The 89,120-nt window shown below is 33.1% G+C and carries 82 protein-coding genes, 3 tRNA genes, 2 rRNA genes and 4 pseudogenes (1 of these 91 only partly in view); 78 read left to right on the top strand and 13 right to left on the bottom strand.

What is annotated here, in order from left to right; all coding sequences use genetic code 11:
* Together CBR30_04255 and rrf are read left to right on the top strand one after the other, a co-directional pair.
* Positions 1 to 191 (top strand): 23S ribosomal RNA (locus CBR30_04255); the annotation flags it as partial.
* Between the two features lie 58 nt (positions 192 to 249).
* A 5S ribosomal RNA gene (rrf, locus tag CBR30_04250) occupies positions 250 to 366 on the top strand.
* A gap of 10 nt (positions 367 to 376) precedes the next feature.
* On the opposite strand, the gene CBR30_04245 is transcribed toward rrf, so the two are convergent.
* On the bottom strand, positions 377 to 2,377 hold the full coding sequence (locus CBR30_04245) for a phosphohydrolase (GenBank protein PMQ01882.1): 2,001 nt from the start codon (positions 2,375 to 2,377) through the stop codon (positions 377 to 379).
* 66 nt (positions 2,378 to 2,443) lie between these two features.
* On the opposite strand from CBR30_04245, the gene CBR30_04240 reads away from it, so the two are divergent.
* The 13 genes from CBR30_04240 (at position 2,444) to CBR30_04180 (ending at position 13,592) form a co-directional block, all read left to right on the top strand.
* Positions 2,444 to 2,519, top strand: a tRNA-Gln gene (locus CBR30_04240).
* Between the two features lie 21 nt (positions 2,520 to 2,540).
* Positions 2,541 to 3,512 carry a GcaD protein gene (locus CBR30_04235; protein ID PMQ01881.1) on the top strand — a complete coding sequence of 324 codons (972 nt, stop codon included), beginning with the start codon at positions 2,541 to 2,543 and terminating at the stop codon, positions 3,510 to 3,512.
* Between the two features lie 5 nt (positions 3,513 to 3,517).
* Entirely contained in the window at positions 3,518 to 4,459 is a 942-nt protein-coding gene (locus CBR30_04230; GenBank protein PMQ01880.1) for a ribose-phosphate pyrophosphokinase, read from the top strand.
* A gap of 26 nt (positions 4,460 to 4,485) precedes the next feature.
* A complete protein-coding gene (locus CBR30_04225; protein ID PMQ01879.1) occupies positions 4,486 to 5,112 on the top strand; it encodes a 50S ribosomal protein L25/general stress protein Ctc in 627 nt (208 codons plus the stop codon).
* Between the two features lie 14 nt (positions 5,113 to 5,126).
* Complete coding sequence (locus CBR30_04220; GenBank protein ID PMQ01878.1) at positions 5,127 to 5,981, top strand: fatty acid-binding protein DegV; 855 nt, start codon at positions 5,127 to 5,129, stop codon at positions 5,979 to 5,981.
* The gene (locus CBR30_04215) at positions 5,981 to 7,504 is read left to right on the top strand and encodes a single-stranded DNA-binding protein (GenBank protein PMQ01877.1); all 1,524 of its coding nucleotides are present in this window, start codon (positions 5,981 to 5,983) and stop codon (positions 7,502 to 7,504) included. The genes CBR30_04220 and CBR30_04215 overlap by 1 nt, the downstream gene beginning before the upstream one ends.
* A gap of 4 nt (positions 7,505 to 7,508) precedes the next feature.
* Positions 7,509 to 8,123, top strand: coding sequence for a dTMP kinase (tmk, locus tag CBR30_04210; protein ID PMQ01876.1), 615 nt, complete (start codon positions 7,509 to 7,511; stop codon positions 8,121 to 8,123).
* 2 nt (positions 8,124 to 8,125) lie between these two features.
* Positions 8,126 to 8,452, top strand: a complete 327-nt coding sequence (locus CBR30_04205; GenBank protein ID PMQ01875.1) for a hypothetical protein — start codon at positions 8,126 to 8,128, stop codon at positions 8,450 to 8,452.
* Positions 8,452 to 9,429: a DNA polymerase III subunit delta' gene (holB, locus tag CBR30_04200; protein ID PMQ01874.1), complete on the top strand. Its 978-nt coding sequence runs from the start codon at positions 8,452 to 8,454 to the stop codon at positions 9,427 to 9,429. Before CBR30_04205 ends, holB begins: the two co-directional genes overlap by 1 nt.
* The gene (locus CBR30_04195; GenBank protein PMQ01873.1) at positions 9,426 to 10,310 is read left to right on the top strand and encodes a stage 0 sporulation protein; all 885 of its coding nucleotides are present in this window, start codon (positions 9,426 to 9,428) and stop codon (positions 10,308 to 10,310) included. The genes holB and CBR30_04195 overlap by 4 nt, the downstream gene beginning before the upstream one ends.
* Positions 10,310 to 11,128, top strand: coding sequence for a hypothetical protein (locus tag CBR30_04190; protein ID PMQ01872.1), 819 nt, complete (start codon positions 10,310 to 10,312; stop codon positions 11,126 to 11,128). Before CBR30_04195 ends, CBR30_04190 begins: the two co-directional genes overlap by 1 nt.
* On the top strand, positions 11,128 to 12,450 hold the full coding sequence (locus CBR30_04185) for an AAA family ATPase (GenBank protein PMQ01871.1): 1,323 nt from the start codon (positions 11,128 to 11,130) through the stop codon (positions 12,448 to 12,450). The genes CBR30_04190 and CBR30_04185 overlap by 1 nt, the downstream gene beginning before the upstream one ends.
* Complete coding sequence (locus CBR30_04180) at positions 12,426 to 13,592, top strand: hypothetical protein (GenBank protein ID PMQ01870.1); 1,167 nt, start codon at positions 12,426 to 12,428, stop codon at positions 13,590 to 13,592. Before CBR30_04185 ends, CBR30_04180 begins: the two co-directional genes overlap by 25 nt.
* On the opposite strand, the gene CBR30_04175 is transcribed toward CBR30_04180, so the two are convergent.
* On the bottom strand, positions 13,546 to 15,252 hold the full coding sequence (locus CBR30_04175) for a hypothetical protein (protein ID PMQ01869.1): 1,707 nt from the start codon (positions 15,250 to 15,252) through the stop codon (positions 13,546 to 13,548). The genes CBR30_04180 and CBR30_04175 overlap by 47 nt on opposite strands.
* Before the next feature lie 114 nt (positions 15,253 to 15,366).
* Here CBR30_04175 and CBR30_04170 point away from each other — a divergent pair, with 114 nt between their 5' ends.
* The 39 genes and pseudogenes from CBR30_04170 (at position 15,367) to proB (ending at position 57,028) form a co-directional block, all read left to right on the top strand.
* Positions 15,367 to 16,293: a ribokinase gene (locus tag CBR30_04170; protein PMQ01868.1), complete on the top strand. Its 927-nt coding sequence runs from the start codon at positions 15,367 to 15,369 to the stop codon at positions 16,291 to 16,293.
* 61 nt (positions 16,294 to 16,354) lie between these two features.
* Positions 16,355 to 17,395 (top strand): RIP metalloprotease RseP, encoded by a 1,041-nt coding sequence (gene rseP / locus CBR30_04165; protein PMQ01867.1) that lies wholly within the window; start codon positions 16,355 to 16,357, stop codon positions 17,393 to 17,395.
* A pseudogene (locus CBR30_04160) lies at positions 17,395 to 18,520 on the top strand (4-hydroxy-3-methylbut-2-en-1-yl diphosphate synthase). Before rseP ends, CBR30_04160 begins: the two are co-directional and overlap by 1 nt.
* Positions 18,462 to 19,967 (top strand): ribonuclease Y, encoded by a 1,506-nt coding sequence (gene rny, locus CBR30_04155; GenBank protein ID PMQ01866.1) that lies wholly within the window; start codon positions 18,462 to 18,464, stop codon positions 19,965 to 19,967. The pseudogene CBR30_04160 and the gene rny overlap by 59 nt, the downstream one beginning before the upstream one ends.
* Positions 19,957 to 20,754 (top strand): metallophosphoesterase, encoded by a 798-nt coding sequence (locus CBR30_04150; GenBank protein PMQ01865.1) that lies wholly within the window; start codon positions 19,957 to 19,959, stop codon positions 20,752 to 20,754. Before rny ends, CBR30_04150 begins: the two co-directional genes overlap by 11 nt.
* Positions 20,755 to 20,807: 53 nt before the next feature.
* The gene (locus CBR30_04145; protein ID PMQ01889.1) at positions 20,808 to 21,068 is read left to right on the top strand and encodes a stage V sporulation protein S; all 261 of its coding nucleotides are present in this window, start codon (positions 20,808 to 20,810) and stop codon (positions 21,066 to 21,068) included.
* A gap of 110 nt (positions 21,069 to 21,178) precedes the next feature.
* Positions 21,179 to 21,385, top strand: coding sequence for a 50S ribosomal protein L31 (locus CBR30_04140; GenBank protein ID PMQ01864.1), 207 nt, complete (start codon positions 21,179 to 21,181; stop codon positions 21,383 to 21,385).
* A 2-nt stretch (positions 21,386 to 21,387) separates the two neighbouring features.
* A complete protein-coding gene (locus CBR30_04135) occupies positions 21,388 to 22,044 on the top strand; it encodes a thymidylate synthase (FAD) (GenBank protein ID PMQ01863.1) in 657 nt (218 codons plus the stop codon).
* 4 nt (positions 22,045 to 22,048) lie between these two features.
* Entirely contained in the window at positions 22,049 to 22,639 is a 591-nt protein-coding gene (locus tag CBR30_04130; GenBank protein PMQ01862.1) for a thymidine kinase, read from the top strand.
* The gene (locus CBR30_04125) at positions 22,636 to 23,502 is read left to right on the top strand and encodes a hypothetical protein (GenBank protein PMQ01861.1); all 867 of its coding nucleotides are present in this window, start codon (positions 22,636 to 22,638) and stop codon (positions 23,500 to 23,502) included. The genes CBR30_04130 and CBR30_04125 overlap by 4 nt, the downstream gene beginning before the upstream one ends.
* Positions 23,492 to 24,595, top strand: a complete 1,104-nt coding sequence (locus CBR30_04120) for a peptide chain release factor 1 (GenBank protein PMQ01860.1) — start codon at positions 23,492 to 23,494, stop codon at positions 24,593 to 24,595. The genes CBR30_04125 and CBR30_04120 overlap by 11 nt, the downstream gene beginning before the upstream one ends.
* Positions 24,579 to 25,433, top strand: a complete 855-nt coding sequence (gene prmC / locus CBR30_04115) for a protein-(glutamine-N5) methyltransferase, release factor-specific (GenBank protein ID PMQ01859.1) — start codon at positions 24,579 to 24,581, stop codon at positions 25,431 to 25,433. The genes CBR30_04120 and prmC overlap by 17 nt, the downstream gene beginning before the upstream one ends.
* The gene (locus CBR30_04110; GenBank protein ID PMQ01858.1) at positions 25,412 to 26,437 is read left to right on the top strand and encodes a threonylcarbamoyl-AMP synthase; all 1,026 of its coding nucleotides are present in this window, start codon (positions 25,412 to 25,414) and stop codon (positions 26,435 to 26,437) included. The genes prmC and CBR30_04110 overlap by 22 nt, the downstream gene beginning before the upstream one ends.
* A gap of 3 nt (positions 26,438 to 26,440) precedes the next feature.
* Complete coding sequence (rpiB, locus tag CBR30_04105; GenBank protein PMQ01857.1) at positions 26,441 to 26,887, top strand: ribose 5-phosphate isomerase B; 447 nt, start codon at positions 26,441 to 26,443, stop codon at positions 26,885 to 26,887.
* Positions 26,884 to 28,140, top strand: coding sequence for a serine hydroxymethyltransferase (locus tag CBR30_04100; GenBank protein ID PMQ01856.1), 1,257 nt, complete (start codon positions 26,884 to 26,886; stop codon positions 28,138 to 28,140). Before rpiB ends, CBR30_04100 begins: the two co-directional genes overlap by 4 nt.
* A complete protein-coding gene (upp, locus tag CBR30_04095; GenBank protein ID PMQ01855.1) occupies positions 28,140 to 28,763 on the top strand; it encodes a uracil phosphoribosyltransferase in 624 nt (207 codons plus the stop codon). The genes CBR30_04100 and upp overlap by 1 nt, the downstream gene beginning before the upstream one ends.
* The gene (murA, locus tag CBR30_04090; protein ID PMQ01854.1) at positions 28,732 to 30,048 is read left to right on the top strand and encodes a UDP-N-acetylglucosamine 1-carboxyvinyltransferase; all 1,317 of its coding nucleotides are present in this window, start codon (positions 28,732 to 28,734) and stop codon (positions 30,046 to 30,048) included. The genes upp and murA overlap by 32 nt, the downstream gene beginning before the upstream one ends.
* Positions 30,045 to 34,904 (top strand): hypothetical protein, encoded by a 4,860-nt coding sequence (locus CBR30_04085; GenBank protein PMQ01853.1) that lies wholly within the window; start codon positions 30,045 to 30,047, stop codon positions 34,902 to 34,904. Before murA ends, CBR30_04085 begins: the two co-directional genes overlap by 4 nt.
* On the top strand, positions 34,888 to 37,797 hold the full coding sequence (locus tag CBR30_04080) for an outer membrane protein assembly factor (protein PMQ01852.1): 2,910 nt from the start codon (positions 34,888 to 34,890) through the stop codon (positions 37,795 to 37,797). The genes CBR30_04085 and CBR30_04080 overlap by 17 nt, the downstream gene beginning before the upstream one ends.
* A 2-nt stretch (positions 37,798 to 37,799) precedes the next feature.
* A complete protein-coding gene (locus tag CBR30_04075; protein PMQ01851.1) occupies positions 37,800 to 39,266 on the top strand; it encodes a hypothetical protein in 1,467 nt (488 codons plus the stop codon).
* Positions 39,267 to 39,288: 22 nt separating this feature from the next.
* Entirely contained in the window at positions 39,289 to 39,729 is a 441-nt protein-coding gene (locus CBR30_04070; GenBank protein PMQ01850.1) for a hypothetical protein, read from the top strand.
* A gap of 23 nt (positions 39,730 to 39,752) precedes the next feature.
* The gene (locus tag CBR30_04065) at positions 39,753 to 40,163 is read left to right on the top strand and encodes a hypothetical protein (protein ID PMQ01888.1); all 411 of its coding nucleotides are present in this window, start codon (positions 39,753 to 39,755) and stop codon (positions 40,161 to 40,163) included.
* Positions 40,164 to 40,173: 10 nt separating this feature from the next.
* The gene (gene lpxD / locus CBR30_04060) at positions 40,174 to 41,154 is read left to right on the top strand and encodes a UDP-3-O-(3-hydroxymyristoyl)glucosamine N-acyltransferase (protein PMQ01849.1); all 981 of its coding nucleotides are present in this window, start codon (positions 40,174 to 40,176) and stop codon (positions 41,152 to 41,154) included.
* Positions 41,154 to 41,981 (top strand): UDP-3-O-[3-hydroxymyristoyl] N-acetylglucosamine deacetylase, encoded by an 828-nt coding sequence (lpxC, locus tag CBR30_04055; GenBank protein PMQ01848.1) that lies wholly within the window; start codon positions 41,154 to 41,156, stop codon positions 41,979 to 41,981. The genes lpxD and lpxC overlap by 1 nt, the downstream gene beginning before the upstream one ends.
* Complete coding sequence (fabZ, locus tag CBR30_04050; GenBank protein ID PMQ01847.1) at positions 41,978 to 42,406, top strand: 3-hydroxyacyl-[acyl-carrier-protein] dehydratase FabZ; 429 nt, start codon at positions 41,978 to 41,980, stop codon at positions 42,404 to 42,406. The genes lpxC and fabZ overlap by 4 nt, the downstream gene beginning before the upstream one ends.
* Positions 42,387 to 43,178, top strand: a complete 792-nt coding sequence (locus tag CBR30_04045) for an acyl-[acyl-carrier-protein]--UDP-N-acetylglucosamine O-acyltransferase (GenBank protein ID PMQ01846.1) — start codon at positions 42,387 to 42,389, stop codon at positions 43,176 to 43,178. The genes fabZ and CBR30_04045 overlap by 20 nt, the downstream gene beginning before the upstream one ends.
* Positions 43,175 to 44,272 carry a lipid-A-disaccharide synthase gene (locus tag CBR30_04040; protein PMQ01845.1) on the top strand — a complete coding sequence of 366 codons (1,098 nt, stop codon included), beginning with the start codon at positions 43,175 to 43,177 and terminating at the stop codon, positions 44,270 to 44,272. The genes CBR30_04045 and CBR30_04040 overlap by 4 nt, the downstream gene beginning before the upstream one ends.
* Complete coding sequence (locus tag CBR30_04035) at positions 44,265 to 45,365, top strand: hypothetical protein (protein PMQ01844.1); 1,101 nt, start codon at positions 44,265 to 44,267, stop codon at positions 45,363 to 45,365. Before CBR30_04040 ends, CBR30_04035 begins: the two co-directional genes overlap by 8 nt.
* Entirely contained in the window at positions 45,340 to 47,085 is a 1,746-nt protein-coding gene (locus CBR30_04030; protein PMQ01843.1) for an ABC transporter ATP-binding protein, read from the top strand. The genes CBR30_04035 and CBR30_04030 overlap by 26 nt, the downstream gene beginning before the upstream one ends.
* Entirely contained in the window at positions 47,072 to 48,013 is a 942-nt protein-coding gene (locus CBR30_04025) for an oxidoreductase (protein ID PMQ01842.1), read from the top strand. Before CBR30_04030 ends, CBR30_04025 begins: the two co-directional genes overlap by 14 nt.
* 1 nt (position 48,014) lies before the next feature.
* Positions 48,015 to 49,100 carry a hypothetical protein gene (locus CBR30_04020; protein PMQ01841.1) on the top strand — a complete coding sequence of 362 codons (1,086 nt, stop codon included), beginning with the start codon at positions 48,015 to 48,017 and terminating at the stop codon, positions 49,098 to 49,100.
* The gene (locus CBR30_04015; GenBank protein ID PMQ01840.1) at positions 49,066 to 49,677 is read left to right on the top strand and encodes a hypothetical protein; all 612 of its coding nucleotides are present in this window, start codon (positions 49,066 to 49,068) and stop codon (positions 49,675 to 49,677) included. The genes CBR30_04020 and CBR30_04015 overlap by 35 nt, the downstream gene beginning before the upstream one ends.
* Positions 49,678 to 49,721: 44 nt before the next feature.
* The gene (gene lptB / locus CBR30_04010; GenBank protein ID PMQ01839.1) at positions 49,722 to 50,441 is read left to right on the top strand and encodes an LPS export ABC transporter ATP-binding protein; all 720 of its coding nucleotides are present in this window, start codon (positions 49,722 to 49,724) and stop codon (positions 50,439 to 50,441) included.
* Complete coding sequence (locus CBR30_04005; GenBank protein ID PMQ01838.1) at positions 50,441 to 51,634, top strand: hypothetical protein; 1,194 nt, start codon at positions 50,441 to 50,443, stop codon at positions 51,632 to 51,634. The genes lptB and CBR30_04005 overlap by 1 nt, the downstream gene beginning before the upstream one ends.
* Before the next feature lie 12 nt (positions 51,635 to 51,646).
* Entirely contained in the window at positions 51,647 to 53,092 is a 1,446-nt protein-coding gene (locus CBR30_04000) for a proline--tRNA ligase (GenBank protein PMQ01837.1), read from the top strand.
* Between the two features lie 12 nt (positions 53,093 to 53,104).
* Positions 53,105 to 53,554 (top strand): deoxyuridine 5'-triphosphate nucleotidohydrolase, encoded by a 450-nt coding sequence (locus CBR30_03995; GenBank protein ID PMQ01836.1) that lies wholly within the window; start codon positions 53,105 to 53,107, stop codon positions 53,552 to 53,554.
* A gap of 84 nt (positions 53,555 to 53,638) precedes the next feature.
* A complete protein-coding gene (gene fusA, locus CBR30_03990; GenBank protein ID PMQ01835.1) occupies positions 53,639 to 55,729 on the top strand; it encodes an elongation factor G in 2,091 nt (696 codons plus the stop codon).
* Positions 55,726 to 55,938, top strand: a complete 213-nt coding sequence (locus tag CBR30_03985; GenBank protein PMQ01834.1) for a hypothetical protein — start codon at positions 55,726 to 55,728, stop codon at positions 55,936 to 55,938. The genes fusA and CBR30_03985 overlap by 4 nt, the downstream gene beginning before the upstream one ends.
* A complete protein-coding gene (gene proB, locus CBR30_03980) occupies positions 55,922 to 57,028 on the top strand; it encodes a glutamate 5-kinase (protein ID PMQ01833.1) in 1,107 nt (368 codons plus the stop codon). The genes CBR30_03985 and proB overlap by 17 nt, the downstream gene beginning before the upstream one ends.
* On the opposite strand, the gene CBR30_03975 is transcribed toward proB, so the two are convergent.
* From CBR30_03975 to CBR30_03955, 5 genes and pseudogenes are all read right to left on the bottom strand, one after another.
* On the bottom strand, positions 57,025 to 57,705 hold the full coding sequence (locus tag CBR30_03975; protein PMQ01832.1) for a hypothetical protein: 681 nt from the start codon (positions 57,703 to 57,705) through the stop codon (positions 57,025 to 57,027). The two genes, proB and CBR30_03975, sit on opposite strands and share 4 nt — an antisense overlap.
* A complete protein-coding gene (locus tag CBR30_03970) occupies positions 57,698 to 58,087 on the bottom strand; it encodes a DUF47 domain-containing protein (GenBank protein PMQ01831.1) in 390 nt (129 codons plus the stop codon). Before CBR30_03970 ends, CBR30_03975 begins: the two co-directional genes overlap by 8 nt.
* Before the next feature lie 4 nt (positions 58,088 to 58,091).
* Entirely contained in the window at positions 58,092 to 58,517 is a 426-nt protein-coding gene (locus CBR30_03965) for a prepilin-type cleavage/methylation domain-containing protein (protein PMQ01830.1), read from the bottom strand.
* A gap of 83 nt (positions 58,518 to 58,600) precedes the next feature.
* A complete protein-coding gene (locus CBR30_03960; protein PMQ01829.1) occupies positions 58,601 to 59,038 on the bottom strand; it encodes a prepilin-type cleavage/methylation domain-containing protein in 438 nt (145 codons plus the stop codon).
* Positions 59,039 to 59,111: 73 nt separating this feature from the next.
* Positions 59,112 to 60,759 (bottom strand): annotated as a pseudogene (locus tag CBR30_03955) (phosphate transporter).
* Positions 60,760 to 60,871: 112 nt separating this feature from the next.
* On the opposite strand from CBR30_03955, the gene CBR30_03950 reads away from it, so the two are divergent.
* The gene (locus CBR30_03950) at positions 60,872 to 62,194 is read left to right on the top strand and encodes a bifunctional folylpolyglutamate synthase/dihydrofolate synthase (protein ID PMQ01828.1); all 1,323 of its coding nucleotides are present in this window, start codon (positions 60,872 to 60,874) and stop codon (positions 62,192 to 62,194) included.
* Here the strand turns inward: CBR30_03950 and CBR30_03945 are convergent.
* From CBR30_03945 to CBR30_03935, 3 genes are all read right to left on the bottom strand, one after another.
* Positions 62,191 to 62,874 (bottom strand): glutaredoxin, encoded by a 684-nt coding sequence (locus CBR30_03945; GenBank protein PMQ01827.1) that lies wholly within the window; start codon positions 62,872 to 62,874, stop codon positions 62,191 to 62,193. The genes CBR30_03950 and CBR30_03945 overlap by 4 nt on opposite strands.
* Before the next feature lies 1 nt (position 62,875).
* Positions 62,876 to 63,814, bottom strand: a complete 939-nt coding sequence (trxB, locus tag CBR30_03940) for a thioredoxin-disulfide reductase (GenBank protein ID PMQ01887.1) — start codon at positions 63,812 to 63,814, stop codon at positions 62,876 to 62,878.
* A gap of 121 nt (positions 63,815 to 63,935) precedes the next feature.
* Entirely contained in the window at positions 63,936 to 64,784 is an 849-nt protein-coding gene (locus tag CBR30_03935) for an oxidoreductase (protein ID PMQ01826.1), read from the bottom strand.
* Between the two features lie 112 nt (positions 64,785 to 64,896).
* On the opposite strand from CBR30_03935, the gene CBR30_03930 reads away from it, so the two are divergent.
* The 13 genes from CBR30_03930 (at position 64,897) to CBR30_03870 (ending at position 80,828) form a co-directional block, all read left to right on the top strand.
* Positions 64,897 to 64,985, top strand: a tRNA-Leu gene (locus CBR30_03930).
* Positions 64,986 to 65,024: 39 nt separating this feature from the next.
* A complete protein-coding gene (locus CBR30_03925; GenBank protein ID PMQ01825.1) occupies positions 65,025 to 65,333 on the top strand; it encodes a hypothetical protein in 309 nt (102 codons plus the stop codon).
* Complete coding sequence (locus tag CBR30_03920; protein ID PMQ01824.1) at positions 65,251 to 66,321, top strand: aminodeoxychorismate lyase; 1,071 nt, start codon at positions 65,251 to 65,253, stop codon at positions 66,319 to 66,321. Before CBR30_03925 ends, CBR30_03920 begins: the two co-directional genes overlap by 83 nt.
* Positions 66,318 to 66,986 carry a uridine kinase gene (locus tag CBR30_03915; GenBank protein ID PMQ01823.1) on the top strand — a complete coding sequence of 223 codons (669 nt, stop codon included), beginning with the start codon at positions 66,318 to 66,320 and terminating at the stop codon, positions 66,984 to 66,986. Before CBR30_03920 ends, CBR30_03915 begins: the two co-directional genes overlap by 4 nt.
* Complete coding sequence (locus tag CBR30_03910; protein ID PMQ01822.1) at positions 66,940 to 67,458, top strand: haloacid dehalogenase; 519 nt, start codon at positions 66,940 to 66,942, stop codon at positions 67,456 to 67,458. The genes CBR30_03915 and CBR30_03910 overlap by 47 nt, the downstream gene beginning before the upstream one ends.
* A gap of 27 nt (positions 67,459 to 67,485) precedes the next feature.
* Positions 67,486 to 70,038 (top strand): type II secretion system protein GspE, encoded by a 2,553-nt coding sequence (gspE, locus tag CBR30_03905; protein ID PMQ01886.1) that lies wholly within the window; start codon positions 67,486 to 67,488, stop codon positions 70,036 to 70,038.
* A 20-nt stretch (positions 70,039 to 70,058) separates the two neighbouring features.
* Positions 70,059 to 71,138, top strand: coding sequence for a type IV pili twitching motility protein PilT (locus CBR30_03900; protein PMQ01821.1), 1,080 nt, complete (start codon positions 70,059 to 70,061; stop codon positions 71,136 to 71,138).
* Positions 71,139 to 71,143: 5 nt separating this feature from the next.
* Positions 71,144 to 72,370 carry a fimbrial protein FimO gene (locus tag CBR30_03895; GenBank protein ID PMQ01820.1) on the top strand — a complete coding sequence of 409 codons (1,227 nt, stop codon included), beginning with the start codon at positions 71,144 to 71,146 and terminating at the stop codon, positions 72,368 to 72,370.
* Positions 72,370 to 73,089, top strand: a complete 720-nt coding sequence (locus CBR30_03890; protein PMQ01819.1) for a flagellar biosynthesis protein FliA — start codon at positions 72,370 to 72,372, stop codon at positions 73,087 to 73,089. Before CBR30_03895 ends, CBR30_03890 begins: the two co-directional genes overlap by 1 nt.
* 14 nt (positions 73,090 to 73,103) lie before the next feature.
* Positions 73,104 to 75,272, top strand: coding sequence for a hypothetical protein (locus tag CBR30_03885; protein PMQ01818.1), 2,169 nt, complete (start codon positions 73,104 to 73,106; stop codon positions 75,270 to 75,272).
* 39 nt (positions 75,273 to 75,311) lie between these two features.
* The gene (locus CBR30_03880) at positions 75,312 to 75,833 is read left to right on the top strand and encodes a hypothetical protein (GenBank protein PMQ01817.1); all 522 of its coding nucleotides are present in this window, start codon (positions 75,312 to 75,314) and stop codon (positions 75,831 to 75,833) included.
* Positions 75,834 to 75,934: 101 nt separating this feature from the next.
* On the top strand, positions 75,935 to 78,364 hold the full coding sequence (locus CBR30_03875; protein PMQ01816.1) for a N,N'-diacetylchitobiose phosphorylase: 2,430 nt from the start codon (positions 75,935 to 75,937) through the stop codon (positions 78,362 to 78,364).
* 28 nt (positions 78,365 to 78,392) lie between these two features.
* On the top strand, positions 78,393 to 80,828 hold the full coding sequence (locus CBR30_03870) for a glycosyl transferase (protein PMQ01815.1): 2,436 nt from the start codon (positions 78,393 to 78,395) through the stop codon (positions 80,826 to 80,828).
* 19 nt (positions 80,829 to 80,847) lie between these two features.
* Here CBR30_03870 and CBR30_03865 read toward each other — a convergent pair whose 3' ends face one another.
* Positions 80,848 to 82,005, bottom strand: coding sequence for an N-acylglucosamine 2-epimerase (locus CBR30_03865; protein ID PMQ01814.1), 1,158 nt, complete (start codon positions 82,003 to 82,005; stop codon positions 80,848 to 80,850).
* A gap of 196 nt (positions 82,006 to 82,201) precedes the next feature.
* Here CBR30_03865 and CBR30_03860 point away from each other — a divergent pair, with 196 nt between their 5' ends.
* The 3 genes and pseudogenes from CBR30_03860 (at position 82,202) to CBR30_03850 (ending at position 84,141) form a co-directional block, all read left to right on the top strand.
* Positions 82,202 to 82,306 (top strand): hypothetical protein, encoded by a 105-nt coding sequence (locus CBR30_03860; GenBank protein ID PMQ01885.1) that lies wholly within the window; start codon positions 82,202 to 82,204, stop codon positions 82,304 to 82,306.
* Positions 82,307 to 82,462: 156 nt separating this feature from the next.
* Positions 82,463 to 83,272, top strand: a complete 810-nt coding sequence (locus CBR30_03855; GenBank protein PMQ01813.1) for a hypothetical protein — start codon at positions 82,463 to 82,465, stop codon at positions 83,270 to 83,272.
* A 9-nt stretch (positions 83,273 to 83,281) separates the two neighbouring features.
* Positions 83,282 to 84,141: pseudogene (locus tag CBR30_03850) on the top strand (inositol 2-dehydrogenase).
* Between the two features lie 5 nt (positions 84,142 to 84,146).
* Here the strand turns inward: CBR30_03850 and CBR30_03845 are convergent.
* Together CBR30_03845 and CBR30_03840 are read right to left on the bottom strand one after the other, a co-directional pair.
* Positions 84,147 to 84,234: transfer RNA gene (locus tag CBR30_03845), tRNA-Leu, on the bottom strand.
* A 343-nt stretch (positions 84,235 to 84,577) separates the two neighbouring features.
* On the bottom strand, positions 84,578 to 85,576 hold the full coding sequence (locus tag CBR30_03840; GenBank protein ID PMQ01812.1) for a nucleotide-diphospho-sugar transferase: 999 nt from the start codon (positions 85,574 to 85,576) through the stop codon (positions 84,578 to 84,580).
* 181 nt (positions 85,577 to 85,757) lie between these two features.
* Here CBR30_03840 and CBR30_03835 point away from each other — a divergent pair, with 181 nt between their 5' ends.
* The 7 genes and pseudogenes from CBR30_03835 to CBR30_03805 all read left to right on the top strand — a co-directional run.
* Entirely contained in the window at positions 85,758 to 86,960 is a 1,203-nt protein-coding gene (locus CBR30_03835; GenBank protein ID PMQ01811.1) for a group 1 glycosyl transferase, read from the top strand.
* A 356-nt stretch (positions 86,961 to 87,316) separates the two neighbouring features.
* Positions 87,317 to 87,559, top strand: a complete 243-nt coding sequence (locus tag CBR30_03830; protein ID PMQ01810.1) for a hypothetical protein — start codon at positions 87,317 to 87,319, stop codon at positions 87,557 to 87,559.
* Positions 87,560 to 87,639: 80 nt separating this feature from the next.
* On the top strand, positions 87,640 to 87,837 hold the full coding sequence (locus tag CBR30_03825) for a hypothetical protein (GenBank protein PMQ01809.1): 198 nt from the start codon (positions 87,640 to 87,642) through the stop codon (positions 87,835 to 87,837).
* 42 nt (positions 87,838 to 87,879) lie between these two features.
* Positions 87,880 to 88,071: pseudogene (locus CBR30_03820) on the top strand (hypothetical protein).
* Positions 88,072 to 88,156: 85 nt separating this feature from the next.
* A complete protein-coding gene (locus CBR30_03815) occupies positions 88,157 to 88,333 on the top strand; it encodes a hypothetical protein (GenBank protein PMQ01808.1) in 177 nt (58 codons plus the stop codon).
* Positions 88,334 to 88,542: 209 nt separating this feature from the next.
* The gene (locus CBR30_03810; GenBank protein PMQ01807.1) at positions 88,543 to 88,926 is read left to right on the top strand and encodes a DNA polymerase subunit beta; all 384 of its coding nucleotides are present in this window, start codon (positions 88,543 to 88,545) and stop codon (positions 88,924 to 88,926) included.
* On the top strand, positions 88,926 to 89,120 hold the 5' portion of the coding sequence (locus CBR30_03805) for a hypothetical protein (protein ID PMQ01806.1). The gene runs 270 nt beyond the window's last position; only the first 195 of its 465 coding nucleotides appear in the window; it begins with the start codon at positions 88,926 to 88,928; the stop codon falls past the right edge of the window. Before CBR30_03810 ends, CBR30_03805 begins: the two co-directional genes overlap by 1 nt.

The following is an 89,120-nucleotide window of genomic DNA, read 5'->3' as shown; positions in this document are numbered from 1 at the left end:
CAGGAGCTGGGTAGCCAAGTCCGTACGGGATAAGCGCTGAAAGCATCTAAGCGCGAAGCCCACTCCGAGATAAGGTCTCCCACGGGGAAAACCCGGTAAGGCACCTCCGAGAAGAGGAGGTAGATAGGCCGGAGGTGGAAGCGCAGCAATGCGTTAAGCCGACCGGTACTAATATGCCGAGGCTTTGGTGCCTGGCTGGTTATTATGGTAGGTCTAATTGAAGTTATAGAGGAAAGGAGGGAGGAGGTTACTGGTGATTAGAGCGGAGGGGAAACGCCCGTTCCCATTCCGAACACGGAAGCTAAGCCCTCCAGCGCCGATGGTACTGCCCTGGCAACGGGGTGGGAGAGTAGGTCATCGCCAGAGAACCTCCTCCCTATTTTTTTACCACTTTGATTTCATGAGGGTAAGGTATTCTTCTATGTCTCATTCTGATTATGCTTTTAATAAATGCCTGTGAGATCTTTTCTAACTCTTTCAATGTTAGATTAGTATTTTCCAACTGTCCATCGTTTATTTTTTCGCTGATAATTCTTCGCACAATTTTTTCTATTAATTCGGGGGTAAAATCACTGGATATATTTCTTGTTGCAGCTTCTATGCTATCTGCTAACATGACAATTGCAGCCTCTTTAGATTTTGGTTTTGGACCTGGATATCTAAAATCTTCTTCACATAGACATTTATTCTCTTGTTCTGCCTGTTTATTATAAAAATAAGTGATTACACTTGTTCCATGATGTTGCTCAATAATATCTAATATATTCTTTGGAAATTTATACCCGCTTGCAATTTTTACTCCATCTCTTGGATGATTTTTTATTATTAATGCACTTATATATGGACTAAGATAATTATGAGGATTTTCTTCATTTGGCATTAAATTTTCTATAAAGTATTGAGGTCTTTTTATCTTTCCAATATCATGGTATAAGGATGCAGTTCTAACAAGATATAAGTTTGCACCGATCTCTTCTGCAGCTCTTTCCGCTAAGTTTGCTACAATTAAACTGTGATAATAGGTTCCAGGGGCTTCAATAAAAAGTTTATGTAACAAAGGATGGTTTGGGTTAGAGAGCTCTAATAACCTTATAGGAGTAGCTAATCGGAATATGCTCTCTATGAACGGTATTATGCCTACTGTAAGGATGGAAGATAAAATAGGATTAATGATAATATTTATGATATCGGAGAGTTGAATATATTCACCTATTATATAATTATTGAATAAAACTATCAGGATATTGCCCAAAACTAAGTATAAAGATATAGTGAAAAATCTTATTCTGTCTTCAATTTCCCTTAAAAAATAGCTTATTGTGAGAAGATTAATTAAAGATAAAACAGAAAAAGATAATGATGAGGTTAATAAACCAAATATTACAGAAAGTTGTGTTCCAAGGAATATAGTATAAGAAACGTTTAGAAAAGACATAGATAGCATAAATACAGTAGAGATGGGGGTTATATATGTGGCAAATATAGAGAAAAGTTTAATTAAAAATAGACCTAAAGAAAAGAGAAACTGGGACAAAAGGAAAGTATTAATATCTAAATCCTGGATAAATTTAGGCAAAAATAATTTTTGAAAAATTTGTAAGATCAAAACTAATCCGAATAAGCTTATCAATTTTAGTATATTTCTGATTGAAGTTGTTAGACCAAAGGCTTCAAGGATTTTATATTTTTTATCATCAACAATATCTCCCTTTTTTATTATAATGTCTCCCTTTGATATAAGTTTCTCCACTGGTCTTATGGATCTTAATAATTCTTGCTTTTTAGCCTCTGTCTCCTTTTCATCTATAAACATATTTGGAGTAATTAATAGATTAGAAAGTTCCTCTGCAATATAGCTGGGAAAAGAAAATTCTTTCTTCAGAAAATTAGCAAAGTCCCTTTTCTTTTTTATAACGTCTTCCTGTGTTATACCTTTTGCATAAATATCGGATAACCACACTTCTATTCTTCTTTGGATTAGGTTCAATTTTTGCTTATTAATTGAAGATAAATACTTTTTAGAAGCACTACTGATTCCTGTTTGTTCTGAAAGGATTTTGTCTAAGCTATCAAGGATATTTAAAATAATATTTTGATCAATCTTATAAATGGGTTTAAATTGAGATAAAAGTAGATTTTTAATCCTCTCTGTTTCTTCTTTATCAATATATACTAATGTTCTTGGGGCTTCTATATTCCTTACTGCCACATCACCTAATTTTATAGGAGGAAATATGAGTAGATCTAAGGATAGAATCAAAAGATTAAGTATGGCAAAAGCAGTAAAAGAAACAGAAAAGACTTTTTTAGTTAAATTTTCTTTTATTCTCCTTGTAATTTCTGAAAACCTATAATTCTTTTTATTTATTTTCCTCATACTGATGTATTTAATTTTAACATTTATTGACCTAATTTTCACTATAGGATATAATTGAATGTGGACTGGGGAGTAGCCAAGCTGGTAAGGCAGCGGACTTTGGATCCGCCATTCGCTGGTTCGAATCCAGCCTCCCCAGCCAATTTTAGTTTATATGAAACCTATGAAAGATTGGGTAGTAGCAATACTTTCTGCAGGACAAGGAAAAAGAATGAAGACTGATCGCCCCAAGGTTCTACATCCTTTAGTGGATCGTCCCATTCTTTATTACATATTTGAAGCAGTTTCTTCAATTACGAATAATATATACATTGTTATAAGCCCAAAATTATATAATGTTTTGTATGATAAGATTAATGTTAACTTTGTCGTACAAGATGAACCTTTAGGGACTGGCGATGCTGTAAAAAGGCTATTACCATATTTAAAAGAATTTAATGGGAATATTTTGGTTCTTCCAGGGGATGTACCTTTAATTAAAAAAGAAACCTTGGAAAGATTATGTCTTATTCATGAAAAGGAAAATAATGCTTGTACAATTTTGACTACTGTAGTTGATAATCCATCAGGTTATGGCAGAATAGTGAGGGATGAAAAGGGGAATATAGTGAAAATTGTAGAAGATAAGGATGCAACTTTGGAAGAAAAGAACATTAAAGAAATAAATACTGCAATCTATGCTTTTGATTGGAATAAATTAAAGGAGGTTTTGCCTTATTTAAATAATAATAATGCACAAAAGGAATATTATCTTCCGGATGCTTTATCGTTACTTTTAAAAAGAGGGGAAAAAGTAAATTCTTTGACTGTTGAAAACTGGGAAGTATTAGGTGTTAATAGTCAAAAAGAATTAGCAAATTTACATAAAGTTTTTACAGGCAAGATAAATGAAAAATGGATGGATGCGGGTGTTACTATTATTTCTCCTGATACGGTGACTATAGGAAAGGATGTTCTATTAGAAAATGATGTGATAATTTACCCAAACTCAGTAATGTTAGGAAGGATTATAATTAAAAAAGGGAGCGTAGTTGGCTATAATGTATACATTAAGAATTATACTATTGGGGAAAAAGTAGAGATTGGACCTAATTCTTTTATATCATGTAATAAATCTAAAGAAGAAGGAGATTAGAAGAAATGGGACCTAAATGTTTAGCTCTTTATAGTGGTACTTCTAATCCTGAGTTAGCTAAAGAAGTGGCTGATTATTTAGGGGTAGAATTGGGAGAGATTGAGATTCGTAGATTCTCTGATGGTGAGATTTACGCAAGAATTGTAAAGAGTGTTAGAGGGGCAGAGGTTTATGTAATTCAGTCTTTGGGAACTTCAGTTAATGAATATTTTATGGAGCTATTAATCATAATTGATGCATTAAGACGAGCCTCTGCAAGTGCTGTAACTGCTGTCATTCCTTATTTTGCTTACGCAAGACAGGATAGGAAAACAAAGTCAAGGGAGCCTATTTCAGCAAAACTTGTGGCAAATTTATTAACCGTAGCTGGGGCTTCAAGGGTAGTTACAATGGATTTACATGCTGGACAGATTCAAGGATTTTTTGATATTCCTGTGGACAATCTTACTGCATTACCTTTATTTTCCAGATATTTTCAAGATATGGATCTAAAAGATCCTGTAGTTGTTTCTCCTGATATTGGTGGTGTTGCAAGGGCAAAATCATTAGCAAATAGACTTCACACACCATTAGCTATAATATATAAAAGGAGACCTGCACCAGAGGTGGCGGAAGTGGAAGAGATAATTGGAGATGTAAAAGATAGGGATGTTATAATTTGTGATGACATAGTTACTACAGGAAATACTTTATTTTCTGCTGCTAAGCTTTTGAGAGAGAGGGGAGCAAGGGATATTTATTCCGCAGTAACTCATGGTATATTAACAAATAATGCTCCTGAAGAATTGCAGAAGTCTGAGATTAAGGAATTAGTTGTAACAAATACTATTCCAATAAAAGAATGGAAAAGAGTGCCAAAATTAAAGGTACTCTCTGTTGGTAATCTATTAGGAGAAGCGATTAGACGAATATCTAATAATGATTCTTTAAGTTCATTATTTGACTGAAATAATCTTAGAAGGAGGTATAGGATATGGAAATATTAGAAATTAAAGCAAGTAAAAGAGAAAAATTAGGTAAGGAATGGGCTAAAAAATATAGAAGAGAGGGTAAAATACCTGCCATACTTTATGGAGCCCATTTAGAGGGTAGTATTCCTTTGGTTCTTGAGAAAAAAGAAGTTCAGAAACTTTTTAGTAGAAAAGCAGAAACAGAACAGCACATTTTAAAGATCACAATAGAGGATAATAGCAATACAAGAGTAGAAACCGCACTATTACAGAGCTATCAGATAGATCCATTGACTTCCTCAATCATACATATTGATTTTCATGCAGTAAGTTTGGATGAGGTTGTTGATACCTATGTACCAATTGTTTTAACTGGAGAAGCTGTGGGAGTGAAGAAGGGTGGAGTATTACAGCATGGAATTACTGAAGTTTATGTAAGAGCCCTTCCTTTAGATATTCCACCTCATATTGAAGTAGATATAAGTGATTTGGATATAGGTGACTCTATTACTATAGGAGATGTTAAAGTGTCTGAAAAGGTAAAGATCCTTACGCCTGTAGATGAGGTTGTAGTTTCTATTTTACCTCCTCAGAGAGGAGAAGTTGAGGAGACTGCTACATCAGAAGCATCTACTTCTGAGACTACATAAATTGGAGGGAAAAAATGATTAAAATTGTTACAGATAGTACTTCTGCGTTACCAAAGGATTATGTGGAAGAACATGGAATTTATGTGGTTCCATTGAAGGTGGCTTTTGGGGATGAAGTTTATAGGGATGGTGTAGATATTTTCCCTGATATGTTTTTCAAAAAGATTAAGGAGACAGGAATATTTCCAAAAACATCCCAGCCATCGGTGGAGGAATTTTACCAAACATATTCCGACATTTTTAATAAGTATCCCGATGTAGAAGGTGTAATTTCAATACATATATCTTCTGGTTTGAGTGGAACGATTGGCTCTGCAAATTCTGCCAGAGAGCTTCTTCCTGAATATAAGGAAAAAATTTATATAATAGATTCGAAGATCACTGAATTTGCTCTCGGTTTAATAATTATTCAAATGGTGAGAGCTATTGAGAAGGGGATGTCTTTAAAAGAGCTCTTAGATTTTACAAATAAAATGTTAAATAACACAGAGGTTCTTTTCACAGTAGATACTTTGGAGTATCTATATAGAGGTGGAAGAATTGGAGCTGCACAAGCATGGATGGGTAGTATTTTACAAATAAAGCCCATTCTTGAGTTAAAAAACGGAATAATTGAACCTGTTGAGAGAGTCAGAACTAAACAGAAGGTAAAGGATAGAATTTTAGAAATTATGAAAGAGAGAGTGGGAGATGTACCGGTAATAACAGCATTAGCTTATTCAGATAATTATGAAGAGGTTAAAGAAATATCTGAAGAAGTTAAGAAGAAGTTTAATGTTTTAGAATTATTCCTTGCTTCTTTTAGTTGTACTATTCTTTCTCATATAGGACCAGGTTCCTGGGGAATTATTTGTTTGAAAGGAGAGTAATGAGAAAATTGACACAACAAATTGTAGATGATTTAGATAAACTATTAGCTATATTTCCAGAGGATATTAAGAAAAGATTGGAAGAGGATCCTGATATAAAGGACCTAATAGAGGTTGTTTTGGATCTGGGAAGAGAAGTTGAAGCAAGATTTTACAAGAAAAATGTTATCTTTCATGGAAGGTATACAACAGAGGAAGATATAAACTATATTTTATCCCGTGTTGGTGAATTTAGTGGAGATAAAAGGGCTGGAATTGAAAGAACCCTTCATAGAATTTCTGCTATTGAAAATAGACATGGTAGGATTATAGGATTGACCTGTAGAGTGGGGAGAGCAGTTTTAGGTACTGTGGATATTATAAGAGATGTAATAGAAACTGGGAAAAATATATTGCTTCTTGGAAAACCTGGGGTAGGAAAGACAACCTTATTAAGAGAAACTGCAAGGGTTTTAGCAGATGAGTTAAATAAAAGGGTGATAATTATAGATACCTCAAATGAGATTGGAGGAGACGGAGATATTCCACATCCAGCCATAGGAAGAGCAAGAAGAATGCAGGTTCCAAATCCAGCTAAACAACACGATGTAATGATAGAAGCTGTAGAAAACCATATGCCTGAGGTAATTGTAATTGATGAGATTGGAACAGAGTTGGAGGCAAAAGCGGCAAGAACCATTGCAGAGAGGGGAGTCCAACTTATAGGAACCGCTCATGGAATAACTTTGGAGAACTTGCTTTTAAATCCTACATTATCCGATCTTGTAGGAGGAATTCAGGCAGTTACTTTAAGTGATGAGGAAGCAAAAAGGAGAGGTACTCAAAAGACTGTTTTAGAAAGAAAAGCTCCTCCTACTTTCGATATAGTAATAGAAATACAAGAACGAGATAGATTGGCGATTCATCATGATGTAGCAAAAACTATAGATGCCATGTTGAGAGGATATATGATACCTCCTGAGATTAGAATAAGAACTCCGGAGGGAAAGGTAGAGAAAATATATGTTCCTCCTACAAAATCTCCTGAGGAAGAGGCGAAAGTTAGCTTAGAAGGAAAGAAGCCTGAGATTTTGAAAATATTCCCATATGGTATTAGTAGAAATAAGTTGGAGAAAGCCATAAGAAATTTAAATGTTCCAGCTTACGTGGTAAGGAATCTTTCTGATGCTAATTGTCTTTTGTTGTTAAAAGCCCATCAAAAAAGAGCAAAAGATTTAATTAATGAAGCAGAAAAGAGAAATATGGTCATTTCTGTTTTAAGGAGCAATACGGTTACTCAAATGGAGAGATTTCTGAGCGAGCATTTTAAAGTAGGAACATCGAGAAGTGCAGAGGAAGAAAGGGCGTTAAGGGAAGCAAGAGAAGGAATAGAGTATGTTTTAACTCATGAAGAGCCTTATGAGCTTTCACCACAACCGGCTTATTTAAGAAGACTTCAACATCAATTAATTCAGGAGTATGGATTAAGGTCTGAAAGTGTAGGAGTAGAACCAAATAGAAAAGTAAAAATTTTCCCCTATTAAATTAATAATGAAAAACTTATTTATCACATTAGAAGGATTAGATGGGTGTGGAAAGACCACACAAGCTAAACTTCTTAAAGACTATTTAGAAGAAAGAGGACATATAGTCTATCTAACAAGAGAACCTGGCGGAAGTAAGATAGGTGAAAAAATCAGGGATATCTTATTGGATTCAAATATGAAAATACACCCTTGGACAGAAGCATTGCTATATCTTTCTGCCAGGTTAGAGAATACTTTGATAATAAAAGAGAGGCTGAAAGAAGGATTTACTGTTATTTGTGAAAGGTATATTGATTCGACTATAGCTTACCAAGGTTATGGAAGAGGACTTCCTATTGATGAATTAAAAAGATTAAATAACTTAGTTACTTTTGGTTTAAAACCACATTTAACCATATTACTTGATATTGAACCTAATATAGCTCTTCAAAGAAAGAAAAATTTAGATAGAATTGAGAAAGAAGGTTTGGAATTTTATAATAAAGTAAGGATTGGTTATTTGAAAATTGCTGAAGAGGAGAAAGATAGAGTTTATATAGTCAAGGCGGAAGGAGAAACTAAAGAGATTAGTAAAAACATTTTTCAGATTATATCTAAAATATTTAATGAGGTGTGAAGATGAAACTTGTTTTTGCAATTATTCAAGGAGAAGATTGGAAGAAGGTAAGGGAGATATTTATTGAAAAAAATCTCCCATTAACCTTCTTCAAAAGTAGTGGGGGTTTTTTGCAAGAACCAAGTATTACTCTTCTTACAGTAATAGAAGAAGAAAGATTAGAAGAAGTTTTAGAAATATTGAGAGAAAACTGTAAGGAGAGGGAAAAAATAATTATACCTCCTCTTCCTTCCATAGAACTTTTAAGAAGTGTGCCAATGCCTGTAAAAATTAAGGTGGGTGGAGCCATAGTTTTTGTTATGGATGTTTCCTATTTTGAGAAGATATAATGGCTTTTAAAGAGATTATAGGACAGAATTTAGCAATAAGTATATTAAGGAAAAGTATAAAAGAAAATAGGTTGGTTAATACCTACCTCTTTGTAGGACCAGAGGGGGTAGGAAAGAAGCAAGCTGCAATTTCTTTTGCTCAAGCATTGAATTGTCCTGTTTTACCAGGGGAAGGATGCGGAGAATGTCTTACTTGCAGAGAAATAAAGAATTTTAATTTTCCAGATCTACTTTATTATGAGCCGGATGGCATGTGGTACAAGATACAGCAGGTAAGAGAAATGCGGAGGGAGATTTATCTAAAACCACTTCAGAGTAAGTGGAAAATTGTTATATTAGACTCAGCCCATCAATTGAGGAATGAATCTGCCAATGCTTTATTAAAGTCTCTGGAGGAACCACCTTATTATACTATCTTTATTCTTTTAGCTTGGCGTCCTGAAATGCTTCTTCCAACTATTATATCTCGAAGTCAGATAATAAACTTCACATATCTTAACAATGATGAATTAAGACAGGTATTTAAAAATGTGCCTGAGGAAAAATTAGATATTATTATTGCCCTTGCTCAGGGAAGTCCTGGAAAAGGATTTTACTGGTTAGAGGAAGAAAATTGGAATAGAAGAGAAGAATTTTTTAAATATCTTTCACAGTTGAAAAAGGAGGAATTACTTCCAGTTTTTGACTTAGTGGATTTTTTGGCGGAGGATAAGAAAGTAGATAACATTCTTCCACTTCTTGAGTTACTATTGTTTTGGTGGAGAGATTTATTGTTTTGGAAGTTATTCCAAAAAGAGGAATTTATTACTCAAAGAGACTTTATTGGAGAAATAGTAAGAAAATCTCAAGATTATAGTTTGGACAAGCTTAGAAGAAATTTTAGAAGCACCCAGGATGCCATAAGAGGAATAAGAAATAATGCTAATTTACTTTTAACTTTAGAAACTTTATTCATTAGAACAGGGGTGTTAGCATGAAAGAACCATTATATATAGTAGGGGTTAGACTTAGGAGTTTTAAGGTTTATTATTTTTCTACAAAGAAGGCTGATCTAAAGCCAGGCGATTGGGTTATTGTAAAAACTGTACAAGGAACAGAGGCGGGTACTGTTGCAATACCTCCTTTTATACCTCCTGATAATTTTGAACCTGTAACTCCTCTAAAACCAATACTTAGGAAGGCGAACGAGGAAGATTTAGAAAAAATTAAGAGGTATAGAGAGGAGGAGAAAGAAGGAGTAATATTGGCTCAAAAGAAGGCAGAAGAGCTTGGGCTTCCAATAAAAATACTTGCTTGTGAAATAGCCTTTAATTATAGCAAAATAACATTTCATTTTGCATCAGAGGAAAGAGTTGATTTTAGGGAATTAGTAAAAGAATTAGCAAATCATTACAAAACTCGTATTGAACTTCATCAAGTAGGAGTAAGAGATGAAGTAAGATATTTGGGTGCGATAGGTATATGTGGAAGAGAAGTTTGTTGTCATTCATTTTTACCTGAATTTAACTCTATATCTGTGAAGATGGCAAAGGAGCAATCATTAGTTTTAAATCCCATTAAAATTTCTGGAGTATGTGGAAGATTAATGTGTTGCTTGGCTTATGAGTATGATGTTTATCAAGAGATAAAAGCCTCTTTACCGCCAAAAGGTGCTGTTGTACAAACCCCGCAAGGAGAAGGAGTGATTGTAGACCATCATATCCCTTTGAATAAAGTTATTGTAGAATTTGAAGAAGGGGGAAGAGAATTTTTCTCCCCTAACGAAGTTAAGGTTATTCAAGTAAAAAATGAGAATGGTCATAAACACGAGAAAATAATAGAAAAGATCTTTGATATTTTAGAAGATAAGGAAGATTAATGTTAAAGAATGAGGATATAAAAAGCCTTTTAGAAAGCTTAGAAGATTTAAGACTAATAAGAACGTTAAAACTAAGAGGTTATAGTATAACAGAGAGTTGTTCTTTAGAAAGGGTGATACTTCCGAGAATTAAAAATAATGAAGTATTAGAAAAATATTATGATCTTCTTTTCCATTATAGATTTAGAAGACTTCTTAGTGATATTATTCAAGTAAGAAATCAAAATGAGATAAACTTAGATTTACTACTCACTCGATGGAGTTGGGATGAAATTTCAGATTATTTTGAATTACTGGTTGATTGGGGAATTTTGCAAAAAGATGAGAATAAGTATTATTTTATGTATGGTGTAGATAATTTTGGTGAGACCTTGGAATGGTTTATATCTCGTATATTGAGAAAGGAGTTTTTATTACCATCTTTTTGGGGAGTAAAGCTTTTGGATATTTTTGGTGGAGGAGACTTTGATGTTTTAAGCCTGTTGGAAAATTATCTTGTTTATATAGAGTGCAAGACAAGCCCTCCCAACAATGTAAGATTGAGAGATCTGTGGGAATTTTTAAGAAGAAGGGAAGTCTTAGGGTCAAATCTTACTATTTTTTTGATTGATACAACATTAAAGGTGGAGAGAAATATTATTGAGAATTTGAAGGATTTATTAGATAAAAGATTCGCAAAGGATAAAAACAATATACCCGTTAAGGAAAAGGAAGGAATTTATTCCTTTAATAATGATCTTTTTATACTTCAAGCAAAAGGTGATTTTGTTAATAACTTTCAATATATATTTAGAAATTTTTTGAAGAGTAAAGTCTAATGGAACAGGGAAAGTTTTTTAAAGAGGAAGAGAAGTTTCAGCCTCTTGCTCATAGAATAAGACCAAGAAGTTTTGAAGAGTTGGTAGGTCTTGAAGAGATTATTGGGGAAAATTCTTTTTTGAGAAAAGCTATTAAAAGGGGTTATCTCCCCTCATTGATAATATACGGACCTCCAGGAACAGGAAAGACAACTCTCTCTCTTTTATTAGCTCAATCCATAAAGGCGGACTTTATTGAGTTGAATGCTGCAATAGTAGGAATTTCAGAACTAAAGGATGCCTTACAAAAAGCTAAAAGAAATTTAGAAATGTTTAAGAAATCAACAGTTATATTTCTTGATGAGATTCATCATTTTAATAAGTTACAGCAGGATGTTTTGCTTCCATGGATTGAAAAGGGGCTAATAGTACTTATAGGAGCTACCACTGAAAATCCATTTTTTACTTTAAATTCTACGTTACTTTCTCGTTGCAGATTAGTTGAGCTAAAACCATTATCTTCTGAGGATATAAGGAAAATTATTCATAGAGCTCTATCTGATAAGGAAAGAGGTTTAGGAGGTCAAAATATAATATTGGAGAAAGAGGCGGAGGATGAAATAATAAGGTTTGCCAGTGGAGATGCCAGAGTCGCTTTAAACACATTAGAACTTGCCTCTTTTATCGCTAATCCTGATGATAATGGAATAATAAGGATTGATCTTAAGATTATAGAAGAAGTAACCCAAAAAAGAATTTTTAGATATGATCAAAAGGGAGATGAACACTATCATGTTATATCCGCTTTTATAAAAAGTATAAGGGGCTCTGATCCTGATGCTGCGATTTATTGGCTTTCAAGAATGCTCCTTTCCGGAGAGGATCCCAGATTTATAGCAAGAAGATTACTTATCCATTCAGCGGAGGATATTGGTTTGGCAGATCCCATGGCAATGCTAATTGCACAGTATGCTGCTTTTGCTGTGGAATATATAGGAATGCCTGAGGCACAAATTCCTCTATCTGCTGCAACTCTTTATCTTGCACTTTCTCCGAAAAGTAATAGTGCAGTAATTGCAATAAATAAGGCTAATGAATATCTTAAAAAATACGGTCCTTCCCCAGTCCCTATTCATCTAAGGAATCCCTCTTTTAGAGGAGCAGAAGAATTAGGATATGGTAAGGATTATAAATATCCTCATGATTATCCTGGGCATTTTGTAGAGCAGGATTATTTACCTGAGGGTGTAAAAGAGCGATTTTACCAGCCCTCTGAAGAAGGTATGGAAAAGATATTCAAGGAAAGGGTGAAAGAATTATGGAAAGAAAGATTTGGAAAATAATATTTTTATTAATCGTATTTATAATTTTTGTTGGTGGTTGTAAAGAACAACCAAAAGAAGAAAATAATAAGGTTCTAGAGAGTGTACCTTCTAAGATTGAGGTTGCTTATTCTGACGAAGCCTTCGAAGATTTCTTAATTAATTATCATAATGAAGTGAAAAATTATGAAAAGATTGTAAGGGTAAAGAAAACAAATGATTATGAGGTATCGTGGGTTAAGTATGAGATTTATTTGGGAAGGACCTTTGAAGATGAAAAAAATAAGCTTTTAAGCTTTTTAGAGGAAAGAAAATTAAATTATAACCTTGAAAAGACCACAAAATATAATAAGGTATCTGTAGATTATATATACACCTTACCGAATAATGATAGTATTAATTTAGATATTTTTGACTTATATTTTCCTTTTAAAAAGAATGTTCAGATACAAAAAAAGCATGAGAAGCCTTTATTAGCAATTGTTGTAGATGACTTTGTAGAAAAGAATTATTGGACGGATCTTATTTTTTCCCTAACTTACACTTTAAATATTGCAATAATTCCTAATTCAAAAGCTTTAGAATTAGCAAAAGAGGCAGAGAAGAAAAATTGGTATGTAATTATGCACATGCCTATGGAATCTATAAGTTACCCCAAAGATGCTAAATATTTAATCTCTACTCCAATAATGACTGGAATGAGTAAAGAGGAGATAAGAAAAGTAATTGATAAAAGTTTAGAATATTTTAAGGGATTTCCTATTGAGGGACTTAATAATCATATGGGGTCTAAAGTAACTCAAGATGAGGAAACAATGAGCAATCTTTACGATGTTTTAAAGGAAAAGGGACTATTCTTTTTAGATAGTAAAACAATTGCTAAAAGTGTGGGAAGGAAATTGGCTAAGGAAAAGGGCATAGAGTTTTTAGAAAATAATTTATTTTTGGACCATGAAAATGATGAGAAAAAGATAAGATATAGATTTCAACAAGCTAAATATTTGGCAAAAAAGTTAGGTAGAGCAATAGTAATCTGCCATGTAAGACCAAAAACTATATATGTTATGAAGGAATTAGAAAAAGAAAACTTTTTTGAAGATGTAGAACTGGTAAAGCTTAAAGATTTATTGTCTTCAGAATCAAACCCTCCTTTGAAGGAATAGAGATAATGTCTTTGTAGATTTTTTCATCTAATAAGTTTTTAAAAATCATATTTTTTGGAAGTTCAATTACTTTTTCTACTTCTTCTTGATTAATTAATACAAGGATTTTTTCTTCACCATAAGTTTTCCAATAAGATAATACTGGGGAAGAAAATGGAACATACTTTCCTTTATATAAGCTTGGATGATTTTTCCTAATATTTACAATCTTTTTATAATAGGAGAATAATTCGAGATCTTGCTTTTCTTCATCCCAAATCATAGGAAGACGATTGTATTCATGCAGGCTTCTACCATTTTCTAATATATCTCTATATTGATTTAACCCGATTTCTGTCCCATAATAGATTATCGGTGTTTCATTTTGAGTAAATTGGAAAATAATTGCTAATTTTAGTATTTTCTTATCTTTAGCTACCCATAAGAATCTATTTGAGTCATGATTCTCTAAAAAAGAGACCATTTTAAATTTGGGATTAAAGTATTCTCTTTTAGTAAGTAAAATTGCATTGAATTCATTTGGTCTCCACTTTCTACCTATAAAAAACTCTCTTATCATACTGAATAAAAAGAAATCTAATGCTCCATCAAGTTTGCCCTCAAAGGATTTTAATTTTTGTGGAGTATCGATAATCTCTCCAAAATGAAAGGTGTCTGGAAATTCATTCTTTATTTTAAACCAATAATCCGTCCAAAAATCTAAAACAGGACCTATAGCATAGTCTAATCTATATCCGGAAATATTAAAATTTTTTATCCAGTATTTGGCGCTTTCTATAATGTAATCTCTTGCTTCTTTATATCTAAGGTCTATTTTGGGCATTGATTTTGCTCCTGGAAAAGTCTCGTACAATTCATCTTGAAAAATAAACCATTTTCTATACATACTATTAGGATTTTCTAAAGCCTCTTGAAATATAGGATTTTGGATTGACATATGGTTTGGCACAAAGTCTAAGAAAATTCTAATCCCTTTATTAAAAGCTTTATCAACTAAAATTTTTAGATCTTCTTTTGTCCCTTTTATTGGATCTATTTCAAAATAGTCGATGATGTCATATCCATGATAAGATGGGCTTTTGAATATGGGTGAAAGCCACAGTGCATTTACTCCTAAATCTTCGATATAGTCTAAATGTTCAATAATTCCTTTTAAGTCTCCACCCCATTTAGTTTTTAGATTTTCTTGATAAGGAACTGGTTCTTTTCCTTTTGCAAATCTATCAACAAAAATATGATAGATTATAGTTTCATCGATCCAGTTTGGTTGTGAAAAATTGTCAACACTGAAAGAGTAAATATTATCATCCTTTTCAACCTTATATCTTATAATTGTATTTTCTTTTTGTCCTGGTATAACTCCTTTATAGATTTTTATAAAGTTCCATAAAGTATCATCCCATATTATTTCATCTAAGTATAGATTTATTTTCTCATCACTATCTTTTGGCTCAGAACCGTCCTTAGTGTAATAGAGAGTTAGCTTATCTTCAAAAGAATCAGATCCCATAGAAAAGTAAATTTCAATATCCTCATTTGGTGAGGGATCTGAGGGAATTATCTTCCACAAATTTATCCTATTAAGCTCTTTTTTTCTCCTTTCTAATAGATATTGGACTTCCTTCAAATTTCCAAAGATATTATCATCAAAGCTACTCATTTTTCTCCTCCTTAAATTAACACGTGTTATTTGGATATTATATCATAAAAATACTTTTATAGGTTTTGAATTTAATGCTAAAATAAATCCAAATTAATTAGGGAGGAGTATATTATGATTTTGGTCTGTGGGGAAGCCTTGATTGATTTTACTCCTAAAAAATTTGGTGATGAAATAGGTTATGTTCCACATCCTGGAGGGTCCCCTTTTAATGTGGCTATTACCTTAGGAAGACTCAAAGCGGATGTCTCTTTTTTCGGAAAGATCTCTTACGATATTTTTGGGGAAATGTTATTTTCTTTTCTTAAAGAGAATAATGTGGATACAAGATATTTATTAAGAGGAAGAGAACCTACTACTCTTGCCTTTGTGATTATTGGTCCTGATAATGAGCCTCATTTTGTATTTTATGGGGATAATTCTGCGGATAGTTCTATAAGATCTGAAGAACTACCTTATTCTTTTTCTTCTGATATTGCATTAATGCATTTTGGCTCTATTTCTTTAATAAGGGAGCCTGGGGCATCTACATTGGAAAGCCTGATGGAAAGGGAGAAGGGAAAAATTTTAATCTCATTAGATCCTAATGTGCGTCCCATACTTATTCATGATAAGGAGAGGTATATTGAAAGGTTGGAAAAGTGGGTTTCTTGGTCAAATTTAGTTAAGATGAGTAGAGCGGATTTAGAATGGCTTTATCCTGGACTTTCTTTAGAAGAGATGGCCCAAAAATATATTGGACTTGGTGTAGATATTGTAGTAGTAACATTAGGTGAGAGGGGATCAAAAGCTTTTACAAAGGATGGCTCTATTGAAGTTCCTGCATACAAAGTAAAAGTAGTAGATACTGTAGGTGCAGGAGATTCTTTTATGGGGGGTCTTTTATATTGGTTTTGGAAAATTGGTAAGCTTAATATAAAAGAGTTTAATAGTATTTCTCTAAAGGATATTGAGGAGGGACTAAAGTTTGCCTCTAAGGTTGCTGGTTTAACTTGTACTCGTGCAGGAGCAAATCCTCCTTATTTAGAAGAGTTAGATTGAAAAAAATACTTTTATCCTATAAACTTAAAAGAAAAAAGAGGAGGTTATTAATTAGTTTAATATGAGTTTAATTTGGTTTTTATTAGTTTTTGCGGTTTTGACGATACCGCACGAATTTGGTCATTTTATAACTGCAAAGTTGTTTGGTGTAAGAGTATATGAGTTTGCTATAGGATTTGGTCCTAAAATTGTTGAGTTTTCAAAAAAGGCTACAAAGTATACCTTGAGACTTATTCCTATCGGTGGTTTTGTTAGAATGGCTGGTATCGATGATTTGAATGAGGAAGTAGACATACCTGAGGAGGAGAAGTTTACCCAGAAATCTCCAGGCAGGAAAATTTTAATTCTACTTTCAGGTCCATTAATGAATTTTGTTTTAGCTATTTTTGTTTTTACCTTAGTTTTTCTCTTGGGTGTACCATATCCTATACCAAAGGTAAAGGATGTGATTTCTGGAAAGCCTGCTTATTTAGCTGGGATTAGGCCAGGGGATAGAATTGTTTCAATAAATGGCATAAAAATTCAAGATACGGAAACTGCGGTGAAAATAATAAGAGAAGCGGTACCAAGCAAAGATAAAATTAATCCTATAGTTTTAGAAATAGAGAGAGAGGGAAATATACTTTATTTTAAGGTAACTCCAGAATGGGATGAGGAACGAAAAGGAGGCTTTATAGGAATAGCCTTTGATTATGAGATTAAAAAATATCCTCTTTTCTTAGCAATAAAAGAAGGTTTTAATGCCTTTGTTACCGTTATAGCATTAATCTTTACAGTAATTATTATGTTGTTTAAGGGAGCTCAAGGTATTACTGTTACAGGTCCTATAGGTATTGCAAAACTAACAGGAGAAGCTGCGTCTTCCGGTTATCAGACTCTTCTAAACTTTATAGGGCTTTTTAGTGTACAATTAGGAATATTTAATCTTATCCCATTTCCTGCTTTGGATGGAGGAAGAATTTTATTTGTTATAATTGAAAAGATCAGAGGAAGACCAATAGAAACAAAAAAGGAAGAGATTGTTCATTGGATTGGTCTTCTAATTCTCCTCTTTTTAATGCTACTTGTAACCTTTTTTGATATAAAGAGGCTTGGCAAATAGTGGGAAGAAAAACAAAAGTAGTCAAAGTTGGTAATATTTTCTTGGGTGGAGATAATCCTATAAGGGTTCAATCTATGACAAAAACCCCTACTACAGATGTAAAAAGAACCCTAATGCAGATTTATAGGCTATATAAAAGGGGATGCGAACTTGTTAGAATAGGTGTTCCTGATAAGGAGTCTGCTATTTCCTTAGGCAAAATAAAAAAGAAGAGCCCAATCCCTATAATAGCGGATATACACTTTGACTATAGATTAGCATTGATAGCTTTAGAACAAGGAGTAGATAAATTAAGGCTTAATCCAGGCAATTTGAAAAATCCTAAGTACATATCTTTAATAGCAAAGGAGGCAAAAGCAAGGGGAGTTCCTATTAGGGTGGGTAGTAATTCTGGATCTCTAAGTCCAGATATTTTAAAAAAGTATGGAGGTATTACACCTGAGGCTTTAGTGGAAAGCGCCTTAAATGAGGTAAAATTATTAGAGGAAGAAGGATTCTTTGATATTGTAATATCTGTTAAATCATCTTCTATACCTCTTACTGTATCTGCTTACAGATTGTTAAGTAAAAAGGTCGATTATCCATTACATATTGGAATTACAGAGGCTGGAACATTACTTTCAGGTAGCATCCGTTCTGCAGTGGGTTTAGGTATACTATTAAATGAGGGTATTGGTGATACAATAAGAGTTTCGTTATCTGCAAGTCCTGAGAAGGAAGTGGATGTAGCATATGAAATTTTAAGGAGTCTTAATTTAAGGGAAAGGGGTATTAGAGTAATTGCTTGTCCTATGTGTGCAAGGAGTAATTTCCCAGTAGCAAAGGTGGCAAACATGATAGAAAAAGAGTTCAAAGATTATCCTTATAATGTTACAATTGCTGTTATGGGTTGCGAAGTGAATGGCCCTGGAGAAGCGAAAGAGGCAGATTTGGGCATTGCTGGAACAAAAAGTAGAGTTTTTCTTTTTAAATATGGTAAGATTATAAAAGAAGGTTCTTGGGGTAAGATATTGGAGGAGTTAAGGAAAGAGTTGGAAAATTTGGAAAAAGGAGGTGAATAGCAATTATTATCTTAATAACGACAATAATATTTGTAATAGGTATCTCTATTGGTTATTTTGTTAGAAAGTATGTAGAAAAGAAAATTTCTGAGAATGCTGAAGTAAAGGCAAAAGAGATATTAGAAAAGGCTCGTCTTCAAGCTGAAGAAGAGAAAAAAGTCCTTCTTCTTGAAGGTAAAGAAGAGATCTATAGATTGAAGACAGAGACTGAAAGGGAATTAAGGGAGAGAAGAAATGAAATTTTAAATTTAGAAAGAAGAATTTTGCAGAGGGAGGAGAATCTTGAGAAGAGGGAAGAGCTTCTTTTAAAGAAGGAAAAGGAGATTGAGGAAAGGTTAAATGAAGCTAAAGAATTGCAAAAGAGACAGATTGAAGAACTACAAAATATAGCTCAATTAACAAAAGAGGAGGCTAAAGAACTTTTACTTCAAAAATTAGAAGAAGAACTGCAAAGAGATATTGCTTTAAGAATTAAAGAGGCTGAAGCAAGATTTAAAGAGATGGCGGATAAAAAGGCAAGAGAAATTTTAAGTGAGGCTATACAGAGGTGTGCAGTTGAACATACAATTGAATCTACAGTTTCGGTGGTGAGTCTTCCAAGTGAAGAGATGAAAGGAAGAATTATAGGTAGAGAGGGAAGGAATATAAGAACCTTTGAGACTTTAACTGGAGTGGATTTAATTATTGACGATACTCCAGAGGCAGTAGTGCTTTCATCTTTTGATCCTATAAGAAGAGAAATAGCAAGAATAGCACTGGAAAAGTTAGTCAAGGACGGAAGAATTCATCCTGCAAGAATTGAAGAAATGGTTAATAAAGCAAAGAAGGAAGTAGACAATAGAATAAGAGAAGAAGGCGAGAGAGCAATGCTTGAGGTAGGAATTCATAATTTGCATCCTGATTTAATTAGGACCTTGGGAAGGCTTTACTATAGAACAAGTTACGGACAAAATGTATTACAGCATTCTATAGAAGTTGCGAAATTAGCCGCTGTTATAGCAGGAGAGTTAGGAATTGATGTAAATCTTGCAAAGCGTGCTGGGCTTTTACATGATATTGGGAAAGCTATTGATTATGAAATAGAAGGTTCCCATGCACTTTTAGGCTCTGAACTTCTGAAAAAGTACGGTGAAAATAGTAGCATTGTGCACGCAGTGGCATCTCATCACGAGGAAGTACCTCCTACAAGTGTCTTAGATGTTATTATTCAGGTAGCAGATAGTATATCTGCGGTAAGACCAGGAGCAAGAAGAGAAAGTATTGAAGTTTATATAAAGAGATTAGAAAAATTAGAAGAGATTGCTATGTCTTTTCCTGGTGTAGATAAAGCTTATGCTATACAGGCTGGAAGAGAAATAAGGGTAATGGTAAATCCTGAAAGTGTTGATGATGTAACAGCAACACGTCTTGCTTATCAGATAGCTAAAAAGATTGAAAAGGAAATGGAGTATCCTGGTCAGATAAAAATAACAGTTATAAGAGAAACAAGAGCTGTAGAATATGCAAGATAATTTAAGGATATTATTTTTAGGAGATATTGTAGGAAGTATTGGAAGAAAAGGATTATCAATGTTTTTGCCAGAAGTTAGAAGAGAGTATAATATAGATTTAGTGATAGCAAATGTAGAAAATTCAGCTGCAGGTTTTGGTATTACGGAAAAGGTAATAAAAGAAATAATGGAGGCAGGAGTGGATGTTATGACAAGTGGAAATCATATATGGGATAAAAAAGAAGGCATACCTGTTTTAGAAAGCTGTGAAAGAATAATAAGACCTGCTAATTATCCAAAGGGTGTACCAGGAAGAGGTTATATTACCCTCTCGCATTTTGGCAAAAAAATTTGTATAATTAATCTACAGGGACGGATATTTATGGAGCCATTAGATAGTCCTTTCAAAGTAGCAGAGGAGATTATTGAAAAAGTTGCAGATGAGGCTAAAATAATATTGGTAGATATGCATGCGGAAGCAACGTCGGAAAAAATAGCGATGGGTTATTTCTTAGATGGAAAAGTCACTGCAGTTGTAGGTACACATACTCATGTGCAAACTGCAGATGAGAAAATATTGGAGGGGGGAACAGGTTACATTACAGATGTTGGTATGTGCGGGGCTGAAGACTCAATTTTGGGGGTGGATAAGGAAGCTGTTCTTAAAAAATTTCTTCTCCAAATTCCTCAACGTTTTGAAGTTCCAGAGAAAGGACTTTTTAAAATGGAAGGGGTGATTATTGAGGTAGAGGAAAGCTCAGGCAAAACTAAAAAAATCCAAAGATTGCAAAGGAGGGGAAGAGTATAGAAGAGAAAAAATCTGCCATGGGAGAGAAAAGAACATATAAAGGAGGTAAAATTATGGAAGTTTTGAAAGTTTCAGCTAAATCAAATCCTAATGCAGTTGCAGGAGCATTAGCAGGTGTTATTCGTGAAAGAGGACGTGCAGAAATTCAAGTTATAGGGGCTGGAGCTGTTAACCAAGCGGTAAAAGCAATAGCTATAACAAGGGGTTATGTAGCTCCAAGTGGCATAGATTTAATTTGTATACCAGCATTCACAGATGTGCAGATTGATGGAGAAGAAAGAACAGCTATCCGATTTATTGTAGAGCCTCGCTAATATTTGATTAGGAGAAAGATTTTTGGAAGGCGGAGAATTAATTCTCCGCCTTCTTTAATTTTTATGGTATAATTGATAGGACTATATATTTCTTAAGGAGGAGTAAAAAAATGAAAAAGGGTATACATCCTGAGATGAAAAAAGCTAAAATTGTTTGTGCTTGTGGAGCAGTTTATGAAACTTTGTCCACAAAAGAGTATATGACTACAGAAATTTGTGCGAAATGTCATCCATTCTTTACTGGTCAAAGAAAGTTTGTAGATACAGAAAGAAGAGTAGAGAAATTTGCTAAAAAATATAACTGGGAAGTTAAATAAAAGTGAGGGTAAAATTAATAGCCTATACGCCAGAGCCGGAAAAGGTTTGTGCTCTGGCGATGCGTCTTTGTCATTTTAGAGGAAGCTTAGAAGAATTAGAAAAGGAAATAGATTCTTCTGAGATAGAGAGATTACTTAAAAAGGCAAAGAAGCTTCAGCATCTATCTATTTTTGAGCATGCTAATTTTACTTTTTATATAGATGGAATATCCAGAGTAACATCCCATCAATTGGTTAGGCATAGAATAGCTTCCTATTCTCAACAGAGTCAGAGGTATGTAAATCTAAAGGATGAATTTATAACTCCACCTTTGGTTAATGAAGACAAAGAGGCTCAAAAACTCTATAAAGAATTTATCAAATTTGCTTTTGAAAACTACCAAAAGTTGATAGAAATGGGAATTCCAAAAGAAGATGCAAGGTATGTTTTACCACAGGCTGTTGAGACGAAAATTATTCTTACTATGAATGCACGGGAACTTATGCATTTTTTTACGCTAAGAACATGTAATAATGCTCAATGGGAAATAAGAGAGATGGCATGGCTTATGTTAGAAGAGGTAAAGAAAGTTGCCCCTATTATTTTTGAGGATGCTGGACCTCCTTGTTTTAGAGGTCCATGTCCTGAAGGAAAAAAATGTATTCCAGAAAGAAGGTGAAAGAATGGAATATATTAATAATCCCTCAGGGTGGATAGAGGTTATATGTGGTGGAATGTATAGTGGAAAGAGTGAAGAATTAATAAGAAGGGTTAGAAGAGCTCAAATTGCAAAACAAAAGGTCCAAGTATTTAAACATAGCTTAGATAACAGATATGAAAGGGATTATGTAACCTCTCATACAGGTCTAAAAATAGAGGCAATTTTGGTTTCTAATAGTTCAGAGATTGAAAGATTAGTTGAAAAGGATACACAGGTAGTTGCTATTGAGGAAGGACAATTTTTTGATATGGGGCTTGTAAAAGTTTGCCAAAAGTTGGCAGATGAGGGGAAAAGAGTAATAGTGGCAGGTTTAGATCAAGATTTTAGAGGAGAACCTTTTGGTCCTATGCCTTATCTTCTTGCGGTAGCTGAGTATGTAGATAAGCTACATGCTATTTGTATGAAATGTGGTAATCTTGCAAGTAGGACTCAAAGGATTGTAAATGGTAAACCAGCCTATTATGATGATCCTATAATCTTAGTAGGAGCCTTTGAGACTTATGAGGCTCGTTGTAGAAAATGTCATGTTGTTCTAAGAAGGGATGAAAAATGAAAAGAGAAGAGAATGTAGGTGGACAAGCAGTGTATGAAGGAGTAATGATGAGAAAGGGGATCAATCTTGCTGTTGCAGTCAGAAATCCCATGGGAGAGATTGTTGTCGACAAGTATAAGCTTCAGCCAGTCTTTAAGAAATGGGCAAAAATTCCCTTTTTGAGAGGATTATTAATATTAATGGATTCATTAGTTTGGGGTATAAAAGCTTTAACTTATTCTACAAATGTGGCATTTCCTGAAGAGGAGAAAATAGATAGTGGGTGGGGAATTTTCTTTGCATTGGTTCTTAGTTTTGCCCTTTTTGTGGCACTATTTATAGTATTACCATTAATTATCGTTAAGCCAATTGAAAGTTACGTTTCTTCTCAAATAATTCTTAGATTGATTGAAGGACTTATACGTATTATCATTTTTATTGCTTATCTTGTGCTTGTCACTAATATTAAGGAGATAAAAAGAGTTTTCCAATACCATGGGGCTGAACATAAAACAGTTTTCTGTTATGAGGCAGGAGAAGAACTTACAGTTGAGAATTGTAGAAAATATTCAAGATTTCATCCAAGATGTGGTACATCCTTCTTACTTGTAGTAATGATAATTAGCGTAGTTATTTATGCTTTTTTAGGTAAACAAGGCTTTATAGAGAGGATTTTCTCAAGAGTTTTATTAATACCCTTAATTTTTAGTCTATCCTATGAGATAATAAGACTAGGATCGAAACATTATCATTCGAAATTTTGGAGAGCTGTAATTTTACCTGGGTTATGGATGCAGTATTTAACAACAAAGGAGCCAGATGATTCTCAGTTGGAGGTAGCTATAAGAGCTCTTAAGGAGGTGTTAGAAGAAGATGCTGAATGAAATTTTCTTTCAGAAATTGCAGGATATAGAGAATAGATTTAATGAATTAGAAGAGCTCTTGGCAAGTCCTGAAATAGTGAGTGATATTCAAAAATATCAAAACTTGTTAAAAGAAAGAGGAAAAATTGAGGATGTAGTTAATGAGTTTAGGGAGTATAAAAAACTTCTTAAAGAAAAAGAGGAAATAGAGGCACTCTTAGAAGAAGAAAAGGATGAAGAATTAAGGAGTTTAGCAGAGGGAGAATTAGAACAGATTAATAAAAGATTGGAGGAGCTGGAGTTTTCTTTGAAAGCTGCCCTTCTTCCAGAAGACCCTAATGATGAGAAAAATATCATAATGGAAATTAGGGCAGGTACAGGTGGAGAGGAGGCAGCTCTTTTTGCAGCAGATCTTTTCAGAATGTATGTAGGATATGCTCAGAAAAAGGGATGGAAAATAGATATTGTTAGCTCTAATCCAACAGGACTTGGTGGTTTTAAAGAGATAATTTTCTTGGTCGAAGGAAAAGGAGCTTATAGCAGATTAAAGTTTGAGAGTGGGGTACATAGAGTTCAAAGGGTACCTGTAACAGAGTCCTCAGGAAGAATTCATACGTCTACTGCTACTGTGGCTGTACTTCCTGAAATGGAAGAAGTAGAGATTTATATAGATCCAAAAGATTTAAGAATTGAAACTTTTAGGTCTGGTGGTGCGGGCGGACAACATGTAAATAAAACAGAATCAGGAGTTAGGATTACTCATATTCCTACAGGAATAGTGGTGCAGTGTCAGGATGAAAGATCTCAGCATCAGAATAAGGAAAAGGCAATGAGAGTTCTTAGATCAAGATTATATGAATACTACAAGCAGGAGAAAGAGTCGGAGATTGCGGAAAAAAGAAAATCTCAAGTAGGTACAGGAGAGAGAAGCGAGAAAATTAGAACTTATAATTTCCCTCAAAGACGCGTTACTGATCATAGAATAAACTATTCGTCCTTTCAATTAGAAGAGGTACTTTCAGGAGAACTTGATGAATTTATTGATAGATTAATACTTGCGGAAAAAGAAGAACAGATAAAGAAACTTTTAGAAGAAGTTGCTACCACTACGTGACGCTTTAAACAAGGCAAAAAAGGAATTAGAAAAAATTGGTTGTTCTGAGTCTTACTTAGAAGCAGAACTTATTATTGCTACTACTTTAGGGGTAGGTAGGGTAGATATTTATAAGTTTGATTATTTGAATGAAGAACAAGAAATTCTCTTTTATAACCTACTCAAGAAGAGACTGCAAGGATATCCAATAGCATACATAATGAAGAAAAAATATTTTTATGATCTTGAGTTGGTTGTGGATTCTAATGTGTTAATACCACGTCCTGAAACAGAAGTTTTGTTGGAAATTGCTTTTGATTTAATAGAAAGGAAAAGTATAAATTCTGTTGTTGAGATAGGAGTTGGAAGTGGAAATATAGTAATTCCTTTGGCAAGGAAGTTCCCTCATTTGAATATATATGCTTGCGATATATCGCCATCTGCAATTAGAATAGCAAAAAGAAATGCTGAAAAATACAAAGTTGCTGAAAAAATTAATTTTTACTTAGGTCCCTATCTTTATCCATTCTTTTTAAGAAAGATTGATTTTCAACTAATTATTACAAATCCTCCTTATGTAAGTGCAAGGGAAATGGTATTTCTACCCCAAGAAGTTAAAAGAGAGCCATGGAAAGCATTATATGGAGGATTTGATGGTTGCAAATTTTACAAAGAGATTTTTAGAGAGATGAAAAGTTTAGTTGGAGGTATTTTTTTGGCTGAGATATCTGAATTTATTGGAAAGAAGATAGAAAATTTAGTAAAATCCTATTTTAATAATTTTTCTTTTGAAATTTATAAAGACTATTTCGGAAAAGATAGGATAGTGAAGTTGGAATGGGGAAGTATTTTAAAGTAGATCCTAATAATATCTCTATGTCCGCCATAGATTATGCGGTTAAGGTTTTGGAAAAGGGAGGGCTTGTAGCTTTTCCCACTGAAACAGTATATGGTTTGGGAGCAGATGCCTTTAATCCGTCCGCTATAAAAAAGATATTTATGGTAAAAAATAGACCAATAGATAATCCTTTGATTGTTCATGTGGGAAGAAAAGATGAAATATATTCTCTTGCGGAGGAAGTCTCTGAAGACGCAGAAAAGCTAATAGAAAAATTTTGGCCAGGTCCACTTACATTGATATTTTACAAATCCTCATTAGTAAACGATATTATTACGGCAGGAAGTGAAAAAGTAGCTATAAGACAGCCTTCTCATCCTGTAGCTCTTGCCCTTTTAAAAGCATTTGGTAGACCAATCCCTGCTCCTTCAGCTAATTTATCAGGAAGACCAAGCCCAACAAAAGCGGAGCATGTTTTAGAGGATTTAGGAGATAGAATAGATGTGATATTAGATGGAGGGGAGGTTGTTTATGGATTGGAATCCACAGTATTGGATCTAACAGAAGAAGAGCCTATTATTTTGCGTCCTGGTGCTTGTACAAAGGAGGATATAGAGAAAGTTTTGGGAAAAAAAATTAATGTTTGGAGAAGAAGTGATAAAAATGAGAAGGTTCCATCACCTGGATTGAAACATAGGCATTATGCTCCCAAAGTACCTTTGTACATAATTGATGAATTTAACGATACATGGAAAAATAGAATATTGAAGTGGCTTGAAGAAGGAAAAAAGGTTGGTGCATTAGTTTCAGAAGAGTATAGAAGTTTTTATCCTAATAGTGTAAAATTATTAGTAGTAGGTAGTAGGAAAAATTTGCCAAGTATTGCAGTTAATTTGTTTAGTGGAATGAGAATGTTGGAGGATGAAGTGGATATAATTTTGAGTGAATCATATCCCTTAGAAGGGATTGGTCTTGCTATAATGGACAGATTAATAAGAGCATCCAAAAATCTTGAAGGAGAATAATTTATGAAGATAGCAATAGGTTCAGATCATGCTGGATATGAGTTAAAAGAGGAACTTAAGAAGTGGTTGGAGGAATGGAATATTAGTTATCATGATTTTGGGACTTACTCTCCTGAGAGGGCGGATTATCCGGATTATGCAATTTTGGTTGCAAAAGCTGTTGCAAAGGGTGGTTTTGATAAAGGCATACTAATATGTGGAACAGGAATTGGTATGAGTATAGTTGCAAATAAAGTAAAGGGTATTAGAGCTGCTCTCTGTAGAGATCCTTATGAGGCAAGAATGAGTAGAGAACATAATGATGCAAATATTTTAGCTTTAGGGGGAAGAATATTAGGAAAAGATTTAGCTAAAGAAATTGTGAGGGTTTGGTTGAATACTGAATTTTCAGGTGGAAGACATAAATTAAGACTGCAAAAAATCTCAAAGTATGAGGAGGAGTTATTGTGAGATATCTTCCAAAAATAGATTTGGAAATCTATAATGCTATTAAAAAGGAGGAGGAGAGAGAGGAGTACCATTTAGAACTAATTGCCTCAGAGAATTATGTAAGCCCAGCTGTTTTAGAGGCTCAAGGCTCAGTACTAACTAACAAATATGCAGAAGGTTATCCTGGGAAAAGATATTATGGTGGATGTGCTTATGTGGATGAAGTTGAAGAATTAGCAAGAACAAGATTAAAGGAGTTATATAATGCGGAACATGCAAATGTCCAACCTCATTCTGGAAGTCAAGCGAATTTAGCAGTGTATTATGTAGCTCTTAATCCTGGAGATGTAGTTTTAGGTATGAATCTTGCCCACGGTGGGCACTTAACCCATGGAAGTCCTGTAAATATTTCTGGTAAATTTTTTAAATTCTTTTTTTATGGAGTTGATAAGGAAACAGAGAGAATAAATTACGATCAAGTATACAATTTGGCAAAAGAGGTGAAGCCAAAACTTATTGTAGCAGGTGCAAGTGCTTATCCAAGAATAATTGATTTTGCAAAATTTGCAGAGATTGCAGAAAGTGTTGGTAGTTTACTAATGGTTGATATGGCACATATTGCTGGCTTGGTAGCAGTAGGACTCCATCCTTCACCAGTTCCCTATGCTCAATTTGTAACCAGTACAACTCATAAGACTTTAAGAGGTCCGAGGGGGGGATTTATTCTATGCAAGAAGGAGTATGCAAAGGATATAGATAAGGCTGTATTTCCAGGTATTCAGGGTGGACCTCTTATGCATGTTATTGCTGCTAAGGCAGTAGCTTTTAAGGAAGCACAGACAAAAGAATTTGCAGATTATCAAAAACAAATAGTTCTAAATGCCCAAGCATTGGCGGATGAATTAATGAATTTAGGCTATAGATTGGTAAGTGGTGGTACTGATAATCATTTAATGCTTGTGGATCTGAGAAATAAGAATCTTACTGGTAAGGTTGCAGAAAGGATATTGGAAGATGCAGGAATTACTGTGAATAAAAATGCAATTCCCTTTGATCCTCAGCCTCCTACTATTACGAGTGGTATCAGACTTGGAACTCCAGCCCTGACTACAAGAGGAATGAAGGAAAATGAAATGAGATATATTGCCAGACTAATTCATGAAGTTTTAAGCTCTCCAGAGGACGAAAAAGTTAGAGAGAGAGTTAAAAATAAAGTAAAAGAATTATGTGAGGAATTTCCAATATATAAGAATACATTAGAAAGGAGTGTATGATGGTTCACGTAATAGATCATCCATTAATTCAACACAAATTAACATTACTTAGAGATAAAAATACTGGTCCAAAAGAATTTAGAGAATTGTTAAGCGAAATATCAAGTCTCATGGTTTATGAGATAACAAGAGATTTACCATTAAAAGAGATAGAAATTGAGACACCTCTTAAAAAGACAAAGGGAAAAGTTTTAGCAAGTAATGGCTTATGTGTGGTTCCTATATTAAGGGCTGGCTTAGTAATGGCGGAAGGAATTCTTAGAATTCTTCCTTCTGCAAAAGAAGGACATATAGGTCTATATAGAGATCATGAAACTCTCAAACCAGTACAATACTACACAAAATTACCTGAAGATATAGATAAAAGGGAAGTTATTGTGGTAGATCCTATGCTTGCTACAGGTGGCTCTGCTATTGCAGCAGTTTCCATATTAAAGGCAAGAAAAGTAAAAAATATAAAGTTTGTTTGCATAATATCTGCACCAGAAGGGATAGATGCCTTTACGTCCGCCCATCCTGATGTAGATATTTATACCGCAGCTATTGATGAAAGATTAGATAGTAATGGATATATTATTCCGGGGTTAGGCGATGCTGGAGATAGGCTTTTTGGTACAAAGTAAAGGAAGGGAGGCTCCTTTGGGAGACAGTTTTATTATAGAAGGTGGACATAAGTTAAAAGGAGAGATTAGAGTATCTGGGAGCAAAAATGCTTCTCTTCCAATAATGGCTGCATCTCTATTATTAGATGATGAAGTCATTTTAGATGATGTTCCCCCAGTAAATGATATTCTAACGATGGCAGAAATTTTGAGGCTATTAGGGAAAGAAGTAGTTATTGATGACCAAAAGGTAACTATAAGAGGAGAGCCTAAATCCTTTGAGGCACCTTATGAATTAGTATCAAAAATGAGAGCTTCCTTTGAGATCTTAGGTCCACTTTTAGCCAGGTTTGGAGAGGCAAAGATCCCATATCCTGGAGGATGTAGAATTGGCATAAGACCTGTAGATTTACACATAAAAGGCTTTGAAAATTTGGGTGCAGAAATAAATGTAGAAAGTGGTTTTGTACATGCCAGAGCAAAAAAGGGGTTGAAGGGTGCAAAAATATATTTGGACAAGCCAAGTGTGGGAGCTACAAGAAATATTATGATGGGAGCAGTTTTGGCTAAGGGTGAAACTATTATTGAGAACGCAGCTTGTGAGCCAGAAGTTGTTGATTTAGGGAATTTTTTAAAATTATTAGGTGCAGAGATAGAAGGATTAGGAACTTCAACTATACATATTGTGGGAAGGGAAAAATTAAAAAGTATTGATTATTATAAGGTAATACCTGATAGAATAGCGGCAGGTACCTTTATAATAACGGGAGTGATGATTGGCAAGGAAATTTTGATTAAGAATGTCGAGATTGAACATATTCAAAGTTTGTTAGTAAAGTTAAAGGAGGCAGGAGTTGATACAATAAAGGTCTTGGGAAATGAAGTATTAGTTAAAGGGGCAAAGGAATGGAAAGGAATTGAGATTAATACAATGCCATATCCAGGCTTTCCAACTGATTTACAGCCTCAAATTATGGTTTTTGCATGTCTTGCTCAGGGAAATAGTGTCATTGTAGAAAATATATTTGAAAATAGATTTTCACATGTAGGTGAGTTATTGAGATTGGGTGCAAAAATTAGTATAGAAGGAAGAACTGCTTTTATACAAGGAGTTCCAAAACTTTTGGGAGCACCAGTTGAGGCAACAGACTTAAGAGCTGGAGCTGCTTTAGTTATAGCAGGATTATGTGCACAAGGAGAGACCGAAGTTATAGATGCAGGAGAGCATATAGATAGAGGATATGTGAGGTTAGATGAAGAATTAAATGCTTTAGGGGCAAAAATTAGGAGGGTAAGAAAAGAGTGAAAAAACTTCTTACTATCTTAAGTGTATTTTTATTTCTATTTGGAGTACTTCTTTTAACTTCTCCTTTATGGGGAAGAATTATAATTAAATATGCTCTTGAGAAGACTTTTGGGGGAAGCGTTAAATGTGGAGATGTAAGGTTTGTATTTCCAAATAAGATATATGCAGGAGATTTGAGTATTGGAAATAGAATATTTCTTGCCAATGTAGGAGTCTCTGTGGAAAATGTCCTAAAGCTTTCTCCTATTAATTTAGAATTAACAAAGCCAAAGATAATTATAATTCATAATGAAAAAGGGGAATGGGTTTTTCCAGAAATACCTGGTCTTGGAAATATAAGTGGTGGCACTTCTACCTCTACTATTAATATTGAAATAAGGGCTAAGGTAAAAGAAGGCGTCGTAATAGTTAGAGATATAAAGACAAAAAAAGAAACGAATGTTTCTAATGTGAGTGGAGAGTTTAATTATAAGAACCAAGTTATTTCCTATACTGCAACATCTACCTCTTCTAAAGAAACTTTGTCCAGTCAAGGAACCTATAATTTCTCAGAAAGTTCGGGAGTTTTGAATTTTAGTTTTAAAAATGCAAAGGCAAAAGATTGGGCGCATTTATTTTTGCCAGATCTTTTTGTTACCGAGGATGGTACTTTTACAGGAAGTCTTTCAATAGCAGGAAAAGGTGCAGAATGGTATGTGAATGGAAACTTATCTATCCAGGATACAACCATATCATTAAAGGATTTTAATCTTTCTATTAAAAAGATTACTGCTAATATTGTAATTGATAAAAATAATATCATTCTTAAGAATGGGCAAGGGTATTGGGAGACATCTGAAATCAATTTATCAGGTAGATTTACACCTGATCTACTCTTAGATTTGAATATCAAAAATTTAGATATCTCTAATATTGATGAAAAATATTTATCTAATAATTTTGGATTAAAAGGAATTGGAAATGGCAGTTTTAAAATAGAGGGAAAATATGAGACACCAAGTATATTGGGGAAAATTAGTGTAAAAAATGGTGAGATTTTTAGATTATCCTTTGATACCCTTGATATTACTTCCTCTTCAACATTACCAAACCTAAACTTAGACCTTTCCGCATTATTTTTAGGCGGTAAAATGACTGGAAAGCTTACCTACAACATGGATAAGCAAAAAGGGGAATTATTATTGAATGGAGAGAATATACCAATCCAAAATATTGCAAAATCTTTTAATTTACCCCCTATAGAAGGAATTGCTAATTTTAGCTTGAAAGGTAGTGGCGAAAAAACTTGGAAACTCCTTTTAACTGGAACTTTACAAAATGGTAAATTAGGAGAGTATTCTGCGGAAAAAGTTGATTTCTCTGTAGAAGGAGAATCTGATCTAAATTTTTTTTTCCTCAAAGAAGTAAATATAAAGGGTAGTGGAATAAATCTTTATGGTTATTCTTTTGATCTCTTTTTAAATCTAACTTATTTCTTTGGGAATTATAAAGTTTCTGGAAAGTTAATCACTCCTTTCAACCCATTTTTCATTTCAGGAGTATGTGATCCAGAATTTGAAAACGCAAACTTAAAAATATCTATTCCAAACACTTTATTACAGATGGAGAATTTAAATGGGAATCTATTTGGAGAGGTAAGGGTAAAAGGAAATATTTTAAAAGAGCCATATATAGAAGCAAGTATTGCTGGAAGAGATATAAAATATAATGGTCTTTCTTTTGAGAGGGTAAATCTATTTTTATCAGGGAATAATCTATCTCAAATTCTTATAAGGAGTGTAAGTGCAAAGATTGGTAGAAATTATTTAGCTGGAAATGGTATTTTGAATGTTGCGGAGAAAAAGATAGATCTGAAAGGGAACATAATTATTGACAGTGGAGTAAGTATTCCCCTTATCTTTTCTGTAAAAGGAGATATGAATGATTGGAAGGGCGAAATTACTTCCAGAAATAATTTTATAAAGATAGGAAATATTATATTAAATGATTTTAGAGGAAAATTAGAATTTAATAATCTTGGGAACATAAAAGGGAGATTTTCATCCACATCCTCTGGAAGGATTTTTGATATTGAAGTCTTAGGTGAGAATTGGAAGTGGAGGGCTTTTATCTATGCTAAAAATTTAATTAATGAACTTGAAGAGCTAACATTAAATATCAATGATGATTTATCCTTTAATGGCATTTTAAAGGCTAAATATATGGGAGATATCTTTAGTATAAATATTTTGGGAACTCTAAAGGAAGAAAATATGAATGGAGAAGTAACTTTAATATATGGCTCTTTCCCAATAAAAGCTCAATTTATATTCGATTTAAAAAATTCTTTAAGACTGAAGGATTTATGCTATGAAGATATTAGTATTGGAGAATTAGATTTTGATTGGAAAGATGAGAATGTTTACATAAGTGGAGAGATTCTTGGGGGAAGTATCAAGGGAAATTACAATCTTTCTAATAATTCTGGCGCTATCTATTTAATCGGATTAAGTATTAATTCTCTTATAAAAGAGATTAATGGTAAACTTGATGGAGAGATAATCTTAGATAAAGACATAGGTTTTAAAATAAATTCGGAGAAGTTAGTTTTTAAAGGAGTAAATATAGGAAACTTAAGTATTCTTGGAACAGTTAATAACGGACTTCATTTCGAAAAAATAGAATTTTTACTTTTTGATAAGCTTAGATTATCTTCTATTCTTTCCTTAAATTATTTCAAGTATTTGGATGGATTTATAAAGATATCATATGAGAACTCAGATTTAGGTATTGTTAATTTGGGCGGAGAAATAGATCACATTTCTATTTCTGGAAATATATGGGAGGGGGAAATAAAAGGAGAATATTATAGTAATAAATTAAACATAATAGGAAAGAATATAAATCTTGAAAAGAATAATATAGTTAGTGGTTTAAAAGGCATAGTTAAAGATTTAAATATTCAATTCTTACCCTCTGAGATAGTTTTTAACCTTTCTTCTGATGAGATAAATTTCACTAACCTTTCTATAAAGAATTTATCCTTAGACGGAATTTATAAAGACAAATTAAGTCTAAATGTTAAAGGTGAGCTTTGGGAGTTTTTATGGCAGTTAAGAGGAGAAGTTCAGGAAGATTTTCTCTTTGACTTAAAGTTATCTTCTTCTAAATATCCTATGATGGATAGCTTATGGAAAGGTAGTGTAGATTATAAAAAAATGGTTGTAGAGCTTGAGAGTAAGGAAACAAAGATTCCGAAGCTTATAAGGGGTAATATTCTAATGAATTTAAAAGATAAAGACTTATTAAAAGGCACTTTCAATTTTGAAAAGGATGGGAATATTAAAATTGATTTAGATGCACAAGGAAAAGGTACTTTAGTTTTACGAAATGTTCCTTTAGAAATGCTTAGGATTATTAATTTGCCTGAGATTTCTGGAATCTTTGGGGGAATTGTTAATTTAGCTTCTTTTGCCATTAAAGATGGAAATTTAATTTCTGTTTTGAATCTATTTAACTTAAATAGAAATTTAGTGATTAATGCTAATATTTTTCAAGGTAATGATGGATATTTATTAAATGGCACTATCAGAGATATGGCAATGGGTGTAATTTCTGGATTTATAAAAGGGGATAATTTTGATTTGTCATTAAAATTTGATAATACTGAATTTTTAACCTATATTATTCCTTCTCAAATAGCTAAGAATATTGAGAAAGGAAAAGTAAGTATAAAAATAGAAGGGAATCTTTCTAAATGGAATTTAGAGGGAAATATTGATTTCTCTGAGCCTTTAGAGTTCGTTTATATAATGCAAAAAGTCAATTCTTTGGGCTTTGGAATAGAAGCAGATGGTAGTAATATTAAATTAGAAAAGCTTGATATTCCTTTTGCCTCTTCAAAAGTTTCAGGAACTGGCTTTATATATCCTAATTTAGATGTAAATTTAAAGATAAAGAACTTAGTCCTTAATGTACCAGATCTGGCAAAATCATATTTCGATGGAGATATAAATATTAGTGATCTTAAGAGTCCAATAGTAAAGGGAGATGTAACCCTCTATAATGCGGTATTGTCTATACCAAAACAGGAGACAAAAGGAGAAGAAACTTTGCTTCCAAAGATTCGTCTGTCACTAAATTTGAATTTAGGTGACAATGTAGTCTTTTACCTTCCTGATATGGGGCTTAGCTTGAGTTTAAAGGGGGGAGTATATGTATCGGGAGATCTATCAAAACCATTACTATTAGGAAAAATTGATTTTTCAAAAGGAAATATCAATATAGTAAATAGGAATTTTTCTATTTATTCAGGGTACATTAAATTTTTAGGTTTAAGTTATACAGAGAATATTTGGGAAATTATGGCAAAAACAACCATTCAAAATTACGTAGTTTATTTAACAGGATATGGATTTATGGGACAATCATCTATAAACTTTACCTCTGATCCTCCTTTATCATTGAAAGAGATTCTCTTTCTTCTTTTAGGACAGGAGAGATTGACTTTTGCTAAGGAGGAGACCTTTCCTTTATACTCTTTTCTTGAAAATATTCCTATTGGGGTTCAAAATATTATTAGTTCTACTTTAATAGAGTATCTTATTAGTCCATTATTCTCCGAGATAAGTAGGGTTTTAAATTTGGAATCTATTAAAGTACAATACAATCTAAGTTATTTCATACCTACCTTCAGTAAAATAACCTTTGAAAAAAAATTATCTGATAATATAATATTCAGGTTAGATTATTCTCTTGAAAAAGGAAGTTTTTCTGGGTGGGAGTTAGAATATTTACTTAGAAGTGGATTAAATATAAAATGGCTTAATACAGAGGGAGTTAACTTCTTCTCTTTCCAATATGGGGTTAAATTTTAGAAAGGATGGTGATATTTTGAAAAAGTTTGTGTTTATAATCTTAATCAGTGTTTTTCTGATAAATGTAATATATTCACAGCAGGCTACATATAAAGTTTCTGGAATAATTATTGAGGGAAATCAGAAAATTAGTAGGGATGAGATTTTGAAGATTATAGGGATAAAGGTAGGAGATACTATAGATGACGGAAAGTTGGAAGATTTGAAAAAGAGATTAGAAAATACAGGATTTTTCTTATCTGTAAATGTAATTAAAAATTCCACAAAGGACGGCATTGAGCTTTCTTTTCAACTTGTAGAAACCCCATTTTTAATCTGGATATCAGGGATTAGATTTTTAGGATTAAGTAAGGTGGATGTAAATACATTAAGTAAATCTTTATTTCTTCCTAATATTGGATGGACAACAGAAAAGAAGATTTGGGATCAAAGAAAAGCCTTTCTTGAAACAGGCTTTTTTGAGGATATAGATATTCAAGAGGAGAATACAGAGAGTGGAATTTTATTAAACTTTATTTTTAAAGAAATGCCAATTATTAAGCGTTTAGATTACTTTGGTCTCAAAAATGTATCTAAGGAAAAAGTAGAAGGTATTATAAATCTTAAAGTGGATGATTTCATTTCATCTTCCATATTAGATGAAAAAAAGAAAAACTTAGAAGAGAGTGGTTTATTCTCTAAGGTAGATTACTCTTTAACAGAAGATAAAGGATATGCATATGTATCCTTCTATTTTGTAGAAAATCCATTAATCTCCGAAATAAACATATATGGCTTAAATAATGTAAAGATAGATGAAGTCAGAAATGTATTAGGCATTAAGGGGGAAATTGTTGAAAATAAAATTAAACCAGAAGAAAAGTTATTTTATTCAGATTATTTAAAAGAGGTTTGGGAGAATAAGTTACTAAATACTGGATATTTTGAGAGAGTAGATTGGGATATTAGTGACAATGTCGAAAATGTAGTAGTTAATTTAAAGTTTAAGGAAAATCCTATTATTCTTGCAGTTTTCATAGAAGGAAATAGAAATTTGTCGAAAGAGAATATATTAAAGATGTTGGCTTTAAGGGGTAGGGAATTTTATAGTGATAAATTTTTAGAGGAGAAAAAGAGTTTGCTTCTTAATTCCCCATATTTTGAGAGTGTTGAGGTTAAAAAGATAAGTAGTGTTTCTGGAGTCTATGTTACCTTTAAAGTTAAAGAAAACCCTATCCTTTTGGAGGTTAATTTTGAAGGTCTCAATCTGATTAAGCCTGAATCTTTAAAGGATTATATAACTTTAAAAATAGGGGACTTTATAAATGATGAGATGATAAAGGAGCAGATAAAGAAATTAGAAGGCTCTGGCTTCTTTGAGAGTGTTAATGTTAAGAAAGATATAATGGGGGATGGTGTAAAACTTACTTTTGAGTTTAAAGAGAATCCTCAAGTTAAGAGAATATCCTTTGAAGGACTTCAGAGCATTCCTTCCGAAAATATAAAGAAAATTATGCAGGTTAAAGAGGGCATGCCAATCAACTATTCTTTATTGCGCCAAGATTTTGAAAATATACAAAAATATTTGCAAAATATAGGGTTTGTTTTTACTACCCTTAAAGAGTTCAAATTTGTGGATGGTGAGTTAACCTTGATATTTAAAGAGTATATAGTGGAAGATATTAAGGTTGAGATACAAAAGACCACAGAAACATCTGTTCTTGGTTTTATGGCATTTTTGAGGAGACCAACGGAAGAAAATGTGGTAAGAAGAGAGATATCTTTAAAGATTGGAGCACCTTTCAATTGGGAGAGGGTGAAGCAGGATTTGCAGAACATATATAATACTGGAGTATTTGATGATGTAGCGATAAGGCTTGAGCAGGGTTCTGATGAAGATAAGATTAAGGTTATATATGTAGCAAAAGAAAAATTGACAGGATCTATAAATTTTGGTGGGGGCTATTCAAGCTCTTCAGGACTTTATGGTTTTATTGAGTACAGAGAAGATAATTTTCTTGGAAAGGCTCAAAAATTATCCTTTAATTTCTTGCTATCTGGTGGGGCAAAAGCAAACTACACGTTGAAGTTTAATGACCCATGGTTCTTGGGAAGTAAAAATAATTTTGAATTAGATATCTATGATAAAAAATCTACAGTAAGTGTTACCACCGAAGAGGGAACGAAAAGTTTGGATGAAGAGAGAACAGGAGGAAGCTTTTCCTTCTATTATCCATTGGGAAGATCTATAAATTTAGGATTGGGCTTTAAATATGAGGATGTGTGGCAGACATACTTAGGTGCTACATATACCCATACAAATATAGCAAGTGTTATGTTAAGTGTTTCCAGGGATACAAGAGACTTTATATTAAGTCCAACCCAAGGGACGAGGTCTTCACTAACTATAGAATTTGCAGGGGGAGGTAGTGCCTCTAATTTTGCTAAGTACCAAGGTGAGTTTCAGTGGCATATTCCTTTAACAAATATAAATGCCTTGACCATCTCTCAAATGAAGGATAGGCAAGTTTTATCTCTGAAGGCATCTATAGGTCTTTCGGAAGGAGACATTCCCTCCACAGAGTTTTTTACTCTTGGAGGGGCAAATTCCATAAGAGGTTATTTGGATAATGAATTTTCTGGAGATTCTTATGTTTTATTTAATCTGCAGTATAGAATGCCACTGGGAAGTGGGCTTTATGGAGTTGCCTTTTTAGATTCTGGAGGCACCTTTAATTTGAAATCTTTAAGTTCTTTTAATGATATTAAGCTTTATACAGGAGTTGGGTTAGGATTGAGATACGAGACTATACTTATACCTATAAGGCTTGACTTTGGATACAATTTTGGTCAAGATCCTGCTGATCCTAATACTAAGTGGAGAGTTCACTTCAGTTTTGGAGATGTTTTTTAAGAATGGAGGGAAAGAAGTTGAGAAGAGTCATATTTATTTTAGTTTTGTTAATAGGGATCATAAATTTTGCCTTTGCAGAAGAATATCTTATTCAGGGAATTGTTTTTAAGGGATTAAAATATACACCTTACTCGAAGATATCAGATCTTTTAACTATAAAGCCCTTTCAGAAGGTTACATTGGAGGATATTGAAGCAAATATCAAAAAAATTGAGGAATTAAAAATATTTGAAAGTGTAAAATATTCCCTAAACAAGTTAGATGGTGGGTATGAATTAATAATTGAGGTAAAAGAATTTCCTGTGATTAGTAAGATTCAATTTCCAAGCATAAGACAGCTTAATGTTGATGAAATTCTTAATAAAATCGGTTCAAAAGAAGGCGGTTTTTTCATAAAGGAGAATGTAGAAGAAGATATTAAGACAATTATCAAACTCTATAAAGATAAAGGATATATACTAAAAACATCTCCTACTTTCTCCTTTAAGGATAATGTTCTTTACTTCTATTGGGAAGAGCTTCCACCCATAAAAGATATTGTTTATGAAACAAAAAATCAGAGGGAATATGAGATACTAAAAGAGATAGACCTTAGGATTGGTGGAGATTTTAATGTTAATAAGATAGATGTGGAGAACCAGATTTTGGAGAAAAGAAATATCCCCTTAAAAGTTAGCTATAAGATTGATATAGAAAATGATGGGAGTATTATTCATCTTTATTTGGAACCTCTTTATAATAACTCGGTAAACTTAACATTCTCTTCTCCATTAAATCTTTTAATGGATTATAAACTTTTTAACTCAAATTTAGGATTGATTTCTTTTTCTACCATGATATCCAAGGATCGGATACCTTCATATGTTCTTTCATGGCAATATTATCCCTTTAATCTCAAAGTCTCTAACAGCTATCTTTCTTTATCTTTTAGAAAAGAATTTTCAAATAGCCTTTATGCAGAGATAGGATATAATTTAAACTTTCAAGATGGAAACAAATATCTGGATTTCTCCTTAGAGAGAAATAATCTGGTTAAAAGGGACTATTTATATACTAAAGGGGATAAGGAAAATTTAATGGTTCAATTTGCAGGAGGAGGCTCTACAGAGAATTATTCAAATATAGGATTTTCTTTTGAAAGTTATTGGAGCTACGGAGAGGAGCTTGAGGAGAGGATATTATCTCTTCAAGGTTATGTAAATTATATAATCGGCAATGCTTTGGAGAAGGAAGGTTTTTATATAAAACTTTCTTACGGTTTTCCAGTCTTTAAGGATAGCTATATGTTCTTAGGAATAGGAGGTGAGAGTAATTTAAGATGGCGAGAAATAAGTAACATAAATGATATTCAGGTAAATTTACTTGGTACCCTTAATTGGTTATGGAAGAAGGATAATTTGCTGTTAAATTCTTCAATTACCTATAAGGGAGCAACGCACTTAGAGTTTTCAGCAACATATAATTTTTAAAAAATTTTAGGAGGTAAAGAAGATGAAAAGGTATTTAGTAGGTTTGATTTTAGTTTTATCTTTTGTCTTTCTTTTTGTAGGGTTAAAATTTGTAAATGCTCAAACAACAGCTATAGTTAAGATTGCTTATGTGGATCAACAGAAGATTATTCAAAGTTATACACCTCTATTCAATGCATATACTAAGTTACAACAGGAATACAATACAAGACTTTCAAAACTACAAGAAGCTCAAAAGCAAGGAAAATCTCAAGATGAGATTAAAAAATTAGCAGATCAGTATGATAAGGAGCTTCTCCCATATAAACAAGCAGTAGATGCTTTAATGAAAGATGTTGAGAATGCCTTTTCAGATTTAGCTAAAAAAGAGGGGTATAGTGTAGTTTTAGATAAGAATGCGGTAGTTTGGGGTGGAGTAGATATAACAGATAAAGTTATTTCTCAACTTACTGGCAAAAAGTAGGGTGATACTATATGAGAAAAATTATTTTACTTGTTCTTTTTTCTCTTTCTGTCTTAATGGGAATTTTATCCTTTGTTCTTTCTCAGAACAACAGTATTGGATATGTGGATTATCTTAAAGTTTTCAGTGAATATAAAGAGACGAAGAATATGCAAGTTCAGATTCAGCAGAAGCAAACAGAGATAAATAAAATTATTGAGGATGCAAAAAAGAAGGGTTTAAGTGAAAAAGATTTAAATAAGCTAAAATCAGACAAAGAAAAGGAGTTGGGTGATTTAGTATCTAAGATTAGAGATAGTCTGAGAAAGAAGATATTAGCTGAGGTTGAAAAGGTAGCAAAAAGCAAAAATTTATCTGTAGTTTTGGAAAAGGGAGCGAGAGTTTGGGGAGGAGTAGACATAACCAAGGATGTTTTGAATAATCTTAATAAGTAGAGGGGTGTAAATGTGGCTTAGAGAGATTGCTGAGATTATAGGGGGAGAATTGAGGGGAGAAGATCTGTGGATAGAGAAGGTTTCTACATGGGATAGGGCAGGGGAAAGGGATCTAATTTTTGTCTTTGAAGAGAAGAGCATAAAAGATGGTGAAAAAAGTAAGGCAAAGGCGATGGTTATCCCTAAGATATCTTATTCTTCAGAAAAATCTCTTGTATTAGTGGATAATCCAAAACTCGCCTTTGCCAAGATTTTAAGATACTTTGACTGGCACTTTTTCCCCTCCCATATCCACCCCACAAGTATATTGGGTGAAAATGTAAAGATTGGGAAAGATGTAGGTATTGGAGCTTATACAGTTATTGGTAACAATGTGATAATAGGAGATAACACAAAAATTTATCCCCATGTCACTATTGGTAATGATGTAATAATAGGAAGTAATGTTACTATTTATCCGAACGTATCTATCTATGACCATTGTATCATAGGAAATAATGTAATAATACATTCGGGAAGTGTTATAGGAAGTGATGGTTTTGGATATGTTTGGGATGGTAATAATCATGTAAAAATTCCTCATATTGGAAAGGTTATTATTGAGGATGATGTAGAGATTGGAGCAAATTGTACCATCGATAGAGGAACCATAGATGAGACAGTAATTGGAAAAGGCACAAAAATAGACAATTTAGTTACTATTGCCCATAATGTTAAAATTGGAGAAAATTGCATTATTGTAGGACAGAGTGGGGTTGCTGGAAGTAGTTCTATTGGTAACAATGTAATCATTGCAGGACAGAGTGGAGTTTCTGATCATGTAAAAGTTGGAAATAATGTAGTAATACTTGCAAGAACAGGTGTTACAAAGGACATACCAGATAACTTAGTAGTTTCTGGATTTCCCGCAAGACCCCATTCTGAAGAATTAAAGATACAGGCTATCTTGAAAAAACTTCCTGAAATTTGGGAGAAACTTAAAAAGTTATAATGGAATTTCAAAGAACAATTAAGAGAGAAATTACTATAGAAGGCGTAGGTCTTCATACAGGTAAATTTTCGAGGATTACTCTTATCCCATCCGAGGAAAACAAAGGAATAATCTTTATAAAAAATAATTGCCAAATTCCAGCTTTAGCTGATTATGTAGTGGATACTAAAAGAAATGTAAGTTTAGGATATAATGGTATAGAAATTTTAACTATTGAGCATCTTCTTTCTGCTCTTTATTCCTTAAGAATAACAAATTTATATGTTCTTGTGGAAGGTGATGAGATACCCATTCTTGATGGAAGTTCTTTTCCTTGGATAGAAGCTATTAAAAATTCAGGAATAGAGGTACAGAAAGCACCTATAGATTATTTTTCTTTAGATTTTCCGTTAGTAGAAAAAGAAGGCAAAGGAATGATCATCCTGTTTCCCTCTAATTCTTTTAAGATTCACTGCGTACTTTCCTTTCCGGGAACACCTATTCTGTGGCAAAGATACGAATTTTTTGATCTTGATAAATATGAAAAAGATATTGCACCTGCAAGAACTTTTGGTTTTTGGTATGAATTGGAAGAACTTGAAAAGAATGGACTGATAAAGGGAGCAAGCTTAGAAAATGCTGTTCTTGTTGGGAAAGAAGGGTATGTGAATAAAGAAAGATTTGAGGATGAACCTGTAAGACATAAAATTTTGGATATTATTGGTGATTTTTGCTTGCTTGGAAGGTATTTAAATGCTCACATTTTTGCTCTTTCCTCAGGTCATACTCTTCATATTAAGATGGTTAGAAGACTAAAAGAGTTCTTTAGGGGGAGTAATAAGGAATGAATGTGGATATTTTAAAGATATTACCTCATAGATATCCTTTTTTAATGGTGGATAGGGTTATAGAATTTAAGAAGGGTGAAAGCATAAAAACAATTAAAAATGTATCTTACAATGAACAGATTTTTCAAGGACACTTCCCTGAATATCCTATTTTCCCTGGAGTATTAATAATTGAGGCTTTAGCTCAGTCCGCAGGTATCCTTTTGTTTTTATCCTTTGGGGAAGAGGGAAAGAAATATATAGCATATTTGACAGGAGTGGATGGAGTAAAATTTAGAAAACAAGTAACCCCAGGAGATGTGCTAACCTTAGAAGTAACTCTTAAAAAAAGCCTTAAGAACATATTTAAGTTTGACGGCGTAGCTAAAGTAGGGGATGAGGTAGTAGCAGGAGGTGAGATTACACTTGCTTTGGGAGGAGCATAAAAACCTTTCTTTTGTTCATCCTTCCGCCGAGATAGGAGAAAATGTTATTATTGGTCCCTTTTCGATAATAGAAAGGAATGTAAGGATTGGTAAAAATACAATAATTGAAAGTGGGGTAGTTATTAAAGAGGGGACAATTATTGGGGAAAACTGTCATATACATTCTGGAGCAATATTAGGGGATGTTCCTCAAGATATTAATTTCAAAGGAGAAAAGAGCTATCTAATCATAGGAAATAATGTAACTATTAGAGAATATTGTGTATTACATAGGGCGAGTGGGGAAGGAACTGCTACTATAGTAGGAGATGATTGCTATATTATGGCTTATTCCCATTTAGCCCATAATGTAAAATTAGGGCGAAAAGTAATAATTGCCAATGCCACTCAAATTGCAGGATATGTAGAGATCGATGATCAAGCTTTTATCAGTGGGCTCGTTGGTATCCACCAGTTTGTTAGAATTGGAAAACTTGCTATGGTGGGGGCATCCTCAAAGATAGTCAAAGATATACCTCCATATGCTCTTGCAGATGGAAACCCTGCCAGAGTTTATGGAATAAATACTGTTGGCTTGAAAAGATCAAATTATCCCTTAGAGAAAAGAAATCTTATTAAAAAACTTTTCCATATACTTTATTCAAATCTACCCTTTGAAAAAAGGCTTGAAGAATTATTAAAGTATGAGGATGAATCTGCTAAAGAAATAGTAAATTTTGTGAAGGGATCAAAAAGAGGCATTACCGCTTCATCTTGGAGGGAAGAAGAATGAAGATAATGTTTTCGGTAGGAGAAGTATCTGGGGATTTGCATGGTTCTTATTTGGTTAGAACCTTAAAAAAATACAATCCTAACATTTACTTTTTCGGCTTAGGTGGAAGCAGGATGAGGGAAGAGGGGGTTGAAATAATAGATGATGTTACGGAGTATAGCACTATTGGTTTTGTAGAACCGCTTCCTTACATTCCCAAATTTCTATTTTTGCTAAAAAGGCTTGAAAGGATTTTAAGGGAAGAAAAACCAGATTTACTTATTCTTATTGATTTTCAAGGCTTTAACGTACTCTTAGCCAAAATAGCAAAAAAACTTGATATTCCTACTATTTACTATTTTGCTCCCCAATATTGGTTATGGGGAAATAAGGATAAAGTAAAAGAGATAGCGGAACATATTACCTGGATAATAGCAACATTTCCTCAAGAATATTCTCTTTACAAAAACTATACTGATAACATAGTTTATTTTGGACATCCCTTAGTAGATTATTTATCGGGATTAGAAAGGAGAGAAAGAGAAGAAAATCTTATAGGGTTATTTCCTGGAAGTAGAAAACATGAGATAAAAAGTCTAATGCCTCTATTTATGAATATTGCGGATCATTTTTCTAAGCAAGGATTTAAATTTATTCTACCTATATCCTCCGATAAATTTAAACCTTTGATTGAGAAGTTTATGGATAAAAATATAGATATTGAGGTAATTTCTGGAAAACAAAGCTATTCAGCTTTGCAGAGGATAAGCTTGGGGCTTGCCTCTTCTGGCACCATAACTCTTGAGGCAACTCTTCTTCTTTCTCCACTATTTGTATTCTACAAAACCTCTTTTATAACTTATATGATTGCTAAAAGGCTTGTTCATCACAAATACATATCTTTACCTAATATTTTGGCTGGAAAGGAAATATATCCTGAGTATATTCAGAAGTTTAATATTAAAAAGATTATTACGGATGTGGAAGAATTTCTGAAAAATCCTAATAAAAGGGAGAATATGATAAGGGAGCTTGGGGAGATAAGGAGTACTCTTGGAGAGGAAGGAGTTCTTGATAAAATAGCTAAATTTATTATAAGTAGAGCCTATGAATGATTTTTATTTTTTGGTTAACGGTCCTGGAGAGATTGCAGGTTGGCTTTATCCTTTAGTAAAAACTCTAAAGAGAAAAAGTTTCAATTGGATAAAAGATACTAATTTTTATTGTGTCTTAGTGCCATGCCAATTTGCAACAGGGGAAGAAAAGAAAGTTGTTGAAAGTTTCAATTTCTTTAAACGAATCTTTACTCCTGAAGAATACTATGGTCTTTTCAGAAGGAAAAAACAGGGAAAAACTATTGTTTTTCATTTAGGGGGAGATTTATTTTTTAACGGTATATTGAGTAAAATATGGAATGCCTATTCAATTGCCTATATAGAGAAGAAATATTTTTGGGATTTCTTCTTTGATAAAGTATATTCTTCAAGGTTTTTATCTCAAAAGATAAAATGTGTTGGAGATCTAAGATTTGAGAATCTAAATAGAAATGCTTTCTCTGTTCATAGCAATAAAATTGCGTTATTTCCAGGTAGTAGAGATTATGCATTAAGATTTTACTTGCCTTTTTATATGGCTTTGATCAAAGAAATTAATAGATTTTACCCTAATCTTTCCTTTACATTCTTTTTTTCTCCATTCCTAAGGAGTGAAGTAATAAATTATTACTTGAAAAGATTGAGTCCTATAATGGAAAATCTGCCTATTGAAATAAAAATACTGAAAGATTGGGAGGAGGATATAAAAGATATCCTCTTTAGTATAACTTTGCCTGGAACTACAACAATACAGCTTGCCTACTCCGGAATTCCTATGCTTGTAATTTTACCTTTACATAGACCCGAGTACTTGCCTTTAGAAGGTATTGCTCATTTCTTAAAGGGAAAAGTTAGAAATAAGTTAGTTGATTTTTACCTTAAAAAAAACCCATATTTGGCTCTTCCAAATAGATATAAAGAAGGTATTGTAAAGGAGATTGTTGGTAAATTTAATTTTCAGGATGTGCTAAAATATCTATTGGATATATTAAATGATAGAAATGTCATTTATAAAATGCATAAAGACTTAGAGGAGACCTTTCCTCTGATGGAAATAAATCCATCAGAGGTTATATGGAGTGATTTGAATGAAATTTTGGAAAAAAATTTTTAATTTATTAAAAGGATACTGGATTTATTTATTGGGCGGTTTTATATGTATACTGATTGTTAACTCAACTCAGTTATATGCTCCTAAATTTGTTGGGGAGCTTATTGATCAGCTCGCAAAAACAAAAGATATTGCCTCTTTAAATCGTATTGCTCTAATTATAATTTTGCTTCTATTTTTAAGAAGCCTATTTTTATATGGACAAATTTATTTATTATCCTTTGTAGGGCATAGATTAGTAGCAGATCTAAGAAACAAACTTTTTGAAAAGATCCAATATCTATCTTTGGAATATTTTAATAAATGGTCAAGTAGTGAACTTATATCAAGAACTCTCCAAGATACCCAACTCATCCAAACATCTTTTTTATCAAGTCTTTCTGACTTTTTCTATTCTATTATTCTTCTTACTGGAATTATAATAATTCTTTTCATTTCTCAATGGGAACTTGCCTTAGCAACCCTTATTATTATTCCTTTATTTTCACTATCAGTTTCGGGAATTGGAAAAGAGATACAGAAATGGTCCTTAGCTGTTCAGAGAAAGATTGCAGATTTAACAACTATTATTCAGGAAAGTATAAAGGGTGCTCGAGTGGTAAGAATTTTTGTAAAAGAGAATGAGGAAATAAACAGGTTTAAGAAAGAAAATGAAAAGAATTTTTGGAGAAATATAAAAATTGTTCAACTTACTGCAACCCAGATTCCTCTTGCAAGTTTTCTAAGTGCTCTTGCCATTGTTTTTCTTATATGGTTAGGGAGTAGAAAGATTGCACAAGGAACTCTTACTATTGGATCATTTATTGCCTTTCTAACTTATGTAGGTATGGCTCTTGATCCTGCATTAACTCTTTTAAGGGTCTTTTCTGGGATAAAGCAAGCTTCTGCCTCTTTTGAAAGAATTTTTGAGATCTTAGAACAAGGTAAGGATGTTGTTGAGATACCTAATGCAATTGTTCTTCCTCCTATAAAGGGTAGGGTTGAATTTGAGAATGTTTATTTTACCTATGATAACAAAAATTGGGTCTTGAAAAATATAAATTTAAGAGTAATGGAGGGAGAAAAAGTTGCCATAGTAGGCATTAGTGGGGCAGGAAAGACATCTTTAGTTAATCTTATCCCGCGCTTTATAGATCCTACCTTGGGTAGGGTAAAAATTGATGGCTACGATTTAAGGGAAGTAAAATTAAGTTCTTTGAGGAGTCAAATTGGTTTTGTTACTCAAGAAACCATTATTTTTCATGGTACAGTAAGAGATAATATTGCATATAGTAAACCAAATGCAAGTTTGGATGAGGTAATTGAAGCAGCAAAGATGGCAAAAGCTCATGATTTTATTATGACTTTACCTAATGGATACAACACTATCATAGGAGAAGGAGGAGTAGGACTTTCTGGAGGTCAAGCTCAAAGGATTGCTATAGCAAGAACTATCTTACATAATCCTCGATTAATCATCTTAGATGAGGCAACTTCTGCTTTAGATGCAGAATCGGAAGCTTTGATTCAAGAAGCTTTAGAAAATCTAATAAAAGGAAAAACCACCTTCATAGTTGCTCATAGGTTGTCTACTATTAGATGGGTGGATAGAATAATTGTTTTAGATCAAGGAGAAATTGTAGAGGACGGGACCCATGAAGAGTTAATTAATAAGAAGGGAGTTTATGCAAGGTTAATCCATTGGCAATTAGAAGAAGGAGAATTGAGCCATGAAAAAAATTAGAATGGGTGTAGTTGGAGTTGGTTCTTTAGGACAACATCACGTAAGAATCTTGAGTGAGCTTGAGAAGGTTGATTTGGTTGGTATTGCGGACATAAATGAAAAGAGGGTCCGTGAGATAGCATCCCTTTATCAGATTCCCTTTTATACTACTAATTATAAGGAATTAATGGATAAGATTGATGCTGTCAGTATTGTCACTCCTACTTCAACTCATTTTAGTATAGCTAAAGATTTTTTGGAAAGAGGTATTCATATTTTTGTAGAAAAACCAGTTACTCAGTACTTATGGGAGGTAGAAGAGCTTTTAGATCTTGCTGGAGGAAAGGATTTAGTTTTTCAGGTTGGACATATAGAGAGATTTAATCCTGCTATACAGGAATTGAAAAAATATATTAAAGATCCTCTATATATTGAAGCTCATAGAATGGGTTATTATAGTGGAAAGCCAGATGATGTAGGAGTAGTTTTGGATCTAATGATTCATGACTTAGATATCCTCTTTTACTTGCTTGGAAAGGATAAAATAATAAAAGATATCCATGGTGTAGGCTACTCTATTGTTACTCCTTTTGAGGATTTTGTTAATGTCTCCATTCTTTTTGAGGGAGGAATTTTAGCAAATCTTACCGCAAGCAGGGTTTCTTCTAAAAAATTTAGAAAGTTAGATATTCAAGAGAAAGATGGTACCTATATAACAGTAGATTATATAAATCAAAGTATAACTATAACCTGCCTTTCCAATAGAGTAGTTGATCCCAGTGTAGAAAGTCCTGTCTTTGAAAAGGAGGAGCCTCTAAAACTTGAGCTGGAGCAGTTTATAAATTGTATTATTAAAGGGGAAAGTCCTTTAGTTACTTTAGAGGATGGAAAATTAGCTGTTGCTTTAGCAACAGAAATTTTAAAAGAGATAGAGATCTATAGGATATAAAATGTTGCTCTTTATAAGTAATGGAATTGGAGAAGATATAATTGCAAGAAGAATAATTGAAAGGATCTTAAAATTCAAGGATATAAAAATATTTGTTTATCCTTTAGTAGGGGTTGGAAAAGCCTTTATAGATCTTCCTGTAGAACTTCTCGATCCAAGAAAAGAATTTCCAAGCGGAGGATTTAGTATAAGAGCCTTAGGAAGAGGTTTGTTTTCAGATTTAAAATCTGGTTTTATCCCCTTTTTCAAAGAACAATTGAAAACTTTAAGGAAGATGCAAGGCTTAAAAATGGAGCTTATTTGTGTTGGAGATACTTACAACCTTATTATGGGCTCTTTAACTAAGAAAAAAGCCTTCTTTCTTCCCACCGCAAAATCAGTATTAAATTCTTCCTTTTACTATCCTGAAATATACCTTATGAAAAAATTAACAAAATTTGTTTTCACAAGAGATAATCCCACTTCAGAATATTTAAGAAAATACATACCTTGGACCTATTATCTGGGAAATCCCATGTTTGATGGTTTAGATGATGAATTTTATAGTGATGGGCAAAAGGTCATTGTACTTCTTCCTGGAAGTAGGACGGAAGCAATTGAAAATTTAAAATTAATGCTGAAAACTTGTGAAATAGTTTATAGAAGTTATCCTGATTTTTCCTTTGAAATTGTTTTATCCCCTTATCTACCCATAGAAAGAAAAGATATAATAGAAAAATTGGTTAAAAGCTATAATTTTCCAGTAAATATAACATGTGGAGAATTTAATAATGTAGTTAAAAGGGCTTATTTAGTGCTTGGTTTAGCAGGCACTGCTAATGAACAGGCAGTTTATATGGGAAAGCTTGTGGTTTCATTCCCAGGAAAAGGACCTCAAATTACCCAAAGATTTTTAAAAATGCAGAAGGCTCTTTTAGGGGAAGGATTAGAACTGGCAAAGGACTTTAAGGAGGCAGGGGAAAAAATCATCTATTTTATTGAGCATCCTGAAGAGAAAAAAAGTAGAGCGTTTTCTGGAAAGGAAAGGTTAGGGAGAAAAGGAGCGGATAATATTGCGAAATTTATTCTTCAAAATATTAATCTTTAATTTAATACTGACTTTTGTCTCCTTTTCTTATGACTGGAAAAGCCTTTCTCAAAATTATGAAAACTTGCTTATTAAAGACCCTAATAATTTAGATTTACTCTTTGATCTTTTCGTAATTTATATGGCAGAGGGTAGATTAGATAAAGCCTATGATATATATAAAAAGATAGAAAAATTAGAGCCAAACCTATTCTATAAAAAGGCTAAAGAGATAAAAGAGGAAAATATTTTTTCTTATTATCAGCTTGCTTTTGCTAATTACTTTAGTGGAAACAAAGAAAAGGCACTACTTTATTTCAATAAAATTTATAATGTAAACCCGCAGGATGACTGGGTAATTGCCTACTTGGCTTACCTCCATTATGAAATGGGTAATATAAAATCCTCAGAAAGTTTAGTAGATGAAGGAATTAAGATTAACTCTAATAATGAGGCTTTACATGCTCTAAAATGTGCAATCTACTATAGAAAGGGTAACTATTTATTGGCGTTAAAAGAATATTTTATTACTCTAAGTATACTTCAAAAGAAAGGCTATAGTGAGTTATGGCAACTCTTAAGAGGGTTAGCTCATTAATAAATTGACATTCATTACATTTTTCTTTAACATTATGCATATAAATGCCTTTAGAAACACTTGGAATCTATAAATATTATGGTAAAAGGTGTGTAGTAAAGAATGTAACATTGCAGGTTGAACCTGGAATGGTGGTAGGATTATTGGGTCCAAATGGAGCTGGGAAAACTACCACCTTCTATACAATCATGGGAGAGGTCTTTGCGGATGCTGGAAAGGTCCTTTTAGAGGGGGAAGATATAACCTATCTTTCTATGCCAAAAAGGGCAAAAAAGGGTTTAGGATATTTGGCTCAAGATCCAACTATATTTAGAAAGCTTTCTGTTGAGGATAACATAAGATTAGTTTTGGAACTTACAAACTTAACTCCCTTAGAACAAAAAAAGAAATTGGAAGAGTTAATAGAAGAGTTTCAACTTCAAAAAGTAAGGAAAAATTATGGATACACTTTATCAGGAGGGGAAAGGAGAAGAGTAGAAATAGCAAGGGTCTTGGCTCTTTCCCCTAAATATATACTTCTTGATGAACCCTTTGCAGGTGTTGACCCCTTAACGGTACAAAACTTGCAAGAGACCATTCATTACTTGAGAAGTAAAAATTTAGGAATCTTAATTACAGATCATAATGTAAGAGACACCTTAGCCATTACTGATTTTGCCTATATAATATATTCTGGAGAGATTTTGATCTCTGGAACTCCAGAGGAGATTGTGAATAATGACTTAGCCAAGAAGTTTTTCTTAGGGGAGAGGTTTAATATATAATGTCTGGATTTTTACTTATTATCATTTTAATTATTCTAAGTGGTGTAATAGCCTACTTAGGTGACTATGTTGGAAGAAAAGTAGGGAAGAAAAAACTTTCACTTTTTAATCTTCGTCCCAAATATACATCACGTTTAGTAAGCGTTATCACAGGTATTTTAATTATGGTTTCCACATTGCTAATCCTTACTTTCTTTTCAGAGAATGTAAGGACTGCCATATTTGGCTTGGATAGACTAAAAAGACAATTAAGTTCTTTACAGATAGCAGTGAATATCAAAAATGAAGAGTTGTCAAAAGTTAATCAAAAACTCAAAGAAGCATCTGAAGAGAAGGAAATGCTAAGAGAAGAGGTGGAAAAATTTAGAAAAGAACTTGAAAATATTAAAAGCACAAAGGATAATTTAGAAAAAGAACTAATCAAATTGAGAAAAGAGAAGGAAGATCTGGTAAAGGATAAGGAAAATATGCAAAGGGCACTCTATGATATGTCAAAAAGAATAGCCATATTAGAAAAGGAAAAGAATAAATTGTTAGAGGACAAAAAAGGATTAGTTGAGGAGCTGGATTTCTTAACCAATACAATTAACCTTATCCGAAGTGAGGGATTGGTTTTTAGAAGGGGAGAATTAATTTTAAATTGGGTTAGTAGAGGAGGACTTTCAGAAGAGGAGGCTATAAAAGAGGGAAAGACCCTTCTTAGTTTATTGGAGCAGATTGCTACTAATAAAGGAGCAGGCTCTCAGAATAATAAGGGAACAGTATGGCTACCAAAATCGGAATGGGAAAAGCTCATTAATTCCTTAATGTCTCCTGGAGATAAATTAATCCGTACCATAGCCATGGTAAACACCTTTGAAGGAGAACCTGTGCTTGTTAGCTTAGATATACATCCTTATTTTCTCGTATTTAAAAAGAATGAAGTGATTTTAACAAGAGTTGTGGATGGAAGTGAATCAAAGGATAAGATTGAAGCAAGACTATTAGAAATATTATCAGAAGTGAATAAGATTGTCCAACTTAGGGGGATATTACCAGATCCACTTACTAATACTGTAGGAGATATATCCTTGGAAGATTTCTATAACGTAGTTTATGCTATAAAATCAAAGGGTAAAAAGGTTATTTTAAGTATAGTTGCAGACGAGGATACTTATAATAGTGGTCCTTTAAAAGTAAGATTTGAATTATAGGAGGGTATGATAATGGAGGAGAAAAAATTTGTAGAAAGTATAACTTCTCAAAAGGAAGACTTCTCAAGATGGTATACTGATGTAATTTTAAAAGCAAAGCTTGCAGATTATGCTCCAATTAAAGGTTGCATGGTAATTAGACCTTATGGATTTGCTCTGTGGGAGAATATGCAAAGATTGCTGGATGAAAAAATAAAAAGAACAGGTCATGAAAATGCATATTTCCCCTTGTTTATTCCTAAAAGTTTCCTTGAAAAAGAAGCAGAACACGTAGAGGGATTCTCTCCACAGGTAGCATGGGTAACAAAAGGAGGAGATGAAGATTTAGTAGAACCTCTTGCAGTAAGACCTACATCAGAGTCTATCATCTGTAGTATGTTTTCAAAGTGGATTCAATCATGGAGAGACTTACCCGTACTCATAAATCAATGGGCAAATGTGGTAAGATGGGAAAAAGAAACAAGGCTTTTCTTAAGAACAACAGAATTTTTATGGCAGGAAGGACACACTGCACATAGAACCTTAGAGGAAGCAGAAGAAGAGGCTTTAAAGATGTTAAATGTTTACAAAGAATTTTTTGAGGAAGATCTTTCTATACCAGTGATTGCTGGAGTAAAAACGGAGAATGAAAAGTTTGCTGGTGCGCTTAGAACCTATTCTGTAGAAGTATTGTTAGCGGATGGTAGAGCTCTTCAAGCTGGAACTTCACACAATTTAGGTCAACATTTTGCAAAAGCCTTTGATATTACCTTTCAAGATATAGATGGGGAAAGAAAGTATGTATGGCAAACCAGTTGGGGAGTTTCTACACGTTCCATTGGAGCACTAATTATGACTCATGGAGATGATTATGGTCTTGTCCTACCTCCAAAGGTAGCACCTTATCAGATAGTTATCATTCCAATATGGAGGGAAGATAAAGATAAGGAAAAGGTATATAGATATGTGGATGAAATTTACTCTATCTTAAGGGAGCATTTTAGGGTTTTTGTGGATAAGGATGAAGAACATACTCCAGGATGGAAGTTTAATGAGTGGGAGTTGAAAGGAGTTCCAGTAAGAATTGAAATAGGACCTAAGGAGGTAGAAAAAGGAGAGATCTTTACAGCAAGAAGAGATAAAAGAGAAAAAACTTCTTTCAAAAAGGAAAATATGGTGGATAACTTGAGAGATCTTTTAAATAACATTCAAAGGAGTATGTTTGAAAAAGCTTTGAGATTTAGAGAAGAAAATACTTATGAGGTAGAATCCTTTGAAGAATTTAAGAAAATAATAGAGGAAAAAAGAGGATTTATTAAAGCCAGTTGGTGTGGAAGTGGAGAATGCGAGTTAAAAATTAAAGAGCTAACTTCTGCTACTATAAGAAACATACCTTTTGATTGGAAAGAAGAAAAAGGAAAATGTATCTATTGTGGTAAAGAAACAAATATAAAAGCTTTGTTTGCCAAAGCCTACTAAAGATAAAAGATTATGGAGAAGGTAGAGGTTTTAATTGAGAGATTAGATAAAAATTTACCTCTCCCCTTTTATGCTACAGAGGGGGCATCCGCTCTTGATCTCTTTGCAAGGGAGGATTTTATACTTCCTCCTTTTAATGAAATAAATGGAGGAATAATAGTTCCTACGGGAATTAGAATAGCTCTGCCCTTGGGATTCTTAGCTTTAGTTCTACCAAGGAGTGGTTTATCTGCAAAGGAAGGGATTACAGTCTTAAACACTCCAGGACTAATAGATAGTGATTATAGAGGCGAGATATTGGTTAACTTAATTAATTTTTCCAACAGAACCTTTTATGGAAAAAGGGGAATGCGTATAGCCCAGTTGTTAATTCTATCTTATCCTAAGGTTTTATGGAAGGAAATGGATAAATTGCCAGAAACTGAAAGAGGAGAGAGGGGGCTGGGAAGCACAGGAATTTGATATAATAATAAAAGGATTTAACTTTTTTAGGAAATTTCACTAAAAGAATATTAAAATTTGTAGAAGGGGGTTTTAAAAGATAAAATGAAACAATATACCACTGAAGATTTAAGAAATGTAGGACTTTTTGGTCATGGAGGTTCTGGAAAAACTACATTATCGGAGGCAATTCTTTACACCGCTAAAGTTATAGATAGAATGGGAAAAGTTGAGAGTGGGAATACGGTTTCTGATTTTGAGCCTGAAGAAGTAAAAAGAGGAATTTCTCTTAGTTTATCCCTTCTTCCTTTTGAATGGAAAGGTAAGAAGATAAATTTAGTGGATACTCCTGGATATGCGGATTTTATTGGAGAAGTAATTAGTGCTCTTATGGCTGTAGATACTGTGGTGTTGGTCTTGGATGCAATCTCAGGTATTCAGGTTCAACATGAGAGAATCTGGAGCATGGCACAGGAATACTCTTTACCCTCCGCATTTATCATAAATAAGTTGGATAGAGAAAATGCGGACTTTTTTGAAACTTTGAAGACTTTACAAGAAAGATTTGGAAATAAAGTTTTACCAATAGTTTTGCCTATCGGAAAAGAGGCAAGTTTCCAAGGAATTGTTGATCTACTTAACGAAAAGGCTTATATTTATCCTGATGATAAAGGAGAAGAAAAAGAGACAAGTATTCCTTCAGAGTTGAAGGAAGAAGTAAATAAATGGAGACAAAATCTCATTGAAACTATTATAGAGTTTGATGAGGAACTTTTGCAAAGATATTTAGAGGGGGAAGAAATAGAAGCCAATCTAATTGTGGATACCCTTAGAAAAGCTTTTATTAATAGAGAGATATTCCCTGTTTTTGCCATATCTTCCACTAAGAATGTTGGAGTATCTAAATTTTTAGATTATGTAATTCAGATGTTTCCAAATCCTAAGGAGAGAGCTCCTATTAAGGTTGAAGATGTAAAGACAGGTGAAGAAAAGGAAGTTAAAATAGGGGAAAATAATGGTGTGGTGGCTTTTGTATTTAAGACTTCCGCAGATCCTTTTGTAGGAAAACTCAATTATTTAAGGATAATATCAGGAAGTTTGAGACCTGACTCAAACTTATACAATCTAAATAAAGATATTCAAGAAAAGATTGCCCAAATTTATTATCAAAGAGGCAAAAACCAAGAACAAGCTATTGAGGTTACTACTGGCGATATATGTGTAGTCTCAAAGCTAAAGGAAACTGCCACAAATGATACCTTATCAAGCAAAGAAAATTCTTACAAAATTAAGCCACTACCATTCCCAGAGCCAGTATTCTCAGTCTCCGTTATACCAAAATCAAGAGCGGACGAGGATAGAATGAGTACTGCCCTGACAAGAATAGTAGAGGAAGATCCTACAATAAGGGTACAAAGGAATTTTGAGACTAATGAAACCTTAATTTATGGATTAGGAGATTCCCATTTAGAGGTAGTAGTGGAAAGAATGCAAAGAAAATTTGGGGTAAATGTTACTTTAGGTACACCTCAAGTGGCATATAGAGAGACTATAAGGACGACAGCAAAGGCGGAAGGAAAGGTTAAGAAGCAGACAGGTGGAAGAGGTCAGTATGGACATGTTTGGTTAGAACTTGAACCCCTTCCAAGAGGTGGGGGATTTGAGTTTGTAGATAAAATTGTGGGTGGTGTAGTACCAAAGAACTACATACCTGCAGTAGAAAAGGGTATAAGGGAAACTATGGAGAAGGGTATTTTGGCTGGTTATCCAATAGTAGATGTTCGGGTTACATTATTTGATGGTTCATACCATGAAGTGGACTCCTCTGATATGGCTTTTAAAGTGGCAGCTGCAAAAGCTTTTAAAAAAGGATTTTTAGAGGCAAAACCTGTCCTACTGGAACCTATAATGCAGGTAGAAGTAACTGCGCCGGATACCTATACAGGGGATATAATAAGTGACCTTAATGGGAGGAGAGGAAGGGTTACTCAGATAGAGTCCTTAGGAAAAATGCAGGTTATAAAGGCTTTGGTACCTCTTGCGGAAATGTTGAGATATTCTTCTACTTTGAAATCAATTACGCAAGGTAGAGGCTCATATACGATGAAATTCTCCCATTATGAGGAAGTTCCTGCAAAGATACAAGAGGAGATTATTGCTAAGGCAAAACCAAGAGCAGAGGAAGAGGAAGAATGATAATAAAGTTTGAAGTAGGAGATATAATAGAACTGCCAAAGCCCCATCCTTGTGGTGGAAAGACCTGGGTAGTATTGTATGTAGGCTCAGACATAAAACTGCAATGCGAAAAATGTGGACATATTATAATGATTCCAAGGATAAAAATAAGAAACAAGGCAAAAAAGGTTGGGAAAAAGGAAATTGAATCCTATGGAGCAGAATTATAAAAGAATTGTAGTTAAGATAGGGACCTCAAGCCTTGTAGATGATATGGGGTCCCTATCTCCCGAAAAACTTCTTAGAATTGTAGAACAATGTGTAAAACTTAAGAGATTAGGGAAAGAAGTAATTCTTGTTTCTTCTGGAGCGATTGCATCAGGTAGGGAGATAATAAAGGGCTTAGTAGGAAGAAGAGATTTACCTGCAAAACAAGCTTTGGCAGCGGTAGGACAAGTTAGATTAATGCAGTACTATTCTCAGCTCTTTTCCCTATTCCATCAACCAATAGCTCAAATCTTGCTTACTGCGGAAGATCTCTATGATAGAAAAAGGTATTTAAATATATCCAACACCTTTACCATTTTATTAAAAGAGGGAGTAATTCCAATAGTTAATGAGAATGATACTGTGGCAGTAGAAGAGATAAAAATAGGTGATAATGATACTCTTTCTGCTAAAGTTGCTTGTGCTGTAAATGCGGATCTACTCATTATCTTGTCTGATGTAGAGGGTGTTTATACAAAAGATCCTCATAAAGATGCAAACGCAAAACTTATATCCGAGATTTATGAGATAGATGAGGAGATAGAAAAGTTGGCAGGACCTGGCAAAGGTACTGGCGGTATGTATACAAAAATTTCTTCTGCTAAAATTGTAATGTCCGCTGGAATTCCCATGGTTTTAGCAAAGTCAGATATTCCAGATGTAATAATTAGAATAATAAATGGAGAAAGAATTGGAACTCTTTTTATACCTAAAAAAGAGCATACCCAAAGAAAAAAACATTGGCTTCTATTTATAACAAAACCTGAAGGAAAGGTCTACATAGATGATGGGGCAATAACAGCCATTCTAAAAAAAGGAAAAAGTCTGCTTCCTGTAGGAGTTAAAAGGATTGAGGGAGTTTTTGGAAGTGGTGATGTAGTCTCCATTTGTACCCTTGAAGGGGAGGAGATAGGAAGAGGCATATCAAATTATAGTAGTCTTGAACTTTCCCAGATAATAGGAAAAACAAAAGAGGAAATAGAAAACCAAATGGAGCTTTCCTATGAAGAAGTTGTACATCGGGATAATTTAGTAGTTATAAAGAACGATTAAATGTATTTATTTTCTTTTAAGCTTAAATATCTACCATCAGAGATTATCAAGTGATCCAAAACCTCTACACCAATAATTTTTCCTGCCTCAATTAGCCTCTTAGTAAAGATTATGTCTTCCTCGCTGGGTGTTAAATCTCCAGAAGGATGATTATGAGCTAATATTATTTTCCCAGAGTTTTCTTGAAGAGCATAACGAAAGATTTCTCTTGGCTGTGCATATACCACATTTAGATTTCCCTTCGCTATTAATTTTTTACTTAAACATCGATTCTTCACATCCAAATAGGCACAAAATAAATGTTCTTCAGAAAGATTTAGAAAATCCTCTTGAAAAATTAAATAAGCGGACTGCGGATTCTGAATACTCTCTTGAAAATACTCCCTTTTATCTAAGAAAATTCTTTTACCTAATTCAATGCTTGCTTTAATCTGAATGGCTTTTGTAACTCCAATACCTGGATATTTTATTAATTCTCCAATACCTACTTCAAAGAGTCTTTTTAAGCTTCCAAAATCCTTTAATATCTTTTCGGAAAGCTCAAGAACAGATAAATTTTTAGTTCCTGTTCTTAGAATAATAGCGAGCAGTTCTATATCAGATAAGCTTTGGCTTCCCTGATTTATAAGCCTTTCACGAGGCTTTTCATTTTCTGGTAAATTTTTTATCTTACTCATCCTGAGATGGAGGGATTTTCTCTACATCCTCAGGCTCTAATTTTTCTTCCTCTGCAATTTTCTTTATTTCTTCCTGTTTTTCATCAATACTTTTTTCTATTTTCTCAATCTCCTCAATAAACTTTTGTATCTCTTCCTTTGTCAAATCTCTACCCTCTTTATAACCCTTATAAATCTCCTCTCCAAGCCTTCTTAAATACTCCCTTTTATCTCCTTCTAAGGACAAGATTTCCGCTTTCAAGCCCGCAATCTTTGCCAGTTTTACAGATTCCTTCCCCAAGGTTTTTGCAAGATCTGTAATGGCATCTCCTGCCTTTTTAGCAAAGGAGCCAATTTGTGGTTTCAAATCTTCCCAAATTTTTTTCCATCTATCCTCCGCCATTTTTTCACCTTCCTTCTAATACAATTCTATTTGATAAAAGAAGAAGCACTTTTTGGTTAAATCGGTCCATAACCGATAGGGTATATGAGTTTAGAGATGGATCATAAGTATATGTTATTTTATAATGCTCATTATTTTCGTCACTATATGGCTTATTATTATAAGGATTTTCAGGGAATGTGCCATTAGGAATGTATTTTTTCAAGTTTAAATATAGATCGTTGAGGGTTGTTGCGGTAGGATATCTTCCTTCATGATCTGTAGCATAAGCTTCTACTGCCACATGAAGAAGCCTAAGATTTGCTCTTGCGGACGTTTCTCTTGCCCTCTCAATTGTTGAAAAATAAATATTGTATATGAAAAATGATAATATCCCAATAATTATAAAAACAATCATAAGCTCTATAAGAGTAAAACCATTTTTCTTCATAAGCTCTCCTTTTATTTTTTAAAATAAAGGGCAAGCTTTTACACTTGCCCTTTATTTTAAATATAAGGATTTGGATTAGTCAACTATCTGTTGGAAAGTTCGATAACAGCAGTGGTATTGGTTCTGTTGTAGCCTTTTAAAGTATAGGAGTTAGTAACAGGATCATACTGATAAGTTATAGCGTATTGTTGTGCTGTTGTTGGATTATCTTTTATAGGACTATCTGAATCAAAGAGGTTTTCGCCTACCTTATATGGCTGATTTGTAGCAGGGCTCTTTGGGAACTGATTGCCAGGTAGGTATGCAGTATAAGCGTTAAGATCATCAGTATATGTTCCGCTATGCTCTGTTGCATACATTTCAATGGCAGTTTGAATTGTTTTTACTGCGCTTCTTACTGCAGACTCCCTTGCTTTCTCAGTTGCCCCCATAAAGTTTGGTAATGCTACTGCAGCTAAGATGGCAATGATTACGATGACCACCATTAGTTCAATCAAGGTAAAACCTTTCTCTCTTCTCATTCTTTATTCACCTCCTTTCTTATAAATATTATACCCCAAAATTTAAAAAATTATTATTAAAAATTTTTTTTACTCATCCAACAAGAGCTTCCTTCTTTAATAGATTAACTTCCTCAAAGTTTTGAGCTATATTTACAGAATGATCACCTATTCTTTCAAGATTAGTTAGTATATCAGAGAATACTAAGCCTGCAATAGGATTACATACTCCCATCTTCATCCTTACTATATGATTATCAATTAGTTCCTTAACAAGTTTATCTATCTCCTCTTCAATTCTTAGTACATCCTTTAATCGGGAAACATGAGTTTCTTTTATCATCTCAAAGGCATTTTTCATATTTTTATATACCAGCTCTCTTAACTCTTCTAATTCTTTTTGAGCAAACTCAGAGAATTCAACTTTATTTGATATCTTATCTTCTATTTTTTCCATGATATTAGTTAAATGGTCTGCAATTCTTTCCACATCATCAACACTTCTCAAAATTGCATTTAATTCTTTTGCCTCTTGTTCTGAAAGAGGGCGTGAGGATAGTTTTGTTAAATAGTTAATAAGAGTTATTTTTAGATAATCTGTAATGTCTTCCATATCAAGAATCTCTTTTTGTTTTTCTAACCCATTACTTTTCAAAGAATCAAAAACCATATTGAACATATCCTCAGATATATCCGCCATTCGAGCTAATTCTTTTCTTGCACCCTCTAATGCAGTTGTAGGTGTATCCAAAAGTAGAGGATTTAGGAAAAGTGGTTTCTTGTAAATGATCTTTTCTTCTCCTGGAAGCAATATTTTAACGATAAATGCATAAGGTTTTGTAAACCAAATCCATATAAAACTCCAAAAAACATTAAATAATGTATGGGCATTAGCTACCTGTCTTGCAGGATCTAAAGAAGTTTTCATTACTATATTCGTAAATATCCCTAAGAATGGAAAGATTAAAGTTACTCCAATCACATTGAACAAGAGATGGGCAAGAGCGGTTCTTTTTGCTGAAAGTCTTGTCCCTATGGATGCTATTAAAGCTGTAACGCATGTTCCAATATTTGCTCCCAGGATTAGTGGAATAGCGGATGTGATAGGTATAGATGATTTGTTTGCTAAAGCAACAACTATGCTTGTAGTTACACTACTACTCTGAATAATAGCAGTAACACCCGCACCCACAAGAATACCTAAAAGAGGATATTTACTCATCGATATCATAAGTTCCCGAAAATAGGTCCAATTTTTTAAAGAAGTTAGGGAGTCATCCATAAGTTTTAGTCCGAAAAATAGAACACCAAAACCAAATAAAGCCTCACCTATATACTTTACATACTTTCTTTTTCCAAAAAAGAGAAATAAGAATCCTATAAAAAGGAAATAAGGAGATAGGTAAGTAAGTTTGAAGGCAACAAGTTGAGCGGTAATTGTAGTTCCGATATTTGCACCAAAAATTACTCCTAAGGAGCCCTCCAGTGTGATTAATCCTGCATTAACAAAGCTTACAGTTAAAACAGTTACTGCACTACTACTTTGAACGATGGCTGTAGTCAAAGTACCTATAATCAAACCTTTCCAGGGAGAGTTTGTGATTTTTTTCAAAAATGTCTCTCAACCTTGAGCTTGCAGCTTTCTCTAAACCTGAACTCATCTGTATAATTCCATATAAGAAAAGAGAAAGTCCTGCCAATAAAAGCCCTATATTATCAGCATTAAGAGGAAAATTCTGCATACTTCTTCCTCCATATTAGTATTTTACTGATGGAGTATATCATATAAATTTTAAAAAGATATTAAAGATGTTATAATCAATTGCTAACTAAGGCCTGGAGGAGGATTAAAAGATGGATTATGTTAATGCTCTTAATTATATATATGGGCTTATAAATTATGAGAGAAAGCTTGATAAACTAAATTATGATGAGAAAAAGTTTTATCTTGAGAGAATGAGATATCTTTTGGATATTATGGGGAATCCCCAAAAAGAATTAAAAGCCTTTCATATTGCAGGGACAAAAGGAAAGGGCTCAACATCCGCAATGATTTTTTCTATTCTAAAGTCTGCAGGATATAAAGTGGGTTTATACACATCCCCTCATTTACAAAGTATTAGAGAGAGAATTGTTACTCATGAAGGATTAATTAGTAAAGAAGAATTTACAGGTTTAATGGAAGAAGTGAAGGAGTATGTGGATTTTGCGAGCAAACATCCAGTCTATGGTGCACCAACATTCTTTGAGGTTTTAACGGCATCCGCCTTTCTTTATTTTTATAGAAAAAAATTAGATTTTGTAGTCATAGAGGTAGGATTGGGAGGGAGATTGGATGCTACAAATACCATCATTCCATTAGTATCTATAATAACTCCAATAGGATTTGATCATATGCATATATTAGGGAATACACTTCCAGAAATAGCAAGAGAAAAAGCAGGAATAATAAAATATAATGTGCCTCTAATTTGTGCCCCTCAAGATCCTTCTGCCTGGGAAGAGATTAAAAAACAGGCTCTATTAAAAAGAGCACCATATATAAAAATAGATGAGGTTTATTCTTGGAAAAAAGTAGTTTCAAATTTAAAAGAGCAAATTTTTACAATATCTAAGGATAATACAGATTATATTTTTAGCATTCCTCTATTAGGAGAACATCAATTGGTTAATGCGGTATGTGCTTTTTCTGCCTTAAACCTAAATCTGAAATGGTATATCTCATTGGAGGATTATAAAAAGGGTTTTTCAGAAGTAGAGTGGCATGGAAGGTTTGAAGTTGTTCAAAAAGATCCATTGGTTATTATAGATGGTGCTCATAACCTATCCTCCGCAATAGCTTTAAGAGAAACCTTAGAAGATTATGTTAGATATAAAAGATTATTCCTAATATGTGGAATGATGAAGGATAAGGATGCTTATGCCTTTTTAAATACCTTAGAACCATTAGTTCATAGTTTTCATTTCCTACCTCTTCCCAGTAGTAGGACAAGAGATGCGGATGAACTTGCTGGTTTACTGAATAACAGAGAAAAGCCTGTATTTACTTATAAGGACTTTCCTTCAGCCTTTGAAGATGTATATAAAAAAGCCTCACCTGAAGATCTTATCTTAATAACAGGTTCCTTATATCTTGCAGGTGAGGCTCGTGATTACTTTTTTGGAAAGGTTGATTAGCTCTTTAAAGCGGACTTTAGATATTCTAAGAATATGTTTTCAGGAACAGCCCCTTCTACTTCTACTTTATCATTAATAACTGTTTTGGGGACACCTGAAACCTCATATTTTTCAGCTAAATGGGGAAACTCAATAGCTTCTATCATGTCCGCAGTAATTAATTTGTTTTCTAATGCTGCTTGGTGGGCAAGTCTTACCATTCTTGGACAATAGGGACATGTTGGAGTAACAAAGACCTGAATATGGACAGGACTTGTTATTGTTTGAAGAAAAGCTTTTGTATTTTGAGAAAGTCCTGTTTCCCCTCTTGATACATCTATTATATCCTCAATTAAAGAGGAAAATTCATAACCTGATGGAATACCAAAGTACCTAAGATTTAGAACTTCTCCATTTTTTTCAAATAATATAGCTGGTATTTTATCCACATTATACTTTTTGGCTAAAATTTCATTAGCTAAAAAGTCATAAACCTCAAGCTCTAATAGGTCAGAAAGACCTACTACCTCTTCTAATATTTCTCTTGTTTGTTGACAATATTGACATTCAATTCTTCCAGGAACAACAAGTTTACTTCCTGCAGATCTTTCACTAAATAATATAATCTTTACCTTATCTTTTAGATTCTCATTAAATAAATTTTTTAAATACTCTCTATCCTCATCTCTTAAAAGTGCCATACTACAATCCTCCTTTAATCTTAATTTCATCTAAATATTTTCCTGCAGAAGTAGCTGCAATGGCTCCATCTGCTAATGCAGTTACAATCTGTCTCAAACTTTTTACTCGAACATCTCCTGCTGCAAAAATCCCAGGAACTGATGTTTGCATATTTTCATCAGTAATAATAAAACCATTTGGATCAAGTTTCAATAGGGAGGAGAAAAGCTCTGTTTGTGGGGTAAGTCCTATATATATGAAAACCCCATCGATAGGTATCTCTTTAACCTCACCACTTTTAACATCTTTTAATACTAAACCTTCCACTTTTTTGTCTCCTTTTATTTCTTCTACTACATGGCTCAATAGAAACTTTATTTTAGGATTTGAAAAGGCTTTTTCTTGGGTTATTTTCTCTGCTCTTAGTTGATCCCTCCTATGTATAATAATAACTTCTTCTGCAAATCTTGTTAGGTATAAAGCTTCTTCTAATGCAGAATCTCCACCTCCAACAACTGCCACTTTTTTCCCTACAAAAAAGGCTCCGTCACATACAGCACAATAAGAAACTCCTTTTCCTAAGAATTCATTTTCTCCAGGAACACCTAACTTTTTGGGCTTTGTTCCTACACAAATAATAAGTGCAAGAGCTCTAAAGGTTCTTAAAGGCGTTTCTACTATCTTCCAGTCTCCATCGAGCTTTATACTTGTTACTCCTGTTTCTATTATCTTTGTCCCGAATTTTCTTGCCTGTTGTTCTAATCTTTTTGAAAGCTCTTCTCCTGTTATACCTTCTGGGAATCCTGGATAATTTTCAATTACAGCAGTCAATGCAGCAAGTCCTCCTACTAAGGATTCCTCTAATAATAAGGTTTTTAATCTTGCCCTTCCTGCATAAATTCCTGCAGTTAAACCAGCAGGTCCACCACCAATAATTATAACATCTTGGACCTCATCAATAGCCTCCTCTTCAACCTTTTTAAAAGAAAATTCTAAAATTTTTACCACCTACCTTTCTCAATATACTACATAAGGTATGTTAAGTATACCAAAAAGATAATAATTATAGGTTAAAATTATGTTAAACAGCTAATTTGAAAATTGGCTCTATTCCCTTTGCTACCTCTTTCAAATAATTAACCTCTTCCTTCGTAATAGGTTTAAAGTTCTCCGCAATGTTTAAAGCCCATTCCCAGAATTTATATTCCCCGGGGGGTATAGCGGATGTTATAGGTTGGGATAAGGTAAACCTTAGGGCTAATTCTGCTATTTTATAATCTTCAATAGGTACATACCATGCCTTTTTATACGGTCTTTCTTGCCCTTCAGGAACAATTGTTTTAGCTAATGCTTTAATAGCTAATATTTTCACATTTTTCTCCTTTGCTTTTTCTATAACCTGTGGACCAAAATTGGTGTTGAAAAATTCTACAAAATTTATAGGAAATAAAATTGAATCAAAATTAAAAACATCTAAAAGTTTTAGTGCTACCTCTACAGAATGGGCTGAAAAGCCAATGTATCTAATTAATCCTTCCTCTTTTGCCTTAACAAAAGCGGATAATGCTCCATTTGGACCTATTACTTTTTCAAAATCTTCCATGGTAGTCATAGCATGAAGTTGATATAAATCAAAATAATCTGTCTCTAAATTTTTTAATGATTCATGAAGTTGTTTCCAAGCAGAATCCTTTGTCCTTTCTCCTGTTTTACAGGCAAGAAATATTTCTTTTCTTTTTCCTCTTAGTGCTGGTCCTAATTTAATTTCCGCATCTCCATAGGTGGGTGCTACATCAAAATAATTAATTCCCTTTTCTATAGCATAAGATACTCTTTTGTTTGCAGTTTCTTGATCTTCATTCATTACTAAAACACCACCAAATCCTATAATAGATAATTTTATTCCATCTTTAAATTCTCTCTTTTCCATGGTTTTCCCTCCGTATTAAATTTTTCTATATTATTCTACCATATTAAAATGACTCTTTACTATTAAAAAAAGTTATGGTAAACTTCTTTCTTGAAAGAGGATTAAAGATACCGCCGGAGTGGCGGAATTGGCAGACGCACTGGACTTAAAATCCAGAGGGTAGCGATACCCGTGCCGGTTCGAGTCCGGCCTCCGGCACCATCTTTTAGTCCCCTTAATTTTTATATGATGAGGTGGATTATGGCAGAAGAAAGACATGACCAAGACATTTTAATTCTTGAAGATGAAAATGGAGAAAAGTACGAATATATAATAAGAGATTTTATAGAAGTAGATGAAAATACGTATGTTCTACTAACTCCAAAATCTTCGGAAGATACTGATGAAATTTACATCTTTCGTTGCAAATTAACGGAAGAAAATGGAGAATTATATATCTCCGCTCTTGAAGAAATTGAAGACGAAGATGAATTTGAAAGAGTTGTGGAAGCTTTGGAATCAGAAGCTGAAGAAGAAGATTGGGAAGACGAAGATTGGGAAGAAGAGTAGTTTTCTTCTTTTTCTTGCCTTTTTATCAGTTTTCATATTTTTAGTTCTTTTAAGTTTTGCTCCAAAAAACTTAAATTCTAAAGATATTATTTTGGTTTATATTCCCCAAGGAAGTTCTTCCTTAGAAGTTGGGAAGATTCTAAGCAAAAAGGGAATAATAAATTGGGATTATGGGTTTTGGCTTTGGTGCAAGATTCTTGGGGTGGAAAGGAAATTGAAGTTTGGATATTACAAACTTTCCCCCCAAGAGGATCTATTTGAAATAATTAATAAGCTTATAAAAGGAACGGTAGAAACTCTAAAGTTTACAATTCCGGAAGGTTCTACCTTAGAGAATATTGCGGATATCCTTGAGAGTAAACTTCATCTTTCAAAAGAAACCTTTTTAAAATTAGCAGAAAATCCTAAAAATTTAGGAAAAATAAAAGATTATTTTAAGGATGAAATACCTACGACCTTAGAAGGTTATCTATTTCCCGCCACATATGATGTTCCTCTTGATTTAAAAGAGGAAGATATTATTTATATCTTACTAAGAACTTTTTTTAATAAATTAGATATTGAGATTCCCAATTGGAGGGAAGAATTAAAAAAGAGAAATATGACATTGAAGGAATGGGTAACCTTAGCTTCTATTGTAGAGAAAGAAGCAAAATATGACGACGAAAGACCATTAATTGCAGGCACTTTTTTAAATAGAATCAAATTAGGCTATAAACTGCAATCTTGTGCTACAGTAGAATACATATACAAATTCAAAAAACCAGTACTCTCTTATAATGATCTAAAAATTGACTCTCCATACAACACATATATCTATTATGGGCTTCCCCCATCCCCTATATGTTCTCCTTCAATTAATTCCTTAAAAGCCGTATTATATCCCCAAGGAGATTATTTATTTTTTGTCTCAAAAGGGGATGGAAGACATTACTTTTCAAAGACTTATGAAGAACATTTGAGATTTCAAAGGAGTAATGAAAAATGAAGACACCTGTATTAATTGGAATAGCTGGTGGAACAGGATCTGGAAAAACCACATTAGCAGAAAAAATTTTGGAATTTTTCCCAAAAGGGGAAGTTGTGGTTATTTCACAAGATTCTTATTATTTAGATCAAAGTCATCTTCCTTTGGAAGAAAGAAGAAAGATAAATTATGATCATCCTTTAGCTTTTGATTTTCCTCTTCTTATTGAGCATTTAAAGAAGCTAAAAAAGGGTGAACCTATACTTTGCCCAACATACTCTTTCTCAGAGTATATCAGACTTCCAGAGAAAATTTTAATAGAACCTAAGCCTGTAATAATTTTGGAAGGGATATTGGTTTTGATTGATGAGGAGCTTAGAAATCTATTGGATATTAAATTATATGTGGACTCCGATCCTGATGTTAGGTTTATAAGGAGGCTTTTAAGAGATATAAAGGAGAGAGGTAGAAATGTAGAACAGGTTGTTGAACAATATCTTAATACTGTAAGACCAATGCATTTACAATTTGTAGAACCTACAAAAAAATATGCGGATATAATAATTCCCGAGGGGGGATTTAATAAGGTTGCTATAGAATTAATTATTGCTAAGATTAAAAGTATTCTTGGAGAGAGTTATGTTGAGGGAGCTGAAACCTCAGAAATACGTACATTCGATTTTTAAAATTAAATTTGAAGAATTATATAATGTGGGTTATAGGGGAATTATTTTTGACCTTGATAATACTATTGTGCCATGGAATGAGCACAAGATAGATCAAAAAACTTTAGAATTCTTAGATTATTTAAAGAAAATAGGATTTAGAATAATAATTGTATCTAATAACTTGTCCTTTAAAAGAATTAATTTTTATTCTTCTCTTACAAACATTCCTGCTATTGGAGGAGCTTTAAAACCCAGAAATAGAGCCTTTAAAAAGGCTTTAAAAATTCTTCAAACTACCCCCGAGACAACCTTAGTAATTGGTGATAGAATATTAACAGATGTATGGGGAGGTAATAGATTAGGAATGTATACCATTTTAGTATCGCCATTGAATAAAAATGAGTTATGGATAAAAAGATGGACAGTGCGTCTATTTGAAAATCTTCTTATTAAATACTGGTTAAGTAAGAAAATTTTAAAGGAGGAATAAAATTTGCTTCGTGCTTTTGATGAAAAGATACTTAATTATTTAAGAGATAAAAAACTTATTTCCGAGGAAATTTATCAAAAAGCTAAAAACGCTTTGCAAGATCCGAATGTAGATACACAAACCTTTCTTTTAAATGAGAAAATCTTTACCGAAGAAAATTTGATAAAAATCTTGAAGGATCTATTAGGGTGGGAAGTTATAAATTACGAGGATATAAAGCCAGACCCAGCGGTTTCTAAAATCATTCCTCCATTCTTGAAAAAATTTTACAATTTTATCCCCATAAAAATAGAAGATAACTCAATACATATTGGATTTTTTATACCTATTAAACCATCAGCTATTGACGATATAACCTTGATGACGGGATATTCTGTGGTTCCATACATTATAAGAAGAAGCGGAGAATATGCCGAGGAAGAAGAAGTAGAAGATGTCATTGTAGAAGAGTCCTATAATTCAGGAACAATAATAATTCCAAATGAAGAAGTTAATTTAGAATTAGAAGAAGACAATAAAAAGCTTGTTGTAAAAACCGAAGAAGAAGAGCAAGAGGGTATTATAGAAATAAAAGAGGAAGAAATTGAAGAACTTGAGAAACTTGTAAGTGAAATTGCAGAAGAAAAGAAAGAAGAAAAAGAAGAGGTTAAGCAAGAAGGTGTGTTAGAGATAAAGGAGGAAGAGGTTGCGGATCTCTCAAAACTTATAGCTGAAGCAGTGGAGGAAAAACAAGAGGAGATCATTGAGGTAAAGAGAGAAGAAACTGAAGAGCTTAAAGAAGAAGAGAAAAAAGAGGAAAAGAGGGCTAATTTAATTGCAGAGAAAATAATTGGTGCAGTTAAGGATAAGCTACCAACTGCTGGAACAAAAGGTGAGAGGGTAAAAAGAGTTACAAGAAGAAAATTAGGAGAGATTCTCTTAGAAGAAGGTTTTATTGATGAAGAAAAATTAAATAAGGCGTTAGAAGAAGCCCAAAAATCTGGAAAGTCTTTGGGAGATATTTTATTAGAGCTAAAATATATTAATGATTATCAGCTTGCTAAAGCTTTAAGTATCCAATTAGGATTTGCCTTTAAATCTTTAAAAGATATAAAGGTGGATCCAGAAGTAACAAAACTTATAAATATGACAAAGATAAAGCAGGACATGATTTTACCTTTATATAAAGAAAATAACAAATTATACGTGGCAATTGTTGATCCAAGAAATATAACCGCCTTAGATGATATAAAACTTATAGCAAAAACTCAGATTGAACCAGTGATAGTACCAAAGTCGGAATTCTTTGAATTTATTGAAAAATTAACCTTATCCAAGGAGACAGAAGAGTTATTAGCGGAAGTTCAGTGGGTAAAAGAAGAAGAGCAACCACCTCAAGAACCAACCGAAGATGTTACAGAAGAAGGGGGAACGATTGCAAGGTTAGTTAATGGTATTTTGATAGATGCAGTAACAAAAGGAGCTAGTGATATTCATATGGAGCCTTTGGAAAAGGAGTTTAGAATAAGATATAGGATTGATGGCATTTTACATGAGGCTCAGAGAATTCCTAAGAACTTACAAGCTTCAATTATATCTCGTGTTAAGATTATTAGTAATATGGATATAGCAGAAAGAAGAATACCTCAAGATGGAAGAATTAAGATGGTCGTTAAGGGGCAAACTTACGATTTTCGTGTTTCCACATTACCTGGAATATTTGGTGAGAAGGTGGTTTTACGTATATTAGGAAGAAGTGAGATAGGTTTATCCTTAGAGAGTTTGGGGTTTAGTGAACATAATTATCAAAGATATGTGAAAATGTTGAGAAGTCCATACGGAATAATATTAGTAACAGGTCCTACAGGGAGTGGAAAATCAACAACATTGTATGCATCTCTAAATATGATTAATTCACCTGACATAAATATTATAACTGTTGAAGATCCGGTGGAGTATCAATTGCCTGGAATTCATCAGGTACAGGTTAATCCAAAGGCAGGCTTAACCTTTGCAAGTGCCTTAAGATCAATTTTAAGACAAGACCCTGATGTGGTTCTTGTAGGTGAGATTAGAGATGAGGAAACTGCAAGAATAGCTATTCAGGCAGCTTTAACAGGGCACTTGGTTCTCTCAACTTTGCATACCAATGATGCCCCATCTGCAGTTACCCGTCTTATTGATATGGGGATTGAGCCCTTCCTAATAGCATCATCTCTATTAGGAGCAGTTGCTCAAAGACTTGTAAGAAAAATTTGTCCTCAATGTAAAACTCCTTATAAACCAACAAAAGAAGAAATAGAGGTTCTTAAAAATAATTTACCAAACGAAGAGATAGATTTCGATAATCTTGTCCTTTACAAAGGAAGCGGATGCAGTTTTTGTAATAATAAAGGATATAAAGGTAGAACAGCAATTCATGAGATCATGCTTTTAGATGATGAGATAAGGGAGCAAATACTTAAGAAAGTATCTAAGGATACCATTAGGGATTTGGCGAGAAAGAAAGGAATGACGACTTTAAGAGAGGATGGATTGCAGAAGGTATTAGCAGGCATAACTACTATTGAGGAGGTAATGAGAGTTACAGCTGCAGACTAATAAAGGGAGGTTATAGGGTCATGAAAGAATTTACGATGGTAGATATTTTACAGGAAGCAATAAAAAGAGGGGCTTCTGATGTTCATATAACTACAGGAAGTCACCCGGTATTTAGAATAAAGGGAAATTTGATACCTCAGACCCAATACCCCGTTTTAACTCCGAAAGACACTATGAATTTAATCTTTAGCCTCCTTACGGAGGAAAATAAACAAAAACTGCAGGAAAATAAAGAGCTTGACTTTTCGGTAGGACTTGCCGGTTCTGGTAGATTTAGAGTGAATGCTTTTTGGCAAAGAAATAGTGTAGCTGCAGTCTTTAGGCTTATTCCTTGGACTATTCCCAGTTTCCAAGAACTGGGACTGCCCCCGATTTTAAAAGATTTAGCAAGTCTTCCAAGAGGATTAATTTTAGTTACTGGTCCTACGGGATCTGGAAAATCAACCACTCTTGCTGCCATGATTGATTATATCAATACCAATTTTAGTAAACATATTATTACTATAGAGGACCCTATTGAGTATTTGCATACTCACAAAAAGTCTATTGTGAATCAAAGAGAGGTAGGAGCGGACACTCGTTCTTTCGCAAATGCATTGAGATCAGCCTTAAGAGAAGATCCAGATGTTATATTAGTTGGAGAGATGAGGGATTTAGAGACTACTGCAATAGCCTTAACAGCAGCTGAAACTGGACACTTGGTTATGGCAACATTACACACTGTAGATGCTGTACAGAGTATTGAAAGAATAGTAGACCAATTTCCATCTCATCAACAGCAACAAATTAGACTTCAACTTTCTGGTGTAATTCAAGGGGTTATTTCCCAACAACTTTTACCCTCTCGAGATGGCGGAAGAAGAGTTGTTGCGGTAGAAATAATGATCGCAACTCCAGCCATCAGAAGTCTTATCCGAGAGGCAAAGACTCCTCAAATATATAATGTTATTCAAACTGGTGGAAAGTACGGAATGCAAACAATGGATCAGGCATTAGCTGAGCTTGTGAAAAAGAAACTTATTTCAGAGGAGGTTGCCTTAGAGAGAGCTATTAATCGAGAGGAGCTTATTAGACTTTTACAAGGCGAACCTCGGAGGTGATTTAAATGGCAAAGTCCTTCGAGTACAAAGCAAGGAGTATTAGGGGGGAGTTGATATCAGGAGAGATAGAGGCTGAAAGCATTAGAGAAGTAGCTAACAAACTTAGAGAAAGAGGATATTTTCCTGTAAGAATTGAAGAGAAAAAAAGAACAAGAAGTTTTCTTACTTTGAGCCTGGGAGGAGGAACTGCAAAGGGTAAAGTAAAGCTAAAGGATGTAGTAGTCTTTACAAGACAATTTGCCACTATGATAAACTCAGGAATATCCTTAGCAAACGCATTGAGAATCCTTGCGGAGCAGACAGAAAGCAAACCTCTAAGAAAAGTGGTTCAAGAGATTCAAAATTATGTCTCAGAAGGACTTCCCCTTTCAGAGGCATTAGAAAAATTTCCAAATGTTTTTTCAAATTTATATGTGAATATGGTGAGGGCAGCAGAAAGCTCAGGTACCTTAGATCAAACCCTTGAGAGATTAGCTACATCTTTGGAAAAACAGCAAGAGTTGAGAGGGAAAATAAAATCCGCAATGACTTATCCTGTTGCCATTTTAATATTCTCTTTGCTAATTACTGCAGCATTACTGATATTTTTGGTCCCAACTTTTGCTAATATGTTTGAGAGTCTTGGAGCACCACTTCCTCTTCCTACAGCCATCATCTTAAAATTAAGCAATGCAATTAGGAAAAATGCTCTATTGATTCTTCTAATAATTGTGGGACTTATTATGGGAGGATCAAGGGCAAGAAAGATACCTAAGGTTAAGGAAAAAATCGATGAGTTTATACTTAAAATACCTATTATAGGTTCTCTTGTTAGAAAGAATGCCATAGTTAATTTTTCAAGGGTACTTGCAACCCAAATAAAGACTGGAGTTCCTATTCTGCAAGCCTTGGAAATAGTATCTCAAACAGTAGGAAACTCTGTAATTTCTAATGCTATAAAAAAGTCCATAAGAAGTATTAGAGAAGGAGAAAGAATTGCTCCTACCTTAAAGAGCTTAAATGTTTTTCCTCCCATGGTAGTACATATGATATCTGTAGGTGAAGAGGCAGGAAATTTAGAAGTAATGTTAAATAAGATTGGAGACTTTTACGAAAAAGAAGTAGAAAATACAATAGAAAGCTTAACATCTCTTATTGAGCCATTTATGCTTATCTTTATTGGTGGTATTGCTGGTGGAATATTGATCTCTCTCTATCTACCTATATTTACCATGTTCCAATATATTAAGTAATGGATTTCCAAAGGATATTAGAGTATAAAAAAACAAAAGACCCTCGTATTCTTGAGGAGTTGGTACTTAATAATAGTAATCTTGTTTTCTATTGGGCAAATAAGTTTCTTAAAAGTGGAGAGCCGATTGAAGATTTAATTCAAGTTGGGTATATTGGATTGATAAAGGCTATAAAAAATTACGATCCTAAAAAGGGGCAGTTTTCTACTTACGCATCCTATTGTATTATGGGAGAAATCTCTCATTACCTAAGAGATAGAGGAAGCATTATAAAATTTCCAAAAACTATTAGAAAATTGTTTTTTGAAATGGAAAGCTATATTCAAGAAATTTTTCAAAAAGAAAATAGGGTTCCAAGCATTGAAGAAATATCTAAAAAATTAAATCTGAAAAAGGAATCTGTTGAAGAACTTATGAAATTGAGAGAAAACTTTTTTGTACAATCTGTTGATGATGAAGATTTTTATATAGATTGGACAAAAATTAGAAGTGAAAGATTGGAATCCTTTCAACTTCCAATAGAGGATAAAATACAATTGGAGATTGCAATAAATTCTCTTCCAGAAATTCAAAGAAAGATCATCTACTATATTTTTTATTATGATCTTACCCAATCTGAAGTTGCTAAGAAATTGCAGATTTCCCAAGCCCAAGTGTCTAAACTTCTAAAAATAGCTTTAAAAAAGCTTAAGGAAATTTTAACGAAGGAGATTTTTTAGCAGTAGGAAACTTTATGAAAAACACAATGAAAAAAACTATTGGATTTTTGACAGATAATATTTCCTCAGAATATCAAGAAAAAATCTGGAGAGGGGTAATTTCACAATCAAATAATCTGGGTGTAAAAATAATAACTTATCTGGGGAAAAGAGTTTTTGGAACTTATCATTTTGATATATTAAAAAGCAAGTTATATGACTTAGTTAGTAAGAAATATTTGGATGGGCTTATAATTCTTTCATCCGCTTTATCCTCTCATATTGGATATTCAGATACAATTGAGTTTTGTAAAAGATATAAAGATATTCCGTTGGTAAGTATAGGTACAGAAATAGAAGAAATTCCCAGTCTATTAGTTGATAATAGAGTGGGTATAGAGAAAGCAGTTGAACATCTTATTAAGACTCATAATTATAAAAGAATACTATTCCTTAGAGGACCAATTAATAATAGTGAAGCAGAGGAAAGATTCCAAGCTTATGTAGAATCTCTAAAAAAATACAACATCCCCTTTAACCCAGATTTAGTTTTGGTAGGTGATTTTGATAGAGACTTAGCTAAGAAGATAGTAAAAGATTTCATAATTGAACATTCAATTAACTTTGATGCAATATTAGCCTCTAATGATGCCATGGCTTTAGGAGCATGGGAAGCTTTAAGAGAATTAGGATATTATGTGCCTTTTGACACAGCTATTATTGGATTTGATGACATAAATGAATCAAAGGTAGTAACTCCATCTTTAACAACTATTAGACAACCCTTAGAGAATATTGGAAGAAAAGCCATAGAGCTTATTCTGGATTTAATAAACAAAAAGAATGTTCCCAATAAAATTACTTTTCCGGTTGAACTTGTTGTAAGAGAATCTTGTGGATGTAGACCTCAGCTCATATTGCTCTCTGAGAATGAAAAGGATTATTCAAAAGATTTTGAAGAAATTATTCAAAGAATTTATCAGGATTTAAAATTGGAAGAAAATTATAAGGGATTTGTGAGGTCTTTTGTAAAAAACTTTATAGATTCTATTGCTAATGGTAATCAAAGTTTTTTAGAGCATCTTTACAGAATAATACTAAAAGAAGAAATTCCCATAGATATTTTGCAAGAAATTTTGCTAACTATGAAAAAATATTTATCCCCTTATATTTACAAAAATGAACAAGCCTATGAACTTTATTTTAATAGCTATTTTCTGATATGCGAGAATTTAAATAGGAAAGAGGCATTATCAAAAATTAAGTTAGAAGATAGAGCATATATTATTAGTGAAGTAGAACAAATGCTTATATCAACCTTCGATATCCAAAAACTTGGAAATATACTTACTCAAGAATTGAAAAGATTAAATATACCAAGCTGTTATATAGCACTATATGAGAATGAAAATTATGCAAAAGTTATATATAGCTACGATAAAATTGATTTGGATATACACGAGCTTTATGAAAAGTTTCATTCAAAAAATCTTCTTCCTGGAAATATCCTGAATAAGAAAGAAAATTCTTTGATAGTAGAGCCCCTTTATTATGAAGATAAAGACATTGGTTACATTATATTTGAACTTGGTCCAGAATCTCCAAGTCTTTATGAGACTTTAAGGGCTCAAATAAGTGGAGCTATTTATGGGTCGATTCTTTTTGAGGAGACAAAAAGACTTGCAACTATCGATCCCCTTACAGGAGTATGGAATAGAAGATATTTAGAAGAAACCATAAGAAAGGAGACAGAAAGAGCCCGAAGATTTAACCATAATTTATCTCTTTTGGTTGTAGATGTAGATAATCTAAAACTTTTTAATGATACTTATGGTCACCTATTTGGTGATAAGGTAATTAAAAAGGTAGCAAGTATTTTAAAAGAGTCTTGTAGGAAAATAGATACTGTAGGAAGATATGGAGGAGACGAATTTGCAGTTATATTGCCGGAAACAGGTTTAAAGGGAGCCATCTCTTTTTCAGAAAGAGTATTGGGTATTTTAAAGGATACTTTTTTAATAACTCCCCAAGGGACAAAAATACCTCTAAGCATAAGCATAGGGATTGCAGTTTATCCTCATGATAGTAATGATCCTGATAAACTATTTTCCTTAGCGGATACTGCTATGTATAAGGCAAAATTGGCAGGAGGAAATAAATATGCTACTGTTTCCCAAGAAGTGGAAGAAAAGGGTATAACTTAATCTTTTGATGCTGTTTCAGGACTCTTATCCGCTATAGATATGAAGGACAAATATACTATAAAGCATTCGAACAAAGTAGCTGAAGTAGCAGTATTAATTGGGAAATCCTTAGGATTATCTGAAGAGCAATTAAAGGCTTTGGAATTAGCAGGAAAGTTGCATGATATAGGAAAGATAGGGATTCCAGATGAGATTTTGAAAAAACCGGGGCCATTGACTCCGGAAGAAAGAAAAATAATTGAAGAACACCCTCGTTTAGGATATTTAATACTTCAACAACTCCCAGCAATGCAAGAATTATTAAAAGCCATTTTATACCACCATGAAAGATATGATGGTAAAGGATATTTACAAGGATTAAAAGGGGAAGAAATACCACTTTTTGCTAGGATTCTTGCCGTTGCTGATGCATATTCTGCAATGAGGAGTGATAGACCATATAGAAAAGCATTATCAAAAGAAGAAGCAATTGAAGAAATAAAAAGAAATATGGGAAAGCAATTTGACCCTAAAATTGCGGAAAAATTGATAGAACTTTTAGAATCTGGTGCATTAGAATAATAACATCAACTTGCGCTATAGTTCATAGTATATTATACTATACACAATTTTAAGTTTCTATTTGAAATTATAAAATAATCAAAAAGTTGGGAGGAGAACTTATGAGATTTGGCTATTTTGACAATGATAAGAAGGAATATGTTATTGTGAGACCTGATACACCAAGAGAATGGGCAAATTATTTAGGTTCTCTTGAATATGGAGCAATAATAACGAATAATGCTCAAGGGTATAGTTTCGTTAAATCTGGGGCAGGGGGTAGGATTTTAAGGGGAAGATTTAATGTACCTCCAGCTACAGCCCCCGGACGTTATATCTATATAAAGGATTTAGATGATGGGGATTATTGGTCTGCCTCATGGCTTCCTGTTAAAAAGGATTTAACTCTATATGAAAGTATTTGTAGGCATGGCATTTTATACACCATAATCACCTCAAAATACAAGGAAATAGAAACAGAGACATTATTTTATGTACCTTTGAATGAGCTCTATGAGGTTTGGGCTTTGAAAATTAAAAATAATTCAAATAGCAAAAGGAGGTTGGCTTTATTTAGTTTTGCAGAGTTTACAAATGAGCCCAACGAAAACCAAGACCTGGTTAATATGCAATATACCCTTTTTATTTCACGAACATATTATAAAGATAACTTGATTATACAAACCATAAATGAAAATTATACAGAGGAAGGAAAGGAAATTAAGCGAGAGCCAGGGATTGAGGGGAGAAGATTTAATAGATTTTTTGGAGTGGTAGGGGAGAAAGTCTTATCTTTTGATGGTGATAGGGACGTGTTTATTGGAAGTTATAGGGATTACTCAAATCCAATAGCTGTAGAAAAAGGTAGATGCAGTAATAGTCTTAATTATGGGAAGAATAGTTGTTCCGCTATGCATGTAGAAGTAGAACTTTTGCCTGGTGAGGAAAAAAGAGTTATTTATCTCCTTGGAGATGGTGGAGAGGCAAAAGCCAGAAGAGTTATGGAGAAGTATAAGGATGTTAAGAGAGTTGATTATGAATTTGAAGAACTAAAAAAGTATTGGCACTCAAAAATTGAGAATTTCAAGGTTAAAACAAAGGATGAAGCTTTTAATACGATGGTCAATATTTGGAATGCATACCAGTGTTTTATAACCTTCTTCTGGTCTCGAGCTGCCTCCATGATATATGTAGGATTAAGAGATGGCTATGGTTACAGAGATACTGTTCAGGATATACAAGGTATAATGCATCTCGATCATGAGTCTGCTTTGAAAAGATTAAGAATTATGTTATCTGGTCAAACATCTTCTGGTGCAGCTCTTCCCCTTGTATTTTTTGATCATGAGCCAAAACCAAACTTAAATTTATCCTTAGAAAATCCAGAATATGTAAAGAGAACAGGATATACAGAATATAGATGTGATGATCATTTATGGCCTTTCTTTACTATAAGACAGTATCTAAGAGAAAGTGGAAATATTGCCTTCTTGGATGAGGTTATTCCATATTCTGATAAAGGGGAAGATACAGTTTATGAACATTTAAGAAGAGCTCTTAATTTTAGTCTTAGTAAATTGGGGAAGCACGGACTTACGTTGGGCTTAGATGCAGATTGGAATGATTGTTTGCGTCTTGGTGAAGAAGGAGAAAGTGTGTTTGCTTCTATGCAACTTTATTATGCTTTAAAGATTTTTGCGGAGTTTGCAGAATTGAAGAAGATTGATAAAGACAAAGAATGGGCAGAAAGGGAAGCTCAGAAACTATATGAGAATATACAAAAGTATGCATGGGATGGAGATAGGTTTGTAAGAGGTTTTATGGGAGATAAAGTTATTGGAAGTAAAGATAGTAAAGAGGCAAGCTTTTGGTTAAATACTCAATCATGGGCAGTATTAAGTGGAGTTGCTAAGGATGATCAGAAAAAGATAATTATGGATAATGTAGAGAAGATATTGAATACTGATTATGGCGCAATGATTATGTGGCCTCCCGTAACTAATTTTGGCTTACCTACCATGAGAATGATACTATTCTTGCCTGGCATGAAGGAAAATTCAGGAATATTTTGTCATACCCAAGGTTGGTTGGTTAGGGCGGAGACGCTTCTTGGTAATGGCAATAGAGCCTTTAAATATTATCAGGAGAACAATCCTGTAAATATGAATGATAAGGCGGAGATTAGAGAGGCAGAACCATATGTATTTTGTCAATTCGTAGAAGGTAAGGATAGTCCATTTGCTGGAAGGGCTCATGTGCATTGGCTAACAGGAACAGCATCCACAATGATGGTAGCAGCAGTTGAAGGAATTATTGGAGTTCAGCCTGATTATTTTGGATTGAGAATTGATCCTTGTATTCCTGAGGATTGGGAAGAATTTAGTGTAGAAAGAATATTTAGAGGGAAAAAGCTATTTATAAAAGTAGAAAATGTAGGTAGAGTGCAAAAGGGTGTTAAGAAGATAATTTTGAATGGAAAAGAGATAGAAGGGAATTACATTCCAATTGAAGAGCTAAAGGATGTTAATAATATTACTGTAATTATGGGCTAAAAAAAACAATACGGGGGAGGAGAAATTTATGAGATTTGGTTATTTTGATGATGAAAATAAAGAATATGTGATCACAACTCCACAAACTCCATATCCTTGGATTAATTATTTAGGGTGTGAAGATTTTTATTCCCTTATTTTTAATACTGCTGGGGGTTATTGTTTCTACAAGGATGCAAGATTACGTAGGATTATAAGATTTAGGTATAATAATGTTCCTATTGATAATGGTGGAAGATATTTCTATATTTGGGAGGATGGAGATTTTTGGAATCCTTCCTGGAAGCCTACAAAGAAGGATTTAGATTATTATGAATGTAGACATGGTTTAGGATATACAAAGATTAAGGGAGAAAAGAATGGATTAAGTGCAGAGATTCTATTTTTTGTTCCTCTTGGATATAATGCGGAGATTCATAGGTTAACTTTGGAAAACAAAACCCGCAAAAAAAGAAATATTAAACTTTTCTCTTTTATAGAGTGGTGTTTATGGAATGCATGGGATGATCAAACAAACTTCCAAAGAAACTTCTCTACTGGTGAGGTGGAGGTTGAAGGGTCAGTTATTTATCATAAAACAGAATATAGAGAAAGAAGAAATCATTATGCCTTTTATTCTGTAAATGTTCCTATTAATGGATTTGATACCGATAGAGATACTTTTATAGGTTTATATAATGGTTTTGAAGCACCGAGGGCTGTTTTAGAAGGAAGAGCCTATAATTCGTTAGCAGAAGGTTGGGCTCCTATTGCGTCTCACTATCTGGAAGTATCTTTAGAGCCTGGAGAGGTTAGAGATTTTGTATTTGTTTTGGGATATGTAGAAAATCCACCGGAAGAAAAATGGGAAGGTAAAAATATAATAAACAAAAAGAGAGCAAAAGAAATTATAAATAGTTTTAGTACAGTAAAGGATGTAGAAATAGCCTTTGAAAATCTCAAAAGTTATTGGAATAACCTTTTGTCAAAGTATCAACTAAATCATGAGGATGAGATACTAAGTAGAATGGTTAATATATGGAACCAATATCAATGTATGGTTACCTTTAACTTATCAAGAAGTGCCTCCTATTTTGAATCTGGCATAAGTAGGGGAATTGGATTTAGAGATTCTAACCAAGATATTTTAGGTTATGTTCATATGGTGCCAGATAGAGCAAGACAAAGAATATTGGATCTTGCTGCTACAATGTTTGAAGATGGAGGAGCCTATCATCAGTTCCAGCCTCTAACAAAAAAAGGAAATAATGAGATAGGTGGAAACTTTAATGATGATCCTTTATGGATCATTCTTTCAACCTCTGCATATATAAAAGAAACTGGAGATTGGTCCATACTAAATGAGGTAATTCCTTTTAATAATGATGAAAATATTAAAGGAACATTATTTGAGCATTTAAAAAGAGCCTACCATCATGTTACAAATAATTTAGGACCCCATGGTCTTCCATTAATTGGGAGGGCGGATTGGAACGACTGTTTAAACTTAAACGCCTTCTCTACAAATCCTGATGAGTCTTTCCAAACTACCACAAATAAGGATGGAAAAACCGCTGAATCTATTTTTATTGCAGGTCTGTTTGTATATGTAACTCCAGATTATATAAGGTTGTGTGAAAAGATGGGGGATATGGAGGAAGCGGAATTTGCTAAAAAGGCAAGTAAAGAAATGGTAGATAGAATATTGAAATATGGTTGGGATGGAGAATGGTTCCTTAGGGCATACGATGACTTTGGAAGAAAGGTTGGAAGCAAAGAGTGTGAAGAAGGAAAAATATTTATAGAACCGCAAGGAATATGTACGATGGCAGGGATAGGAGTGGATGACGGCAAGGCAAAACTTGCTCTTGATTCATGTATTAAATATTTAGATACGAAGTATGGCATGGTTTTGCAACAGCCTGCCTATTCCAGATACTATGTAGAACTTGGAGAAATATCTTCTTATCCACCAGGATATAAAGAAAATGCAGGTATTTTCTGCCATAATAATCCTTGGGTTGCAGCCGGTGAGACTGTTATTGGAAGAGGAGATAGAGCCTTTGAGGTTTACAGAAAAATAACTCCTGCATATTTTGAAGAAGAAAGTGAAATTCACAAGGTAGAACCTTATGTATATTGCCAGATGGTAGCTGGAAAGGATGCAAAAAGACATGGTGAGGGGAAAAATTCCTGGCTTACAGGAACAGCATCCTGGGCTTTTACTGTCATATCCCAATGGATATTAGGTATAAAACCAGATTTTGATGGTCTAAGAATAGATCCATGTATACCAAAAGATTGGGATGGGTACGAGATTCTTAGAGAATTTCGAGGAGCAAAATATAAAATAGTTGTAAAAAATCCTAATCATGTGTCTAAGGGAGTTAGAAAAATTTTAGTTGATGGAAAAGAAATAGATGGAAATTTAATTCCTGTTTTCTCAGATGGAAAAATTCATGAGGTTTATGTGGAACTTGGATAATTCATAAGTTGGGAGAAGATTATATTCTTCTCCCAACTTCTATACACATTCTACCATTATGATAAGGGCACTTCCAGGGCTCAACAATAGGTAGCTTTACAGGTTTTAAATGTTCATCTAATCTTGAAAACCATTCACTATTTTCCCTTTTATCTACTAAGTTGTTTTTTATGAAATCCCATAAATTAGTTACAGCCTTTAAAAACTTTTGATCCTTGGTTTTATTATAGGCGTTTAAAAATCCAACCAGTGCCTCCGCTTGTACCCACCACACTCTTGATTTATCAATCTTGTCTCCTGCTTTTTCATTAATAAGACTGGATTTTTCAAACCCCTCTTTTAATACTGTTTCTGCTATCTTTATATTCATTTCATCTATATCACTTCTCATCTCTCCAATAGTCTCTAAGGCTAAATCCAAAAGCCATGTACCTTCTATATCGTGTCCATAGGAGATTGCAGGTATCTGAGGTGTCCAATTACTATCTAAGAAGACCTCAAAATGGTTACTCTCAAAATTATAAATCTTATCCTTAAATAAATTTATAATATTTATGAGTCTTTCTTTAAGAAATGGATCCTTCCACACTTTGTATAGATTTGTATAGGCTTCTAATATATGTAATAAAGAATTCATACTTCTTATAGGTTTTACATTATACTCTCCTAAAATAATATTTTCTTTTTTAGTCCAATCCCTTTCGAACTCTTCCCAATATGCATAATCATCCCTACATTTATTCTCCAAAATCTCAAAAAGCTTAATGGCAAGATCTAAGGCTTTACTATCTTTTACTGCTGAATAATACTCAGAGAGAGCATATATGCCAAAAGCCTGTGCATAAACATGCTTCCTTGTATCCAATGAACTACCATCATGATTTACCATCCAAAACAAACCCTCTTTTTCTTTATCCCATATATGATTAATAACGAATTCATAGGCATGCTCTGCATATTCTAATAAAGATTCATCTTTTTTGAAATTATAAGCGGATGAGAAAAACCAAAGAATTCTTGTTTGGAGAACACAACTCTTAGGGGCATATGGATATCTATTGAGGTCAAAATCAACAAAACCTATAAATCCTCCATATTTTTTATCGATTAAGCTTTCCCAGAAAGGAATAATTTTGTTATTTAAATGCTCAATTACCTCTCTTTTTAGCTCCTCCATAACAAAATACTCCTAAAAATTTCTGTTTTTCTATTTTATCATGGAAAATGAGCTACTAAAACTCTTTTTTAATTTGAAATATCGCTACAAAAAAAGATAATTATAATATTACTTAACTAAATAAAACAAAATAAAGTGTTGAGGGGAAAAATATGAAAAGGAAGGTAACAATAGAAGATATTGCAGGAGAGAGGAGATTGCAGGACTTCTTGGAGATAATGGGGTAGGAAAATCAACACTTATAAAGATTTTGGTAATATATGAAAGGGCGAAGGATTTCAGTTATTTTTATTACTCATAATATTTATCGTGTTTATGTGGTTACTTATAGGTTTGTAATGTTAAAAAAAGTAATTAAAGTTGGAGATTTTGAAAAGAAGTAGGTAAATTCTCAGGAAATTATGAGTATAGTATGATTGCAAAAGCTGGTGGAGTAATAGTATAGGAGGTTTGAAATATGAAATTTTCTATAGTAATTACAACTAAAGATACTGAATTTAATACATTGACTTACAAAGGAAATCTATTAGAGGGAATAAAAATTGCTAAAAAGTTGGGATATTCTGCTGTAGAATTGGCAATTAGAGATCCAAAAATAATTGATTATGATGAGATCTTAAATGTTTTAAAAGAAGAGAATATTGAGATATCTGCTATTGGAACAGGTAGAGCCTTTACAGAAGAAGGTTTATCTTTAAGTAGTCTTGATGCTGAGATAAGAAATAGGGCTATAGAAAGGATAAAAGAAGATATAAATTTTGCAAAATTTTTTAACTCTTTTGTAATAATTGGACTAATAAGGGGAAAACCTGAAAACAAAGAGTTAGCTTTGAAAATTTTAAAGGATAGTGTAAAAGAATGTGGTGAATACGCTCAAAGTTTAGGAGTTAAGATCTTGATAGAACCTATAAATTCTTTAAATACCACCCTTCTTAATAAATTTTCCGAGGCTTACGAGTTTATAGAAGATTTAGGTTTGGATAATTTGGGGATTCTTGCAGATACATATCATATGAATAAAGAAGAAGAAAGTATTTATGAGACTATTTTAAAATATAGAGATAAAATTTGGTATGTTCATGTTGCAGATGATAATAGAGGAATTCCAGGTACAGGAAATTTAGATTTTTCAGAAGTTTTTAAAGCTCTAAGAGAAATAAATTATAATGGATTTGTATCATTAGAATGTGTATCTAATTTAAGTATAGAGGAAACAGTAAAAAGGAATCTTGATTTTTTGAAAAAATTTTTAAGGAAGGAATCTTAGATATAGAAAATTGGAGTTGCCCTTTTAGGGGCAGGAAGGATAGAACAGGAGCTTGCTAAAAATCTTAGTTGTCTTTCACATGTAAAAGTAGTTGTTGTGGAAGATACTATAATAGAATCCGCAAAGAAAGCACAATTTTTAGCAAAAGCAGAAAAAGATTCTGGTGATCCTGAATCTGCTATTTTAGATCCTAATGTGGAAGCAGTGATAATTGTAATGCCAACAAACACCCATGCTCACTATATAAAATTATCTGCAAAGAACAAAAGGGCAATTTTTTGTGAAAAACCAGTAGCATTAAATCTTTTTGAAACTGAAGAGGCATTAAAAGTTGTTGAAGAAATGAATGTTCCTTTCCAAATTGGTTTTTAGAGAATATTTGATCCTTCTTATTCAAAAGCTAAGGAATTAATTGAAGAGGGAAGGTTAGAACAATTTTCAAGTCTGACAAGAGATCCAGCTCCTTCTATTGAATATTTAAAGGTTTCTTAGGGTGTCTTTGTGGATATGGCAATACATGATTTTGATGTAGCAAGGTTTTTTATGGGAGAAATCGAAGAGGTAATGGTGTGGGGTAATGTTTTAAATTAATACGAGAATTGGGGAATTAGAAGATGTAGATACGGCAGTAATCTTATTGAGATTTAAAAATGGAGCTTTAGGGGTAATTGAAAACTCAAGAAGAGCGGTATATGGCTATGATATAAGGGCAGAAATTCATGGGGAAAGAAGCATTCTTTAAAGCGATTTTTGAAGGAAAAAAACCCTCTCTAGGATCAAGAGATGCTATAGAGTCTTTAAAAGTTTCATTAGCTGCCAAGAAAGGTTATGTAGAGAAAAGACCAGTAAGAATAGAGGAAATAAAATAGAAGATTGGTGCGGATGGGGGGATTTGAACCCCCACGGGGAGTTTACCCCACAAGATCCTGAGTCTTGCGCGTCTGCCATTCCGCCACATCCGCATAAAATAACTCTAAGTTATATTTTAGTTTTCAATTTTAGAGATTGTCAATGTTGAAATAAATTAGATATCAATATATGATAAAAACAATGGTATATTTTGATTATTTGAGGTGAACAGATGAAGGGAGTAATACTAGCAGGAGGTACAGGAAAAAAGTATCAATATCTATCATTCTCATCCTAATATCTTATTATTTTAGCTTATTCCTTGTTCTTGTGAGGTTTTTACTGTTTTTAGTGAAATGTTCACATCGATCAGAAACCTGTTTTTCATGAGTGTGTAATATAAGCCAATGAATCTACTCTGAAACTAACCAAGTTGCATATCTGATTATTTTCAGATTACCTTTTTAATTTTAATTTTAGATATTTATAACCTCTATAAATACTTGTAAACACGGGCAAAAAAGTTTTTCTAGTAAATGCATTAGAATCCAGGAAATTTCTAAATTTATATCTTAAAATAGTTCTTAAATTCATTTCAAAATGAATAGTTTCTACTAAATTATCATACTCTTCACATGTTTTAATCTCTTGAGGGTGTATTAATGGAAATTCAATTTCATCAAGATTTAGAAGCTTTATATGTTTTGGGATTTCCCATTTAGTACTTGATGCATCTTCTCTATAACCAATATTTAAAATAAGATTCTTTTTGGGAACAATTGTCAATAAATTCCTTTTTAAAATTTGATATGTAAACTGGACATCCCATGCCAGAGAAGGATTTCTATGAATTTGGTCAAAAACTAATTCCCAGTAAAGTTTGACTAATCTATTACCCCGTGAAATTTTGCTTAAAAAGTTAGATTTTTTAACTTGCGGCCAATCTATAGTATACATATCTTGATATTCCCATCTATCTCTCCACGTAGCCCATCCCCATTTTAAATCGTATTTAGAGAAAAAATAACTATATAGATAGTTTTCTCTAGGAAAAGGATTAAATCCTTGTATAACTCCAACTTTTTTATTATTTTTGTATAAATCTAATAATTCATTACAAAATTCGAAAAAACTTATAGAGGGTAAACAATCATCTTCAAGAATAATCCCAGACTCCTCTTCAGAAAAAAACCAAGTAATAGCGTCATTTGGACCAAAACCTACTCCTAAGTTCTTTTCTCTAAATTTTGTTTTTATTTCACAACTCCAGTCAATATTTTTCATTATGAATTCTCGAACCTGTAAAACTTTGAGTTTTTCGGATTCGTTTCTTGGTCCATCTGAAGCAATATATAATTTTGGAGGTTTAATTTTTCTAATTTGGTCAAAAACCTTCTTTGTAGTATCTAATCTATTAAAGACAATAAATAGTATAGGTTTATTAAATTGATTCATTTAAACTTTCTCCTTAATAATTTTAAAGACATAGTTTTTTATATTAAAATACAATATCTTACATAATCAGTAAATAGTTATTTAGTAGAATAGCTCTATATTTTGATATAAAATAATTTAAAAAAAACATAATTATTAATAAGCTAAGTGAGAAAAGAAAATTAGAAAAGGTGAGGTTGATATGAAAATTCTTTTTATCAATGTTCTTTATGAGCCATTCATAGGTGGTGGAGCTGAAATTGTTTTAAAAAATTTAGTGGAAGGTGCGTTTTATATGGGGCATGAAGTAAAAGTTTTGAGTTTTTGGGATAAAAATGATAAGGAGGAAATTATAAATGGGATTCCAGTTTATAGAGCTAAAATTCCTAATATATATTTACCTTATGGAAAAATTAGACAACCTTTATTAAAGCGAAGATTATGGCATATTCTAGATGTTTATAATCCTATAGCTAAAAAAATTATACTAAAACAAGTTAGAGATTTTAAACCTGATATTTTATCAATTCATAATACTCAAGGTTGGTCTAGTTCTATATGGTATGCTATAAGCGATTCTAATGTGCCAGCTATTCAAGTTCTTCATGATCTATATCTCCTATGTCCAGCAAACATGTTTAAAAATAATGTTGTATGTGTAAATCAATGTTTAACTTGTAAACTAATGAGATTTCCTTATAAATTAAAATCTAATAACCTTAAAGCAGTTGTTGGAGTTAGCAATTTTATTCTCAGTAAATATTTAAGTTACGGATATTTTAAAGAAGTGCCTATCAAGAAAGTAATATATAACTCTCTTAAACTTAGTGATTTTATAGTTGAAAAAAAATTGGACCCTAAATATATAAATTTGGGTTTTATTGGAACTTTGGCTCCAAATAAGGGTATAGAGGTTTTATTGAAAGCTTATCATAAAGTTAAAAAGCCAAACTATAGATTATTTGTAGCAGGTTCTGGCAAGCAGGATTATGAGGAGTATTTAAAATCAAAATATGGTGATGATTCGATAAATTTTATGGGAAGGGTTGAACCTAAAAGCTTTTTTGAGAAAGTAGATGTTACAATTGTCCCAAGTATTTGTTATGAAACCTTTGGAATGGTTGTCATAGAATCATTTGCCTTTGGTGTACCTGTAATTGGAAGTGATATAGGTGGCATACCTGAGATGATTATTAATGGAGTAAATGGTATTCTTTTTGACCCTTATAAAGAAGGAGATTTAGAAGAAAAATTGCTAAGGTTTGAAGCTGGTATTTTAGAATGGAGGAATAAATCTGATATTATAAGACAAAGTGCTCGAAAATTTTTAGATTATGAAGGATGGTTAACTCAGTGGGAAGATTTATATAGGTTAATACTATCTAAAAACAAAACTTGGATTTAGTATAGCCACCTCTGAATCTGATATTACAAAATATGTAACCATTAAAACTTTGATAATCATGATAGTCTTGTTGTTATTTGTTTGATATCATAAAAACTTAATCTGAAATTACCTAAGCTGTATACCTAAATGCTCATCTTATATCTTCCTCTTCTAATCCAGAATATGCAGAAAGTATTTCTTGAATGGATTTACCACTTGATAGCATTTTTCAGAGTGACACTTACAGTAATTCTCATCCCTCGAATTGTAGGTTGTCCTAAACAAATTCAACATTTCACTGCTTTTCTGTAAAGAAAGATAAAATTTTGTTATACTTTTTCTAAAAAATTTTATTTTGGTTAAAGGGAGAAAATATGATCACGACTAAGGATTTAGCAAGTAAATTGATAAATTACATGTATAATAAAATTTCTATAGAGGAATTGGTAAATTGGGCAGAGAAAGCTTTTATGGAAGAAGAATTTGAAGAAGAGCATTTTGATACGATAAGGGATATATTAGCTTATATTGGACTTTCTGACATTATTGATTTTCATCTTACATGGGAAGATTGTAAAAAATTCTTAGAAAAGCTCGAGTATTGTGGTAACATATAGTGACGAGTGATGAGTTATGGGTAAATGGTAATCAGTGATTGTAGCTTTTTATAATTTTTATTCAGAAAGGAGAGATAGTTATAAGAAAGATTAAGTATAGTAAAGATGTTGATATACTTTTAATTGAGCTATCTAATAAACCTATAGATTATACGAAAGAAGAAGGACAGTTGATAATTCATTTCTCTAAAGAAGGAGAACCTGTTCTTATAGAAATATCAGACGCTAAAGATTTTATAATAAATTCTCTTTTGAGTTTATTAAAAGAAGAGTTATAATTCCATAGTAAACTGATTGGGATAAATAAGGGAGGCTAATTTATGGATAAGTCATCGCTGGTATTTACAGGTATATTAATAAAAGAGGAAGAAGGGTATAGTGCCTTATGTCTTGAAGTTGACGTAGCTTCCCAAGGAGAAACTCTTGAAGAGGCGAAGAAAAACCTTATGGAAGCAGTTACCCTTTATTTAGAGAGTGCTATAGAAAGTAATTTGCCTATTATAAGACCTGTTCCAGAGGAAGAGAATCCTCTAAGAGTAGATCCTGCGAGAGTTGTAGAAGTATTTAAGATAAATATTGATCTTCAAATCAAAGCTTATGTCTAAACTGCCTATTTTGAAATCCAAGGATGTAGTTAAGGCTTTAGAGAGACTGGGATTTGTGATAATTAGGAGTAAAGGAAGCCATTTACAACTTAAAAGAGGGAATATATTAGTAACTGTACCGATTCACACTTTTCTACTTGACAAAAATAGTATAAATTTTAAATTCTAATAGAAATTTTGTAGGAGGTAGAAAATTGTAAAAATTTATTCAAATAAAAGAAAGTGTTTCCATTGAAGATTTAATTGAAGAAGCAAGAAGAAACTCTTTATAGAAATAGATCTTTAATTCCTTCTTATTAAAATATTTTGCTTTTATTTAATATATCTATTAAAATGTTGTTCAGAATTAATGAAAAAATAACTTAAAAGAGGATACATATGTCAAGAACTTTTAGGGATTTAAGTGAGGAAGAAATAAAGAAGTATCGTGAGGCTTTAGTAAAAAGAGAAAAAGAAAGAAAAAAAGCTGTTGAGAGAAGATTTCATAAGGCGTGGGATTTAGTAAGAAAGATGTCTAAAATTCTTCATGAAAAATATCATGCAAAAGAGGTAATAGTTTTTGGATCTATGATAGATCTATCCTGTTTTAATGAATGGTCTGATATTGATATAGCCATAGTAGGAATTCCTGATGATTTATACTTTAAAGCAGTAGCAGAGATTTTATCAATGAGTGAAGATTTTGATATAGATATTGTAGATGTTGAGAGTTGCAGTGAAAGTTTAAAAAAAGTAATTATGGAGAAGGGAATTAGAATTTAATGGAAAAGTTTTTAGCTTTAGTAAGTAGAATAAAGTATGAGATTTCAGAGCTTCAAATTGTTGTAAAAAGGGTTCACAAAGCTTGGAATCTTTTTAAAGAGAGTGGAGATCCTATTTATATTGATAGTGTCGCTCTTAACTTACATAATTTTTATAGTGGAGTGGAAAGGATATTTGAATTAGTAGCTGAAGAT

This window comes from Dictyoglomus sp. NZ13-RE01, assembly GCA_002878375.1.
Taxonomy (GTDB): Bacteria; Dictyoglomota; Dictyoglomia; order Dictyoglomales; family Dictyoglomaceae; genus NZ13-RE01.
Note: the sequence above shows the minus strand (reverse complement) of the source record. Positions and strands in the feature narration are given on the sequence as shown.

Excerpts from the sequence above, each read along its gene's own strand:
- CBR30_04125 (PMQ01861.1), top strand. The coding sequence starts at position 22,636 with ATGAAAAGAGAAGAGAATGTAGGTGGACAAGCAGTGTATGAAGGAGTA.
- murA (PMQ01854.1), top strand. The coding sequence starts at position 28,732 with ATGCTGGAGATAGGCTTTTTGGTACAAAGTAAAGGAAGGGAGGCTCCT.
- fabZ (PMQ01847.1), top strand. The coding sequence starts at position 41,978 with ATGAATGTGGATATTTTAAAGATATTACCTCATAGATATCCTTTTTTA.
- CBR30_04205 (PMQ01875.1), top strand. The coding sequence starts at position 8,126 with ATGAAACTTGTTTTTGCAATTATTCAAGGAGAAGATTGGAAGAAGGTA.
- CBR30_04020 (PMQ01841.1), top strand. The coding sequence starts at position 48,015 with ATGTTGCTCTTTATAAGTAATGGAATTGGAGAAGATATAATTGCAAGA.
- CBR30_04170 (PMQ01868.1), top strand. The coding sequence starts at position 15,367 with ATGATTTTGGTCTGTGGGGAAGCCTTGATTGATTTTACTCCTAAAAAA.
- CBR30_03950 (PMQ01828.1), top strand. The coding sequence starts at position 60,872 with ATGGATTATGTTAATGCTCTTAATTATATATATGGGCTTATAAATTAT.
- CBR30_04110 (PMQ01858.1), top strand. The coding sequence starts at position 25,412 with ATGGGGAAGTATTTTAAAGTAGATCCTAATAATATCTCTATGTCCGCC.
- CBR30_04120 (PMQ01860.1), top strand. The coding sequence starts at position 23,492 with ATGCTGAATGAAATTTTCTTTCAGAAATTGCAGGATATAGAGAATAGA.
- CBR30_03875 (PMQ01816.1), top strand. The coding sequence starts at position 75,935 with ATGAGATTTGGCTATTTTGACAATGATAAGAAGGAATATGTTATTGTG.
- CBR30_04040 (PMQ01845.1), top strand. The coding sequence starts at position 43,175 with ATGAAGATAATGTTTTCGGTAGGAGAAGTATCTGGGGATTTGCATGGT.
- rseP (PMQ01867.1), top strand. The coding sequence starts at position 16,355 with ATGAGTTTAATTTGGTTTTTATTAGTTTTTGCGGTTTTGACGATACCG.
- CBR30_04035 (PMQ01844.1), top strand. The coding sequence starts at position 44,265 with ATGAATGATTTTTATTTTTTGGTTAACGGTCCTGGAGAGATTGCAGGT.
- holB (PMQ01874.1), top strand. The coding sequence starts at position 8,452 with ATGGCTTTTAAAGAGATTATAGGACAGAATTTAGCAATAAGTATATTA.
- lpxC (PMQ01848.1), top strand. The coding sequence starts at position 41,154 with ATGGAATTTCAAAGAACAATTAAGAGAGAAATTACTATAGAAGGCGTA.
- CBR30_04180 (PMQ01870.1), top strand. The coding sequence starts at position 12,426 with ATGGAAAGAAAGATTTGGAAAATAATATTTTTATTAATCGTATTTATA.
- CBR30_03830 (PMQ01810.1), top strand. The coding sequence starts at position 87,317 with ATGATCACGACTAAGGATTTAGCAAGTAAATTGATAAATTACATGTAT.
- CBR30_03945 (PMQ01827.1), bottom strand. The coding sequence starts at position 62,874 with ATGGCACTTTTAAGAGATGAGGATAGAGAGTATTTAAAAAATTTATTT.
- lptB (PMQ01839.1), top strand. The coding sequence starts at position 49,722 with ATGCCTTTAGAAACACTTGGAATCTATAAATATTATGGTAAAAGGTGT.
- CBR30_03810 (PMQ01807.1), top strand. The coding sequence starts at position 88,543 with ATGTCAAGAACTTTTAGGGATTTAAGTGAGGAAGAAATAAAGAAGTAT.
- CBR30_04225 (PMQ01879.1), top strand. The coding sequence starts at position 4,486 with ATGGAAATATTAGAAATTAAAGCAAGTAAAAGAGAAAAATTAGGTAAG.
- CBR30_03995 (PMQ01836.1), top strand. The coding sequence starts at position 53,105 with ATGGAGAAGGTAGAGGTTTTAATTGAGAGATTAGATAAAAATTTACCT.
- CBR30_03880 (PMQ01817.1), top strand. The coding sequence starts at position 75,312 with ATGAAGGACAAATATACTATAAAGCATTCGAACAAAGTAGCTGAAGTA.
- CBR30_04245 (PMQ01882.1), bottom strand. The coding sequence starts at position 2,377 with ATGAGGAAAATAAATAAAAAGAATTATAGGTTTTCAGAAATTACAAGG.
- CBR30_03920 (PMQ01824.1), top strand. The coding sequence starts at position 65,251 with ATGAATTTGAAAGAGTTGTGGAAGCTTTGGAATCAGAAGCTGAAGAAG.
- CBR30_04175 (PMQ01869.1), bottom strand. The coding sequence starts at position 15,252 with ATGAGTAGCTTTGATGATAATATCTTTGGAAATTTGAAGGAAGTCCAA.
- CBR30_03975 (PMQ01832.1), bottom strand. The coding sequence starts at position 57,705 with ATGAGTAAGATAAAAAATTTACCAGAAAATGAAAAGCCTCGTGAAAGG.
- CBR30_03895 (PMQ01820.1), top strand. The coding sequence starts at position 71,144 with ATGGCAAAGTCCTTCGAGTACAAAGCAAGGAGTATTAGGGGGGAGTTG.
- CBR30_03890 (PMQ01819.1), top strand. The coding sequence starts at position 72,370 with ATGGATTTCCAAAGGATATTAGAGTATAAAAAAACAAAAGACCCTCGT.
- CBR30_03900 (PMQ01821.1), top strand. The coding sequence starts at position 70,059 with ATGAAAGAATTTACGATGGTAGATATTTTACAGGAAGCAATAAAAAGA.
- CBR30_03910 (PMQ01822.1), top strand. The coding sequence starts at position 66,940 with ATGTTGAGGGAGCTGAAACCTCAGAAATACGTACATTCGATTTTTAAA.
- CBR30_04075 (PMQ01851.1), top strand. The coding sequence starts at position 37,800 with ATGGAGGGAAAGAAGTTGAGAAGAGTCATATTTATTTTAGTTTTGTTA.
- CBR30_04185 (PMQ01871.1), top strand. The coding sequence starts at position 11,128 with ATGGAACAGGGAAAGTTTTTTAAAGAGGAAGAGAAGTTTCAGCCTCTT.
- CBR30_04005 (PMQ01838.1), top strand. The coding sequence starts at position 50,441 with ATGTCTGGATTTTTACTTATTATCATTTTAATTATTCTAAGTGGTGTA.
- lpxD (PMQ01849.1), top strand. The coding sequence starts at position 40,174 with ATGTGGCTTAGAGAGATTGCTGAGATTATAGGGGGAGAATTGAGGGGA.
- CBR30_04220 (PMQ01878.1), top strand. The coding sequence starts at position 5,127 with ATGATTAAAATTGTTACAGATAGTACTTCTGCGTTACCAAAGGATTAT.
- CBR30_04150 (PMQ01865.1), top strand. The coding sequence starts at position 19,957 with ATGCAAGATAATTTAAGGATATTATTTTTAGGAGATATTGTAGGAAGT.
- upp (PMQ01855.1), top strand. The coding sequence starts at position 28,140 with ATGGTTCACGTAATAGATCATCCATTAATTCAACACAAATTAACATTA.
- CBR30_04235 (PMQ01881.1), top strand. The coding sequence starts at position 2,541 with ATGAAAGATTGGGTAGTAGCAATACTTTCTGCAGGACAAGGAAAAAGA.
- CBR30_04190 (PMQ01872.1), top strand. The coding sequence starts at position 10,310 with ATGTTAAAGAATGAGGATATAAAAAGCCTTTTAGAAAGCTTAGAAGAT.
- CBR30_03970 (PMQ01831.1), bottom strand. The coding sequence starts at position 58,087 with ATGGCGGAGGATAGATGGAAAAAAATTTGGGAAGATTTGAAACCACAA.
- CBR30_04145 (PMQ01889.1), top strand. The coding sequence starts at position 20,808 with ATGGAAGTTTTGAAAGTTTCAGCTAAATCAAATCCTAATGCAGTTGCA.
- CBR30_03865 (PMQ01814.1), bottom strand. The coding sequence starts at position 82,005 with ATGGAGGAGCTAAAAAGAGAGGTAATTGAGCATTTAAATAACAAAATT.
- proB (PMQ01833.1), top strand. The coding sequence starts at position 55,922 with ATGGAGCAGAATTATAAAAGAATTGTAGTTAAGATAGGGACCTCAAGC.
- CBR30_03870 (PMQ01815.1), top strand. The coding sequence starts at position 78,393 with ATGAGATTTGGTTATTTTGATGATGAAAATAAAGAATATGTGATCACA.
- CBR30_03815 (PMQ01808.1), top strand. The coding sequence starts at position 88,157 with ATGTCTAAACTGCCTATTTTGAAATCCAAGGATGTAGTTAAGGCTTTA.
- CBR30_04000 (PMQ01837.1), top strand. The coding sequence starts at position 51,647 with ATGGAGGAGAAAAAATTTGTAGAAAGTATAACTTCTCAAAAGGAAGAC.
- CBR30_04215 (PMQ01877.1), top strand. The coding sequence starts at position 5,981 with ATGAGAAAATTGACACAACAAATTGTAGATGATTTAGATAAACTATTA.
- CBR30_04195 (PMQ01873.1), top strand. The coding sequence starts at position 9,426 with ATGAAAGAACCATTATATATAGTAGGGGTTAGACTTAGGAGTTTTAAG.
- CBR30_03855 (PMQ01813.1), top strand. The coding sequence starts at position 82,463 with ATGAAATTTTCTATAGTAATTACAACTAAAGATACTGAATTTAATACA.
- CBR30_03835 (PMQ01811.1), top strand. The coding sequence starts at position 85,758 with ATGAAAATTCTTTTTATCAATGTTCTTTATGAGCCATTCATAGGTGGT.
- CBR30_03985 (PMQ01834.1), top strand. The coding sequence starts at position 55,726 with ATGATAATAAAGTTTGAAGTAGGAGATATAATAGAACTGCCAAAGCCC.
- CBR30_04070 (PMQ01850.1), top strand. The coding sequence starts at position 39,289 with ATGAAAAGGTATTTAGTAGGTTTGATTTTAGTTTTATCTTTTGTCTTT.
- CBR30_04130 (PMQ01862.1), top strand. The coding sequence starts at position 22,049 with ATGGAATATATTAATAATCCCTCAGGGTGGATAGAGGTTATATGTGGT.
- CBR30_04080 (PMQ01852.1), top strand. The coding sequence starts at position 34,888 with ATGGGGTTAAATTTTAGAAAGGATGGTGATATTTTGAAAAAGTTTGTG.
- CBR30_03965 (PMQ01830.1), bottom strand. The coding sequence starts at position 58,517 with ATGAAGAAAAATGGTTTTACTCTTATAGAGCTTATGATTGTTTTTATA.
- CBR30_04030 (PMQ01843.1), top strand. The coding sequence starts at position 45,340 with ATGAAATTTTGGAAAAAAATTTTTAATTTATTAAAAGGATACTGGATT.
- CBR30_04230 (PMQ01880.1), top strand. The coding sequence starts at position 3,518 with ATGGGACCTAAATGTTTAGCTCTTTATAGTGGTACTTCTAATCCTGAG.
- rpiB (PMQ01857.1), top strand. The coding sequence starts at position 26,441 with ATGAAGATAGCAATAGGTTCAGATCATGCTGGATATGAGTTAAAAGAG.
- CBR30_04140 (PMQ01864.1), top strand. The coding sequence starts at position 21,179 with ATGAAAAAGGGTATACATCCTGAGATGAAAAAAGCTAAAATTGTTTGT.
- CBR30_03840 (PMQ01812.1), bottom strand. The coding sequence starts at position 85,576 with ATGAATCAATTTAATAAACCTATACTATTTATTGTCTTTAATAGATTA.
- CBR30_03925 (PMQ01825.1), top strand. The coding sequence starts at position 65,025 with ATGGCAGAAGAAAGACATGACCAAGACATTTTAATTCTTGAAGATGAA.
- CBR30_04025 (PMQ01842.1), top strand. The coding sequence starts at position 47,072 with ATGAAAAAAATTAGAATGGGTGTAGTTGGAGTTGGTTCTTTAGGACAA.
- fusA (PMQ01835.1), top strand. The coding sequence starts at position 53,639 with ATGAAACAATATACCACTGAAGATTTAAGAAATGTAGGACTTTTTGGT.
- CBR30_03935 (PMQ01826.1), bottom strand. The coding sequence starts at position 64,784 with ATGGAAAAGAGAGAATTTAAAGATGGAATAAAATTATCTATTATAGGA.
- CBR30_03960 (PMQ01829.1), bottom strand. The coding sequence starts at position 59,038 with ATGAGAAGAGAGAAAGGTTTTACCTTGATTGAACTAATGGTGGTCATC.
- CBR30_03885 (PMQ01818.1), top strand. The coding sequence starts at position 73,104 with ATGAAAAACACAATGAAAAAAACTATTGGATTTTTGACAGATAATATT.
- CBR30_03915 (PMQ01823.1), top strand. The coding sequence starts at position 66,318 with ATGAAGACACCTGTATTAATTGGAATAGCTGGTGGAACAGGATCTGGA.